83 protein-coding genes and 1 pseudogene are annotated in these 94,105 nt (G+C 74.0%); 47 read left to right on the top strand and 37 right to left on the bottom strand.

Annotated features, from left to right (window positions below):
* Positions 1–216 precede the first annotated feature (216 nt).
* The 4 genes from ACIBCA_RS33525 to ACIBCA_RS33510 all read left to right on the top strand — a co-directional run bounded on the left by ACIBCA_RS33525 (position 217) and on the right by ACIBCA_RS33510 (position 5,084).
* Positions 217–1,356, top strand: a complete 1,140-nt coding sequence (locus ACIBCA_RS33525; RefSeq protein WP_396286856.1) for a hypothetical protein — start codon at positions 217–219, stop codon at positions 1,354–1,356.
* A 2-nt stretch (positions 1,357–1,358) separates the two neighbouring features.
* Complete coding sequence (locus ACIBCA_RS33520; protein WP_396286862.1) at positions 1,359–2,621, top strand: sensor histidine kinase; 1,263 nt, start codon at positions 1,359–1,361, stop codon at positions 2,619–2,621.
* A gap of 62 nt (positions 2,622–2,683) precedes the next feature.
* A complete protein-coding gene (locus ACIBCA_RS33515; RefSeq protein WP_396286860.1) occupies positions 2,684–3,367 on the top strand; it encodes a response regulator in 684 nt (227 codons plus the stop codon).
* Between the two features lie 217 nt (positions 3,368–3,584).
* A complete protein-coding gene (locus ACIBCA_RS33510; protein ID WP_396286855.1) occupies positions 3,585–5,084 on the top strand; it encodes a S41 family peptidase in 1,500 nt (499 codons plus the stop codon).
* Positions 5,085–5,108: 24 nt separating this feature from the next.
* Here the strand turns inward: ACIBCA_RS33510 and ACIBCA_RS33505 are convergent, their stop codons facing one another.
* Positions 5,109–6,716: an ABC-F family ATP-binding cassette domain-containing protein gene (locus tag ACIBCA_RS33505; protein WP_396286854.1), complete on the bottom strand. Its 1,608-nt coding sequence runs from the start codon at positions 6,714–6,716 to the stop codon at positions 5,109–5,111.
* Between the two features lie 470 nt (positions 6,717–7,186).
* Here ACIBCA_RS33505 and ACIBCA_RS33500 point away from each other — a divergent pair, with 470 nt between their 5' ends.
* The 4 genes from ACIBCA_RS33500 to ACIBCA_RS33485 all read left to right on the top strand — a co-directional run bounded on the left by ACIBCA_RS33500 (position 7,187) and on the right by ACIBCA_RS33485 (position 11,607).
* Positions 7,187–8,377: a hypothetical protein gene (locus ACIBCA_RS33500; RefSeq protein WP_396286853.1), complete on the top strand. Its 1,191-nt coding sequence runs from the start codon at positions 7,187–7,189 to the stop codon at positions 8,375–8,377.
* Positions 8,378–8,497: 120 nt separating this feature from the next.
* Positions 8,498–10,135 carry an ABC-F family ATP-binding cassette domain-containing protein gene (locus ACIBCA_RS33495; RefSeq protein ID WP_396286852.1) on the top strand — a complete coding sequence of 546 codons (1,638 nt, stop codon included), beginning with the start codon at positions 8,498–8,500 and terminating at the stop codon, positions 10,133–10,135.
* An 85-nt stretch (positions 10,136–10,220) separates the two neighbouring features.
* Positions 10,221–10,898 (top strand): nitroreductase family protein, encoded by a 678-nt coding sequence (locus ACIBCA_RS33490; RefSeq protein ID WP_396286851.1) that lies wholly within the window; start codon positions 10,221–10,223, stop codon positions 10,896–10,898.
* A 100-nt stretch (positions 10,899–10,998) separates the two neighbouring features.
* Complete coding sequence (locus ACIBCA_RS33485) at positions 10,999–11,607, top strand: GNAT family N-acetyltransferase (protein ID WP_396286850.1); 609 nt, start codon at positions 10,999–11,001, stop codon at positions 11,605–11,607.
* A 63-nt stretch (positions 11,608–11,670) separates the two neighbouring features.
* On the opposite strand, the gene ACIBCA_RS33480 is transcribed toward ACIBCA_RS33485, so the two are convergent.
* Positions 11,671–12,309, bottom strand: a complete 639-nt coding sequence (locus ACIBCA_RS33480; RefSeq protein ID WP_396286849.1) for a GDSL-type esterase/lipase family protein — start codon at positions 12,307–12,309, stop codon at positions 11,671–11,673.
* 299 nt (positions 12,310–12,608) lie between these two features.
* On the opposite strand from ACIBCA_RS33480, the gene ACIBCA_RS33475 reads away from it, so the two are divergent.
* The 3 genes from ACIBCA_RS33475 (at position 12,609) to ACIBCA_RS33465 (ending at position 16,545) form a co-directional block, all read left to right on the top strand.
* The gene (locus tag ACIBCA_RS33475; RefSeq protein ID WP_396286848.1) at positions 12,609–13,271 is read left to right on the top strand and encodes a choice-of-anchor C family protein; all 663 of its coding nucleotides are present in this window, start codon (positions 12,609–12,611) and stop codon (positions 13,269–13,271) included.
* Positions 13,272–13,489: 218 nt separating this feature from the next.
* Positions 13,490–15,016: a carbohydrate binding domain-containing protein gene (locus tag ACIBCA_RS33470; RefSeq protein ID WP_396286847.1), complete on the top strand. Its 1,527-nt coding sequence runs from the start codon at positions 13,490–13,492 to the stop codon at positions 15,014–15,016.
* A gap of 89 nt (positions 15,017–15,105) precedes the next feature.
* The gene (locus ACIBCA_RS33465; protein WP_396286846.1) at positions 15,106–16,545 is read left to right on the top strand and encodes an SDR family NAD(P)-dependent oxidoreductase; all 1,440 of its coding nucleotides are present in this window, start codon (positions 15,106–15,108) and stop codon (positions 16,543–16,545) included.
* On the opposite strand, the gene ACIBCA_RS33460 is transcribed toward ACIBCA_RS33465, so the two are convergent.
* The 3 genes from ACIBCA_RS33460 to def form a co-directional block, all read right to left on the bottom strand.
* Positions 16,524–17,060, bottom strand: coding sequence for a hypothetical protein (locus ACIBCA_RS33460; RefSeq protein ID WP_396286845.1), 537 nt, complete (start codon positions 17,058–17,060; stop codon positions 16,524–16,526). The two genes, ACIBCA_RS33465 and ACIBCA_RS33460, sit on opposite strands and share 22 nt — an antisense overlap.
* A gap of 75 nt (positions 17,061–17,135) precedes the next feature.
* A complete protein-coding gene (locus tag ACIBCA_RS33455; protein WP_396286844.1) occupies positions 17,136–17,777 on the bottom strand; it encodes a class I SAM-dependent methyltransferase in 642 nt (213 codons plus the stop codon).
* On the bottom strand, positions 17,774–18,406 hold the full coding sequence (gene def / locus ACIBCA_RS33450; protein ID WP_396286843.1) for a peptide deformylase: 633 nt from the start codon (positions 18,404–18,406) through the stop codon (positions 17,774–17,776). Before def ends, ACIBCA_RS33455 begins: the two co-directional genes overlap by 4 nt.
* Positions 18,407–18,469: 63 nt before the next feature.
* Between def and ACIBCA_RS33445 the strand changes: the two genes are divergently transcribed.
* A complete protein-coding gene (locus ACIBCA_RS33445; protein ID WP_396286842.1) occupies positions 18,470–18,997 on the top strand; it encodes a helix-turn-helix domain-containing protein in 528 nt (175 codons plus the stop codon).
* Between the two features lie 6 nt (positions 18,998–19,003).
* Here ACIBCA_RS33445 and ACIBCA_RS33440 read toward each other — a convergent pair whose 3' ends face one another.
* From ACIBCA_RS33440 to ACIBCA_RS33425, 4 genes are all read right to left on the bottom strand, one after another.
* Positions 19,004–19,498: a hypothetical protein gene (locus ACIBCA_RS33440; RefSeq protein WP_396286841.1), complete on the bottom strand. Its 495-nt coding sequence runs from the start codon at positions 19,496–19,498 to the stop codon at positions 19,004–19,006.
* Between the two features lie 90 nt (positions 19,499–19,588).
* Positions 19,589–20,524, bottom strand: a complete 936-nt coding sequence (gene hemC / locus ACIBCA_RS33435) for a hydroxymethylbilane synthase (protein ID WP_396286840.1) — start codon at positions 20,522–20,524, stop codon at positions 19,589–19,591.
* A gap of 131 nt (positions 20,525–20,655) precedes the next feature.
* Complete coding sequence (locus tag ACIBCA_RS33430; protein WP_396286838.1) at positions 20,656–22,968, bottom strand: ABC transporter permease; 2,313 nt, start codon at positions 22,966–22,968, stop codon at positions 20,656–20,658.
* Entirely contained in the window at positions 22,965–23,690 is a 726-nt protein-coding gene (locus ACIBCA_RS33425) for an ABC transporter ATP-binding protein (protein ID WP_396286837.1), read from the bottom strand. The genes ACIBCA_RS33430 and ACIBCA_RS33425 overlap by 4 nt, the downstream gene beginning before the upstream one ends.
* 154 nt (positions 23,691–23,844) lie before the next feature.
* On the opposite strand from ACIBCA_RS33425, the gene ACIBCA_RS33420 reads away from it, so the two are divergent.
* From ACIBCA_RS33420 to ACIBCA_RS33395, 6 genes are all read left to right on the top strand, one after another.
* Positions 23,845–24,663 (top strand): sensor histidine kinase, encoded by an 819-nt coding sequence (locus tag ACIBCA_RS33420; protein ID WP_396286836.1) that lies wholly within the window; start codon positions 23,845–23,847, stop codon positions 24,661–24,663.
* Between the two features lie 14 nt (positions 24,664–24,677).
* Positions 24,678–25,409 (top strand): response regulator, encoded by a 732-nt coding sequence (locus tag ACIBCA_RS33415; RefSeq protein WP_396286835.1) that lies wholly within the window; start codon positions 24,678–24,680, stop codon positions 25,407–25,409.
* A gap of 156 nt (positions 25,410–25,565) precedes the next feature.
* Positions 25,566–26,774, top strand: a complete 1,209-nt coding sequence (locus ACIBCA_RS33410; RefSeq protein WP_396286834.1) for a cytochrome P450 — start codon at positions 25,566–25,568, stop codon at positions 26,772–26,774.
* Positions 26,775–26,817: 43 nt separating this feature from the next.
* On the top strand, positions 26,818–27,972 hold the full coding sequence (locus ACIBCA_RS33405) for a type III polyketide synthase (RefSeq protein WP_396286833.1): 1,155 nt from the start codon (positions 26,818–26,820) through the stop codon (positions 27,970–27,972).
* On the top strand, positions 27,969–28,571 hold the full coding sequence (locus ACIBCA_RS33400; RefSeq protein WP_396286832.1) for an NUDIX domain-containing protein: 603 nt from the start codon (positions 27,969–27,971) through the stop codon (positions 28,569–28,571). Before ACIBCA_RS33405 ends, ACIBCA_RS33400 begins: the two co-directional genes overlap by 4 nt.
* A 125-nt stretch (positions 28,572–28,696) precedes the next feature.
* Complete coding sequence (locus ACIBCA_RS33395) at positions 28,697–29,146, top strand: SHOCT domain-containing protein (protein WP_396286831.1); 450 nt, start codon at positions 28,697–28,699, stop codon at positions 29,144–29,146.
* 128 nt (positions 29,147–29,274) lie between these two features.
* Here ACIBCA_RS33395 and ACIBCA_RS33390 read toward each other — a convergent pair whose 3' ends face one another.
* Positions 29,275–31,785: a Tex family protein gene (locus ACIBCA_RS33390; protein ID WP_396286830.1), complete on the bottom strand. Its 2,511-nt coding sequence runs from the start codon at positions 31,783–31,785 to the stop codon at positions 29,275–29,277.
* 256 nt (positions 31,786–32,041) lie between these two features.
* Here ACIBCA_RS33390 and ACIBCA_RS33385 point away from each other — a divergent pair, with 256 nt between their 5' ends.
* Positions 32,042–33,013 carry an aminoglycoside phosphotransferase family protein gene (locus ACIBCA_RS33385; RefSeq protein WP_396286829.1) on the top strand — a complete coding sequence of 324 codons (972 nt, stop codon included), beginning with the start codon at positions 32,042–32,044 and terminating at the stop codon, positions 33,011–33,013.
* A 61-nt stretch (positions 33,014–33,074) separates the two neighbouring features.
* On the top strand, positions 33,075–33,710 hold the full coding sequence (locus ACIBCA_RS33380; RefSeq protein WP_396286828.1) for a TetR/AcrR family transcriptional regulator: 636 nt from the start codon (positions 33,075–33,077) through the stop codon (positions 33,708–33,710).
* A 49-nt stretch (positions 33,711–33,759) separates the two neighbouring features.
* Here the strand turns inward: ACIBCA_RS33380 and ACIBCA_RS33375 are convergent, their stop codons facing one another.
* Together ACIBCA_RS33375 and ACIBCA_RS33370 are read right to left on the bottom strand one after the other, a co-directional pair.
* The gene (locus ACIBCA_RS33375) at positions 33,760–34,314 is read right to left on the bottom strand and encodes a hypothetical protein (protein ID WP_396286827.1); all 555 of its coding nucleotides are present in this window, start codon (positions 34,312–34,314) and stop codon (positions 33,760–33,762) included.
* Positions 34,315–34,505: 191 nt separating this feature from the next.
* Positions 34,506–36,641, bottom strand: coding sequence for a HelD family protein (locus tag ACIBCA_RS33370; protein WP_396286826.1), 2,136 nt, complete (start codon positions 36,639–36,641; stop codon positions 34,506–34,508).
* A 109-nt stretch (positions 36,642–36,750) separates the two neighbouring features.
* Here ACIBCA_RS33370 and ACIBCA_RS33365 point away from each other — a divergent pair, with 109 nt between their 5' ends.
* Positions 36,751–37,491: a tyrosine-protein phosphatase gene (locus tag ACIBCA_RS33365; RefSeq protein ID WP_396286825.1), complete on the top strand. Its 741-nt coding sequence runs from the start codon at positions 36,751–36,753 to the stop codon at positions 37,489–37,491.
* Between the two features lie 84 nt (positions 37,492–37,575).
* Here ACIBCA_RS33365 and ACIBCA_RS33360 read toward each other — a convergent pair whose 3' ends face one another.
* Both ACIBCA_RS33360 and ACIBCA_RS33355 read right to left on the bottom strand, forming a co-directional pair.
* Positions 37,576–38,040: a nuclear transport factor 2 family protein gene (locus ACIBCA_RS33360; RefSeq protein ID WP_396286824.1), complete on the bottom strand. Its 465-nt coding sequence runs from the start codon at positions 38,038–38,040 to the stop codon at positions 37,576–37,578.
* Positions 38,041–38,103: 63 nt separating this feature from the next.
* On the bottom strand, positions 38,104–38,943 hold the full coding sequence (locus tag ACIBCA_RS33355) for a helix-turn-helix transcriptional regulator (protein ID WP_396286823.1): 840 nt from the start codon (positions 38,941–38,943) through the stop codon (positions 38,104–38,106).
* A 182-nt stretch (positions 38,944–39,125) separates the two neighbouring features.
* On the opposite strand from ACIBCA_RS33355, the gene ACIBCA_RS33350 reads away from it, so the two are divergent.
* The gene (locus ACIBCA_RS33350; RefSeq protein ID WP_396286822.1) at positions 39,126–39,887 is read left to right on the top strand and encodes an SDR family oxidoreductase; all 762 of its coding nucleotides are present in this window, start codon (positions 39,126–39,128) and stop codon (positions 39,885–39,887) included.
* 21 nt (positions 39,888–39,908) lie between these two features.
* Here ACIBCA_RS33350 and ACIBCA_RS33345 read toward each other — a convergent pair whose 3' ends face one another.
* Positions 39,909–40,829 (bottom strand): pentapeptide repeat-containing protein, encoded by a 921-nt coding sequence (locus tag ACIBCA_RS33345; RefSeq protein ID WP_396286821.1) that lies wholly within the window; start codon positions 40,827–40,829, stop codon positions 39,909–39,911.
* A gap of 133 nt (positions 40,830–40,962) precedes the next feature.
* Here ACIBCA_RS33345 and ACIBCA_RS33340 point away from each other — a divergent pair, with 133 nt between their 5' ends.
* Complete coding sequence (locus ACIBCA_RS33340) at positions 40,963–41,610, top strand: GNAT family N-acetyltransferase (RefSeq protein ID WP_396286820.1); 648 nt, start codon at positions 40,963–40,965, stop codon at positions 41,608–41,610.
* Positions 41,611–41,743: 133 nt separating this feature from the next.
* Here ACIBCA_RS33340 and ACIBCA_RS33335 read toward each other — a convergent pair whose 3' ends face one another.
* Entirely contained in the window at positions 41,744–42,523 is a 780-nt protein-coding gene (locus ACIBCA_RS33335) for an SGNH/GDSL hydrolase family protein (RefSeq protein ID WP_396286819.1), read from the bottom strand.
* Positions 42,524–42,823: 300 nt separating this feature from the next.
* Positions 42,824–43,186: pseudogene (locus ACIBCA_RS33330) on the bottom strand (winged helix-turn-helix transcriptional regulator); the annotation flags it as partial.
* Between the two features lie 102 nt (positions 43,187–43,288).
* On the opposite strand from ACIBCA_RS33330, the gene ACIBCA_RS33325 reads away from it, so the two are divergent.
* Together ACIBCA_RS33325 and ACIBCA_RS33320 are read left to right on the top strand one after the other, a co-directional pair.
* On the top strand, positions 43,289–44,503 hold the full coding sequence (locus tag ACIBCA_RS33325) for a pyridoxal phosphate-dependent aminotransferase (RefSeq protein ID WP_396286818.1): 1,215 nt from the start codon (positions 43,289–43,291) through the stop codon (positions 44,501–44,503).
* A gap of 29 nt (positions 44,504–44,532) precedes the next feature.
* Positions 44,533–44,865, top strand: a complete 333-nt coding sequence (locus tag ACIBCA_RS33320; RefSeq protein ID WP_396286817.1) for a YnfA family protein — start codon at positions 44,533–44,535, stop codon at positions 44,863–44,865.
* A 51-nt stretch (positions 44,866–44,916) separates the two neighbouring features.
* On the opposite strand, the gene ACIBCA_RS33315 is transcribed toward ACIBCA_RS33320, so the two are convergent.
* From ACIBCA_RS33315 to ACIBCA_RS33305, 3 genes are all read right to left on the bottom strand, one after another.
* Positions 44,917–46,584, bottom strand: coding sequence for a fibronectin type III domain-containing protein (locus tag ACIBCA_RS33315; RefSeq protein WP_396286816.1), 1,668 nt, complete (start codon positions 46,582–46,584; stop codon positions 44,917–44,919).
* A gap of 200 nt (positions 46,585–46,784) precedes the next feature.
* A complete protein-coding gene (locus tag ACIBCA_RS33310) occupies positions 46,785–47,039 on the bottom strand; it encodes a hypothetical protein (RefSeq protein WP_396286814.1) in 255 nt (84 codons plus the stop codon).
* 148 nt (positions 47,040–47,187) lie between these two features.
* On the bottom strand, positions 47,188–47,637 hold the full coding sequence (locus ACIBCA_RS33305; protein ID WP_396286813.1) for a (2Fe-2S) ferredoxin domain-containing protein: 450 nt from the start codon (positions 47,635–47,637) through the stop codon (positions 47,188–47,190).
* 260 nt (positions 47,638–47,897) lie between these two features.
* On the opposite strand from ACIBCA_RS33305, the gene ACIBCA_RS33300 reads away from it, so the two are divergent.
* On the top strand, positions 47,898–48,524 hold the full coding sequence (locus ACIBCA_RS33300) for a S26 family signal peptidase (RefSeq protein WP_396286812.1): 627 nt from the start codon (positions 47,898–47,900) through the stop codon (positions 48,522–48,524).
* On the top strand, positions 48,514–49,611 hold the full coding sequence (locus tag ACIBCA_RS33295; RefSeq protein ID WP_396286811.1) for an AraC family transcriptional regulator: 1,098 nt from the start codon (positions 48,514–48,516) through the stop codon (positions 49,609–49,611). The genes ACIBCA_RS33300 and ACIBCA_RS33295 overlap by 11 nt, the downstream gene beginning before the upstream one ends.
* Before the next feature lie 141 nt (positions 49,612–49,752).
* Here ACIBCA_RS33295 and ACIBCA_RS33290 read toward each other — a convergent pair whose 3' ends face one another.
* A complete protein-coding gene (locus ACIBCA_RS33290; RefSeq protein ID WP_396286810.1) occupies positions 49,753–51,408 on the bottom strand; it encodes an FAD-binding dehydrogenase in 1,656 nt (551 codons plus the stop codon).
* A 335-nt stretch (positions 51,409–51,743) separates the two neighbouring features.
* On the opposite strand from ACIBCA_RS33290, the gene ACIBCA_RS33285 reads away from it, so the two are divergent.
* A complete protein-coding gene (locus ACIBCA_RS33285) occupies positions 51,744–52,712 on the top strand; it encodes an SGNH/GDSL hydrolase family protein (RefSeq protein ID WP_396286809.1) in 969 nt (322 codons plus the stop codon).
* A 212-nt stretch (positions 52,713–52,924) separates the two neighbouring features.
* A complete protein-coding gene (locus ACIBCA_RS33280; RefSeq protein ID WP_396286808.1) occupies positions 52,925–54,775 on the top strand; it encodes a CocE/NonD family hydrolase in 1,851 nt (616 codons plus the stop codon).
* 2 nt (positions 54,776–54,777) lie between these two features.
* Here the strand turns inward: ACIBCA_RS33280 and ACIBCA_RS33275 are convergent, their stop codons facing one another.
* The 3 genes from ACIBCA_RS33275 to ACIBCA_RS33265 form a co-directional block, all read right to left on the bottom strand.
* Positions 54,778–55,095 (bottom strand): cupin domain-containing protein, encoded by a 318-nt coding sequence (locus tag ACIBCA_RS33275; RefSeq protein WP_396286807.1) that lies wholly within the window; start codon positions 55,093–55,095, stop codon positions 54,778–54,780.
* Positions 55,096–55,106: 11 nt separating this feature from the next.
* The gene (locus ACIBCA_RS33270) at positions 55,107–56,042 is read right to left on the bottom strand and encodes an aminoglycoside phosphotransferase family protein (RefSeq protein ID WP_396286806.1); all 936 of its coding nucleotides are present in this window, start codon (positions 56,040–56,042) and stop codon (positions 55,107–55,109) included.
* 98 nt (positions 56,043–56,140) lie between these two features.
* Positions 56,141–56,995: a helix-turn-helix transcriptional regulator gene (locus ACIBCA_RS33265; RefSeq protein ID WP_396286805.1), complete on the bottom strand. Its 855-nt coding sequence runs from the start codon at positions 56,993–56,995 to the stop codon at positions 56,141–56,143.
* Between the two features lie 104 nt (positions 56,996–57,099).
* On the opposite strand from ACIBCA_RS33265, the gene ACIBCA_RS33260 reads away from it, so the two are divergent.
* Positions 57,100–57,837 carry an SDR family oxidoreductase gene (locus tag ACIBCA_RS33260; RefSeq protein WP_396286804.1) on the top strand — a complete coding sequence of 246 codons (738 nt, stop codon included), beginning with the start codon at positions 57,100–57,102 and terminating at the stop codon, positions 57,835–57,837.
* Here ACIBCA_RS33260 and ACIBCA_RS33255 read toward each other — a convergent pair.
* From ACIBCA_RS33255 to ACIBCA_RS33240, 4 genes are all read right to left on the bottom strand, one after another.
* Positions 57,825–58,517 (bottom strand): HAD family hydrolase, encoded by a 693-nt coding sequence (locus tag ACIBCA_RS33255; protein WP_396286803.1) that lies wholly within the window; start codon positions 58,515–58,517, stop codon positions 57,825–57,827. The two genes, ACIBCA_RS33260 and ACIBCA_RS33255, sit on opposite strands and share 13 nt — an antisense overlap.
* A 29-nt stretch (positions 58,518–58,546) precedes the next feature.
* The gene (locus ACIBCA_RS33250; protein ID WP_396286801.1) at positions 58,547–60,790 is read right to left on the bottom strand and encodes a hypothetical protein; all 2,244 of its coding nucleotides are present in this window, start codon (positions 60,788–60,790) and stop codon (positions 58,547–58,549) included.
* 73 nt (positions 60,791–60,863) lie between these two features.
* Positions 60,864–61,322 (bottom strand): WXG100 family type VII secretion target, encoded by a 459-nt coding sequence (locus ACIBCA_RS33245; RefSeq protein ID WP_396286800.1) that lies wholly within the window; start codon positions 61,320–61,322, stop codon positions 60,864–60,866.
* Positions 61,323–61,527: 205 nt separating this feature from the next.
* Positions 61,528–63,075: a putative Ig domain-containing protein gene (locus tag ACIBCA_RS33240; RefSeq protein WP_396286799.1), complete on the bottom strand. Its 1,548-nt coding sequence runs from the start codon at positions 63,073–63,075 to the stop codon at positions 61,528–61,530.
* A 325-nt stretch (positions 63,076–63,400) separates the two neighbouring features.
* Here ACIBCA_RS33240 and ACIBCA_RS33235 point away from each other — a divergent pair, with 325 nt between their 5' ends.
* Together ACIBCA_RS33235 and ACIBCA_RS33230 are read left to right on the top strand one after the other, a co-directional pair.
* The gene (locus ACIBCA_RS33235; RefSeq protein WP_396286798.1) at positions 63,401–64,519 is read left to right on the top strand and encodes an alpha/beta hydrolase; all 1,119 of its coding nucleotides are present in this window, start codon (positions 63,401–63,403) and stop codon (positions 64,517–64,519) included.
* A gap of 96 nt (positions 64,520–64,615) precedes the next feature.
* The gene (locus tag ACIBCA_RS33230; protein ID WP_396286797.1) at positions 64,616–67,060 is read left to right on the top strand and encodes an ArnT family glycosyltransferase; all 2,445 of its coding nucleotides are present in this window, start codon (positions 64,616–64,618) and stop codon (positions 67,058–67,060) included.
* An 88-nt stretch (positions 67,061–67,148) separates the two neighbouring features.
* On the opposite strand, the gene ACIBCA_RS33225 is transcribed toward ACIBCA_RS33230, so the two are convergent.
* Both ACIBCA_RS33225 and ACIBCA_RS33220 read right to left on the bottom strand, forming a co-directional pair.
* On the bottom strand, positions 67,149–68,717 hold the full coding sequence (locus ACIBCA_RS33225) for an alpha/beta hydrolase (protein ID WP_396286796.1): 1,569 nt from the start codon (positions 68,715–68,717) through the stop codon (positions 67,149–67,151).
* Positions 68,718–68,864: 147 nt separating this feature from the next.
* Entirely contained in the window at positions 68,865–69,569 is a 705-nt protein-coding gene (locus tag ACIBCA_RS33220; RefSeq protein ID WP_396286859.1) for an HNH endonuclease family protein, read from the bottom strand.
* Between the two features lie 238 nt (positions 69,570–69,807).
* Between ACIBCA_RS33220 and ACIBCA_RS33215 the strand changes: the two genes are divergently transcribed.
* The 5 genes from ACIBCA_RS33215 (at position 69,808) to ACIBCA_RS33195 (ending at position 74,925) form a co-directional block, all read left to right on the top strand.
* A complete protein-coding gene (locus ACIBCA_RS33215) occupies positions 69,808–70,500 on the top strand; it encodes an NTP transferase domain-containing protein (RefSeq protein WP_396286795.1) in 693 nt (230 codons plus the stop codon).
* Between the two features lie 153 nt (positions 70,501–70,653).
* Positions 70,654–71,514 (top strand): hypothetical protein, encoded by an 861-nt coding sequence (locus tag ACIBCA_RS33210; protein WP_396286794.1) that lies wholly within the window; start codon positions 70,654–70,656, stop codon positions 71,512–71,514.
* A gap of 164 nt (positions 71,515–71,678) precedes the next feature.
* Positions 71,679–72,518 (top strand): hypothetical protein, encoded by an 840-nt coding sequence (locus tag ACIBCA_RS33205; protein ID WP_396286793.1) that lies wholly within the window; start codon positions 71,679–71,681, stop codon positions 72,516–72,518.
* A gap of 168 nt (positions 72,519–72,686) precedes the next feature.
* The gene (locus tag ACIBCA_RS33200; protein ID WP_396286792.1) at positions 72,687–73,622 is read left to right on the top strand and encodes a (2Fe-2S)-binding protein; all 936 of its coding nucleotides are present in this window, start codon (positions 72,687–72,689) and stop codon (positions 73,620–73,622) included.
* 235 nt (positions 73,623–73,857) lie between these two features.
* Positions 73,858–74,925 (top strand): DUF2637 domain-containing protein, encoded by a 1,068-nt coding sequence (locus ACIBCA_RS33195; RefSeq protein WP_396286791.1) that lies wholly within the window; start codon positions 73,858–73,860, stop codon positions 74,923–74,925.
* Positions 74,926–75,059: 134 nt separating this feature from the next.
* On the opposite strand, the gene ACIBCA_RS33190 is transcribed toward ACIBCA_RS33195, so the two are convergent.
* Positions 75,060–77,339: a SpoIIE family protein phosphatase gene (locus tag ACIBCA_RS33190; RefSeq protein WP_396286790.1), complete on the bottom strand. Its 2,280-nt coding sequence runs from the start codon at positions 77,337–77,339 to the stop codon at positions 75,060–75,062.
* A 339-nt stretch (positions 77,340–77,678) separates the two neighbouring features.
* Entirely contained in the window at positions 77,679–78,194 is a 516-nt protein-coding gene (locus ACIBCA_RS33185; RefSeq protein WP_396286789.1) for an ATP-binding protein, read from the bottom strand.
* 571 nt (positions 78,195–78,765) lie between these two features.
* On the opposite strand from ACIBCA_RS33185, the gene ureA reads away from it, so the two are divergent.
* The 4 genes from ureA (at position 78,766) to ACIBCA_RS33165 (ending at position 82,961) form a co-directional block, all read left to right on the top strand.
* The gene (gene ureA, locus ACIBCA_RS33180) at positions 78,766–79,476 is read left to right on the top strand and encodes an urease subunit gamma (protein WP_396286788.1); all 711 of its coding nucleotides are present in this window, start codon (positions 78,766–78,768) and stop codon (positions 79,474–79,476) included.
* Positions 79,473–81,188 (top strand): urease subunit alpha, encoded by a 1,716-nt coding sequence (locus ACIBCA_RS33175; RefSeq protein ID WP_396286787.1) that lies wholly within the window; start codon positions 79,473–79,475, stop codon positions 81,186–81,188. Before ureA ends, ACIBCA_RS33175 begins: the two co-directional genes overlap by 4 nt.
* A gap of 38 nt (positions 81,189–81,226) precedes the next feature.
* The gene (locus tag ACIBCA_RS33170) at positions 81,227–82,270 is read left to right on the top strand and encodes an agmatine/peptidylarginine deiminase (RefSeq protein ID WP_396286786.1); all 1,044 of its coding nucleotides are present in this window, start codon (positions 81,227–81,229) and stop codon (positions 82,268–82,270) included.
* Between the two features lie 91 nt (positions 82,271–82,361).
* On the top strand, positions 82,362–82,961 hold the full coding sequence (locus ACIBCA_RS33165; protein WP_396286785.1) for a TetR/AcrR family transcriptional regulator: 600 nt from the start codon (positions 82,362–82,364) through the stop codon (positions 82,959–82,961).
* Between the two features lie 714 nt (positions 82,962–83,675).
* On the opposite strand, the gene ACIBCA_RS33160 is transcribed toward ACIBCA_RS33165, so the two are convergent.
* Positions 83,676–85,343, bottom strand: a complete 1,668-nt coding sequence (locus ACIBCA_RS33160; RefSeq protein ID WP_396286784.1) for a hypothetical protein — start codon at positions 85,341–85,343, stop codon at positions 83,676–83,678.
* Positions 85,344–85,672: 329 nt separating this feature from the next.
* On the opposite strand from ACIBCA_RS33160, the gene ACIBCA_RS33155 reads away from it, so the two are divergent.
* The 4 genes from ACIBCA_RS33155 (at position 85,673) to pth (ending at position 88,465) form a co-directional block, all read left to right on the top strand.
* Positions 85,673–86,176 carry a hypothetical protein gene (locus ACIBCA_RS33155; protein ID WP_396286783.1) on the top strand — a complete coding sequence of 168 codons (504 nt, stop codon included), beginning with the start codon at positions 85,673–85,675 and terminating at the stop codon, positions 86,174–86,176.
* A gap of 112 nt (positions 86,177–86,288) precedes the next feature.
* Positions 86,289–86,954 (top strand): DUF3105 domain-containing protein, encoded by a 666-nt coding sequence (locus ACIBCA_RS33150; protein ID WP_396286782.1) that lies wholly within the window; start codon positions 86,289–86,291, stop codon positions 86,952–86,954.
* 68 nt (positions 86,955–87,022) lie between these two features.
* Positions 87,023–87,655: a DUF305 domain-containing protein gene (locus ACIBCA_RS33145; RefSeq protein ID WP_396286858.1), complete on the top strand. Its 633-nt coding sequence runs from the start codon at positions 87,023–87,025 to the stop codon at positions 87,653–87,655.
* Between the two features lie 168 nt (positions 87,656–87,823).
* Positions 87,824–88,465: an aminoacyl-tRNA hydrolase gene (pth, locus tag ACIBCA_RS33140; RefSeq protein ID WP_396286780.1), complete on the top strand. Its 642-nt coding sequence runs from the start codon at positions 87,824–87,826 to the stop codon at positions 88,463–88,465.
* Here the strand turns inward: pth and ACIBCA_RS33135 are convergent.
* Positions 88,431–89,912: an MFS transporter gene (locus tag ACIBCA_RS33135; protein ID WP_396286779.1), complete on the bottom strand. Its 1,482-nt coding sequence runs from the start codon at positions 89,910–89,912 to the stop codon at positions 88,431–88,433. The genes pth and ACIBCA_RS33135 overlap by 35 nt on opposite strands.
* A gap of 170 nt (positions 89,913–90,082) precedes the next feature.
* On the opposite strand from ACIBCA_RS33135, the gene ACIBCA_RS33130 reads away from it, so the two are divergent.
* Both ACIBCA_RS33130 and ACIBCA_RS33125 read left to right on the top strand, forming a co-directional pair.
* Entirely contained in the window at positions 90,083–90,664 is a 582-nt protein-coding gene (locus ACIBCA_RS33130) for a MarR family winged helix-turn-helix transcriptional regulator (protein ID WP_396286778.1), read from the top strand.
* A gap of 67 nt (positions 90,665–90,731) precedes the next feature.
* A complete protein-coding gene (locus ACIBCA_RS33125; RefSeq protein WP_396286777.1) occupies positions 90,732–91,247 on the top strand; it encodes a GNAT family N-acetyltransferase in 516 nt (171 codons plus the stop codon).
* On the opposite strand, the gene ACIBCA_RS33120 is transcribed toward ACIBCA_RS33125, so the two are convergent.
* The 3 genes from ACIBCA_RS33120 to ACIBCA_RS33110 form a co-directional block, all read right to left on the bottom strand.
* Positions 91,244–91,753 carry a methylated-DNA--[protein]-cysteine S-methyltransferase gene (locus tag ACIBCA_RS33120; protein ID WP_396286776.1) on the bottom strand — a complete coding sequence of 170 codons (510 nt, stop codon included), beginning with the start codon at positions 91,751–91,753 and terminating at the stop codon, positions 91,244–91,246. The two genes, ACIBCA_RS33125 and ACIBCA_RS33120, sit on opposite strands and share 4 nt — an antisense overlap.
* Entirely contained in the window at positions 91,750–93,279 is a 1,530-nt protein-coding gene (locus tag ACIBCA_RS33115) for a DNA-3-methyladenine glycosylase 2 family protein (protein WP_396286775.1), read from the bottom strand. Before ACIBCA_RS33115 ends, ACIBCA_RS33120 begins: the two co-directional genes overlap by 4 nt.
* Positions 93,280–93,361: 82 nt before the next feature.
* The gene (locus tag ACIBCA_RS33110; protein ID WP_396286774.1) at positions 93,362–93,937 is read right to left on the bottom strand and encodes a (2Fe-2S)-binding protein; all 576 of its coding nucleotides are present in this window, start codon (positions 93,935–93,937) and stop codon (positions 93,362–93,364) included.
* Between the last annotated feature and the right edge of the window lie 168 nt (positions 93,938–94,105).

Below are 94,105 nucleotides of genomic sequence, written 5' to 3'. Positions count from 1 at the left end.
CCACCCGCTATGACAAGACCCGCGAGTCCTACCAGGCCGCCGTCACCATCGCCTCGATCCTGCTCTGGATCTGATCTTTGAAGACGATCTCTAGTGCCGCGTCAGGCACGATCCGCCGCCAGGCGTAGGTCCCCTCCCCCGGATCCCCCGCCCGGGGGAGGCACCCGGCACCCCGGGGCGAGGCCCCGGGCCGGGCCCGCGCGCCAGCATGCGGGTATGAGGATCGACGAACGCGCCGTACGGGCCGGGGCGGCCTGGACCGCAGTCGCGGCCACCCTGCCCTACCTGACGCTCAAGACGCTGTGGCTGCTCGGGATCGCGGTGGGCGTCGACGACTCCGAGGCTCTGGACAAGCTCTTCGTCCCGAACGTGCTCAGCTTCGGGATGGACGCCGTCGCCTTCGCCCTGGCCCTCTCCTTCGTCCGGCCCTGGGGGCGGCGGGTGCCGGCCGGGCTGGTGGCGTTCCCGATGTGGGTGGCGACCGGGCTGCTCGGGGCGATCCTGGTCGCCGTGCCCTTCTCCCTCCTCGCCGACCTGCTGCTCGGTCCGGAGCACACCCCCGAGCGGACTCCGGGCGTGGCCGGGTTCAGCGCCTGGGTCGTCCCCCTGGTGTACGGCGGCTTCAGCGTCCAGGGCCTCGCGCTGATCACCGCCTTCCTGCTGTACGCCCGGCGGCGGTGGGCCTGGCTGCTGCGCGACCGCGTCGGCGACCTGCCCGGCTCCCCCACCCTCGCCGTGCAGCGCAGCCTCGCCTGCGCGGCCGTGCCGCTCGCCCTGGCCGTCGCCACCGCCCACGCCTACTGGGCGGCGGGCGGCAAGGCCGGGCTGCCGGACTCCTTCTCCGACTACGGCTCCCGGGGCCCGCAGACGATGTCCGCCGTGATGGCCCTGATGGCACTGGCCGCTCCCCCGGCCCTGCTGGCGATCGTCTTCCGCCTGCGCCCGCACGGCCGGCTGCTCCGGCCGACGCTCGCCGCCTGGACCGGCGCCGGGGCGCTGCTCGGCTGGGGCGCCTGGCAGCTGATCATGTTCGGCACCACCGGGACCACCGTCCAGGACCTGCGCCACGCCACCCCCGGGCTGCTGCCGCTGGTGGAGTGCGCACAGGTGGCCACCGGGCTGCTGATCCTGGCGGCGGGGGCGGTGGCGCTGACCGAGAGGGGTGCGTCCGAGCGAGGGCGTGCGATCGGGCAAGGGCGTGCGATCGGGCCGGAGCGTGCGGTCGGGCAAGGGCGTGCGATCGGGCCGGAGCGTGCGGTCGGGCAGCGGCGTGCGGTCGGGCAGGGCGGCGCCTTCGGGCAAGGGTGTGAACCGGCGCACGCCCCCGCCGAAGAGGCCGTAGAGTCGGCCGGGTGATCATGGGGGCGGACGGCCGGATTCGGCGCGTGGCGGGGGCGTTGGCCGGGCGCAGGGCCCGGCTGCGGTGGGTGCACCTGGTGCTCGGCGGCGCGCTGCTGATGCCGTACTGGCTGCTCTCCGTCACCTTCCTCGGGGTGCTCAGGCCGGACCGCCCGCCCGAGCAGAAGCTGCTCCTGCTGCTCGCCTCCCTGCTCACCTCGCTGCCGATGGCCGCCGTCACCGCGCTGGTGCCCGTGGTCCGGGGCCTGGAGGGCTCGGCCGCGCGGGCCCTGTGCACGGTGGCCCGGCCCGAGGACCTGGCCACCGGGCCCTCCCGCTCCTGGGCGGCCCGCCGGCGCACCGCGCTCTGGTTCGTGCTGCACGTCTTCCTCGGCGGCATCGTCTCCGGCATGACGCTCGGCGGGCTCCCGTTCGCGGTGGCACTGCTGCTCGAACTCGGCGGGACCTCCGAACTCGGCCGGTACTGGGAGGACCGCCTCCCCGGCTGGCTGCCCGTCGGCCCGGTGCTCGGCCTGCTCCTGCTGCTCCTGATCGTCGGTGTCAACGCCGGCTGCGGCGCCGTCCTGGCCCGGTCCGCGCCCGCCCTGCTCGGCCCGACCCCGGAGGAACGGGTCGCCGCCGCCGAGCGCCGGGCCACCGTGCTCGCCCAGCGCAACCGGCTGGCCCGCGAACTGCACGACTCGGTCGGGCACGCGCTCAGCGCCGTCGGCATCCAGGCGTCGGCCGCCGCCCGCGTCCTGCGCACCGACCCCGACTTCGCCGCCGAGGCGCTCCAGGCCATCGAGGAGACCGCGCGGGCCGCCGTCGCCGAACTCGACACCGTGCTCGGCCTGTTGCGCGAGGACGGCCCCGAAGGCACCGGCCCGGCCGGGCCGACCCTCGCCGGGCTGGACGACCTGCTGCGCCAACTCGCCCGCACCGGCGTGACGGTGAACGCCGACCTCGCCCCGGGCCTGGCCGCCCTGCCCACCGAGGTCTCGCGCGAGGCGTACCGGATCGTGCAGGAGGGGCTCACCAACGTGCTGCGGCACGCCGGGCCCGCGCCCGCCGGGCTGCGCGTGGCCCTCACCGGGGAACGGCTCGAGATCGAACTGACCAACCCGCTGGGCCCCTCCCGCCCCAGCCGACCCGGCGGCGGACGGGGACTGCGCGGGATCGGGGAACGCGCGACGGCCCTGCGCGGCGGCAGCACGGCGGGGCCCGGCGAGGACGGAACGACGTGGCGGCTGGCCGTCTGGCTGCCGGTGGGAGGGACAGCATGACCGAGAACCGCATGACCGAGAACCAGATGACCGAGCCGAACGGCAGGAGCGAGGCGAACGGCATGGACGGGCGGGACGAGGCGATCCGCGTCGTCATCGCGGACGACGAACGGCTGGTCCGGATGGGCCTGCGGGTGGTGATCGACGCCGAACCGGACCTCACCGTGGTCGGCGAGGCCTCCGACGGCGCCGAGGTCGTGCCGCTGGTGCGCCAACTGCGGCCCGACGTCGTCCTGATGGACGTCCGGATGCCCGGCATCGACGGCATCCGCGCCACCGAACAGCTCATCGGCGGCATGGACCGGCCGCCGCGCATCCTGGTCGTCACCACCTTCGAGCACGACGACCACGTGTACGACGCGCTGCGCGCCGGCGCCTCCGGGTTCCTGCTCAAGCGGGCCCGCGCGGAGGAGATGGTCCAGGCGGTGCGGCTGGTCGCGCGCGGGGACTCGCTGCTGTTCCCCGCCGCCGTACGGGACCTCGCGCTGCGGCACGGCGCGGCGGCCGGACGGCGGACGGCCGAGGCCCCGGACCGGGGGCCGGTCCGGCGGCTGACCGAGCGGGAGCAGCAGGTGCTGCGGCTGATGGCGACCGGGCTCAACAACGGCGAGATCGCCCGGGAGCTGGTGGTCAGCCAGGAGACGGTGAAGACCCATGTCGGCAGCGTGCTCGCCAAACTGGGCGCGCGGGACCGCACCCAGGCGGTGATCACGGCGTACGAGTCGGGGTTCGTCCTGCCGGGGTGAGTCCTGAGGCCCCGCCGTGCCCGTCCCGGGCTTCCACCCGCCGTCAAAACCGTTTGCTGTCGATCCCTCTCCCGGCGCAAAAACGCTGGGCTGAAAGTCGGGGGTCACCACCGCACATCGGAGGAGGCCCGGGCCGCGGGGCCGACCGTAGCGTCGGTTCCACGGCGGCGGAGGGGTTCCGCGGGGGAGGCCGGGACGGGGACGGGAGTCCGGCGACATGGCAAGGATCGGATGGGGCGCGGTGGCGGCGGCCACGGCGGTGGCACTGGCCTCCACACTCGCGGCGGCGCCACCGGGGGTGGCCGCGCCCGCGCAGGGACAGGCGCAGGGTCAGGCGCAGGAACAGGGACAGGCGCAGGAACAGGGCCGGGGCACCCTGGACGGGGTCTGGCGGATGGACGGCTACGGCATGGTCGTCGTGATCGCCGGCGACAGGCTGACCACCTACGACGTGACGACGCACAGCTGCGTGCCGGGCTGGATCACCGCCACCCGGGCGGGCGCCCCGGGGCCGGACGGCGCCACCCGCTTCACCATCGGCAACAACGCGCTGACCCTCACCCCGAGGGGCCGTGACCGGCTGATCGACCACGAGGAGGGCGGGGTCGGCGCCAAGACGCTGAACCGGCTGCCCGCGCTGCCGCCGCTGTGCACCGTGCCGGCGCCCAACGACCCGCTCTCGGTCTTCGACCGGTTCTGGGAGGACTTCGAGGAGAACTACCCCTTCTTCGCCGCCAAGGGCATCGACTGGCACACCGTCCGGGACGAGCAGCGCGCGAAGATCACCCCGGCGACGACCAGCGAGAAGCTGCAGGAGATCCTCATCGACACGATCCGGCCGCTGGGCGACGCGCACACGGGGCTCGCGCGGTACGTCGACGGGGAGCCGAAGGGCGTCTTCGGCGGCCGACGACCCGGCACGACCCGCCGTACCAAGGAGCTCGTCGACCGGGCCGGGCAGGCCGTCGCCGCCCAGCTCACCGGCCCCGAGCAGACCTTCGGCGACGGCAGGCTCGGGGTCGGCCGGCTCCCCGACGGCGTCCGCTACCTGCGGGTGAGCGCCTTCGACGGCTACACCGACGGCGACTACGCCGGCCGGGCCGCCCAGCTGGACCTCGCGCTCGACGCCGTGCTCGCCGACCCGGAGGAGATCACGGGCCTGGTGATCGACGTCCGGCTCAACGGCGGCGGCTCGGACGCGCTCGGGCTGCAGATCGCCTCCCGGCTCACCGACTGCCCGTACCTCGCCTACCGCAAGGTGGCGCGCAACGACCCGGCCGACCCGGCGAAGTTCACCCGGCCCGTGCCCGTCGCCGTGCAGCCCTCGGCCGGCGAGCACTTCACCGGGCCGGTGACGGTCCTCACCTCCTCGATCTCCGCCAGCGCGGCCGAGACCTTCACCCAGGCACTGATGGGCCGCTCCCCGCACGTGACCCGGATCGGCGAGAACACCCAGGGCGTCTACTCCGACATCCTGATCAAGAACCTCTCGCCGGACTTCGCCGTCGTCCTGCCCAACGAGAAGTACCTCACCCGGGACGGCTCCACCTTCGACGGCCCGGGCATCGCACCGGACGTCCCGACGCCGGTGTACAGCGCCGAGGAGCTGGCCGCGCTCAAGGACTCCGCCCTGAGCACGGCCCGCGGCGTCCTCGCCTCGGAAACCGAGGAAGCCCGGGGCGCCCGGAACGCCCGCGACGCCCACGACGCCCGGTAAGCCGGGAACAGGCGGTAGGGCCCGCTACATCGGCTCCACCGCCCTCAGCTCGCCGTCCATCTCCAGCCAGCGCGTCAGGCCCAGGCCCCGCAGGAACGGCACGTCGTGGCTGGCCACGACCAGCGCGCCCTGGTAGGAGGCCAGCGCCTGGGTGAGCTGGCGGACGCTGGCGAGGTCGAGGTTGTTGGTCGGCTCGTCGAGCAGCAGCAGCTGCGGCGGCGGGTCGGCCAGCAGCAGCGCCGCCAGGGTGGCCCGGAAGCGCTCGCCCCCGGAGAGCGTGCCGGCCGGCTGGTCGGCCCGCGCCCCGCGGAACAGGAAGCGGGCGAGCCGGGCGCGGATCGCGTTGTCCCCGGCGGCGGGGGCGAACAGCTTGACGTTCTCGGCGACGCTCAGCTTCTCGTCCAGCAGGTCGAGCCGCTGCGGCAGGTACCTGAGCGGCACCTGGGTGGTGACCATCCCGTCGACGGGCGCGAGCTCGCCCGCGATCGTGCGCAGCAGGGTGGTCTTGCCCGAGCCGTTGCCGCCGACCAGGGCGATCCGCTCGGGCCCGCGCAGGTCGAGCTCGGCGGTGGCGCCGTTGGACAGCCGCACCTTCTGCAGGGTGAGCACGGTGCGCCCGGCCGGGACGGCGGTGCGCGGCAGGTCGATGCGGATCTCCGCGTCGTCGCGCACCGCCTCCTCGGCGGAGGCCAGGCGCTGCTTGGCCTCCTCCAGGCGCTCGGTGTGCATGCCCTGGAGGCGGCCGGCCGTCTCCTGGCCCTTGCGCTTGAGCATCCCGGCGAAGATGTGCGGGTCGTTGCGGGTGACGGAGCGCTTCTTGCCGTAGCTCGCGCTGCGCTCCAGCCGGGTGCGGGCGTCGACCAAGTCCCGTTTCTGGCGCTGGACGTCGGCCTCGGCGTTGCGCAGCTGCCGCTCGGCCGTCTCCTGCTGGGCGGCGACGGTGTGCTCGTAGTCGCTGAAGTTGCCGCCGTACCAGGTGACTTCGCCATCCCTGAGATCGGCGATCTGGTCGACGTGCTCCAGCAGCTCGCGGTCGTGGCTGACGACCAGCAGGACGCCGTGCCAGCCGGCCACCGTCTCGTAGAGCCGCTCACGGGCGGCCCGGTCGAGGTTGTTGGTGGGCTCGTCCAGGAGCAGCACGTCGGGGCGACGCAGCAGCAGGGCGGCCAGGCGCAGCAACACGGCCTCGCCGCCGGAGAGTTCGCCGGTGGTGCGGTCGAGCCCGAGGCGGCGCAGGCCGAGCTTGTCGAGGGTGGCGCGGGCGCGCTCCTCGACGTCCCAGTCGTCGCCGACGGCGTCGAAGTGGCGCTGGTCGGTGTCCCCGGACTCGATGGCGTGCAGGGCTTCGCGGGCGGCCCGGACTCCGAGCGCCTCGTCGACCCTGAGGGTGGTGTCGAGCGTCAACCCCTGGGGCAGGTAGCCGAGTTCACCCGCGACGCGGATCGCTCCGCGGCTCGGGGTGAGGTCTCCGGCGACCAGCCGCAGCAGGGTGGACTTCCCGGCGCCGTTGAGCCCGATCAGGCCGGTGCGGCCCGGGCCGACCGCGAGGTTGAAGCCGTCGAGGACGGGCTTGCCGTCCGGCCATTCGAACGCGAGGTCGGTGCAGAGGACGGCGGTGGTGGGTTGTGCCATGGTGGCCTCCCGGAGTGGTTGCTGAGGGGTGAGGTGAGCAACACGGGAGACACCGCGGGTGTGGGACCGTACGGCCTGCGCAGCGAGGCGGGGGCGCGTCAGAACAGGACGCGCGCCGGGGGCCGGGACTGAGGTCGCACACCTCGCGCACCACGCGGCGGGAACGGCCTGCGCGGCGGGGCGGTGTCTCGGGACCTCAGTAGAGCAACGGCCTTCTCCTTGTCTGGCGGATGACATCGAGAACGCTAGGCGCCCCGGGAGGCGATCGCAACCGATTTACCGCCGGCAGAGCCGACGGTGACCCGGTGCCGATCCCGTGCCGATCCGGTGACAGCCGCGTACCAGTCCGGGCCCGCGGCGATCACCCGGGCGGCCGCATGGCAGACTCCTGACCTGCCATACGCCTGCGGCCGCCAGCCGCACCCGCGGAACGGGCCGTATGGCGGTAGTCAACAGGGGGATTTGAACTCATGTCACCGATAACCCGGTCGAGCCGCGCCGTCCTCGGCGCCTCCGTGGCCGCGCTGACGGTCCTGGCCGCCACCGCCTGCGGCCCGGACAACTCCGACCCGGCGATCGCGCAGACGACCGCGCCGAACGTCGCGGGCACCAAGGCGGGCGCGCCGCCGTTCAAGCTGCCGACCGTCGAAGAGCTGAAGACCTGGAAGTTCGACGACTGGGACAAGTGGGCCCAGGCGAACGTCGTCACCCCGGCGGTCAAGGGCTACTGGACCCTGCAGAAGCTGCTGGCCGCCAAGCCCAAGCCGCTGCCCCAGCCGGCCCCGGACCCGACGCAGGCGCCCGCGCAGCCGACCTCCGCCCCGGCCCAGCCCACCGCCACGCAGCCCCCGGCTGGTGGCGGCGGCTCGGACCAGCCGCCCGCAGCCGTCCCGGCGAAGCCCGCGGCACACCCGTACGCGAAGAACCTGCACGTCAACGGCAAGATCTTCTTCAAGGACGGCAACGAGGACTACGTCTGCTCCGGCACCGTCGTCTCCGACCCGGCCAACCCCGGCAAGAGCAACCTGGTGTGGACCGCCAGCCACTGCCTGCACGGCGGCAAGGGCAACAAGTACTACACCAACATCACCTTCGCCCCGGCCTACAACAGCAACGGTTCCCTGAGCGGCGGCAAGCAGGGCGACGAGGCCGCGGCCGAGCCGTACGGCGAGTGGGGCGCCACCGCCGGCATGGTCTCCCCGCAGTGGGCGGGCGAGGCCGACCCGGAGAAGGGCGGCCCGTGGAGCCAGTACGACTTCGGCATCATCAAGGTGGCCAACCCGGCCGGTGGCGGCAAGTCGCTGGAGGAGACGGTCGGCGGCTCGGTGCCGATCTGGTTCAACGCCCCGCGTGACCAGGTCTCGATCACCAGCTACGGCTACCCGGCCGGCAAGCCCTTCGACGGCGTCGAGCTGGAGCACTGCGACGGCGGCAAGCCGGCGCGGAAGACCGGCGACACGACCCGCCCGCCGATGCTGGTGATCGGCTGCACCATGACCGGCGGCAGCAGCGGCGGCGGCTGGTACGCGGCCAAGGACGGCAAGCCGGCCCTGGTCAGCGACACCTCCATCGGCAACAACGCCAACACCTACGAGGCGGGCCCGTACCTGGAGGACGTCGCGGCGCACATGTTCGACTACTTCTCGAAGAAGTCGAAGTGACCCGTCGGGCGAACCGCCGAGTGACCCACTGAACGACCGGCCCGGGGGCCGCGGCCGCGAGAGCCGCGGCCCCCGCGCTTTTCCGTCCCCGGCCCCGGTCCTCCTACAATCGGCCCCATCATGAGCGCCACACTCGTAGTCAAGGACCTCAGCGCCGGCCACGGCGAACGCACCCTCTTCGCCGGCCTGGACCTGGTGATCGCCCCCGGCGACGTGATCGGCCTGGTCGGGGTGAACGGCGCCGGCAAGTCCACCCTGCTGCGGCTGCTCGCCGGCCTGGACACCCCCGAGGCCGGATCGCTGCGGCTCAGCCCGGCCGGTGCCAACATCGGCCACCTGCCGCAGGAGCCCGAGCGCCGCGAGGGCGAGTCGGTGCGCGCCTTCCTGGCCCGCCGTACCGGCGTGGCCGCCGCCCAGGCCGAGCTGGACGAGGCCACCGAGGGCCTGGTCGAGGGCCGCCCCGGCGCCGACGACGCGTACGCGGCGAGTCTGGACCGCTGGCTCGACCTCGGCGGCGCCGACCTGGAGGAGCGCGCCGAGGAGGTCGCCGACTCCCTCGGCCTCAAGGTCTCCCTCGACCTGCCGATGACGGCCCTGTCCGGCGGCCAGGCCGCCCGCGCGGGCCTGGCCTCGCTGCTGCTCTCCCGCTACGACGTGTTCCTGCTCGACGAGCCCACCAACGACCTCGACCTGGACGGCCTGGAGCGCCTGGAGTCCTTCGTCAAGGGCCTGCGCGCCGGCACCGTGCTGATCAGCCACGACCGCGAGTTCCTGGCCCGCACCGTCACCAAGGTGCTGGAGCTGGACCTGCACCAGCAGCAGGTCAACCTGTACGGCGGCGGCTACGAGGCGTACCTGGAGGAGCGCGCCGTCGCCCGCCGGCACGCCCGCGAGGCGTACGAGGACTTCGCGGACACCAAGGCCGGGCTGGAGGCCCGGGCCCAGATGCAGCGCAACTGGATGGAGCACGGCGTCCGCAACGCCCGCCGCAAGAGCGGCGACAACGACAAGAACGCCAAGGCCAAGCGCACCGAGTCCACCGAGAAGCAGGCCTCCAAGGCCCGGCAGACCCAGCGGATGATCGAGCGCCTGGACGTGGTCGAGGAGCCCCGCAAGGAGTGGGAGCTGAAGATGGAGATCGCCACCGCGCCCCGCTCCGGCGCGGTGGTCGCCACCCTGCGCGGGGCGCTCGCCCGGCGCGGCGACTTCTCCTTCGGCCCGGTGGACCTGCAGATCGACTGGGCGGACCGGGTCGCCATCACCGGCGCCAACGGCGCGGGCAAGTCGACCCTGCTGGCCGCCCTGCTCGGCCGGCTCGAGCTCGACGGCGGCAGCGCCGTGCTGGGCTCGGGCGTGGTGGTCGGCGAGGTGGACCAGGCGCGCGGCCTCTTCCTGGGCGAGGAGAAGCTGATCGACGCCTTCGCCGCCGCCGTGCCGGACCTCAACCCGGAGGAGGTGCGCACCCTGCTGGCCAAGTTCGGCCTCAAGGCGGTGCACGTGCTGCGCCCGGCCGACACCCTCTCCCCCGGCGAGCGCACCCGGGCCGCGCTGGCGCTGCTCCAGGCCCGCGGGGTGAACCTGCTGGTCCTGGACGAGCCCACCAACCACCTGGACCTGCCCGCCATCGAGCAGCTGGAGTCCGCGCTCGGCTCGTACACCGGCACCCTGCTGCTGGTCACCCACGACCGGCGGATGCTGGACACCGTCTCGGTGAACCGCCGCATCGAGGTCCGCGACGGGCGGGTGCACGAGCTGTAGGGCCTTCACCGTCGGCCCGGATTGGTCTCAACCTCTTGGTCTCGACCTCTTCCCGGCGCGGTCGTCATGTGCTGTGCTGTCGGCCATGGTTGACAGCACAGCGGTGGCGGCCGCGTCGTACCCGACCGTCCCGCTCACCCCGATGACGGTGCCGGCCCACGAGGCCGAGGCCCGCGGCAAGACGTTCTTCGACGTGATGGCGCAGCGCCGGACCGTCCGCGACTACGACACCCGCCCGATCCCCGAGGGGGTGATCGAGTGGGCCGTGCGCACCGCGAGCACCGCGCCCAGCGGCGCGCACGTCCAGCCCTGGCGGTTCGTGGTGATCACCGACCCCGGCCGCAAGCGGCTGCTGCGGGAGGCGGCCGAGGCCGAGGAGCGCGAGTTCTACGGGCACCGGGCCTCGGAGGAGTGGCTGGCGGCGCTGGCGCCGATCGGCACCGACTGGCACAAGCCGTTCCTGGAGGACGCGCCGGCGGTGATCGTGGTGTTCGAGGTGCACAAGGGCCCGAGCACGCCGCGCCCGTACTACACCAAGGAGTCGGTGGGCATCGCGGTCGGGCTGCTGCTGGCCTCGCTGCACCAGGCGGGGCTGGCGACGCTGACGCACACGCCGAGCCCGATGCGCTTCCTCAACGAGGTGTGCGAGCGCCCGGCGGAGGAGCGCGCCGCGTACGTGATCCCGGTCGGGTACCCGGCCGAGGGGGCACGGGTGCCGGATCTGCGGCGCAAGGAGCTCGACGAGGTGATGGTCCGCCTCTGACGCTCGCTCCGGACCCACTCCGGGACGTGCTTCCGTGCGCGCCGCGTGCCCGGGTGAAATCGGATGGTGGCAGGTCCCGGCCAAGGACATAATCCGGGTCATGAGTCACCCTCAGCCACACTCCTGCGACGCGGGCCCGGCGGTGGCCCCGCCGCCCGTCACCGCCGGGCGGCCGCCCGAACTGCTGCGGCTGCCCGGCGGCCTGCGGCTGTGCCGCCGCCGGCCCGGCCACGCCCCGGCGCTGAACCGGGCGCTCGTCGCCAACCTGGACCACCTGCGGCCGTGGATGCCGTGGGCCACCGAGGCCCCGTCCATGGCCCGCACGGTCGAGCTGACGCGGGCGAGCACCGCCGCCTGGGAAGCCGGCACCGACTTCATGTACCTGGTCGGGCTGGCCGGGGAGCCCGGGCACGTGATCGGCGCGGCCGGGCTGCACGGGCGGATCGGCCCCGGCGCGATGGAGATCGGCTACTGGGTCTGCGAGCGGCACGTCGGGCGCGGCATCGCCACCGCCGCGGCCGGGGCGCTGACCGAGGCCGCGCTGGCCCTGCCCGGGATCACCCGGGTGGAGATCCACTGCGACGAGGCCAACGCGGCCAGCGCCGCCGTCCCCCGCAAGCTCGGCTACCGGCTCGACCGGGTGGCCGACACCGCCGTCCAGACGCCGGGGCAGACCGGGCGTCAACTAGTGTGGGTCATGGAACGCTGACCGAAGCTTCCGCGAACTCCCCACGGGCAGCGGGGAGTTCGCGGATCCCCTCATGACGGCCGGTCAGACCGCAACGGCCACCGGCGCGATCCAGTCGCGGAAACCGCCCTCCACCACCAGCTCCGCGAGGCGCGCGTAGCCGCCGGAGCCCGGGTGCGCTCCGTCGGAGGCCCTCGCCTCGGCCGTCCACACCGCGTCGGCGGCGAGCGCGGCGGTGACGTCCACGAACGGGACGCCGAACTCCTCGCAGATCCCGGCCATCGCGGGGGCCAGGGCCGTCACCCGCTCCAGGTGCTCCGCTCCCCCGGCCACCACCGGCGGCGGGCCGACCACCAGGGCGGCGACGCCGCGTTCGCGGGCGCCGCCGAGCATCGCGGTGAGGTTGGCGAGGGTGTCGTGGTGGGCGAGGCGCGGCGCCCCGTTCTCCGTCATCGCGTCGTTGGCGCCGATCGACACCACCAGCCGGTTGTCGGCACCGAGTACGGTGCGCGCCTCGACCTCCATCCAGCAGCGCCTGCGCACCTGTTGCGAGGTGTCGCGGCGCACCCCGAGGTTGAAGGCGGTGGCGTGCGGCGCGGCGGCCGCGACGGCCCGGCCGACCCAGCCGCGGAACTCCGGGTCGCCGAGGCCGAGTACGAAGGAGTCACCGAGAAAACTGATCCGCGGGCCGTCGAACGGAGCCGCGTGCGTTCGTATGGTCATCTGGCCACCGTAGGGGCCGATGCGGGGCGCTCGCCGAGGAATTCACCACCGGGCCCGGCCCCTCCCCGGTCGAACCCGCGGTCGAACCCGCGGTCGAGCGCGGCGCACGGAGCCCGTGCCGCACGGGGCCGCCGCCGCGCAAACCGGCGCGTGGGGGCGCGAAAATCGGTCGCGCCCGCGACCGGGCGCCGCCCTTCCGGTCTTGGCACGGGTTCCCGGGGCGGTCGACGCTCTGCATGCGGCCGATCCGGCCGCCGTGTCCGCCGGCGCTCCCGCCGGCCCATCGGGGAGGAACACCCATGTCGTTCACGCGCACCAACGCCGCCCGTACCCGCACCGCCCACGCCCGCCTCGCCCGTACCCGCACCGCCGCCGTCGCCGTCCTGCTCGCCGGCGCCACCACGCTGGCCACCGCCGCACTGGCCGCCCCGGCGCAGGCCGCGGGCGGGCAGCACCGCGCGGCCAGCCGCTTCGACGACGGCAGCTTCGAGACGCCCAAGGCGCCGGCCAACGGCTTCACCGAGTTCAACGCCGGTCAGAGCATCGGCCCGTGGAAGGTCACCGCCGGCAGCGTCGACCTGATCGGCGCCGGCTTCTGGCAGGCCGCCGAGGGCGACCAGTCCCTCGACCTCAACGGCGCCGACAGCGGCACCGTCGCGCAGACCTTCGCCACCGTCCCCGGCGCCACCTACTCGGTGACCTACGCCCTGGCTGGCAACTCCGCCGGCGGGCCCGCCGTCAAGACCGGGAAGGCCGAGATCGACGGCCAGGACTTCCAGGACTTCTCCTTCGACACCACCGGCAAGACCTTCGCCGCCATGGGTTACGTGGGCCGCCAGTTCAGCTTCGTCGCCCGCAACGCCACCACCACCCTGACCTTCGCCAGCACTGTGCGCGGAGCGTACGGACCGGTGCTCGACGACGTGCAGGTCAAGGAGTGCAAGCCCTGTTGCGGCAGCTGACCGGCCGTCGGCGCCCGGCGCCTTAACGTCGCCTAAAACCTGCCTCCGGTGAAGGTCCGGCCGTCGGGAGACGCTTGACGTGCACAGCTGGTCTAGTCCAGTTTGATGCACAGCACAGCACCGCGCTCCCCCACCGGTACAGCCCCAGAGCTGCCGCCCGCCCCGCGTTTCCCCCCGCGCGGCGCGGGCGGCCACCACCGTTTCCGAGAGGCACCCCCATGCCCAGCGCGCCCCAGCACGCCCCCACCCACCGGCGCCCCGCCGCCCGCACCAAGCTCCTCGGCCTGGCCGCCGCCACCGTCCTCGCCGCGGGCGGCCTGGCCACCGTCGCCGGGAACGCCGGCGCCGCGGACGCCAACCTGCTCGTCAACGGCGGCCTCGAGAGCGGCGCGCTCGGCCCCTGGAGCTGTTCCGGCGGAACCGGGAGTGTCGTCAACTCCGGTGCCCACGGCGGAACGTACGCCCTCAAGGGCGCCGCGAGCGTGAGCGACACCGCGCAGTGCGGGCAGAGCGTCAGCGTCCTGCCCAACACCACGTACAGCCTCAGCGCCTGGGTCCAGGGCCAGTACGTCTACCTCGGCGCCACCGGCAGCGGCATCACCGACCCGGCCGTCTGGACGCCCGGCGGCGCCTCCTGGCAGCAGCTGTCCACCAGCTTCACCACCGGCCCGTCCACCACCAGCGTCACCGTCTACCTGCACGGCTGGTACGGGCAGGGCGCCTACCTCGCCGACGACATCGCCCTCACCGGCCCCGGCGGCGGCACCCCTTCGGCCACGCCGACGGTCACCCCGACCGGCACGCCCACGGCCGCCCCCACCGGCGGCCCGAGCACCCCGCCGCCCACCACCCCGCCGCCCACCACCGCGCTGCCCGTCGCGCCGTACATCGACATGGGCGCCTGGCCCACCCCGTCCATGCCCGACATGGCCAGGGCCGGCGGCGCCAAGAGCTTCAGCATGGGCTTCGTCACCGGCGTCGGCTGCAAGGCCAGCTGGTTCAACGCCTACGACCCGCGCAGCGGCTGGGCCAAGGACCAGATCGACGCGCTGCGCGCGGGCGGCGGCGACGTCAAGCTCTCCTTCGGCGGCGCCGCCGGCACCGAACTCGCCGCCGCCTGCACCTCGGTGGACTCGCTGTACGCCGAGTACGACGCCGTGGTCAGCACCTACAACCTGCGCTACGTCGACTACGACATCGAGGGCGCGGCCATCGCCGACACCGTCTCCAACGACCGCCGCTCGGCCGCCCTCGCCAAGCTCCAGAAGGCCCACCCCGGCCTCAAGGTCTCGCTCACCCTGCCCGTCCTGCCCGAGGGCCTCACCTCGGAGGGCGTGGCGATCGTCAAGTCCGCCCGCGACGCCGGGGTGAACCTCGACCTGGTGAACATCATGGCCATGGACTACTACCGCGCCGGCAGCGACTACGGCAACGCCGCCGTCCAGGCCGCGCAGTCCACCTTCGGCCAGCTCAAGGCGCTCTACCCGGCCAGGAGCGACGCCCAGCTGTGGGCCATGGTCGGCGTCACCCCGATGCTCGGCGAGAACGACGACCACCAGATCTACAACCAGGCCGCCGCCCAGCAGCTGGTGACCTTCGCCAAGCAGAACCACCTCGGCCTGCTGGCCTTCTGGGACGCCACCCGCGACGCCAACGCCTGCACCGGCGGCTCGCTCGCCAAGTGCACCAACATCCCGCAGCAGCCCTACGAGTTCGCCAAGATCTTCTCGCAGTACACCGGCTGACCCGCTCCCCCGTGGGCGGAAATTGACATCTCATCGTCCCGGACCGTTGGTTACAGTCCCCCTCACCTGAACCACACGAGGGGGCGGACATGACGGTCCGGGACGACCATCACCAGCAACGACACCAGCAGCACCAGCAGCTGGCCACCATCGCGCCGACCACCATCGCGCCGACCGACGGCGCGGCCGACGCGAGCGGCCTCACCCCCGAGGAACTCGCCGCGTTCGGCCGCACCCTCGGCCGGCTGCGCGCCCTCCCCTCCCAGGACCGCACCCGCATCCACGCCGAGCGTCAGCTCAGCTCCTTCGTGATGGAGAGCCGCAAGCGCCGCCGCCAGGAGGCCAAGCAGGCCGTCCGCGAGGCCGACGCCGCCCTGCTCGCCGCCACCTCCACCGGCGCCCTCGGCCGCCGGGAGGACGCCCCGCTCCCGCCCGCCGCAGGCCCGGTGGGCGTGCTGCTCAAACCCCAGCGCTGCTATGTCTGCAAGCAGGCGTACCAGCAGGTCGACGCCTTCTACCACCGGCTCTGCCCGGCCTGCGCCGCCGACAACACCGCCCGCCGCGCCCTGAGCACCGACCTGCGCGGGCGGCGCGCCCTGCTCACCGGCGGCCGGGTGAAGATCGGCTTCCAGCTCGCCCTGATGATGCTGCGCGACGGCGCCGAGCTGATCGTCACCAGCCGCTTCCCGCAGGACACCGTCCGCCGCTTCCGCGCCGCCGAGGGCAGCGCGCAGTGGTTCGACCGCCTCACCGTCGTCGGCATCGACCTGCGCGACCCGCGCCAGGTCCTCGGGCTGACCGAGCAACTGCGCGCCGAGGCCCGCCCGTTGGACATCCTGGTCAACAACGCCGCCCAGACACTGCGGCGCCCGCCGGAGTCCTACGCCCTGCTCGCCGCCGGGGAGCAGGGCGCCCTGCCGGCCGCCGAGCGCCGGGCGATCGAGCACGCCCCCGGGTTCCGGCCGCTCACCGGGGCGGCCCCGCTGCCCTCGGGGGCCGGGCTGGACCTCCTCACGGACGAGGCCGGACTGCTGCCCGACCTCTCGTCCTCCAACTCCTGGTCCGCCACGCTCGGTTCGCTCGACCCGTCCGAGGTGCTGGAGGTCCAGCTCGTCAACGCCCTGGCCCCGGCGCTGCTCTGCGACCGCCTGCTGCCGCTGCTGCTCGCCTCCCCGCACCCCGCCCGGTACATCGTCAACGTGACGGCGGTGGAGGGCCGCTTCGCCGTCCGCAACAAGACGCCCCGGCACCCGCACACCAACATGGCCAAGGCCGCGCTCAACATGCTCACCCGCACCAGCGCCGCCGACCTCGCCCGCCGGGGCGTCCACATGTGCGCCGTCGACACCGGCTGGATCACCGACGAGAACCCGGCGCCCGTCAGGACCCGGATCGCCGACCGGGGGTTCCGCACCCCGCTGGACATCGTCGACGGGGCCGCCCGGGTCTACGACCCGATCGTGCGCGGCGAGGCGGGCGAGCCGCAGTCCGGGGTGTTCCTCAAGGACTACCGGGTGGCGGCCTGGTAACCACCGCTCCTGCGGTGGTAGTACGCGAAGGCCAGGGCCAGGGTGATCGGCCCCCAGAACACCGCCGGGCCGATGCAGAGCCGGGCCAGCAGCATCCACCAGCCGTTGCTGAACCCGACCTCGTCGAACAGGCCGAACCAGGCCAGCGGCATCGTGGTGAAGAGCCCCACCAGCACCAGCCCGCCCAGCACCGCCGGGACCACCGCCGCCAGCGGTGGCACCCGGCGGCCCCGCAGGAACGGCACCCAGCGCGGGAACACCTCGCCCCACCCACTGACCAGCCCCAGGGTGAGCAGGGCGACCGCCTCCGTGACCAGGCTCAGCCCGAACACGTACGGGGTCGCCCACCACGGCATCGGCGGGTGGCCCTGGTCGACCAAGCCCATCTCGAAACCGAAGGCGAACGGCAGCCGCCACAAACAGTGCGGCAGGACGACGAACGGCAGGGCCTTGGCCAGGCGCAGGGCCCACACGGGAACGGGGCGCTCGGTGTCGCCCACCGGGATGTTCAGCATGGTGACAGCCTCCCGCCCGGCCGTACGGCGGCGCCTCGCCCGTACGGCCGGACCCCCTCCCCCGGCGGTGCTACCTCAGCCCTCCGCCAGGAGGGCGACGTATCCCCCCGTGGGATGACCGGGCCGGGGCTGCTCCATCCTGCCGGCGACGGTGAACCCCGCCCCGGCGAGCAGCTCCGCCAGGTGGCCGGCCGGGACCAGGTGGGAGGCGTACGAGACCGGATTGCCGCCGTACGCCTCGGCGGGCCGGCGCACCCCCTCGCCGACGTGCCCGCCGAGCAGCAGGTGGCCGCCGGGGGCGAGGACGCGGCGGAACTCGGCGAAGAGGGCGGGCAGTTCGTCCGCCGGGGTGTGGTGGACGGAGTACCAGGCGAGGATGCCGCCGAGGGCGCCGTCCGGCAGGTCGAGGGCGCCCATCTCGCCCTGCACGAACCGCAGTTCCGGGTGCAGGCGGCGCGCCGTCGCGATCATCCCGCCCGAGACGTCCACGCCGTACGGGTGCCGGACGCCGAGGCGGGCCAGGTAGGCCGTCACCCTCCCGGGGCCGCACCCGAGATCGGCCACCGGGCGCTCCTGGCCCCGGACGCACTCGGCGAAGGCGGCGAGCATCGCCCGCGACAGGACGTCCATCTGCTCGGGCGCGGGGACGAGGCGCAGGTAGTCGGCGGCCACGGTGTCGTACGAGTCGCGGACGGCCGCCAGGTGTGGGGCGGTCACGAGGCTTCGAGGCGGCGGCAGGGGCAGTCGGGGGTGCAACTCTGCACCGGGCCACGCCAGTTCAGCTTCTCGGTGGCCTCGGCGCGCTGGGCGAAGACCTCTTCGCGGCGGTCCTCGACCTGGCGCAGCACGTCCTTGCGCTCGCGCCGGGCGAGGCGGTCGACGTAGAGACCGCCGTCGAGGTGGTCGGCCTCGTGCTGGAGGCAGCGGGCGAAGTAGCCGGTGCCCTCGACGGTGACGGGGTTGCCGTCCAGGTCCTGGCCGCGTACCACCACCCGGGCCGGGCGGGCGAGCACGGCGCTGCCGCCGGGGACGGAGAGGCAGCCCTCGGGTTCCTCGATCAGGCGGCGGCCGGGGGTCTGCGGCTCGACGACGGGGTTGAGGAGGTGGCCGGTGTGGCGGACGCCGTCGTCGTCGGGGCAGTCGTAGACGAACAGCCGCAGGTCGACGTCCACCTGGTTGGCGGCGAGCCCGGCGCCGTCGGCGACGTACATGGTGGCGAACATCGAGTCGATCAGGCGGGCCAACTCGGGGCTGCCGAAGTCCTGTTCGCCCGCCGGGCGGCAGGGACGGTGCAGGATCGGCTCACCGTGCTCGGTCACGCGGAGCACGGGCGGGCGGGCGGTCATCTTCTGTCCCCCTGGGAATACGACGGCTTGTCATCGACTTTGCAAAGTAGCAGACTTTGCAAAGTGACCGAAGACCTGACCTCCGCCGCCGCGCTCCCCGAGCACGCCGTGCGCACCGCGCTGCTGGAACTCCTCGCCGCGCGCGGCACCCTCACCTCCACCGAGGCGGCCGCGGCCCTCGGCCACAGCTCCGGCCTCTGCTCCTTCCACCTGCGGCAGTTGGCCCGGCACGGACTCATCGAGGAAGCCCCGCCGGTGGACGGCCGTGCCCGCCCGTGGCGCCTGCCGCAGCCCCGCCAACTCCCCTCGCCGACCGCCGAGTTCGACGCACTCGCCCGCGGCCTGGAGGACGAGAGCTACCGGCGCTGGCTCGCCCACCGCACCGAGGCCCCCGCCGAGTGGCAGCAGGACGAGGCGTTCAGCGCCGTCCTCCACCTCACCCCCGCCGAACTCACCGCCGTCGCCGAAGGCGTCCGCCGCCTCCTCGCCCCCTACCGCACCCGGGACACCGACCCCGCCGCCCGCCCCGCCGAGGCGCGCCCGGTCGCCGCCGTCACCCGCCTCTTCCCCCTCCTCCCGGAGGAGCGGTAACGCCCGCTACACGGTGCGGGCGCGGAGCGCCGGGCGGGCCGCGAGACCCGCGAGGGCACCCAGCGCCACGCCCTGGAGACCGTCCCAGACGTCCTGCACGTCACAGGGCCGCCCGATCACGGGCACCGCGTACCGCACGGCGGCCACCGCGAACGGCAGGGCGGCCGCTCCGGCCAGCACCACCAGGGCCCGGCGGCGGCTGCCGGCCAGCGCGGCCGCCAGGCCGACAGCGGCATAGGCCGCCAGCTTGATCCCGAGGTGCGGCGCCGCCAGCACCTCGTGCAATCCGCGGTGACGGCCACCCTCCACCGCGCAGTGCCGCACCCCGCCCTCCGACAACTGGAACGCCTCCGGCAACAGCGTCGCCGTGAGCACCCCGCCGACCCCGAGCAGCAGCACGAACCCCACCGCCCAGTGCGCCCGCAGCACCCGCCCGACGGGCCGGTTCAGCAGAGCCGCCGGCACCAGCGAGAGCAGCAGCCCGGGCCAGAACATCGGCATCCCGCCGAGCACACCTGAAATCACGCTTCAACGGACGCCCCGAACGCCCGTGCGGTTCTGCGACCAGCGGATTCCGGGCAACGGGGAGGCTCAGTGCGGGATGTTCGCGATCAGCTCCTGCGCGCCCTGCCGCTTGAGGGCGAGGGCCACCGAGGTGCCGAGGTCCTCCGGGTCGAGGGCGCCGGCCCACTCGTGGGCGTCGAGGACGCGCTTGCCGTCCGGGGAGAAGACGCGGCCGCGCAGGGAGAGGCGGCCGTCCGCCTCGGCCTTCGCGTAGCCGGCGATGGGGCTGTTGCAGTGGCCCTGAAGGACGTGGAGGAACATCCGCTCGGCCGCCGCCTCGCGCCAGGTGTCGTGGTGGCCGAGGCCCGTGACGGCGTCGATGGTGGCGGTGTCGCCCTCGCGGCACTGGAGGACGAGGATGCCGGCGCCGATCGGCGGGCACATCGCGTCCACGCCGAGGACGTCGGTGATCCTGGCCTCCTCGCCGATGCGCTCGAGGCCGGAGACGGCGAGCAGCAGGGCGTCGGCCTCGCCCGCGGCGAGCTTGGCGAGGCGGCTGTTGGCGTTGCCGCGCATGGGCACGCAGGTCAGGTGCGGGTGGGAGGCGGCGAGTTGGGCGATGCGGCGGACGGAGGAGGTGCCGATCCGGGTGCCGGCGGGGAGCTGGTCGAGGGTGAGCCCCTCGGGGTGGATCAGGGCGTCGCGGATGTCGTCGCGGCGCAGGTAGGCGGAGAAGACGGTGCCGGCGGGCAGGGGGCGGTCGGCGGGCACGTCCTTGAGGCAGTGCACGGCGACGTCGGCCTCCCCGGCGAGCAGCGCGGCGTCCACCTCCTTGGTGAACGCGCCCTTGCCGCCGAGCCGGGCGAGATCACCCATCCAGCGGTCGCCCGAGGTGGTGACGGGGACGACCTGGGTACGCAGTCCCGGGTGCAGGTCGGCGAGTTCGGCGCGGACCCGCTCGACCTGGGCGAGCGCCATGGGCGAGGAGCGGGAGACGATCCGGATCAGCTCAGCGGTGGCCATGGGGTGATGATAGGCGTCCCTACATCAAGCGCTGATCGAGCGTCAGCCGTACGGAAGCAGGGCGAAAGCCGGACGGTTCCCCGCCCGGCCTCCGCCGCCCCTGCCCCGGTCCCGGTCCCGGTCCCGGAGGCTCACTCGTTGTGCAGCACCTCCGCGATGGGCAGCCGCGCCGCCGAGCGGGCCGGGACGAGGGCGCCGAGGACGGCGATCACCACGCCCGCGCAGGCGAGGCCCGTAAGCAGGGGCGCGCCCCAGACGTCGATCATCGACTCGGGGAAGTTCATGATCCGGATGTTCTGGCACATGAGCCGGTGCGCCAGGATGCCGAGCGGGATCCCGATGATTCCGCTGACGGCGCCGAGCCAGGCCACCGAGGTGACGGTCATCGCGACGACCTGGCGGGGCGTCATCCCGATCGACTTCAGCATGCCGAGGTCGCGGCGGCGTTCGCGGATGCTGAGCAGCACGGTGTTGAAGACGCCGAGCGAGGCGACCACCGACAGCAGGATCGTGAAGACGGTGCTGAAGCTGATGATCGCGGTGACGGGCGCGGCCATGGTCACCGTGGACACCTCGGCGACGAGGCTCGGGTCGGCCTCGGTGACGGCCTTGGTGTAAGCCGCCGGGTCGGTACCCTCCGCGAGCCTGACCCAGTACTCGACGACGTGCCGGTCCTCGGTGAACAGGGCCCTGGTGGCGTCGTTGGTGGAGATCGCCCGGGCGTTGCCCTGGAGTTCCCCCCCGACGATGGTGACGCTCTGCTGCCGGCCCTCCACCTCGACGGTGATCCGGTCGCCGAGCTTGAGTCCGTGCTGGTCGAGGAAGGCGGGCCCCGCCTGGACCTCGCCGGGCCCGGTGGCGGCGCGGCCCTCGACGACGTGGAGCTTGACCTTCGCCTCGTCACCGCCGTAGATGTCCAGGAAGACGGGCTGGTTGAAGCCGACGACGCTCGCCTCGGTGAGCCCCCGGGAGGTGACCTTCTCCGCGCCGGGGGCGGTGCGCAGCGCGGCCTCGGTCTGCTCCGGGGTCAGTTTCGACACGACGTTCTTGTTGACGAAGTGGCCGGTCTGGACGTGGACGTACGTGCGGCCCGCGCTGTCGGTGTCCGGGCCGCCCATGGCCCGGGCCAGAGTGGCGCTGAGCCCGGTGGTCACGGTGACGGTGACGACGCCGAGGACGATCGCCGACATGGTGAGCGCGCTGCGCGCCGGGCGGGCGAAGGGCTGGCCCAGGCCGAGGCTGACGGCGCGCGGCAGCCGGGTGCCGCTGAGCCAGCGCTGGACCTTGAGCCCGCGCCCGGCCCGGGGCGCGCTGCCGGCGGAGATCGCCTCGGTGGCGGAGAGCCGGTGGGCGCGGGAGGCGGGGACGAAGGCGGCGAGGGCGACGAGCAGCGGTACGCCGAGCAGGGTGGCCACGGGCAGCCAGCCGGCGGGCTCGACGACGGCGGTGCCGGTCATGATGCCGGTGAAGGCCATCTTGACGATCGGCCCGGCGAGCGCCCAGCCGGCCGCCGTGCCGAGGATCGTGCCGGCGACGGCGGGTACGGAGACCATGGTCAGGTAGACGGTGACGACCTGGCGCGGGGTGAAGCCGATGGACTTGAGCACCCCGATGTGCCGGTAGCCGGAGACGACCGCGCCGCTGACCACGTTGCCGACGATCAGGACGGCGACGACCAGACCGAGCACGCCGAAGACGGTCATCACCGGCAGGTAGGCGTCGGCGCCGGCGGAGAACGCCTGCTTGAGCGTGAGGTAGGACTGCCCGCTGACGAGCGCGCCCTCGGGCAGGCCCTCGGTGGCGGCGGCGAGGGAGGCGGTGACCTGCCGTTCGCCGTCGGCGTCCGTGAAGCGGTAGAGCATCTGCAGGCCCGTGGGGTGCAGGGCCTCGGCCTGTTCGGGGGTGACCCAGCCGCCGGCGGAGGCGCTCATGCTGCTGGCGAAGCCGACGACGGTCAGTCCGGGCATGCCGGGGAGCGGTTTGCCGAGTTTGTCGTCCGGATAGCCGCTGAACGGCTGCTGGATGACCACCTCGCCGGGGGCGGTGGCCCAGCGGCCGGTGAGCAGTTCGGGCCGGTCCACGGCGCCGGAGGCCGGGGCGTTGCGGCCGACCAGGGTGAGCGGGCCGGGCGGGCGGCCGAACCAGTCCACGGGCATGCGGACGACGACCTGCTCGAACGGGCCCTCCGCCGCCGCGACGCCGGGCCGGTGCGCGGTCGCGGCGAGCTTGTCCGCCGGGGCCTTGGCCGGGTCGAAGGCGGCGACGACGTGCGCTCCGCGCTGGTCGTCGAAGGCCGCGTCGAAGGGGGCCCGGGCGGCGCTGATCACCGCGAGGGCGAGGACGACGGTGGTGGTGGAGCAGAGCACCACCAGCCCGATGACGAAGGTCTGGAGCCTGCGCCGCTTCACCGCCGCGCGCGAGGCCCGCCACACAGCACCGGTCATGACTGCGCCTCCAGGGCCCGCTCGCGGGCGACCTTGCCGTCCTCGACCTCGACCAGGCGGCTGGCGCAGCGGGTGGCCAGGTTGGGGTCGTGGGTGACGATCAGCAGGGTCTGCCCCATCTGGTTGAGGTCGATGAGCAGGTCCATCACCTGCTCGCCGGAGCGGCTGTCGAGCGCCCCGGTGGGTTCGTCGGCGAGCAGCAGGGCCGGGCGGTTCATCAGGGCCCGGGCGACGGCGACGCGCTGGCGTTCGCCGCCGCTGAGGGTGGCGGGGTAGACGTCCTTGCGGTGGGCGACGCCGAGTTCGTCGAGGAGTTCGAGGGCGCGGCGGCGGGCCTGGCGGGCGCTGGTGCCGGTGAGCTGCGCGGCCAGGGCGACGTTGTCGAGAGCCGGCAGGTCGTCGATCAGGTTGAAGAACTGGAAGATCATCCCGATGTTGCGGCGGCGGAACAGTGCGAGGCCCGTCTCGTTGAGGCCGCCGAGGTCCTGGCCCTGCACCCGGACGGTGCCGGCGGTGGGCCGGTCGAGGCCGGCCACCATGTTCAGCAGGGTGGACTTGCCGCAGCCGGAGGGGCCCATCACGGCGACCGCCTCTCCGGCGCGGATCCGCAGATCGACGCCGGCGAGTGCCTTGGCGTCGCCGAACTCCTTGTGGACGCCGGACAGCTCGACGACGACCTGCGCGTCGTCGGCCCGAATGGTCCCGTCGTGGTTGTTGCTCATGGTGAGGACGGTAGGCGGGGCGGCTGCGGCCGGGCGTCCCACCCTGGATGTAACCCCGGCGGGCCGTAGTACCGGGGATGTATCCGGGCGGCACCCCCGGATGATGTGGATCATGGCCTGACCTGCGAAGCTGTCCCACGTGTCGGGAACGGGGATGAGCTGGGCGGCCTTGACGGCCGCCGGGGTGGCGGGCGCGGTGGCGCTCTGGCTGGCGGTGGCACTGGTCCGCATGCGGCGGCGCCACCGGGCGGCGGCGGGTGAGCGCGGCTGGCTGCTGGAACGGGAGCGGGAGAGCGCAGCCCGTACCGCCGTGGACGCCGAACGGGCGCGGATCGCGGCCGAGTTGCACGACATCGTCAGCCACAACGTGAGCCTGATGGTGGTCCAGGCCGGGGCGGCGCGCGAGGTGCTGGCCACCATGCCCGAGGAGGCGGCGGCGGCGATGACCGCCGTCGAGGAGGCGGGCCGCACCACCATGACGGAGCTGCGCCACCTGCTCGGCCTGCTCGCCCCGGCGGCGGACGGCACGGAGGAGGCGGAGTCGGACGACTTCGCCCCGCAGCCGAGCCTGAGCCGGCTGAGCCCGCTGATCGACCGCTTCGCCTTCGCCGGACTGCCGGTGGAGGTGCGGATCTCGGGCGAGCCGCGGCCGCTGCCGGGCGGGGTGGACGTGACGGCGTACCGGATCGTCCAGGAGGCGCTGACCAACGCGCTCAAGCACGGGGACGGGGTGACGGCCCAGGTGACGGTGCGCTACGCGGAGCACTACCTGCGGGTGGAGGTGCTGAACAGCGGACCGAGCGTCCTGGCCGGCGACCCCGCCAGGGCGCCCAAGCCCCGGGCGGACGGCGCCGGGCGCGGGCTGATCGGCCTGCGCGAGCGCGTCGCCGTGTACGGAGGGGACCTGGACGCCCGGCGCCGGCTCGGCGGCGGCTACCGGGTGAGGGCACGCATCCCCCTGGAGGGGCCGTGACGGAGGACAGTGCGATGAACGAGCGTGCGATGAACGAGCGCGCGGTGGATGACGCCGAGCAGCCGCGCCGCCCCCGGGTGGTGATCGCCGACGACCAGGAGCTGGTCCGCACCGGTTTCCGGATGATCCTCACGGCGCGCGGCATCGACGTGGTCGCCGAGGCGGGCGACGGCGCCGAGGCGGTGGCCGCGGCCGTGGCCCACCGGCCGGACGTCGCCCTGCTGGACATCCGGATGCCCGTCATGGACGGGCTGGAGGCGGCCCGCCGCATCCTGGCCCGGGTGCCCGGCTGCCGGGTGATCATGCTGACCACCTTCGACCTCGACCAGTACGTCTACGCGGCGCTGTCCGCCGGGGCGAGCGCCTTCCTGCTCAAGGACGTCACCTCGGCGCACCTGGCCGCCGCCGTCCGCCTGGTCGACACGGGCGACGCGCTGCTCGCCCCCTCGATCACCCGGCGCCTGGTCGAGCGCTTCGCGGCGGGCGCCCCCGACCCGGCGGCCGAGGGCGCGGCGCCCCGCCTGCACCGCGACCTCGCGCCGCTCACCCCGCGCGAGGCGGAGGTACTGGCCCTGCTCGGGCGGGGCCTGTCCAACACCGAGCTGGCGGCCGAGCTGACCCTCAGCGAGTCGACGGTGAAGACCCATGTCGCCCGGATCTTCGCCAAGTTGAACCTGCGCGACCGGGCGCAGGCGGTGGTCCTGGCGTACGAGACGGGGCTGGTGTCGCCCGGCGCGTTCGATTGACGAATCGTCAACTTCGGTCTACATGACGCCGATTCGGCCGACAATCATCCATCTCACTCGTTGGGGGGAATGGTCCCACGGATTCACATTTCCGTCGGCTCCTGGGGGAACATCGGCATGTCCGTGCCCACACGACGAAGACCATTGGACTGGCCCGTGACCACCACCGCCCCCGTGTGGGACTGCCCCTTCCACCACACCGACGGCCTGGAGTTCGACCCCCTCCTCAAGCGGCTGCTCACCGAGGCCCCGGTCGCCAGGATCCGCCTGCCCCACGGCGAGGGCGAAGCCTGGCTCGCCACCCGCTACGAGGACGTCAGACTCGTCACCACCGACCGCCGGTTCAGCCGCGCCGCCGGCATCGGGCGCGACCTGCCGCGCATGACGCCCGCCGCCATCGCCCAGGCCGAGTCCATCAACCTGATGGACCCGCCCGCCCACAACCGGCTGCGCCGCCTCGTCGCCCAGGGCTTCACCAACCGCCAGGTCGAGCGGATGCGCCCCCGCACCCAGGCCGTCGTCGACGGCTACCTCGACGAGATGGAGGAGCACGGCGCCCCCGCCGACCTCAACCGCTTCCTCTCCTCCCGCCTGCCCCTGCACACCATCTGCGAGCTGCTGGAGATCCCCGAGGAGGACCGCGACCGGCTGCGCGCCTGGGCCGTCGCCATGATGCGGATGGGCCCGGGCAGCCGCGAGGGCCAGGAGCAGGCCAAGGCGGGCCTGCGCGCCTACTTCACGGAGCTCACCGCCGCCCGCCGCGCCGCCCCCGGCGAGGACCTGATCAGCGCCCTGGCCGGCGCCCGCGACGGCGGGGAACTGCTGGACGACGACGAACTGGCCGTCATGGCCATGGTCCTGCTGGTCACCGGCCACGACACCAGCACCTACCAGCTCGGCAACATCACCTACACCCTGCTCACCCACCCCGAGCAGCTCGCCAAGCTGCGCACCCGGCCCGAGACGCTGCCGCGGGCCCTGGAGGAACTGCTGCGCTTCATCCCCTTCCGGCAGGGCGTCGGCATCGCCCGGGTCGCCCTGGAGGACGTGGAGCTCGGCGGGGTGCGCATCCGCGCCGGCGAGGCCGTCCACGTCTCCTACCTCACCGCCAACCGGGACCCGTCCGTCTACGAGAACCCCGACGAACTGGACCTCGAACGCACCGAGGGGCCCGTCAACATGACCTTCGGCCACGGCCAGCACCGCTGCCCCGGCTCGCACCTGGCCCTGATGGAGCTCCAGGTCGCCATCGGCACCCTGCTGCGGCGCTTCCCCCGGCTGCGCCTGGCCGTCCCGCCGTCCGAGCTCGACTGGGAGTCCGGCTCGATCTGGCGCTTCCCGCAGACCCTGCCCCTCGCCTGGTAACCCCTCCCCCGCCACGCCGCCCGACCCTGGGGAGACCCACACCATGGCCACACTGTGCCGCCCGGCCGTCGCCGTACCCGAGCACGTCATCACCCTCGACGAGACCCTCGACCTGGCCCGCACCCTGCACGCCGGACACCCCCGGCTCGGCCTCGCCCTGCGGCTGATCGAGAACACCGGGGTGCGGACCCGCCACCTCGTCCAGCCGATCGGCAGGACCCTCACCCACCCGGGCTTCCAGGCCCGCAACGAGGTGTACGAGCGGGAGGCCAAGCGCCGCGTCCCCGAGGTCGTCGAACGCGCCCTCGGACACGCCGAGTTGACCGCCCGGGACATCGACCTGATCGTCTACGTCTCCTGCACCGGCTTCATGATGCCCTCCATGACGGCCTGGCTGATCAACACCATGGGCTTTCGCCCCGACACCCGCCAGGTGCCGATCGCCCAGCTCGGCTGCGCGGCCGGGGGCGCCGCCGTCGGCCGGGCGCACGACTTCTGCCGCGCCTACCCGGGCGCCAACGTCCTCATCGTGGCCTGCGAGTTCTGCTCCCTCTGCTACCAGCCCACCGACCTCGACGTCGGCTCGCTGCTCTCCAACGGCCTCTTCGGGGACGCCGTCGCGGCCGTCGTCGTGCGCGGACAGGGCGGCCACGGCGTCCGGATCGAGCGCAACGGCTCGCACCTCGTCCCCGGCACCGAGACCTGGATCTCGTACGGGGTCAAGGAGACCGGCTTCCACTTCCAGCTGGACAAGCGGGTGCCCGGCACCATGGAGATGCTCGCCCCCGCGCTGCGCGGCCTCGCCGACGAACACGGCTGGGACGTCTCCGGGCTGGGCTTCTACATCGTCCACGCGGGCGGGCCGCGCATCCTCGACGACCTGTGCCGCTTCCTCGGCCTCGAACCCGCCGCCTTCCGCCACAGCCGGGCCACCCTCACCGAGCGCGGCAACATCGCCAGCGCCGTCGTCTTCGACGCCCTCGCCCGCCTCTTCGCGGAGGGCGGCGTCGCGGACGGCACCCCCGGGCTCCTCGCCGGCTTCGGACCGGGCATCACCGCCGAGATCGCGCTCGGCAGTTGGACGGGCGTACCCGCCGAGCCGCAGCGCCGCCCGCGCATCGTCTCCGCCTCCGAGGTGACCATCGTCCATCCCAGCGCCCCCCGCCGTTTCCCGGCCGGCACTACGATCACCGAATGACCGACACCACGCATCGGGCCGACCCCGAGACCTCCGACGGAACAGACGCCGCAACCGCCGAACTCGCCGCGCTCTTCCCGGCGTTGCACGCGCCGCAGTACTGGGCCTGGGGGCGCTACGACGCGCTCTTCTCGACGGTGCTGCCGCCGGATGAACTGGTCACCAACATCCACGTGGTCGGCTTCCAGGACGGCGGCGTGGTGCTGTGCCGGGACGACCGCGACCACTGGTTCCTGCCCGGCGGCACCCGGGAGAAGGACGAGAGCGTGCTCTCCTGCCTGACGCGCGAGCTGCGCGAGGAGGCGGGCGCCCGGCTGACCGGCGAGCCCGCGTGGCTGGGCGCGCACCGCTGCCGCACCGAGGACCTCGTGCCCTACCGGCCGTGGCAGCCGCACCCCGAGAAGGCGTGGCTCTGGGGCTGGGCGGACGTCACGGTGGACTCCACGCCGACCAACCCGGCGGACGGCGAGCAGGTCGTCGAGGTCCGGACGGTGTCGGCGAAGGAGGCGCAGCGGCTCCTGCTGACCAGTCACGAGGAGTGGTGGGCCGAGCTGATCGGCCTCGCGGTGGAGCTGCGCCGGAGAGCCGGGCGGGACTGACCGGCTCTTACCGCAGCTCTTACCGACCGGCTCTTACCGACCGGCTATTCCGGCGAGGGCCCGGAATCACCCGGACGGCCGATCAGCGCGGGGCGGTGCCCGTTTTGGGGTGATATCTCTCGGCTATGGGCACCTATCACCTCGCTGCGGACTACCCGCTGCTGAACATCTTCTGGACGATGCTGGAGCTGTTCCTCTGGATCCTCTGGATCTTCCTGCTGTTCAAGATCATCACGGACGTCTTCCGCAGCCACGACCTGAGCGGCTGGGGCAAGGCCGGCTGGCTCATCCTGGTGATCCTCCTGCCACTCATCGGCGTGCTCGCGTACCTGATCGCCCGCGGTGACTCGATGCACAAGCGGGATCTGACGCAGGCCCAGCAGACCGAGGCCGCCGTACGGGCGTACATCAGGGACGCGGCGACCTCGGACGGCGGACCGGAGGGCGGGGGCACCGGCGGTGGCGGCGCCTCGCGGAGTCATGTGGACGACCTGGCGGCGCTGGCCGACCTCAAGAGCAGGGGCCTCATCTCGGACGAGGAGTACCAGCGAGCCAAGGACAAACTGCTGGTCTGAGCACCCGGGGTACGGAACTACGCCAGTAGTGACACTACTGGCGTAGTTGCGTTTCCGGCGCACGGCGGGACTACATCGGTAGTGCCACTACCGATGTCGTGGCACTACCGATGTCGTCGGACCTTCGCTCAGCGCCGTCCGGAGCGGCGGTCGTTGCCGCCGCCACCACCGCCGCCACCGTTGCCGCCACCGTTGCCGCCGCTGGTCAGGCCGGCGCGGCGCAGGGCGTCCGCCATGGCGCTGTTCGCGGGGGCGCCGCCGCCCTGACCGCCACCGTTGCCGCCACCCTGGCCACCACCCTGACCACCGCGGCCTCCGCCGCCCTGGCCGCTGCGGCGCTCCTGGCGCGGCGGGCGGGCCTGGCGCTCGCCCCGGTCGCCCCGGTCAGCGCCCCGGTCACCACCACGGTCCCCGCCCCGGTCGCGGCCGACCTCGTCGTCCAGCCGCAGGGTGAGCCCGATCCGCTTGCGCGGCACGTCCACCGTCAGCACCCGGACCTTGACGATGTCGCCGGGCTTGACCACCTCGCGCGGGTCCTTGACGAAGTTCCTCGACAGCGCCGAGACGTGCACCAGCCCGTCCTGGTGGACGCCCACGTCCACGAAGGCCCCGAAGGCGGCGACGTTGGTGACCACGCCCTCCAGCACCATGCCGACCTCCAGGTCGCCGATCTTGTCGACGCCCTCCTTGAAGGTCGCGGTGCGGAAGGCCGGGCGCGGGTCGCGGCCGGGCTTGTCCAGCTCGCCGAGGATGTCGGTGACGGTCGGCACACCGAAGGTGGCGTCGGCGAAGTCGGCCGGGCGCAGGGCGCGCAGCCGCTCGCCGTTGCCGATCAGCTCGCGCAGCTCCCCGCCGGTGGAGGCGAGGATGCGGCGCACCACCGGGTACGCCTCGGGGTGGACGCTGGAGGCGTCCAGCGGGTCCTCGCCGCCGGGGATGCGCAGGAAGCCGGCGCACTGCTCGAACGCCTTGGGGCCGAGCCGGGCGACGTCCTTGAGCTGCTTGCGGGTGCGGAACGGGCCGTTGGCGTCGCGGTGGGCCACGATGTTGTCGGCGAGCGTGCCGGTGATGCCGGAGACCCGGGTGAGCAGCGGCGCGGAGGCGGTGTTGACGTCCACGCCGACGGCGTTGACGCAGTCCTCGACCACGGCGTCCAGCGAGCGGGAGAGCTTCACCTCGCTGAGGTCGTGCTGGTACTGGCCGACGCCGATCGACTTGGGGTCGATCTTGACGAGTTCGGCCAGCGGGTCCTGGAGGCGGCGGGCGATGGAGACCGCGCCGCGGATCGACACGTCCAGCTCGGGCAGCTCCTGGGAGGCGAACGCGGAGGCCGAGTAGACGGAGGCGCCGGCCTCGCTGACCATCGCCTTGGTGAGCTTGAGCTCGGGGTGGCGCTTGATCAGGTCCTCGGCGAGCTTGTCGGTCTCGCGGGAGGCGGTGCCGTTGCCGATCGCGACGAGGTCCACGTCGTGCTTCTTCGCCAGCGCGGCGAGGGTCGCGATCGAGGCGTCCCACTTGTTGGCGGGCTGGTGCGGGTAGATCGTCTCGTAGGCGACGACCTTGCCGGTGGCGTCGACCACGGCGACCTTGACGCCGGTGCGGAAGCCCGGGTCCAGGCCCATCGTGGAGCGGGTGCCGGCGGGGGCGGCGAGCAGCAGGTCGCGCAGGTTGGCGGCGAAGACGCGCACCGCCTCCTCCTCGGCCTCGGCGCGCAGCCGGGAGCGCAGGTCGATGCCCAGGCGCACGAGGATGCGGGTGCGCCAGGCCCAACGGACGGTGTCGCCGAGCCACTTGTCGGCCGGGCGGCCGTGGTCGGCGACGCCGAAGCGGGCGGCGATGCGCTGCTCGTAGTCGCTCTCGCCGGGCAGGTCGCCCGCGGACTCGCCGTCGAACGGGGAGAGTTCGAGGTCGAGGACCTCCTCCTTCTCGCCGCGCAGCATCGCCAGGATGCGGTGCGAGGGGAGCTTGGTGTACGGCTCGGCGAAGTCGAAGTAGTCGGCGAACTTGGCGCCGTCGCCCTCCTTGCCGTCGCGGACGGTGGCGACAAGGCGTCCGCGCGTCCACATCCGCTCGCGCAGGGTGCCGACGAGGTCGGCGTCCTCGCCGAAGCGCTCGACCAGGATGGCGCGGGCGCCCTCCAGGGCCGCGGGGCCGTCGGCCACCGACTCGTTGAGGAACTGAGCGGCGAGCGCGGCCGGGTCCTGGGTCGGGTCGGCGAGCAGGGTGTCCGCCAGCGGCTCGAGGCCGGCCTCGCGGGCGATCTGCGCCTTGGTGCGGCGCTTGGGCTTGTACGGGAGGTAGATGTCCTCCAGGCGGGCCTTGGAGTCGGCGGCGAGCACCTGGGCGCGCAGCGCGTCGTCCAGCTTGCCCTGGGACTCGATGGACTCCAGGACGGCCGCCCGGCGCTCCTCCAGCTCGCGCAGGTAGCGCAGCCGCTCCTCGAGGGAGCGCAGCTGGGTGTCGTCCAGCGAGCCGGTGACCTCCTTGCGGTAGCGGGCCACGAAGGGGACGGTGGCGCCGCCGTCGAGCAGGTCGACGGCCGCCTTCACCTGCCCTTCGCGGACGCCCAGTTCCTCGGCGATCTTCCGCTCGATCGCCTGCTGGGCCCGCGGGGCCCCCTGTTCGGCTGGCGTGGTCACGAAGCCGGTCACCTTCTCCTTCAGTGCTTTCGCCGTACGCCCTGCATTCTGGCAGGTGCCGGTGACGGCTCCCGGCCGCGCCCGGGGCGACCGGGCGTGGCGCGGGCCGTCGGTGGACCGTCGGCGGGCTCCTCCCGGACCCAAACCTCCTGGGGGAGGGCCGGGTTGGCGGCCGTTGTGCGCGAGCTGCGCACGAGTGTGCACAGTTCGGGAAATCCGGCGGAACGGCCGCGGGCGCCGCCGTACACTGCCGGGCATGTGCGCTGCCGCCCGGATGCACTCCGCCGAACCGGCCCTCGACGCGGCACTGGTGCGGCGGTTGCTCTCCGCCCAGTTCCCCCAGTGGTCGGGCCTGCCGGTGACGCCCGTGACACCGGCGCCGCCCGCGCCCCGGGCGGGCGCCTCGGGTGCCTCCCGCGCCTCCGACGTCTCGGGCGTCCCGGCCCCGGTGAGCGGGGACAACGCGATGTTCCGGCTCGGGCCCGAACTCGCCGTCCGGCTGCCCCGGGTGGAGTGGGCGGCGGGGGACGTGCGCCGGGAACAGCAGTGGCTGCACCGGCTGGCGCCGCGGCTGCCGGTGCCGATACCCGTGCCGCTGGCGGTCGGCAAGCCCGCCGCCGGGTACCCGTGGGAGTGGTCGGTGCTGCGCTGGCTGAGCGGGTCCACCCCGACGGCCGGTGCGGTGGCCGCGCCCGCCGGGCTCGCCCGCGACCTGGCGGCGTTCGTCACGGCACTGCGCTCGGCCAATCCGTCCGGCGGCCCGGCCGGGCACCGCAGCGTGCCGCTCGCCTCCCGCGACGGGGCGACCCGGGCGGCCATCGCGCAGTTGGGCGGGGCGATCGACGGGGCGGCGGCAACGGCCCTGTGGGACAAGGCGCTTCGGCTGCCGGAGTACGCCGGTCCGCCGGTGTGGATGCACGGGGACCTCACGCCGGGGAATCTGCTGGTCAACCGGGCCGGGAGGCTGGCCGCGGCCGTCGACTTCGCCCTGATGGGTGTCGGGGACCCGACCTCGGACCTGATGGTGGCCTGGAACCTGCTGCCCGCCTCCGTCCGCCCGGCGTTCCGGTCCGCGCTGGCCGTGGACGACGCCACCTGGGCGCGGGGCCGGGCCTGGGCCTTCTCCATCGCGGCGGTCACCGTCCCGTACTACCGGCACACCGACCCGGTTCGCACCGCCAACGCCCGTCACGTCCTGCGCGAGGTGCTCGCCGACCGCAGCGCGTGAGCCCCGTACGTGACCGGGTCAGAAACCTGCCCGGGTCAAGTCACACTGCTAGCCTGGGGCCATGAGCGGACTGCGGGAACTCAAGAAGGAACGGACGCGGCGGGCGATCTCCGAGGCCGCGATCGCGCTGTTCCTGGAGCGCGGGTTCGACCAGGTGTCGGTGGCGGACGTGGCGGCGGCGGCCGAGGTGTCGAAGCCGACGCTGTTCAGCTACTTCCCCACCAAGGAGGACCTGGTCGTCCACCGCTACGCCGACCACCAGGAGCAGACGGCCGACGTCGTCCGGAACCGGCCCACTGGCGAGCCGGTGCTCGACGCCCTGTACCGGGACTTCGTGGACGGCCTCGCCCGGCGCGACCCGATCACCGGGCTCAACGACCACCCCGCCGTCCTCGCCTTCGGCGAGCTGGCCCGCAGCACCCCGGCCCTGACGGCGCGGGGCGCCGAGTACCTGGCCCGCGCCGAGCGCTCCCTCGCCGGGGCCCTGCTGGACGCCGTCGACGTCCCCGGGCCGCGCGCCCTGACCGCGCCGCTGCTCGCCGCCCAGGTCACCGCCACCCTGCGCGTCCTGGCCGAGCACAACTGGCACCGCATCCGCGACGACGGGCAGAGCGCCGACGAGCTGCACTTCGAGGCGGTCACCAACGCGACCCACGCCTTCGACCTGCTGGCCCAGGGGTACGCGGGCCAGGGCTGAGCAGCCTGAACGGCTTGACCGGCCCGACCGGCTTGAGCGGCCTGACCGTCTACGCGGCCGGGCAGTCCTCCAGCAGCGCGGCGAACGCCTCCTCGGCGGCGTCGCCGGGGAGGATCCGCAGGGCCGGCCCGCGCTCGGGCCCGGTGATCACGTAGCGCCGGGCGTGCTGGGACAGGTCGTCCCAGTCCTCCCAGTCGTGGGCGCGCAGCAGGACCCGGCCGCAGCGGGTGCAGCCGATCCACGGCGCCAGGACCAGGCCGGCGAGCTCCGGCTCCGGCCGGCCGGTCAGCACCTCGGCCTCGTCGGCGTCCCCGTCGAGCAGCTGCACGGGGGTCGGCCCGCCGTCGCCCAGGCAGCGCACCAGGCCCGGGGTGACCGCCTGCCGCAGGCCCCAGGTCTCGGCCAGGACGGAGATCCGCGCGCGGTCCTCGCCGCCGAGCGGCACCTGCCCGGCGAGCAGACGCTCGACCAGCACGACGATCCCGGCCTCCTGCTCGCCGATCAGCCGGGCGTCCTTGAACTCCCGCGCGGCGGCCGGGTCCGGGAGGAGGTCTCCGATCCGGTTCCAGCGGGCGGTCTCGGCGGCGTCTGCGTCTACGTGCATGTCTCGGACTCTAACCGTTCGCACCGACGGCCTCCGGGGCCAGGGCGTGTCTGACAATTGGCGTCGGGTGAGCGGGCGTCGTTGGGGTGCGTGCATCGGCGGTGCCGAGGAGGGAGCCACTGCGGAGCATTGGCGACTGACGAGAAGCCGGCGAGGTGCGTGCCCCGGCGGCGACCGCCCGGCGGGAATTGTCAGACACGCCCCAAGGACAGTGGCAGCGGGCGGGCATGCAGGACGTCGAGGCGGGAGACGGCGCGGGTGAGGACGACGTAGAGCCGGTGCAGGCCCCGCTCCTCGGCCTCGACGATCGCGGCGGGCTCGAGGACGATCACATGGTCGTACTCCAGGCCCTTGGCCAGTGCGGCGGGCAGCACCGTCACCCGGGCGCCCTCCTCCGGCTCGAGCGCGATCCCGGCGGCGCGCAGGGTCGCGGCCGTCGGCTCGGCGGCGGCGTCGGCGGTGATCACCGCGACGGACCCCTCCCGCTCCAGGGCGCGCCGCACCGCAGCCACCGGTGCGTCGCCCGAGCCGTCGATCGCCCGGATGCGCACCTCCCCGTCGCGCCGCAGCGAGACGGCCGGGGGCACGTCCACCGCGAGCGCCGCCAGCAGCCGGTTGGTCAGGTCCGTCACCGCCGCCGGGACGCGGAAACCGGTGCTGAGCGCCACCACGGAGGCGTCCGGCTTCCCGAGGTGGGCCAGTTGCTCGGGCCAGTTGCGGGCCGACCAGGGGGTGGTGGCCTGGGCGAGGTCGCCGAGGACGGTCAGCGAGCCGAAGCCGCTGCGGCGGGCGATCGCCCGGCACTGCATCGGTGAGAGGTCCTGCGCCTCGTCCACCACCACGTGCCCGAAACCGGGCGGCCGCTCGATCAGCCCGGCCACCTCGTCCAGCAGCATCAGGTCCCCGCGCGACCACCGGGCGCTCTTCCAGGAGCGCGGGGGCCTGGCCCACAGCAGCGCCGCCTGCTCCTGCCCGTCCAACAGGCCCCGCGCCGCCCGCGCCAGCACCGCCCCGTCGCCGAGCAGCTCGGCCACCACCTGGGCCGGGCGGACGGCGGGCCAGGCCGCGTCGAGGAACTCCCGCACCGGGCGGCTGCGGGCGATCCGGGCCTGCCACGCCCCGCTGGTCACGCCCGAGCGCCGCTCGGCCCGGTCGCGCAGGGCCGTCATCACCCGGGTGCGCAGGTTCTCCCGGCCGATGGCGTAGGGCGCGCCCTGGTCGCGGACCTCCTCGGTCAGGCGGTCCAGCAGGCCGCCAGGCAGTCGCCACTGGTAGGAGCCCTCCGGCACCACGACCGGCTCGGCGCCCTCCACCCGGACGCGGGCCAGCAGCGCGCGGCGCAGCACCTCGGCCATCCGGGCGTCCTGCTTGAGGGCGGCGGCCGCCTCGCCGTCCTCCGCGCGGACCTCGTGGCCCTCGTGGCCCTCGTGGCCCTCGACCAGTCCCTCGACCAGTTCCTCGACGGTGCACTGGGCGACGTTCGCCTCGCCGAGCGAGGGCAGGACCTCGGCGATGTGGTGCAGGAAGGTGCGGTTGGGGCCGATCACCAGCAGGCCCCCGCGGCGCAGGCGCTGGGGGTGGGTGTAGAGGAGGTAGGCGGCGCGGTGCAGGCCGACTGCCGTCTTGCCGCTGCCGGGGGCGCCCTGCACGCAGACGGACTCGGTGGGCTCGCCGCGCACCAGTTCGTCCTGCTCGGGCTGGATGGTGGCGACGATGTCGCGCATCGGGCCGGTGCGGGGGCGTTCGATCTCGGTGATCAGCAGGCCGCCGGGTGCCGCTCGGTGCGCGGGGCGGTCGAGGGGCTCGTCCTCCAGTCCGGTGAGCTCCTCCGGCATCCCGAGGGCGGCGGGCGCCCAGCCGAACCTGCGGCGGCGGGCGAGGCCGTACGGGTCCTTGGCGCTCGCCCGGTAGAAGGCGCGGGCGACCGGGGCGCGCCAGTCGACGACCAAGGGCGGGGCGGTCGGGTCCTCGGAGATGCGGCGCCGGCCCAGGTGGTACCGCTGGCCGCGGTGGTCGCCGGCCTCGGGGCCGTCGCCGAAGTCCAGCCGGCCGAAGAAGGCCGGGCTGTCCGGCAGCTCGGCCATCCGCCTGGCCCTGGTGCGCAGGTACCGGCCGAGGTCCTCGGCGCCGGCGCCGTCCCCGGAGACGTCCTCGCCCGCGATCACCTGGTACCCGGCGTCCTCGACCTGCGCCCGCAGCGCCTCCCGGCACCGGGCGACATGGGCCCGCTCCCGGGCCAGCTCGCCGTCGATGCCGTCGATGCCGTCGATGGCGCCGATGGCGCCGACGCCGCTGATGCTGCCGACGCGGTTCGCATGCTCGCTCATCGCTCCTACCTCCTCTCCCTCCAGCATAACTGAACCAGGTCAAGAGTTTTCATCGGTAAGAAATCTGCTCCGGTCACACGATCCGCGCCAACCGCTACCCTTTCTGCACATGACGACGCGTCACCACCGCTTCGAGACCCTGCACAACTTCCGCGACCTGGGCGGCTATCCGGCCGCCGACGGCCGGACGGTCCGCTGGGGCCGGCTCTACCGCTCCGACTCCCTCGGCAAGCTCGCCGCCTCCCCCGCCGACCTCGCCCGGCTGCGGGCCCTCGGCGTCGGCACGGTCATCGACCTGCGCTACCCCTGGGAGATCTCCGCCAAGGGCCGGGTGCCGGAGTTCGACGGGCTGGCCTACCACAACCTCTCCATCGAGCACCGCCCGTACGACCAGGCCGAGATCGACCCCGACCTCGACCCCTGGCGCTACCTCGCGGACCGCTTCGCCGAGGTCGCCGAGGACGGCGCCAAGGAGATCCGCCAGGCCCTGGACGTGATCGCCACCGCCGAGGGCCCCGTCGCCTTCCACTGCGCCTCGGGCAAGGACCGCACCGGCCTGATCGCCGCCCTGCTGCTCACCCTCCTCGGCGTCGGCGAGGACCACATCGCCGCCGACTTCGCCCTCACCGAACGCGCCACCCCCCGGCTGGTCGCCGACTGGCACGCCGCCCACCCCGGCCGCACCCTGCGCTGGCCCGCCTACGGCCGCGCCCCCGAGACCGTCATCCGCCTCACCCTCGCCGACCTCACCGCCCGCCACGGCTCCGTCGAGGCGTACCTCACCGGCCCCCTCGGCATCGACGAGTCCCAGGCCGCCACCCTGCGCGCCAACCTGCTCACCGCCGCATGAGCCACTGAGCCACTGAGCCACTGAGCCCCCGCGCACAGGAAGTCGGCGGGGCCGACTTCCTGTGCGCGGGGGCCCGGCCCCGGCTCAGCCCGCGAGCCGCGCCGTCTCCGCACCGAACGGCAGGTGCACGGTCCGGGAGGCCAGCAGCCAGGCGCCGTCGACCACCTCGAACACGTCCTCGTAGTGCCCCACCTGCGTCGGCGTTCGCGGCTCGACCATCCCGCCGGTGTACCCGTCCACCCGGTACGTCGACAGGTACGACACCGCCCGCGCCGCCACCGGGGACTCCACCGCCACCAGCAGGTTGGTCATCAGCCGCCGCGACAGCCGGTCCACCGGCCGCGCACCGAAGTACGCCCGCAGCGCCTCGCGCCCCTCCACCCGCCGCTCCCCGCCCGGCCAGCACCACACCCCACCGGGCGTGAACAGCTCCGCCACGGACCCGGGTTCGCCGAGGTCGAGCCGGTGGGCGAACTCGACGACGACCCGCTCGCAGGCCCGCTCCGCGAGCATCCGCTCGACCGGGCCGAGGGCACTCTCAGCACTCATGCCCCTTCCTACCAACCGCACTCGACGAACCGCCAACCCGTTTTCCCCACGAGCCGGAACCGGCTATCGGGCCGCCGCCTCCGCGGTCCAACTGGCCAACAGGGCCAGGCGTTCGGCGGTCGGCGTGCCCGGGGAGAAGGTGTAGGCGACGAGCAACTGGTCCGGGTCGCCCGGGAGGGCCAGGCTCTCGTAGCCGAACTCCAGCTCTCCGGCGAGGGCGTGGATCATGCGTTTCACGCCGTACGTCTTCTCCCTGACCTGGTGGTCGGCCCACAGGCGGCGGAAGTCCTCGCTCTTCACGGAGAGTTCGCCGACCAGGGCGGACAGCGCCGGGTCATCCGGGTGCCGGCCGGCGTCCAGGCGCAGGTAGGCGACCGTCTCGGCGGCGACGGCGGCCCAGTCCGGGTAGCAGGCGCGCGCGGTCGGGTCGAGGAACACCTGCCGGGCCTGGTTGCGTCCGTCGGGGGTCTTGGCGGAGAAGCCGGCGAGGGCGTCGGCGAGCGCGTTCCACGCCAGGACGTCCATCCGCCGGCCCAGCACGAACGCCGGGGTGCCGGTCATGGAGTCCAGCAGCAGCTGCAGCCCCGGGCGTACGGCCTGCCGGCCGTGGGACGCGCTGCGGCGGGCGGTGCGCGCCGGGCGGATCAGGTGCCGCAGATGGGCCTGCTCGGTGTCGTCGAGCCGCAGCACCCGGCCGATCGCCTCCAGGACCGCGTCCGACACGTTCTGCCCACGGCCCTGCTCCAGGCGGATGTAGTAGTCCACGCTGACCCCGGCGAGCTGCGCGACCTCCTCACGGCGCAGCCCCGGCACCCGGCGCCGCCCGTGGGAGGGCAGCCCGACGTCCTCGGGCCGGATGCGGGCGCGTCGCAACTGGAGGAAACCCCCGAGGTCGTTGTCCATGGCCCCGAGCCTAGATGGCCACCCCAAGGGCCGGGCACCCCCGAGCCTGGTACCGGCAGACCCAGGAAAAGCGCAGCCCTGGGTAGCCGCCCCGGCCGCCCGCACAGTGGAGCTCACCGGCCGGGACACGCACTGGCCGGCCATCCGTCCGCCAGTCCGTCACACGACCGGGAGCACCTTTCATGAGCTACGCCACCCTCGCCGACCGCGCCGCCGTCGTCACCGGAGCCGCCAGCGGCATGGGCGCGGCCACCGCCCGCCTGCTGGCCGCCAACGGGGCCCGGGTGGCGCTGCTGTCCCGCCGCGCCGACCGGCTGGACGCCCTCGCCGCCGAGATCGCCGCCGCGGGCGGCCGGGCGGTCGCCGTGCCCGTGGACGTCACCGACCAGGCGTCCGTGGACGCCGCGGTCAAGGCCGTCCACGCGGCCCACGGAGCCGCCGACCTGGTGGTCAACAACGCCGGGGTGATGCTGCCGAACCCCCTGGAGGACGGGCGGGTCGACGAGTGGACCCGGATGATCGACACGAACGTCACCGGCGCCCTGCGGATCATCCGCGCGTTCACCGCCGACCTCACCGCCGCGGCGGCGGCCGGCCGGCCCGCCGACCTGGTCAACATCTCCTCGATCGCCGCCCACGCCACGTTCCCCAACTACGCGGTCTACGGCGCCACCAAGGCCGCGCTCACCCATCTCTCGACCCTGCTGCGCACCGAGCTCGGCCCCCGTGACGTCCGTGTCACCAACATCGAACCCGGCCTGACCGAGACCGAGTTGGGTCAGCACGTGGACAACGCCGCCCTGTCGGAGCAGCTCCGGGGCATGTTCGAGGCCATCGGCGGGCTGTCCGCCGAGGAGATCGCGGACGTCGTCGGCTTCGTCGCCAGCCGCCCCGCGCACGTCAACCTGCGGCAGGTGGTCGTGCTGCCGACCCGGCAGGCCTGAGCCGGGCCGCCCACGGACCGGTCAGCGGCGGCGGGGGCGGCGCGTGGGGGCCTTCTTCGCCGCCGGGGCGGCGGCGGTGGCCTTGGCGGTGGAGGCGGCGGTGGCCGCGGTGGCCCAGTGGGCCGGGCGGGTGAGGGAGCCGGGCAGGAGGGTGGCGGTGTCGCCGCGGGCGGCGGTGAGCTGGGATTGGGTGAGGAACAGGGCCGTGCTCAGGTCGGCGCCGGCGAGGTTCGCGTCGCGCAGGTCCGCACCGGTGAGGTCGGCCAGGCGCAGGTCGGCGCCGCGCAGGTCGGCGGCGACGAGGAGGGCCCCGCGCAGACTCGCCCCGCGCAGGTCGGCGCCGCGCAGGCGGGCGCCGAAGAGGTCGGCGCCGCGGTGCTCGCGGCGGCGGGGCACCGAGGCGCGGGCCAGTTCACTGGCGCGCAGCAGGAGTTCGGCGATGCGGCCGCGCAGGGCCGGGACGTCGACGGCCCGGATCTCCTCGGGGGTGCCCCCGGCGAGGCGGTCGGTCTCCTCCAGGGCCGCGCGCAGTTCCCCGTGCAGGGGGCGGGCGGCGTCGAGGGTGAGGGCCTCGGTGAGGTGGCGGAGCAGCTCGTGGAGCTGGCGCACGATCGGGAAGACCTCGAACATGGGCGCCGCGCTCTCGGGCTCCTCGCGCCAGCTGCGTCCGCCGAAGGTGACCTGGGAGACGCGCTGCCCGGCGCCGAAGCACTCGTAGACGGTGCAGCCGGGGTAGCCCTCGCCGCGCAGGCGTTCGTGGATGCCGCAGCCGAAGTCGGCGTTCAGGTTGCGGCAGGGGCTGCCGGCCCGCTTGTCGGCCGCGAAGTCGGTGCCGGCGGCGAACGGCAGGGCGACGCAGCAGAGCCCGAAGCAGTTGCGGCAGTCGGAGTCGAGCGGGGTCGCCCCGCTCTCGGGCGCGGTCTCGGGCGCGGTCTCGGGCACGGTCCGGGGTCCTTCCACCTGCGAAGGCGCCGGCCCGGCGCCATGAACCCACAAATCCTACTGGGCAGGAGCACCTCCTTCCGGGTAAGGTCTGATCATCTTTAGCGACCATTACCTCACCGGGGGCGGCAGCATGCTGGAAGCGAACATCACCGAGCTGGTCCACGCCTGGATCTCGGGCTGGACGGTCTCGCGCGGGGCCTCCGACCCGGTGGCGCAGCCCTGGGGCTGGACGATCGACGTCGGCGCGCCGGACCGGGAGGTGGGCCGGCACGTGCTGCCGGAGCCCACCGAGGCCGAGGTCCGCAAGATCGCCGAGGAGACGACCGCCCCGACCACCTGGCTCAAGGTGTTCACCGAGGACGCCGTGGTCCGCCCCTGGCTGGACCCGCGCTGGAAGCTCGACCTGCCCGGCTTCCTGATGACCACCTCGCTCACCCCGGAACGCGCCCTCACCCCGGCCGGGTACACCGTGACCACCTGGGAACGCGGCGGAGTCCTGCGCGCGCTGGTGCGCACGACGGACGGCCACCAGGCCGCCCGGGGCCAGGTGGGCCTGGCCGGCCCGATCGCCGTCGCGGACCAGATCACGACCAACCCCGGGCACCGCCGCCGGGGCCTGGGCCGGCTGGTGATGCGCACCCTGCAGTCCGCCGCGTACGAGAGCGGCGCCCGCACGGGGGTGCTGGTCGGCACCCCGGAGGGCCAGGCGCTCTACCGCACGATGGGCTGGGCCACCCGCTCCCCGATGGCCAGCTTCGTCCTCACGGACGAGGGCTGAAACCCTCCCGCACAAGCCCACGCGAGCCCACACGAGCCCGCACAAGCCCGCGCGGAGGCGCACGACACGGGCACTACGGATGTCGTGCCACTACTGCGGTAGTGGCACGACATCCGTAGTACGACCGCCGGGCCTACGCGTACGGCAGCAGCTCCGCCCGCTTCGGCGGGCGGCCGTCGCCGGAGGAGCGGCCGGTGAGGCGGCGGCCGATCCACGGGCCGAGGTGGGTGCGCAGCCAGCGGGCGTCGGAGCGGAGCTTCTCGGTGCGGCCGGCGGGGGCGGCGGCCGGGAGCGGGGCGCGCCAGTCGAAGGCGGCGGGGCGGCCGAGGGCCTCCAGGACGCCGGCGGCGACGCGGCGGTGGCCTTCGGGCGAGAGGTGCAGGCGGTCCTCGTCCCAGAGGCGGCGGTCGTCGAAGCAGGGCGCGGAGAAGAGGTCGACGACGGCGATGCCGTCCTGCTGTCCGATCTCCTGCACGAAGGCCTTCATCCGCAGGATGGCGGGCAGCAGCCGGGCGCTGCCCGCGAGGCGGCGGGTGGGGTCGGTACTGGTGAACAGCACGACCGTGGCGCCGGTGGCACGCAGTTCGGTGGCGCAGTGGCCGAGGAGGCGTTCGACGCGGTCGAGGTCGCAGCCCGGGCGCAGCACGTCGTTGAGGCCGCCGGCGAGGGTGACGAGTTCGGCGCCCATGGCGGCGGCGGGGGCGAGCTGTTCGTCGTGGATCTGACCGATGAGCTTGCCGCGGACGGCGAGGTTGGCGTAGCGGAAGCCGGGGGTCTCGGCGGCGAGTTCGGTGGCGACGCGGTCGGCCCAGCCGCGGTACTGCCCGTCGTCGAGCAGGTCGTCGCACATGCCTTCGGTGAAGGAGTCGCCGACCGCGACGTAACTGGTGTAGCTGCGGTGCGTGGTGGGCACGGGCCGGCTCCGTTTCTTCCCGGAAGTACCGACGGGTATCGACGGTCCGACGATCGTACGGGGGCGCACGTGCCGGGGCGCGCGCGGGGCGGCGCACGCTCATTCGGCGTCGAGTGTCCGTTTATCGGCTCGCGCCATCCTGGACACACGGGGCGGCGGCCGGCGACGGGGGCCTTGCCGCCGCCCCTCTCAACCTCCCAGCCCAGCCCAGCCCAGCCGCCTGCCCGCCCCGGGTGATCGCCCCGGGTGATCGCACCCCGCGGCGCGCTCACCCGGCATTCACACCGCGACGGCCGCGCCCGGAGCCGTGACCCAGTGCTCGCGCACCGCGTCGGTGGGCCGCTGCTCACCCAGGGCGGGCAGGCCCCACTGCCCCAGCGCCTCGATCACGGGCCGCAGTTCGCGCCCTCGCCCGGTCAGCTCGTACACCGTGCCGCTGGCCGGGCGCTCCAGCTTGCGCCGGGTCGCGAGGCCGTCGCCCTCGAGCTGCTTGAGCCGGGTGGCGAGGATGTCGGTGGAGACGCCGGGCAGGTCGGCGTGCAGGTCGGTGTAGCGGCGCGGGCCGTCGAGGAGTTCACGGACGATCAGGAGGCTCCAGCGCTCCCCCACCGCGTCCAGGGCGCGGGCGACGGCGCAGTACTGGTCGTAGCTTCGGCGTGACATGAGGATCAGCATAGCCAAGAGGTTGGACTTTCCAAGTACTCACTTGGTAGAACAAAGCATCAGCAGCGAATCTGGCGGTTGACGACGGTCGGGAGGCCGCAGATGGAGTTTCGGCAGTCGAGCAAGCTGAACGACGTGTGTTACGAGATCCGGGGCCCGGTGGTCGACCAGGCCAACGCCCTGGAGGAAGCCGGGCACAGCGTGCTGCGCCTCAACACCGGCAACCCGGCGCCGTTCGGCTTCGACGCGCCGGAGGAGATCATCCAGGACATCATCCGCAACCTCCCGCGCGCCCACGGCTACAGCGACTCGCGCGGCATCCTGCCCGCCCGGCGCGCGGTCGTGCAGTACTACCAGCAGCGCGGTGTCCAGGGCGTCACCGTCAACGACGTCTACCTCGGCAACGGCGCCTCCGAGCTCATCCAGATGGCCGTCACCGCGCTGGTGGACGACGGCGACGAGGTGCTCGTGCCGATGCCCGACTACCCGCTGTGGACGGCGGCGGTGCGGCTGGCCGGCGGCAAGGCCGTGCACTACCTGTGCGACGAGGAGGCCGAGTGGTACCCGGCCCTCGACGACATCGCCGCCAAGATCACCGCCCGCACCAAGGCCATCGTCGTCATCAACCCCAACAACCCCACGGGCGCGGTCTACCCGAAGGAGCTGCTGGAGGGCATCCTCGACCTGGCCCGCCGTCACCACCTGATGGTCCTGGCCGACGAGATCTACGACAAGATCCTCTACGACGACGCCGAGCACCACTGCCTGGCCGCGCTCGCCGACGACGTGCTCACCCTCACCTTCAACGGACTCTCCAAGTCCTACCGGGTGGCGGGCTTCCGCAGCGGCTGGCTGGTCGTCTCCGGTCCCAAGCAGCACGCCTCCGACTACCTGGAGGGCCTCACCATGCTCTCCGGCATGCGGCTGTGCCCCAACGTGCCCGCCCAGTACGCCGTGCAGGCGGCGCTCGGCGGCCACCAGTCCATCAACGACCTGGTCCTGCCCGGCGGCCGGCTCACCGAGCAGCGCGACATCGCGGTGAAGGCGCTCAACGAGATCCCGGGCGTCAGCTGCGTCAAGCCCAAGGGCGCGCTGTACGCCTTCGCCAGGCTCGACCCGGCCGTGCACAGGATCGTGGACGACGAGCGGTTCGTCCTGGACCTGCTGCTGCGCGAGAAGATCCACGTCGTCCAGGGCACCGGCTTCAACTGGCCGCGCCCGGACCACTTCCGCTTCGTCACCCTGCCGCGCGCCGACGACCTGGAGACGGCGATCAACCGGATCGGGCGCTTCCTGGCGACGTACCGGCAGGTCTGAGCGCCTGGACAGGGCCTACGCTCGGCCGCATGACCGTCCTGCGCTCCGCCGCCCTGTTCGTCCTCGCCGCGCTCGCCGAGATCGGCGGCTGCTGGCTGGTCTGGCAGAGCGTGCGCGAGCAACGGCCGTGGTGGCTGGCCGGGTTGGGCGTGGTGGCGCTCGGCGCGTACGGCTTCGTCGCGGCGCTGCAGCCGAACGCGGACTTCGGCCGGGTGCTGGCCGCGTACGGCGGGGTGTTCGTGGCCGGGTCACTGCTGTGGGGCGTGGCCGTGGACGGCTTCCGGCCCAGCCGCTACGACGTGGTGGGCGCGCTGGTCTGCCTGGCCGGGGTCGCCGTGATCATGTACGGGCCCCGACGCTGAGGGGGGATCTCCTCGGCGCCGGGGCCCGTCGGACGTGCTCGGGCAGGGGACTTACCAGCCCCAGCCGCCGCCCTCGCCGTCGTCGTCGCGGCCGGAGTCCCAGCCCTCGCCGACCTTGCGCTGGATCGAGTAGTTGTCGATCTGCTTGCCGTCCTCGGTCAGCGCGGTGACCTTCATGACGGACTTCTGGCCCAGGTGCGCCGGGGTGACGTCGACCTTGATGAACGAGTAGCCGGTGTAGCGCACCCGCGACCACTGGATGGTCTCGGGGGTCTTCACGCGGCCCTTGCTCCAGAAGTAGGTCTTGACCTCGTCCTGGTGGTTCTCGTGGCCCTCGTAGGTGTCGGGCACGTCGAACTTGTACAGGCTGCGGCCGGCGGCGCCCGCGGTCACGTAGACCACGCCGTCCTTCTCGGGCTCGATGGTGGCGCCGCTGGGCACCTGCTTCGAGACCTTGTTGCCGAGGATGGCGTCGGTGCGCTCGTAGATGTGGTTGTGGCCGTTGATGACCAGGTCCACGCGGTACTTCTCGAACAGCGGCACCCACGCCTCGCGGACGCCGCCCTCGGAGGCGTGCGCCACCGTGGTGGAGAAGGCGCAGTGGTGGAAGAAGACCACGATGAAGTCGATGGTCTCGTCGCTGCGCAGGTCCTTGAGGGTGCGGTCCAGCCACTTGGTCTGCTTGCCCGCCGAGACGCCCAGGTTGGCCGGGATCTCGTAGGAGACGTCGTTGGCGTCGAGGGAGATGACGCCGACGTTCTTGTAGCGGAAGGTGTAGACGCCGGGGACGGCGCGCGGGTCCGGGCCGTTGTCCGGCAGGTAGAAGCGGGTGTTCTCGCCGCCGTAGCCGTTGGGCGAGTACCAGGCCTCGATGTCGTGGTTGCCGTAGGCGACCATCCACGGGATCTCGGCGGCGACCGTCTCGGTCTGGACCAGGAAGTCGTCCCAGGTCTTCGCGTTGAAGACGGACTTGTCCGGGTCGGTGCCGGAACCGGCCGGGTCGGCGTAGCAGATGTCGCCGGCGTGCAGGTGGAAGGCCGGCTTCTGGGCCTTGATGATGTGGTCGTTGCCGGCCGCGTGGGCGCTGACGCCCTGGTCGCCGAAGGCGGTGAAGGTGAACGGCTCGTACACCTTGCCCCAGCGGTGGTCGCGCGCGGGCGCGGTGCGGAAGGTGTGCAGCGTGGAGATCTGCTGCTGCGAGGCCGGGTCGAAGCCCTGGTGGCCGACGCCGTAGTAGTACGTGGTGTCGGGGTGGAGGTCCTCGAGCGCGACGTGCAGGTAGTACTGGTCCACCGGCTGGCCGGTGGGGGTCAGCGCCGGGGTGTGCAGGGCGCGGACCTCGGCCTCGACCTTGTGGCTGAGGTCCCACGGGTGCTTGCCGAAGCGCAGGAACGGCTTCTTGACCGGCGCCGGCACCTGCCAGGAGATGCGGAACTGGGTGTCCGGCTCGGGGCCGAACTGGAGGTGACGGCCCACCGGCGCGACCAGGGCGCCGTCGATGCCGGCCGTCGTACCGTCCGTCAGCAGCTGCGGGCTGGCGGGGGCGGCGAAGGCGTTGCCGGTGCCGAGCGCGCCGCCGATGGCGACGGCGCCCACGGTCACGGCGCCGGCGCGCAGCATCCGGCGGCGGGAGAAGCGGGCACGGAGGTACTCGTGCTGCTCGGCCATGCTCATGCGGTCGGCGAGCTTCGCCGGCACGCCCATGTTAGGGATATCCATGCGCGGGACTCTCTCAGTGGAGCGTTGACCGCACGCGGACGCGCGGTGAACGGGTTGCAGCGTACTGCCCCTTCGAACACCAACGTTCGACCATGAATAGGTAAAGAGCATGTACATACCGGCTCGATCGCACATCATGGCCCCCACCCGTGAGGCGAATTGATTCCGCGCCAGGAGGGGCCGAGAACCCCCCTTGCCGATCAGGCGCCGGCTTCGTCCCACTGGGTCGCGGCCCGGCTGCCGGTGCCGTCGCAGGTGCGGCAGATCTCGTCCCGGTACGCCTGCTTGGCGCCCCCCGCGTCCACCCGGTAGCGGACGTACACGCCGGTGCCGTCGCAGAGGAAGCAGTTGCCGCCCCCGCCGCCCATCTCGGTGGTACCGGTGCCCTGACACGTCCGGCAGCTGAGGCCGGCGGTCCGCCCGGTGCCCGCGCAGATGCGGCAGACCAGCGTCATCCTCGTCCTCCTGCCCCCGGAACCGCCCGATGCCTCCGGTCATGGTAGTGGTGCCGCCCGCAGGGGCGCCCGGGGGAAGCCGATCTGACGGACCGTCGCGGTAGGGTGCCCCCGGTCACTCCCGCCTCACCCCCGCGCCGCGCCCGCCTCACTCCGGCAGGGCCTCGCGGACCCGGCGCGAGACCGAGATCAGCTGGAGGTCCAGCAGCCCCGGCGGATCGGCCAGCCCCGGGCCGCCCGCGTGCACCCAGGCGGCTATCTCGTCGATCATGTCCTCCGCGATCACGAAGCCGAGCCAGACCGGACGGCCGCCGGCCGCGCGGCCCTCGCTGGAGGGGCCGACCACCACCACGTTGGACTGGGTGCAGACGTCCAGGCAGCCCACCGCCCGGACCCGGCCCGCCGAACCGACCGCCGTGCGCAGCCGCTCGTACTGGCCCTGGTGGTCCACGCCCGGGTGCTTCGCCTCGGTGCCGCAGCAGCAGCCCCGGCAGACGGTGACCGTCACCGGGGAGCCGGCACCGGCCCGGCGCTCGCGGCCGGCGCGGTCGTTACGGCTGTCGCGGCTGTCACGGCTGTCACGGTCCCGACGGCTCATCGGCTGGGCTCCCCTCCTGCTCCTGGTCGGTGCGTGTTCGGCACCCCGGCACTGTACCCGCCGGTCCGCGGCCCTTCCTCGGCGCTCCCCCACCCGAACGCTTAGGCTGCCGAAGATCGAACCGGGGGAGGTCGGTGGCAGTGCCGGTGACAGGGTCGGTGACAGGACCGGGGAACGGGTCGGGGAACGGACCGGGGAACGGGCCGGGGAACGGGCCGGGGAACGGGCCGGGGAACGGCACACGCGGACGGCGCGCGGCGGTGGTGCTCGCCGTGCTGGGCCTGGCCGGCACCGCGCTCGGGCTCGGCGTGATCCTCACCGGGGGCTACTCCGTCCACCGGATGACCGGCGAGGCCATGGCGCCCGGGCTGCACTCGGGCGACCGGATGCTCACCGACCGCGTCCGCCCCGAGGAGGTCCTGCGCGGGGAGGTCCACCTGGTCGACTCCCCCTGGAACCTCCACGGCCGGATCGCCTCCCGCGTCGTGGCCCTCGGCGGGGACCGCCTCGTCTGCGCCGGCGGACGCCTCTCCCTGGACGGGCGGGAGGCCGGCGCCTGCGGGGAGGCCTTCGAGGTCACCGTCCCCCTCGGGCGGGCCTTCCTGCTCGGCGACAGCCGCGCCGCCGCGATCGACTCCCGGACGTACCTCGGGGACGGGTGGCAGGGCACCGTCGAACTCGACCGGCTGCGCGAGCGGGTGGTCTACCACACCGGCCCGCAGCCGCCCGATCTGCCGGGCAAGCCGGCCGGCGCGCTCGTGCTGACGGGCCTGGGGCTGCTCCTGCTGATCGCCGCCGTCGTCACCGCCGCCACCGCCGCCAGGGCGCAGCGGCGCGCGGCGCCGGCGAACGAACCCCGGGTCGGGGAGGTCCTCCATGACCTCTGAGGCCGAGGCCGGGCCGCTGTGCCTCTACGAGGGCGGCGACATCGAGGAGTTCCGCGAGGTGGTCGGCGCACGCCTGTCCCCGCACCGGCTGACGGTCCTCGGCGGGCGGGACGGCCCGCGCGGCGCCAGCCGCCTGCGCGCCTTCCACGAGGGGCGGGTGGCGCTGTACGACCTCAGCTACGGCGCGCCCGTGCGCCTGCACACCGAGGAGCTGCCGGACTTCTACAACGTCATCCTCCCGTACTCCGGCCACGGCACCGTGGTCTTCAACGGCACCGCGCTGCCCTCGGCGCTGAGCGTCGCCGGGCCGGGGGACGTGGTGCTGATGGAGTGGGACCACCCGGCGCTCAACGGTGCGTTCGCGATAGCCCGCACGACGATCGAGGAGGCGCTGGCCGCGCGGACGGGCGACGTGCCCCGGGAGCCGCTGCGCTTTCGCCCGGTGCTGGAGCGGGCCGATCCCGCCGTCCGCTCCTGGCTCGAACTGGTCGGCCACTTCCGGGAGTTCGCGCTCTCCCCACTCGGCCGCCGCTCCCCGCTCGCGGTGCGGCACTTCGAACAGGCGCTGATCGAGGGGCTGCTGGACGTGCAGCCCCACTCGTGGAGCCGCGCGGTGGACGACCGCGGGCCGGCCATCCTGCCGAGCGCGCTGCGCCGGGCGACGGACTTCTGCGCGGAGCACGCCGACGAGGCCGTCTCCGTCGCCGACATCGCCCAGGCGGCGCGGGTAGGCGTGCGCACCCTGCGGGAGGGCTTCCGCCGCCACCTGGACACCACGCCGCTGGCCTACCTGCGGCGCGTACGGCTCGACCGGGCCCACCAGGACCTGCTCGCCGTCGCACAGGGCCGGGCGAGCGGCACCGTCACCGAGATCGCCTGCCGCTGGGGCTTCACCCACCTGGGCCGCTTCAGCACGGAGTACCGCCGGGCCTACGGCCGTACGCCCTCCGGGACGCTGCGCCGCGGCGAACAGGCCGTACCGGAGGAACAGGCCGTACCGGAGGAGCCGGCCGTACCGGACGAGCCGGACGAGCCGCGCCGACCGACTATCCGAAAAGTCAGGGACGGCGCGGACGGGAGTGGATAGTCCCCGGGGCTCCCGCCCGGGCACGCTTGATCCCTGCAACGGCCGGCGCGTCCCGCACGGGGGACGAGACGCGTCGGCCGCTGCCCCGTTCCGGCGCCCGAAGGAGCAGTGCCCGGGCGCCGGAACCCTCCACCCCCGTTCTCAAGCCGTGCCGCGGGCCGCTGCCCGGCCCGCGGCGCGGCCCGAGAACAGGCAGCCGCCGAGGAACGTGCCCTCCAGCGAGCGGTACCCGTGCACGCCTCCGCCGCCGAAGCCCGCCGCCTCGCCCGCGGCGTAGAGCCCGGGCAGGACCTCGCCGTCGGGGCGCAGCACGCGCGAGGACAGGTCCGTCTCCAGTCCTCCGAGGGACTTGCGGGTGAGGATGTTCAGCCGCACGGCGATCAGCGGGGCCGCGTCCGGGTCGAGGATGCGGTGCGGGGAGGCGGTGCGGATCAACTTGTCGCCGAGGTAGCGGCGGGCGCCGTGGATCGCGGTGACCTGGAGATCCTTGGCGAAGGGGTTGGCGACCTGCCGGTCGCGGTCCTCGACGGTGCGGCGCAGCTCGTACGGGTCGATGAGCGGCGTGGTGGTCCTGGCGTTCATGCCGCGGGCGAGGTCGGGGAGGTTGCCCGCGACGACGAAGTCGGCCCCGTGCCGCAGGAACGCCTGCACCGGGCCGGGGGCGCCGGGCAGGGCGCGGCCGAGGACGCCGCGCACGGACCTGCCGGTCAGGTCGGGGTTCTGTTCGGAGCCGGAGAGGGTGAACTCCTTCTCGATGATGCGCTGGTTGAGCACGAACCAGGTGTGCTCGTGGCCGCTCGCCATGATGTGTTCGAGGGTGCCGAGGGTGTCGAAGCCGGGGAAGAGGGGGACGGGCAGCCGGCGGCCGGTGGCGTCCAGCCAGAGCGAGGAGGGGCCGGGCAGGATGCGGATGCCGTGCCGGGCCCAGACCGGGTCCCAGTTCTCGATGCCCTCGGTGTAGTGCCACATCCGGTCGCCGTTGATCAGGCTGGCCCCGGCCTTGCCGGCGATCCCGAGCATCAGCCCGTCCACGTGCGCGGGCACGCCGGAGAGCAGGCGACCGGGCGGGGTGCCGAGGCGCTCCGGCCATGCCTCGCGGACGAGTTCGTGGTTGCCGCCGATGCCGCCGGAGGTGACGATCACGGCCTGGGCGCGCAGGTCGAAGTGCCCGGCGACGGCCCGTGAGCTGGCCCGGCCGCGCTCGGCGGAGCTGGGTTCCAGCACCTCGCCGGTGACGGTGTCGACGGCGCCGGCCGTGACGCCCAGCCCGGTGACCCGGTGGCGGAAGCGCAGGTCGACGAGCCCACGTTCGGCGGCGGCCCGCACCCGGCGGACGAAGGGCTCCAGCAGTCCCGGGCCGGTGCCCCAGGTGATGTGGAAGCGGGGCACCGAGTTGCCGGGCCCGTCCGCGAGGAGTCCGCCGCGCTCGGCCCAGCCGACCACGGGGAAGAACCGCACGCCCATCCCGCGCAGCCAGGAGCGCTTCTCGCCGGACGCGAAGTCGACGTACGCCTCGGCCCAGCGGCGCGGCCAGGCGTCCTCGGGGCGGTCGAAGCCGGCGGTGCCGAGCCAGTCCTGCCAGGCGAGGGCGTGGGAGTCGCGGATGCGCATCCGGCGCTGCTCGGGAGAGTCGACGAGGAAGAGGCCGCCGAAGGACCAGTGCGCCTGGCCGCCGAGGGAGGCGGCGGGCTCCTGGTCGAGCAGGATCACCTTCCGTCCGGCGTCGGCGAGTTCGGCGGTGGCGGCGAGGCCGGCGAGTCCCGCTCCGATGACGATGACGTCGGCGTCCAGGGCCATGCGCAGTCCTCCGTGGCGGCTCAGCGGCTCAGCGGCTCATCTGCGGCTCTTCAGCGGCTCAGATGTGCGCCCGATACTGCGGCCTGGGGCGAGCTCCGGTCAACCGCTCAGTAACAACTCGTCGCATGAATTCCGCTCCGACGCGTTTCGGAAATCACCGCGATACGCGGCGGAGCGGAATTCGAAATGCCATCGCCCGCCATCTGACGGAATTTCGGGAATTCGCGCCGAAAGCATGGACGCGCGCGTAACCTGGCGGTAACTTACCTGCGAGTAGCTGTGGCCACGGCTCCGCACGATCCCCACACCCCCGTTTCTCTCCCCCAGGAGGAACCGTGCTCAGCCCTGCCCGGAATTCCCGCGCGCCCCGGCGACCGCGCAATTCCACCGCCCTCGCGGCCGTCGCCCTCGGCGCGGCCCTCGCACTCACCTCCGCCTCCGCCCAGGCCGCCTCCGCCCAGGCCGCCCAGGCCGCCCCCGCCGCGCCGAAGCACTACGTGGCCCTCGGCGACTCCTACGCCGCCGGGGCGGGCGTGCCCGGCCAGTCGGCGGGCCTGTGCCTGCGCTCGGACCACAACTACGGCCACCTCGTCGCCGCCTCCCTCGGGGCGGGCGCGTACACCGACGTCACCTGCGCCGCCGCCAAGGTCAAGGCGATGACGCAGCCCCAGTACGACGCGTTCATCCGGGTCAACGACCCGCAGCTGGACGCGGTGACCGCCGACACCGACCTGATCACCCTCGGCATCGGCGGCAACGACCTGGGCGTCAGCGACCTCGGCGTGGGCGACGTCATCGCCACCTGCGTCGCCGGGGCCGTCGTCAACCCGCTCGGCACCCCCTGCCGGGACGTCTTCAACCACGGCCACTGGGACTGGAGCAGCATGTCCTGGCAGTACGGCCAGGACGACCTCGCCGACCGGATCGACGGCGCCCGGCCGCAGCTCGCCGACGCGCTTCGGCGCATCCACGCCAAGGCGCCCCGGGCCAAGGTGCTGCTGGTCGGCTACCCCTCGGTGCTCCCGGCGGACGGCGCCTCCTGCGTGCTGCGCCAGCCGATCGCCCCGCGCGACATCCCGTACCTGCACGACACGCTGCAGCGGCTCAACGCCATGCTCGCCTCCACGGCAGCGGCCAACGGCGCCGTCTACGTGGACACCCAGACGCCGACCGCCGGCCACGACGCCTGCTCGGACGACCGCTGGGTGGAGGGCGCGCTGCCCGGCTCGCCCGCCGTGCCGTTCCACCCCAACGCCACCGGCGAGAAGGCGATGGCCGGCGCGGTGCTCGCCGCCCTGCGGTAGCGGGAACCGGAACGGGAACGGGAACGGCGACCACAACGGGAGCAGGAACCAGAACGGGAACGCGAACCAGAACGTGACCCGGTCAGACATCTGACCGGGTCAACCCGCGCCCCGGGTCGACTCGTCAGGCTCCCCATGTCCTGCGGGCGGAGGGCTCCTCCCGTAGCGTCGAAAGGACCGACGCCCGGGACCCGGACCCGATGGGAGCGGCCATGCCGTCCTACCCCTTCCACACCACCCGCGAGGATCTGCGCATCCCGCTGCCCGACGGCACCCACCTGGCCGCCCGGGTCTGGCGGCCCGTCGGCGACCAGCCCGTCCCCGCCCTGCTGGAGTACTCCTCCGGCCGGCTCACCGACCGCACCGCCGCCGAGGACGCCCGCCGCCACCCCTGGTACGCCGGGCACGGCTACGCCGCCGTCCGCGTCGACACCCGCGGCCACGGCAACTCCGGGGGCCTGCCCGGCGAACCCGGCGACGAGACCCAGCTCGCCGACGGCGCCGCCGTGGTCGACTGGCTCGCCCGCCGCCCCTGGTGCACCGGCCGCCTCGGCCTGCTCGGCGTCGGCGCCGCCGGCACCACCGCCCTGCGCCTGGCCGCCCGCACCGCCGGCGCCGTCGCCGCCGTGGTCACCGCCTGCCCCGAGGGCGGCCACCGCCTCGGCGGCGCCGTCCTCGCCGACGACCTGCACACCCGCCTCACCGCCCTCGTCGCCGACGCCGCCCTGCCGCCCGACCCCCGGCACACGGGCGACGCCTGGCGCGCCGGCTGGCTGGCCCGCCTCGAATCCCTCGAACCGCCCGTCGACGAGTGGCTCGCCGAAGGCGACACCAGCGTGCCCGTGCCCGTCCCCACCTTCGCCGTCGCCGGCTGGGGGGACCCGTCCTGCTCCTTCGTCCTGCGCCTGCTCGCCGGCTCCCCCACCGCCCGCGCCGTCATCGGCACCTGGCCCCACGGCCTGCCCGAGGCCGCCCTGCCCGAGACCCTGCGCTGGTGGGACCACTGGCTGCGCGACCAGGACACCGGCGCCCTCAAGGAGCCCGCCCTGCGCAGCCGCCTGGGCACCCGCTGGACCGCCGAGGAGACCTGGCCCTCCCCCGACGTCCGCGAGATCCACTACGGCCTCGACGGCCCGCTGCGCACCGCCGGAACCGCCTCCGACGACCGCTACGTCCACGTCCGCTCCCCGCAGCACACGGGCCTCAACGCCGGCGCGTACGTCCCCCACGGCCGCCCCGCCGACCAGCCGCCGGACCAGCGCGAGGAGGACGGCCGCTCGGTCTGCTTCGACTCCCAGCCGCTGCCCGAGCCCGTCGAACTGCTCGGCACGCCGACCCTGCGGCTGCGCCTGCGGGTCGACGGCGGGGGGAGCCCCGCCCAGGTCACCGCCCGCCTCTGCGCCGTCGGCCCGGACGGCACCTCCCGGCTGCTCACCCGGGGCGTGCTCGTCGCCGCCGGCCCCGACGCCGAGGCCGAACTCGCCGCCTGCGCGGGCGCCGTCCCGGCCGGGCACCGGCTGCGGCTGGCGCTCTCCTCCGTCTACTGGCCCTGGCTGTGGCCGCCCGCCGACGGCGCCGGCTACGCCGTGGACCCCTCCCGCTCGGTGCTGAGCCTGCCCGTGCGCCACCTCGCCGCCGACGTCGGCGCCACGCCCGTCACGTTCGAGGAGCCGGCCCTGCCCGAGCCCCTGGCCGTCCACGTCACCGAGCCGCTCACCGCCCGGCCCGAACGCGTCACCGTCCACGACCTCGGCCGCCACGAGTGGCGCACCGACCTGTCCCCCGCCTCCGACGGCACCCGCACCCTGCCCGACGGGCTGGTGCGCGACGAGCACACCGTCACCGCCTACCGCGTCCTCACCGACGCCCCGCTCAGCGCCCAGGCCCGCACCGACCACACCGTCCGGCTGGAACGCCCCGAGCTCGGCTGGGACGTCACCATCCAGACCCGCACCCAACTGCGCTGCGACGCCGGGCACTTCCTCAGCGTCGTCCAGTTGCGGGCGCTGGAGGCCGGCTCGGTGGTGTTCACCCGCGAGTGGCGCCACCGCGTGCCCAGGTGACCTCAGTCCTCGGGCACCTCCACGATCAGCAGCGTCCCGGTGCTGCCCGCCCGCACCGCGTGCCAGGACCCGGCCGGCACCCGGCACAGCTCGCCCGCCCGCACCGTCGACTCCTCGCCGTCCAGCACCAGTTCGAGCCGCCCCTCGGCCACGAACAGCACCTCGGCCGTCCCGTGCACCTCCGGCGGCAGCTCCCGCCCGTCCATCCGCAGCAGCTTCACGGCCGCCGTCCCGACCTGCCCCAGCACCACCGACCGCCAGGCGTCCGGCAGTCGGGCCGCACGGGCGTTGACGTCGACGTTCTCGTTCTCCGAACCCATGCTCAGGGACGCTACCGGGGCCTCGGGGAGAGTTGGTCGACCGTTCGGTAAAACCTGTGATCGGCGAGCACCTCGCCGATCACGTACCGGGCGGTGTCCGCCATCACCGGGTTGGTCCTGCGGTAGTACAGCAGCTCGTTGAGCGCCACCGACAGCGCCCAGCCCCGGCCCCGGGCCCACGCCGCGTCGTCCGCGCCCACTGCCGTACGGAAGGCGGCGCGGGCCGAGGCGGGCAGGACGTACCAGGCGGGCAGCAGGTCCACCGCCGCGTCGCCCAGGCCCGCGCAGCCGAAGTCGATGACGCCGCGCAGCCGTCCCTCCGGGGACACCAGCAGGTTGCCCGGCTGGAGGTCCGCGTGGATCCACACCGGCGGGCCCTCGGCCTCGGGGGCGTTCAGGGCCTCCTCCCAGGCGTCCTCCGCCGCGCCGACGTCGATCACCCCGTACAGCTCGGCCAGCGTGGCCGCGATGCCCCCGGCGCGGTCCGCCAGCGTCTCGCTGCGGTACGACGGGGGCGCACCGGCCGGCTCCGCCCAGTGCAGCGCGGTGGTGAACTCCGCCAAGTCCCGTGCCAGCAGCTCGGGTTCGGCCGGTCGCCCGGGCTCGGGGGTCGCCCCCTCCAGCCAGACCAGGACGGACCACGGCAGCGGGTACCCGTCGCCCGGTACGCCCACGCCCAGCGGCTCGGGGACGGGGACGGTCAGGCGCGGCGCCAGGAACGGCAGCCAGCGCTGCTCCTTGGCGATGTCCCCCGCCGCCGAGGGGATCAGCGGCAGCCGCACCACCAGCTCCTCGCCGAGGCGGAACATCGCGTTGGTCGTCCCGTTCGAGGCCACCCGCTCGACGGGCAGGGCCGCCCACTCGGGGAACTGGTCGGCGACCAGCCTCCGCACCAGGGCCTCGTCGATGTCCACCTGGTCGGGGTGCATCCTGCGGTTCGTCGCCATGGGAGCCGACCATGCCCCGAACGCCCGGACCCGGCAAGCGGATTACGCCCGCGCCCTCACGCCCGCGCCATCACGCCCGCGCCCTCACACCCGCGCCATCACGCCCGCACCGTCATGTCCTGGCCGCCCACCACCCTGAGCAGCCGCAGCGCCGAGTGCGACGGGGTCCCGGGCGCGGCGGTGTAGAAGATCGTCCACTGGTCCCGGTGCGGGTCGTGCAACGCCTCGCAGTCGAGGTCGAGCGCGCCGACCACCGGGTGCAGGATGCGCTTGTGGGTCGAGCGGCGCACCCGCACGTCCTGGCGCGCCCACAGCTCGCGGAAGTCGGGGCTGACCGCGTGCAGCCGCTCGATCAGGCGCCGCACCCCGCTGTCGGCGGGGTAGCGGGCGGCGGTGGCCCGCAGGTCGGCGACGGCGTTGCAGGCGAACTGCGCCGCGTCGGGCTCCTCGTGGCGGGCGCGGGAGGCCGGGTCGGTGAAGTAGCGCCAGATCAGGTTGCGCTCGCCCGGCGCGAGGGCGGAGAAGTCGCCGAGCAGCGCGGCGGCCATGGCGTTCCAGGCGAGGACGTCGCGGGCGGCGCTGCACACCAGGGCCGGGGTGTCGTCCAGCCGGTCCAGCAGGTGCAGGATGCCCGGGCGCACGTCGCGCACCAGGCCGCTCGGCGGCAGCGGCGGCTCGCCGACCAGGTGGTGCAGGTGCGCCCGCTCGTCCTCGGACAGGCGCAGCGCCCGGCAGATCGCCCCGATCATCTGCCGGGACGGGCGCGGCCCCCGGCCCTGTTCCAGCCGGATGTAGTACTCCACGGACATGCCCGCGAGCTGGGCGACCTCCTGGCGGCGCAGGCCCGGGGTGCGGCGGCGCCCTCCGGCCGGCAGGCCGACGTCCGCGGGCTGGACGCGGGCCCGCCAGGCCCGCAGGAAGGCGGCGAGCTCCGCCCGGTCTACGTGTTCCACGCCCCCAAGTCTGGCCCGGGGCCCGCCCGTCCACCATGGGACCGCCGGTACCACCCTCGACGGTGCCCTCCCGCCGCCCGCCCGCCGCCGCCACCGTGGAGCCCATGACCGACAACCACCGCATCGTCCTGATCACCGGCGCCAACAAGGGCATCGGCCTGGCCACCGCCGGCGAACTCGCCCGCGCCGGGCACACCGTGCTGATCGGCGCCCGCGACCCCGAGCGGGGCCGGGAGGCCGCCGACGGGCTCGCCGCCCAGGGCCTGGGAGCCCGCTTCGTCCACCTGGACGTGACCGACCCGGCGACGGCCGCCGCCGCGGCCGAACTGATCGCCACCGAGTACGGCCGGCTCGACACCCTCGTCAACAACGCGGGCGTCGCCCGGGACTGGATGCGCCCCCCGCAGGAACTGCCCGTCGAGGCCGTCCGCGAGACGTACGAGACCAACGTGTTCGGCGTCGTCACCGTCACCAACGCGATGCTGCCGCTGCTGCGCCGCTCCCCGGCGGCGCTGATCGGCAACGTCTCCAGCGGGCTCGCCAGCTTCTCGTTCCTGTCCGACCCGGACTCCCCGGTGTGGGAGCACGCGACGCTGCTCGCCTACAACTCCTCCAAGGCCGCGCTCAACGCCCTCACCCTGGTCTACGCCCGGGCGCTGCGCGAGGAGGGCATCAAGGTCAGCGCGCTGGAACCGGGGTACTGCGCCACCGACCTGAACGGGCACTCCGGGCCCGCCAGCGCCGAGGAGGGCGGGCGCCGGATCGCCCGGCAGCTCGGCGAGGCCGAGGCCGGGGCGTCCGGGCTGTTCCTCCACTCCGAGGGCGGCACCTACGCCTGGTAGGCGGCGATCAGTTCGGGGAGCCGGCGCATGTCCTCGAAGACGACCGTGCCCGGCCCCTCGAGCCGCTCGGCCGCCGTGACGCCGCCCGCGTAGCCGAGCGAGCGCATCCCGGCGGCGCGGGCGGCCGTGACCCCGGCCGGGCTGTCCTCGACGACCAGGCAGGCGGCCGGGTCGACGCCCATCGAGCGGGCGGCGTGCAGGAAGATGTCGGGCGCGGGCTTTCCGCGCTCGACCTCGGTGGCGCTGAAGATCCGGCCCTCGAAGTGCCCGTACAGGCCCGTGCGGCCCAGGGTGTGGCGCATCTTCTCGTGGGTGCCGCTGGAGGCGACGCAGGTCGGCAGGGTGATCCGCGCCAGCGCCTCCGGCAGGCCGTCCACCGGCCGCAGCCCGGCGTCCACGGCCTCGGCGTGCAGTTCGACGAAGCGCTTGGTCCACACCTGCGCCGTCTCCTCCCCGAGCCGTTCGACGACCAGCGCGTGGTTGGCCGTCTGGGAGCGCCCGACGAACAGCTCGATCACCTCCGCCTCGGTGAGCGGCCAGCCGTACTCCCGCCCGAGCCGCACCAGGACGGGGACGGCGATGACCTCGCTGTCCACCAGGACGCCGTCGCAGTCGAATATCACCAGTTCTATCGGCGGTTCTATCGGCGGTTCCATCGGTAGTTCCATCGACTTGATCATCGGATCAGCATAGGACCGGCCCGGCTGGTTCAGTCGTTGGCCGCCGCGTTGACGATGGCCAGGCTGTCGGTGACGCCCGACTTCACGGCCTCCGAGGCGTTGGCGGACAGCGCCTCGACCTGCATCGGGTTCATCCCGCTGCCCTGGGCGCCGTTCACCACCGCGACCTTGGCCGCGTGACCGGCCGTCTCCTGGGCCGTCACCTGCGACTGCGTGGCCTTGTCCGCGTACTGCGGATCGATGTAGTAGGAGCGGGCCGTCTGGTCGATGAGGGACTTCACCTCCTCGCCGATACCGGACCCGGCGGCGATCGTGACGGCCATGCCCGCGGGGGTCAGCTTCCACGGACCGCCCGTCACGGCCCAGACCGACTTGAACCAGGTCGCGTTGCTGCTCATGCCCTCGTTGTAGGCCTTCGCGGCCTCCTTCCCGTCGCCCACGATCCCGAGAGTCCGGCCCGCGGCGATGGCGCCGGTCACCTCGCCGCCCGCCCTCGCCGCGTTGTGGACGGCCCCGTCGAACTCGGGGCCCAGTTCGGCCCGGTGGCGGAACAGGTCCTGGACGTGCGCCGTCGTATACGCCTGCTGCGCGTTGGCGACCGCCCCGAACGCGTCCGGGTCGCGGCCGATCGCGGCCAGCATCTTGAGCGTGGACGCCTTGTCCAGGGCCGCGGGCTCTCCGTAGCGCGGCAGCAGCAGGTTGTCCGGGCTCATCGCGCCCTGGACGTCGCCCATGTAGGCGGCCGCCATGTGCCCCAGGCTCGGCGCGGCGCCCGCGAGCGAGCCGCCGGGGTGCAGCGCGTGCGGGTGCTCCCCGTTGCCGAAGATCCTGACCGTCTCCGCCATCAGCTCCGCCTGCTCCCTGGTGTGTGGCAGGAGCGGGTCCTGGGACCCGTGGGCGCGGCCGGTGGTGGCGGCCTCCAGCGCGTGGCCGAGCGCGGTGGCCCCCGGCTTCTCGGCCGTGCCGCCGGGCTGGTCGTGGTCGTACCACACGTCCTGGAGCGGCGACTTGGGCCCGGCCTCGGTCAGCTGGTCGAGGTAGTGGTTCGGCTGGTGGACGGCCTTGACCGTGCCGTCGAAGTCGTAGCTGGTGGCCGGGCCCTTGAAGAACTCCAGCGACGCGTCGGGGTTGTGGGCCAGCGCCTCCAGCACGCCCGTCATCGGGTTGAAGCCGCCCTTGCCGTCCGGGGCGCCGAGGAGCTTCAGCTGGTCGAAGTCGGTGAAGTTCCACGCGTCCGAGGTCCACAGCGCCTTGCCCACGCTGAGCTGGGTGACGTGCTCGGCGACCGGGAGGAGGAAGTGCGGGTCGTAGGTGCCGGTGCGCAGGATGTTCGTCAGGATCTGGTAGCCGTACGGCTGGGGGTCGGAGCCCGGCTTGCCCGCCGGCCACACGTCCTGCCGGGTCGAGCCCGCCTTTCGCAGCCCCTGCTCCCACGCGTCGTCCAGGTGCGGGACGTTGTGGCTGTCGGTGGCGGTGGCCAGCGCCGTGCCCAGGTTCGCCTGGAGGTCGGCGACGGCCTTCGGGCGGCCGCCGCCCTTGTCGCCCGAGGCGACGGCCATCTGCCCGTACAGCTTGAGGAAGCCGTCCGGGCCGGCCTCCCGGTAGAAGGCGGTGGTGAAGCGCGGGTCGTTGCCGTGCTCCTTCAGCAGCCTGTTGAGCTCGTCCAGTTGGGCGTCGGTGATGTTCCCGGCGAGCTTGAGCAGGTCGGCCGCCCGGTGCGCCTTCTCCTCGGGGCCCGAGGAGGCGTGGAACGCGCCCTTGTCCGTGCCGGTGGCGCCGCCGAGCGCGGTGGCGGCCGCGGCGTCCGCCGCCTCCGCCCGCTTCACCGCCTTGCCGATGTCCTCGGCGACGGCCTTCGCCAGCAGCCGCTGCGTGTCCGCGTAGCCCGGATCGTGCTGGTCGGCCTTGGTGGTGGCCGCCCACCGCACGGCCGAGCCGTCCGCGTCCACCGTCAGGTCGTGGTCCGCGGCCCGCTTCAGCGCCGCGTCCAGGTCGGCCCGGGCGGCGGCGAGTTCGGTGTGCGCCTCGCGCAGGGCCCTGGCGATCGCACTGGCCTCCTCGAAGGCCGCGTCGAGTTCGTCGCGCACCTTGGTGATGGTCGTGGAGGCCGCTTCGGCCGTGTCGCCGACCCAGTTGGACGCCCGCAGCGGCGTGATCACGTCACCGGTGATCTCCTCGGAGAACTTCCAGGTGCGCACCAGCCCCTCGAAGGCCGTGGCCAGGGTCTCGATGCCCTGGAACGACTCCTGGCGCAGGTTGGAGAAGGTACTCATGTGTCGCCTTGCCTCGGGTCGCGTCAGGTCGTGTCAGGTCGTGCCAGGGGGTATCAGGTCGTGCCAGGTCGTGTCAGGGGGTCGGGAAGTTGCCGGCGTTCGCCCTGTCGATCTGCTCGTACTGATCGGCGCAGACGGTCATCGCGGAGGAGACCTGCCCGAGCATGCCCCCGGTGGCCTGGGCCTGCGCGGCCCACACGCCCTGCGCGGTGGCCAGCGCGGCGACGAGCCTCCAGTCCCTGGACATGGCCTGGGTGGCGCCCGGCTGGTCCTTCCAGACGTCCTTGCAGGCCTTGTCGAACTCGGTGTGCAGGGTGTTCGCGTTGCCCGACGCCTTGCGCAGCGCCGCCGGGCTCACCTTCACCGTCGCGCCGGGGGCCTGGTGCGCCTGCGCGGGCACCCACTTCGGCTCCGCGGTGCCGGCCTCGGCGGCGGCCAGGTCCGGGTGGTCCTTCTTCGCGGCGGCGGTGAGCTTCCCGCTGCCGTCGAAGAGCCAGGGATTGACCTTCCGCTCGAAATCCAGGTCAGTCACTCGTACCCCTCCAGACCCCGTGGTTTCACTCAGCGAGCTTAGCGTCAAGTCTTGGTACGCACGAGAGTTGGGGGATCTCCGGCCATCGGCTGACGGGCGTTCGGAACTCCGCGCCAACGCCGGTGGAACGCGGGGCGTACGGACGGGGAGGCCCGGCGGTGTCGACACCGCCGGGCCTCCCCCCACCTTCAGTCCTGACGTGGCATCAGCCGGTCTGGACGGCGGTGTCGTCGATGACGAAGCTGGTCTGGAGCGACCCGTCCTCGACGCCGTTGAACTTCAGGGTGACGCTCTGGCCCGCGTAGGACGAGAGGTCGAACGTGCGCTGCTGGTAGCCCGCGGCCGCGTCCACGTTGGAGTAAGTCTTCAGCGCGGTGCCGTTGACGGAGACCGTCAGCTTGTCGTACGCCGTCGAGCCCGTCTCGGCGGTGTCGATGTGCAGCCAGAAGCTCAGCGTCGCCTTGCAGCCGGCCGGGATGGTCACCGTCTGCGAGAGGCTGTCGGTGTGGGTGGTGCCGTAGCCGTTCATCCACGACTTCCAGGAACCGCTGTGCGCCGCCTGGGAGGAGCTGTTGTCGACGACGCCGGAGCTGGCCGTCCACGGCGAGGCCGTGCCCGTCTCGAAGCCCGCGTTGCCGAGCAGCTGCGCCGGGGTGCAGGTGCCGCCGCCCGGGTTGACCGTCCAGGAGAAGGCCGCAGAACCGGACTTGCCGGCCGCGTCGGTGACCGTGACCGTCACGTTGGAGCTGCCGGCGGTGGAGGCGGTGCCGGATATCAGGCCGGTCGAGGCGTTGATCGACAGGCCCGCGGGCAGGCCCGTCGCCGAGTAGGACAGCGGGGCGGTGCCGCCGGAGGCGTTGATCTGCAGGCTCACCGCGCCGCCGACCGAGGTGGACTGGCCGCCCGGGTTGCTCACCGAGACGGCGCCGGTGCCGGCCGGCTTGGTCAGCAGGCAGCCGGCGACGTTGAGGTCGATGGCGCGGTTGGCGCCCAGGCAGGTGGTGAACCAGTAGGTCTCCTCACCGTAGCTCTGGCCCTTGGTGACGGTGGTGGTGCCGTCGGCCGCCACCTCGCACGGGTTGTTGAGGGTGCACATGGCGCCGTCGTCGTTGCCGGTGTTGTTGATGCCGACGATCCGCCCGCTGGCGGAGTCGACGATCGGCGAACCCGAGGTGCCGTGCGTGGTGTTGCAGCCGGAGCTGTAGCGCAGCGAGTCGTGCCAGCTCCACTGGTCCTCGCGCAGGGTCGGCACGAAGCCGTTGATCGAGCAGTTCCAGGTCTGCTTCCAGTACGAGGACGGGATGTACATCGCCGCGCCGTCGACCGGGTGGGAGTCGTTGATCGTCAGCGCGGTGGCGCCGTACTTGGAGGTGATCGACCCGTAGGTGTCGGTGAGTTCGTACAGCGCGACGTCCGTGCCGGTCATCGTCCCGTACAGCACCTTGTCGGCCGTGACGGTGCCGAGGCTGTTGCCCGCGCCGTCGAGCAGGGTGCCGCTGCGGCTGGCGCTCTGGTTCTGGATGACCTGCCCGGCCGGGGGCATCGTCGGCAGACAGTGCCCGTTGGTGAGCATCAGCGCGCGGTCACCGGCCACCGAGGTGGGGTAACGGACCAGCGAGGCCGAGCAGTTGCTCAGGGCGATGGTGGAGGTCAGGTCTGCGGCCCGCACGGCGTGCGCGGGGGCGGCGACGAAGGTCAGACCGCCCGCGACGACGACGCTCGCGGCGGCCGTCGCGGCAACTCTCTTGAACATGGCTCTCCTTGTGGGGGATCGCCGGCCCCTGCTGGTTGCCGAGGCCCGCGACGCACGAAAGTGCCATGCGCACTACAAGGAATCAACGGTTAGGACGGAAATCGGCTCAATCCCTCTCCGGCTCGATGTCGACCGTCCGGACCGTTCCACCACCCGGCGAGGTCTCCCCCGCCCAGCGGTCCGGCCCTTCCCGAGGGCCTCATGCCCCCACCCCGGAACGACAACGGTCCGCACACCCGGCGACGCATCCCGCCGATCATGCGATGACACGGTCGACCGATGACCACGTGATCCCCCGCCCAGGTGGTCAACTACGATCGGGGGCGTGCTCAGCCTCACCGGACTCCCCCTCCAGATCGTCGCCTCCGTGGTCGCGATCCTCGTCTTCGCCGCCACCATGTGGCTCTGGCCGCGGTTCGGCGGGAAGGGGTGGAAGTCCTGGGCGGGCCGGCTCGGCGCCTTCCTGGCCGCGCAGCTGTCCGTGCTGGCCGCGATGGGCCTGATCGCCAACAGCTACTTCGGCTTCTACAGCTCCTGGACCGACCTGCTCGGCACCAGCGGGGGCCTGGGCACCGTCGTCGACCACCAGCCGAACGCCTCCGGCGTGGCCGTCACGGGCGAGCAGAAGTTCTACTCGGCGCAGGGCTCGGAGCCCGACCGCTCCGGGCTGATCCAGAAGGTCGCCGTCAAAGGGGCCGGCAGCGGTCTGACCACCGAGGCGTACGTCTACCTGCCCCCGCAGTACTTCCAGCCGGAGTTCGCCAAGCAGCGCTTCCCGATGGCCCTGGTGCTCACCGGCTACCCGGGCATCCCCGAGAAGCTGATCTCGCTGATGCAGTACCCGGCCTCCGCCCTCGACGCGATCGAGAAGAAGAAGCTGCCGCCGACCGTCCTGGTGATGACCCGCCCCACCCTCGTCGACCGGGACACCGAGTGCGTCGACGTGCCGAACGGCCCCCAGGTGGAGTCCTTCTTCACCACCGACCTGCCCAAGGCCCTCGCCGCCACCTACCGGATCGGCACCGACCCGGCCAACCGGGCCGTCATCGGTAACTCCACCGGCGGCTACTGCGCGCTGAAGTTCGCGCTGCGCAAGCCCGACTCCTACAAGTCCGCCGTCGCGCTCTCCGGCTACTACAGCGCCGCCCACGACCCGACCACCGGGGACCTCTTCGGCGGCGACGCCAAGCTCAAGCAGGAGAACGACCTGCTGTGGCGGCTCAAGAACCAGCCGCCGGTGCCCGTCTCCCTGCTGCTGACCACGGCGAACGACGAGAACAACTACGAGGAGACCCAGGCGATGGTCGGCGCCTTCAAGGCCCCGACCGCGATGTCCACGATCACCCTGGACACCGCCGGCCACAACTTCCACACCTGGACCCGGGAGATCCCCCCGGCCCTGGAGTGGCTGGGCAAGCACCTCACGATGCCCGCCGCCGCCTGAGCCGCAGGCAACCCCGAGCGGGTGAATCCGTAGATCAAACCCGTCTCACAGCCCCGTCTCACGGTTCTCTCAGCCGCGCCACGCAGCGTATGGCGCATGACCACGAGCAGCTATTCCCCTCCGGCCGGCGAACCGTGGCCGGAGGCCGCGGACTACCCGCCGCCGCAGGTGCCGCAGCCGGAGGTTGACCGCCCGGCCCCGCTCTTCCCGGAGCAGCCCCTGCCGCCCGCCGGGCCCAAGGGGTTCGCCTCCTGGTCGGAGCGGCTGCGCACCCTGCCCGCCCGGGCCTGGCGGGGCCGCGAGGACGACCCGCGCTGGGTGCGCCCGGCCCTGCTGGGGCTGATGGCCGCCACCGCCTTCCTCTACCTGTGGGGCCTGGGCGCCTCCGGCTGGGCGAACGCCTTCTACTCGGCGGCCGTCCAGGCGGGCAGCCAGAGCTGGAAGGCGTTCTTCTTCGGCTCCTCGGACGCCGCGAACTTCATCACCGTCGACAAGCCCCCCATGTCGCTGTGGCCGATGGCCCTGTCGGTGCGGCTGTTCGGCCTCGATTCGTGGTCGATCCTCGCCCCGCAGGCCCTGATGGGCGCCGCCACCGCGGGCGTGCTGTACGCGACGGTGCGCCGCCGCTTCTCCCCGCTCGGCGGGCTGCTCGCCGGGGCCGCGTTCGCGCTCACCCCCGTCGCGGCGCTGATGTTCCGCTTCAACAACCCCGACGCGCTGCTGGTGCTGCTGCTCACCCTCTCCGCGTACGGGATGGTGCGGGCCGTCGAGACGGCGAGCACCCGGTGGCTGCTGTTCACCGGGGCCGTGTTCGGCTTCGCCTTCCTCACCAAGACCCTGGCGGCGTTCCTGATCCTGCCCGCCTTCGCCGTGGTCTACCTCGTGGTCGCGCCCACCGGCCTGTGGCGGCGGGTGCGCCAGACGCTGCTCGCGGGCGCGGCCCTGCTCGTCGCGGGCGGCTGGTGGGTGGCCGTGGTCGAACTGCTGCCCGCCTCGGCCCGCCCGTACGTCGGCGGCTCCCAGGACAACAGCTTCCTGTCGCTGACCTTCGGCTACAACGGCCTCGGCCGGGTGGACGGCAACGAGCGCGGCAGCGTCGGCGGCGGCGCCGCCCGCCTGCCCGCCGGACTGGACCTGCCCGGCGGCGCCGCCCGCGGCGGCAACCGCGGCTGGGGCCAGACCGGCATCACCCGGCTGTTCGGCGGCGACATCGGCGGGCAGATCGCCTGGCTGATGCCGGCCGCGCTGATCCTGCTGGTCGTCGGCCTCTGGGCGACCCGCCGCTACGCCCGCACCGACACCGCCCGCGCGGCGTTCCTGGTCTGGGGCGGCTGGCTGATCTCCACGGCGCTGGTGTTCAGCTTCATGTCCGGGATCTTCCACCAGTACTACACGGTGGCGCTGGCCCCCGCCGTCGCCGCGCTGGTCGGCATGGGCGTGGACGGGCTGTGGCGGGCGCGGCACCGGCTGCCCTGGGCGCTGGTGCTCTCCGGCACCCTCGCGGTGACGGCGGTCTGGGCGTTCGTCCTGCTCGGGCGCAGCTCGGACTTCCTGCCCTGGCTGCGCTGGGCGGTGCTGCTCGGCGGGCTGGCGGCGGCGGGCGCGCTGCTCTGGGGCCAGGCGGCCGGGCGGTCCTCGGGCCGGCTCGGGGCGCGGATCGCCTCGGTGGCGGGCCTGGTGGGCCTGGCGGCGGCGCTCGGCGGCCCGGCGGCGTACGCGGTGGACACCGTGGCGACGGCGCACAACGGCTCGATCGTGACGGCCGGACCGTCCGTCAAGGGCTCGTTCGGGCCGGGCGGCGGCGGGCGCAAGGGCGGCGCGGGCTTCCCGGGCGGGCAGGCCCCGCGCGGCCGGAACGGCGGCGGCTTCCCCGGCGGCGGTGCCTTCCCGGGCGGGCCGGGCTCGGGCGCCGGCTCGGGCGCCGGGAGCAACCAGGGCTCGGGTTCCGACAACGGTTCCAGCAACGGTTCCGGCAACGGCTCCGGCAAGGCGAACGGCCGCCACGAGCGCGGCACGACGGGCAACGGCAACGGCGCCACCACCGTCCCGGGCCTGCCCGGCGACCCCGAGGGCTTCCCCGGCGGCGCGGGCTTCCCAGGCGGCATGGGCGGCGCGGGTGGCGGCATGGGCGGCCTGCTCGGCGGCACCAAGGTGAGCGACGAGGCCGCGGCCCTGCTGAAGCAGGACGCCGACCGCTTCACCTGGGTTGCGGCGGCGGTCGGCTCGCAGACCTCCGCGAGCTACCAACTCGCCACCGGGGAACCGGTGATGGCCCTCGGCGGCTTCAACGGCACCGACCCGTCGCTGAGCCTGGCCGACTTCCAGAAGGACGTCCAGCAGGGCAAGGTCCACTGGTTCATCGACGGCGGCTCCCGCCGCGGCTTCGGCGGAGGCGGCACCGGCGGTGCGGGCGGTGCGAGCGGCGACGAGGGCGGCCAGCAGACCGAGAGCGCCCAGATCGAGGCGTGGGTGACGGCCCACTTCACCAAGCACACGGTCGGCACGGCCACCTTCTACGACCTGACGGCCCCGACCTCCTGAGCCGCCGTCCGGCAGACCGGCAGAGACCCGCAGGGGGCGCACCGCGAGCAGCGCGGCGCGCCCCCTGCGCACATGTCGGCTCGTCCTGTCAGTCCGAGGCGCAGCGCGTCCCCGGGGCCGGCATCCGCCCGTCCACCAGGTAGTCCGCGATCGCCGAGCGCACGCACCCGCTCTTGTCGTACGCGGTGTGCCCGTCCCCGTCCCGGGTGAGCAGCACGCCGTGCTCGAACCCGGCGGCCATCCGCTGCGCCCACGGGTACGGCGTGACCGGGTCGCCGGTGGAGCCGACGACGAGGATCGGCGCGCTGCCCGGCGCCTTCACGGTGTGCGGCTTCTCGGGCGAACGGTACGGCCAGGGGCGGCAGTCCGGGTCGAGCAGGGCGAGCCGGGTGTCGTGGCGGCTGGTGAGCGGGGCCTGGGCGGCGAGGTCGGCCAGGGCGGTGCGCAGGTCGGCGGGGCTGGGGGCGAGGGCGGCGTCGGCGCAGTGGATGGCGGCGTAGGCGTCCGCGGCGGTGTAGTAACGGCCGTCCTGGTCGCGGCCGTCGGCGTTGTCGGCCAGGCGCATCAGCTCGTCGGCGTCGCCGTGGGTGACCGCCGGGGCGAGGGCCTCGCGCAGCCGCTCGAAGGAGCGGCTGCCGTCGTTGAGGACGCCGATGACGCCGCCCCAGGCGAGGGCGGCGGTGAGGCTGCGCCCGTCCGCGGTGTTCAGGGGGCGGGCCCGCAGGCCGTCGAGGAAGTCGGCGAGGCGGCGCGGGGCGGCGGCCGGGTCGGTGCCGAAGGGGCAGGACTCGTCGTTGGTGGCGCAGTCGGTGGCGAAGGCGGTGAACTCGGCTTCGGTGGCGACGGCCTGTTCGCCGTTGAGGTGCATCAGGTCGGTGCTGCGCTCCACGGCGCCGTCGAGGACGAGGCGGCCGGTGCGCTCGGGGAACTCCTCGGCGTAGAGGGCGCCGAGGTAGGTGCCGTAGGACAGGCCGAGGAAGTCGAGCTTGCGCTCGCCGAGGGCGCTGCGCAGCACGTCCATGTCGCGGGCGGTGTCGCGGGTGCCGAGGTGCGGCAGGAGGGCGGCGTGCTTGGCCTGGCAGGCGTCGGCGAGGACGCGGCCGTGGTCGTAGCCGGGGTCGTCGGTGGAGGTCCACTCGTCGCGGGTGCGGTCGTCGAGGCAGTGCACCGGGGTGGTGCGGCCGGCGCCGCGCGGGTCGAACCCGACGAGGTCGTAGCGGTCGTGCAGCGGGCCCTGGTAGCTCTTCCAGCCCCACTGGATCATGCTCGTACCGGAGTTGCCGGGCCCGCCGGGGTTGAGCACCAGGGCGCCGAGGCGGTGCTTCGGGTCGGCGGCGGGCACCCGGGTGAGGGCGACGTCGATGGTCTCGCCGCCGGGCTTCGCGTAGTCCAGCGGCGCCTTGAGGGTGGCGCACTGGACGGTGGGCTCCTCGCCCTCGGCGGGCTCCCCGCAGGGCTGCCAGTCGATCCGCTGGTCGTAGAGCGCGCGCAGTTCGGGCGCGGCGGCGGCCGGGGCTCTGTCGGCCAGCGGCGGCCGCGCGGTCGGGGCGCTCGCGGTGGGCGTGCCGGTGCAGCCGGCGGCCGTCAGGGCGGCGGCGAGCGCGGTGGCGAGGGCGGGCAGCGCCCGTCGGGATGACCGTTGGATCTTCGAGTCCACTGCTCACGCATACCATTCATCCCCGGTCCGGGTCACATCCCGGCCCCGGACCGGGGCGACGGCCGAGCGGTTTCCGCCGGTCGGGGAGGGGTCGTTCAGCGGCCTGGATCAGCCGCCTCGATCAACCGCCTCGATCAGCCGCCTGGATCAGCCGCCGCACTGCTGGAGCATGGTCTTCTTGTCCGCTTCCGTGACGGGCAGCTTGTACTTCAGCGACACCTGCGCGAAGCGCACCGCGTAGGAGCAGCGCACCTCGGTGTTGGCGGGCAGCCAGGAGGCCGGGCCGGAGTCGCCCTTGGAGGCGTTCTGGGAGCCGTCCGCGGGGATCAGGTTGAGCGGGTCGTTGGCGATCTGGACGCGCTTGAGCTTGTCCCAGGCGGCCGCGCCCATCTGCCAGTCGTACGACAGGGGCATCACGTGGTCGATCTGGATCCTCGTGGGCTGCTGCTTGGTCCACTGCACGGTCTTGCCGGTGTACGGGTCGTAGATGGTCATCGCGGTGACCACGCAATCCGAGCCGTCCTTGTGCTCGACGCCGGTGCCGTCACGGGCGAGCAGGTCGTTGCGGGTGTCGCACTTGTTGCCGCCGAGGGGGACGCCCTCGACGTTGTCCGTCCAGGCCGGGCCGAACTCGTTGCGGTCGTAGCCGTCCTTGGGGCCGGGGGCGGCGGTGGCGACCTTGGCGATGAGATCGCGGCCGGCCTTGCGCTCCTCGGGGGTGCTCAGCGGGGCGAGGCCTGGCTTGGTCCCGTCCGGGTTCTGCAGCGGGCTGGTGCCCAGCGCCCCGGCCGGGGCGGTGCCGCCGGGGGCGGGCTTGTCGTGGTCGCGGCCGCCGACCAGCCAACCGGCCAGCGCGAGCGCGCATATGAGGAACACGGTGGCGGCGGAGAGCCGTGTACGGCGGGCGGGCACGGAGAACTCCCGAGGTCAGGGGCGGTGTGACGGACCAGCAGAGTGGATCAGCCGCCCCAAGAGCGGGTCAAGGCGACGCCACGCGGACCTCAAGGAGCATGTCGAAGCTCACACTCGCCCCGACCGGTTGTGCCTTCCTCCGATGCGCCGCGCCCTCCCCACCGGGCAGGCTGGGCGCATGCAGAACTCGCCAGGCCCCGACTCGGCAGGCCGCGTCGCGCCAGGTACCGACTCGCAGGGTCCCGGCTCGCAGGATCCCGGCTCGCAGGATCCCGACTCGCAAGGTCCCGTCGCCGCGCTCGTCCTGGCCGCCGGGGGCGGGCGGCGCCTGGGCGGGCGGCCCAAGGCGCTGATCCGCTACGGCGGCCGCCCGCTGGTCGAGCACGCGGTGGCCGTGGCCCGGGCGGGCGGCTGCCCCGAGGTGACGGTCGTCCTGGGCGCCGCCGCCGGGCGGGTACGGGCCACGGCGCACCTGCCGGGCTGCCGGCTGGCCGCCAACCCGGACTGGGCGAGCGGGATGGGCTCCTCGCTGCGCGCGGGCCTGGCCGCCCTGCCACCGGGCGTCTCGGCGGCGCTGGTGCTGCTGGTCGACACCCCGGGCGTCACCCCGGCCGCCGTCGCCCGGCTGCTGGCCGCGCACCGGGCCGGAGCCGAACTCGCGGCCGCCGCCTACGCGGGCCGGCGCGGGCACCCCGTCCTGATCGGCGCCCGCCACTTCGCCGAGGCGTCCGCCGGCGCGCTCGGCGACTCCGGCGCCAGGGCCCTGCTGGCGGCGCACGCGGCGGAGACCGTCCTCGTCGAATGCGCCGACGTGGCCGTCCCCGACGACCTGGACACCCCCGCCGACCTGGCCAGGTGGGGTGCCGTGTAACCACCGAGACGGAGCGCTGATCGCCCACGCTCCACCTGCCGGACGACCGTCCCTGATCCAACCCTGAGGATTGCCCCATTCCGCGCCAACCGCCCCCCGCATCAGGGAGCATGGGAAACGACCCACACCCGACCCCGAGGGACGGAGCCCGCGATGGCCGGACTGCCCGACGACTTCACCGGACACGACCCCGCGCGGCAGGGCCCCGGGGCGGGCGGTGGCGCCCGGGCGATCCGCTGCCCCGCCTGCCGCCGCGAGCACCTCTACGAGCCCCCGTCGCTGCCCTGCCCCTGCGGCGCCTCGCTGAAGGTGCCGCTGCTGCGCGGCGGCGTCCCCGTGCAGGTGCGGTTCCGCTCCTGGGAGGACTCCTGGCTGAGCATGCGCTGCCCCCACTGCGGCCGCTCCGACCAGTGGCCCCAGCCGGAGTTCACCTGCAACTGCGGCGCCACCGTCCGGCTCCCGGTGGACCGCGCGACCCGCCTGGGCACCGGCACCGCCGCCCCACTCGCCGCCCCCGGCCCGCAGACCTCCCGCCCCTACCCGGCCCACCCGCTGGGCGCCCCCGTGCCCGCCCCGCCCGCGGCCCCCGGCACCTCGGCCGGCCGGGCCCGCCCCTTCCGCCACCGCGCCCCGTTCCGCCCCCACCCCGTGCGCACCTCCCAGGATGCGGTGTTCACCGCCGCCCGCTACCTGGAGTGGCTCGGCTTCGACGACCTCGAACTGACGGAGGCCCAGGAGCGCGACGGCGTCACCCTGCTCGGCACCCGGATGGTCGCCCAGGTCGACACCTGGACGGAGCCCGCCGACGTGAAGTCCGTCGAGTGCCTGTGGATGCAGACCCTGCACGCCGAGGAGATGGCCGCCGCCATGTTCACCCTGGCCGGCTACTCCCACCAGGCCACCGTCCGCGGCGAACAACTGCTGGTCGCCCTGTTCAGCCTGGACCTCGCCGGCGTCCCCCAGCCCGCCAACGGCGCCGCCGAGGCCCTCATGGAGACCGGCTGGACCTCCTAGTCCCCGGTCGGCACCGCCTCGAGGCCCTCTAGATCATCCACCCCGCAAAATCAACAACCTCCGCTCGTGATCTGGTGCACAAGCTCACCCCCGTGTTGAATTGCCGCCACAGCGCGGGCCTTCGCGTCCGTGCCCTGCTGGATGGCGCACACAAGGAGGTGGCGTTGTCGGAGCACGGATGGAGCCCGAGCGGCCCGGACGGGCGGGGGCGGGCAGCGGAGGAACCGGGCGACACCGTGTGGCGGCTGCGGTCGCGCGGGTGCTGGCAGGAGGCCGCCGAACTGCTGCGCCCCTCCGCCGAACAGGACCCGGCGGCCGCCCTCGGCCGCGCCGAACTCCTCATCGAACAGTGCCTGTTCACCGCCGCGAACTGGACACAGGCCGAACAGGCGCTACGGCTGGCGGAGGCGCTCGCGGCCGGCACCGAGCAGCGCGCGGCCGCCGCCTGCGCCCGCGGGTTCCTGGCCTACCTGGCCAGCGTGCTCGGCCCGCGCGACCGGCTCGACGAGGCACAGGCGGCGCTCGGCCGCACCTCCGCGCTGCTGCCGCCGGACGCCCCCGGCCGTCCGCTGCTGGACTTCCGGCGCGGGCTGGTCGCCGAGAACCTGCTGCGCGACCGCAGCGCGGCCTGGATCGCCTACCGCCGGGCGCACGACGCCGCCGGAGAGCGCGGGGACGAACTCCTGCGCTCCTACACCTGGCGCCACCTGGCCGCCCTGGCCCTCTCCCGGGGGGACCACGCCCGCGCCCGGGAGGGCTTCGACGCCTCGCTGCGGCTGCGCGAGCAACTCGGCTTCACAGTGGGGGTGGCACCGGCGCTCGCGGCGCTCGCCGAGGTCTCCGAACCGGCGGAGGCCGCCCGCCTGCGCGCCGAGGCGACGCGCCTGGTGCACGCCCTGGGCGGCGTGCCGGTCTGGCTCGCGCGCCAACTGAGCGCCCCGCGCGCGCCGGCGCCTCCCCCGGACGGACGCATCGGGAGCGAGACTCCGGGCGCCATCAGCTAAGGTGAGCCTAACCTGGCCGGAGTGAGCAGTACTCCGGCCAGGTTCGCCTTGCCGTTCTCCGGGTACCGCCATGCCCCGGTCCGGCCGGGCCCGGTGCGGCTCGGTACGGCGCGGCGGGCACCACCGGGCCCCATGCGCGGCCCCGGTCGACCCGATGGGGCCCCGACCATGACCGCGAGCAGCATCCGGCCCGGCCCCGTGCCGTGCGCCCCCCGCACCACCCCGGCGCACACTCCCGCCCTCACGCCCGATCCCCCCGCCCCCGGCGCGTCCGCGTACCACCGGCTGGCCGCGCTCTCCCCCGTGGTGAGCGTGCGCCTGGCCGCACCCCGCTCGGGCGGCGGCTGGTTCACCGCCGCCGACCTCACCGAACGGCCCGAGGCGCTGCGCGAACTGATCGGTCACGACGCCCGCCAGGGCCTCGCCCGCTACGGACGGCCGCTGCGGCCGGACGTGGCGGCCGGGTTCGGCCTGCACCGGGCCGTCTGGCCGCTGTCGCTGGTGTTCACCCTGCCGTGGTTCCTGGAGCGCCGGGTGCCGCTGGCCGGGCCCGGGGACGTCGCGCTGCGGCGCGGCGCGGGCTCGGCGGAGCTGACGGTCCGTCCGGGCGCCTTCGTCTGCCTGCCCGACGATCCGGCCGCCGCCTGCGCCACCCGGACCGCCGCCGACGAGCAGGCGCTGGCGGCCGAACTGCGGTGCGCGCTGGAGGGGTTCCTCGCCCCGCTGCTGGCCGCCTTCCGGCCCGAGGTGCGGCGCGGGCCGCGGGTGCTGTGGGCGATGGCCACCGACGCGATGGTGGAGGGGCTCTGGTACGCGGGCGGGCTGCTCGGCGAGGCGGAGCGGGCGCGCGAGGAGCTCTCGGCGCTGCTGGCGCCCGGGCCCGCCTGTGGTGGGCTCGCCGCGCCCGCGCACGCGCCCGGCGCGTCGGGCGGGCCCGCTCCGGCGCCCTCCCCCTTCACCCCGGGCGCCGGTTTCGCGGCCCCGGCGCCCGGCTGCGGCGGCGCTCCCGCCGACTGCGCCCGCTCCCGGGCCAGCTGTTGCCTCGTCTACACCGTGGCCCCCCGGGACATGTGCGGCGGCTGCCCCCGCGTCATGCGCAGTTGACGAAAATACGTCCGAGCCGAAACCGAAAAAGCCCGGAATTCCGGGAATTCCTGCCACCGAATTCATATGACAATCCGCTCGACTCGAGGTCAGAAATCCCTCTACTCAGCGCATTGACGGTGAATCGGTCATTCGCCCCCCGAGCATCGGCCATGATGGTCCCCGCCATCACGGCGCACATCACGTTGTCACGATGTCAGGAAGCGCGACGCAGAAAGCGAGGCTGGTTCCGGCGATGAAACTGTCCGACATACCGCTCGGCTGGGCCGTCACCGCAGTGGCGGGGCTGCTGGTCAGCGCCCTCCTGGTGGCCCTGGCCCGGAGCCGGGGCTCCTCCCCCGCCGGTGGGGCGGATTCCTGGGAGCGTGCCGAGGAACGGCGCCGGCGCAAGGAATCCCTGTACGGCGGAGCCTCGTACACCCTGCTGTTCTGCTGCGCCGGTGTCGCGGCCGCCCTGTCCTTCCACGGGCTGGTGGGTTTCGGCGTCGAGAACCTGGGACTGTCGGGCGGCTGGGAGTACCTCGTCCCCTTCGGTCTCGACGGCGCCGCGATGTTCTGTTCCGTCCTCGCCGTGCGCGAGGCCAGCCACGGCGACGCCGCCCTCGGCTCCCGCCTGCTGGTCTGGGTGTTCGCCATCGCCTCGGCCTGGTTCAACTGGGTCCACGCCCCGCGCGGCTTCGGCCACGCCGGGGCCCCGCAGTTCTTCTCCGGCATGTCGATGTCCGCGGCGATCCTCTTCGACCGGGCGCTCAAGCAGACCCGCCGGGCGGCGCTGCGCGAACAGGGGCTCGTCCCCCGCCCACTGCCGCAGATCCGCATCGTGCGCTGGCTGCGCGCCCCCCGCGAGACGTACGCGGCCTGGTCGCTGATGCTACTCGAAGGCGTGCGCAGCCTGGACGAGGCGGTGGACGAGGTCCGCGACGACAAGCGGGAGCGGGCGCTGGAGAAGGAGCGGCGCAAGCTGGCGGGCCGCCGCGAGCGGGCCGAGATCCGGGCGATCAACCGCGGCAACGGCGCCTGGCGGGGGCGCGGGGCGGCCTCCGCCGCCCGGCAGCTGGAGTCCGGCTCGGAGCCGGCCATAGCCGGCGGTCCGGCCGCGCCCCTCGCCGTCGAGGCGGGCCAGCCCGGCCCCGCCGACGAGACTCCGGACGGAGCCGCCGAGGGCCCGGTCGTCCAGCCGGGGCTCCCGGCCCGCCCGGAGCGGCGCACCATCGACCTCACCGTCGACGAGGACACCGTCACGCTGCCCCGGCTGAACGAGCTGGAGCGCAAGCTCAAGGACCTCGAGCAGCAGTTCGGCTGACCGCGGATCCGACTACTTCCGTAGTGCCACTACGGAAGTAGTCGGGAGCGGTCCGGAGTAACCTCGGGCCGTCCCGGGCAGGTCCGAACTACGGATGTAGTGCCACTACGGAAGTAGTTCGGCCCCCGTTCGGCCTAAGCCGCCGTGGTCCCGCTCAGCTCGAACCACATCCGCTTGCCGGAGCCCCTCGGCTCCACGCCCCAGGCGTCCGCGAGCGCCTCGACCAGCATCAGCCCGCGCCCGGAGGACGCCTGCTCGCCGGGGGTGCGGCGGGTCGGCCACAGGTCCGACTCGTCCTCCACCTCGACCCGCAGCCGCGCCCGGCCGCCGTCCGAGACCGGCTCCCGGTAGAGCCGGGCGGTGAACATGGCATCCCGGTCGGTGTGCCGGATGGCGTTGGTGACCAGTTCGGAGGAGAGCAGTTCGGCGGTGTCGATGAACTCGGCGACGCCCCAGCGGCGCAGTGCGTCGCGCAGTTCGGCCCGGACCTCGGAGATCCGCGCCAGGTCCGCCTGGCCGACCCGGCGGCGCAGCTGCTGGGCGGCGAGCCCGCCCGAGGGGCCGTCCCAGCGCAGGAGCAGCAGCGCTATGTCGTCCTCGCGCTCGCTGGAGTCGGCGGCCTGGGAGGCGATCCGGTCGGCCAGTTCCTCCAGCGGGTCCCGGTGGGCCGTCCGCTGGTCCGGCAGGGGGCGGGCGAGGGCCCGGACGAGGCGGTCGATGCCCTCGTCCAGGTCCATGCCGCGCGCCTCGACCAGGCCGTCGGTACAGAGCAGCACCGTCTCGCCCGGGTCGAGGCTGAACCGGGTGACGCGGTACTCCTGGTCGGGGTCGATGCCCAGCGGCAGCCCGCCGGCGACCGGCACCACGGCGACGCTGCCGTCCGCGCGGCGCACCACCGGGTCGAGGTGGCCGGCGCGCACGGCGTAGACCACGCCGTAGTCGACGTTGACCTCGGCGTAGGTGCAGGTGGCGAAGTGGTCGGTGTCCAGGTCGGCGAGGAAGCGGGAGGCGCGGGCCATCACGGCCTCGGGCGGGTGGCCCTCGGCGGCGTAGGCGCGCAGCGCGATCCGCAGCTGGCCCATGATCCCGGCGGCGTGCACGTCGTGGCCCTGGACGTCGCCGATGACCAGGCCCACGTGCCCGCCGGGCAGCGGGACGACGTCGTACCAGTCGCCGCCGATCTGCAGGCCGGAGCCGGCCGCCAGGTAGCGCACGGCGGTGGTCACGCCGGGGACGGAGGGGACGGTGCGCGGCAGCATCACCCGCTGGAGGCCGGCCGCGAGCTCGTGCTCGGCGTCGTGCAGCCGGGCGCGGGCCAGGGACTGGGCGACGAGCCCGCCGAGGGTGGACAGGAGGGTGCGCTCGTCGGCGTCCAGCTCGCGCTCGTCGTCGAAGCTGACCACGCAGATGCCGATGGGCCGGCCGCTGGCCACCAGCGGCAGGTAGGCCCAGGAACCCTTGCCGTTGCGCTTGGTCGGCTCCCACACGTCGGGGTAGCCCTCGCGGAACTCCTCGCGGGTGGAGATGAACACCGGCGCGCGGTGGCGCAGCGCCTCGGAGGCGGGGTGGCCGTGCGGCAGCAGGGTGCGGTCCCAGATGGCGAGGCCCTCGGGGTGGTAGCCGGAGGCGCCGAGGATCTGGGCCCGTCCGGCTTCGAAGGAGGCGAGCACCAGCCCGTCCGGCGGCAGTCCGGGCAGCGGCAGCTCGGTGAACACCCGTGCGACGTCGCGCACGGTGACGGCCTCGGAGAGGGCGCGGGCCGCCTCCTTGATGAAGCGGGAGCGCTCCTCGCGCAGCTGGGCCATCCGGTCGGCGTGGTCGCGTTTGTGCAGCTCGACGGTGGCGTCCCAGACGAAGCCGACCATCCGGGAGGCGCGCCCGAAGGCGTCGGCGAGCACCCGGCCGCGGAAGCGGACGGCGCGCAGGCCCCCACCCGGGCCGATGGTGCGGTAGTACGCGCCGCACTGGCCCAGTTCCGCCACCGCTCGCTCGACGCGACGGCGCACCACGGGCGCGTCCTCGGGGTGCAGCAGGGAGAGGAAGGAGGCGGAGGTGCGGTCGAAGTGGCTCTTCTCGGTGTCCAGTCCGATGATCGTGCAGGCCCGCTGGTCGCCCTCCAGGACGTCGCGGCGGATGTCCCAGTCGAAGGAGCCGATGCCGTTGGCGGCCATCGCGGGCTCCAGCCAGTCCGGCATGGTGTCGGCGGAGGCGGGCGGCAGTCCGCCGGAGAGCACCGGGGCCATCCGGGCGGCGGCGAGGTTCGGGGGCATCCGCTGGGCGCCGCGGCGGGCGGTCTGCGCGGGCGGGCGGGCCCGGTCGGCGGACTGCGGCGTCGCGGTGCGGCCGACGGGCTGCGGCTCGGCGGACACGCCGGGCGGCAGCGCCGGCCCCGGCGACTCGGGCTCAGTGGGCATGCTGCTCCTGCCGCTGCCGTGACGGACCGCGCCGACCGTCCGGACGGGCCGCGTGGCGATGTGGTGGGTCGTGCTGGTTCGGGTGGGTTCGACGGGCGGTGGTCAGTCGAGGTTCGCTCTCCCCGCTGCTTCCCGACCGTGGACACACATTCCCACCATCCTGGCCAATGTTCGGCCGAGCGGCAATGGCAACGGTGCGGAAATCTTCCGTTCAGCCTTCTGTTCACGGGTTGCTTCGATGGCGAAGCAATGCGTGATCCGGGCCACTCCGAGCCTCGGACTTCCAGGACGTCAGGGGACCGGGCCCCCGGGCACCGAGGTTCTCGGGGCACCGGGCTCTCAGGGCATCGCGAGTTCGAACCAGGTGACCTTGCCCTCCCCGCGCAGCTGCACCCCCCAGGAGTCGGCGAGCGCCTCCACCAGCAGCAGGCCCCGCCCGGAGGTCGCGAACTCGGCGTCGGCCTCGCGCCGGCGGCCGGGCAGTCTGCTCGCACCGTCCTGCACCTCGATCCGCAGCCGGTTCTCCGTGCCGAGCACCGCGTCGAAGACGGCGCCCTTGCCCGTGTGCAGCAGCGCGTTGGTCACCAGCTCGGAGGAGAGCAGCTCGGCGGTGTCGGACAGCTCCGGCACCCCCCAGTGGCTCAGCGCCGAGCGCAGCCGGTGGCGCACCGAGCCGACCGCGACCAGATCCGCCGGCTCCAGCGTCAGGTGCAGGCGGCGGTGCAGGGCGCACCCGGGGGCGGAGACCCCCGGCAGGGCCGTCCCCGTACCGCCGGCCGTGCCCTGGACAGGGCCGGACCGGTAGGCGTCACCCGAGCCCGTCCGCTGCCGCGGGAATCGCGACTGACCGTCCATCACCACATGCCCCCGCCCTGGAAATCCGGCCCCCCGCCTCCGGAGTCCCCCGCCGGCCGGGTGGCCTGCTCGTTCTGGCCACCCATCCTCATGCCCAGTCGGCGGCGTTTGCAACAGTGTGCGTCCGATCACCTGGGGTGAAAGGGGCACGGGGAGGCCCGCGTGATCCAACTGCTCGCGCCGGACAGGTTTGCGAAGCACGGGGGCTGCATTCGAACCCCCTCCGTTCGATCCCGCGCACACCCGGCGCCCGTCCCGGCCGTACGCCCGCTTCCGCGCCCCTACCCTCGCGCCTGGCCACGCCCCCGACCGTGCCCCCGACCGTGCCCCCGACCGCGCCCCGGCCGCGCCCCGACAAGCCGAACGCCCGCGGAGCGGCAACGCTGGACAGGGCGCCCCCGGCCGGGTTCAATGACCCGAGATGTTTGAACGCCGTTCTAACATCCCCCGGAACCGTCCAGACTCCCGAGACCCCGAGGCTCTCCGAAACTCAGAAACTCAGAAACTCCGAGATTCCGAGCCCCCGAGGCCCCGAGCCGACCCCCTCCCCGGCGACCGCGAGCGAGGAACCGTGCGACTGACCCCCACCGAGCGGGACCGGCTGCTGATCTTCACGGCAGCCGAACTGGCCCGCGCCCGCCGCGCCCGGGGCCTACGCCTCAACATCCCCGAGGCCACCGCCCTGATCGCCGACACCGTCTGCGAGGCCGCCCGCGACGGCCGCCGCCTCGCCGAGGCCATCGAGGCCGGACGCTCCGCGCTGAGCGCCGAGGACGTGCTGCCCGGCGTGCCGGACGTCGTCACCGTCGTCCAGGTCGAGGCCGTCTTCGACGACGGCACCCGCCTCGCCGTCGTCACCGACCCCTTCCGCGGCGTCGGCTCCCTCGGCGAGAACGCCCCCGGCGGCGCCCTCCCCGGCGACGGTGCCGGCTACGACCCGGTCGAGGAGAGCCTGCTGCTCCCCGTCCACAACACCTCCGGGGTGCCGATCTCCGTCACCTCGCACTTCCACTTCTTCGAGGCCAACCCCCGCCTCGCCTTCGACCGCGCCGCCGCCTACGGCACCCACCTCGCCGTCCCCGCCGGCTCCTCCGTCCGCTTCGACCCGGGCGCCACCGTCGAGGTCGGCCTGGTGCCGATCGGCGGCGCCCGGGTCGCGATCGGCTTCGCCGGGCTCGTGGACGGCCCCCTGGACGCGCCCGGCGCGAAGGAGGCCGCCCTCGCCAAGGCCCGCGCGACCGGCTACCTGACCGGCTTCGACGACGCGGAGATGCCGTCATGAGCGCACTGACCCCGCACGACTACATCTCGGTGCACGGCCCGCGCACCGGCGACCGTATCCGCCTGGGCGACTCCGGCCTGATCGTCCGCGTCGAGTCCGACTCCCAGGCGCCCGGCGAGGAGTTCCTCGCCGGCTTCGGCAAGACCGCCCGCGACGGCCTGCACCTCAAGGCCGCCGCCGTCCGCGACACCTGCGACGTGGTGATCAGCAACGTGCTGGTCATCGACGCCGTCCAGGGCGTCCGCAAGACCTCCATCGGCCTGATCGGCGGCCGGATCGCCTCCATCGGCCGGGCCGGCAACCCCGACACCCTCGACGGCGTGGACGTGGTCGTCGGCACCGGCACCACCATCGTCTCCGGCGAGGGCCTGATCGCCACCGCCGGCGCCGTCGACACCCACGTCCACCTGCTGTCGCCCCGCATCATGGAGGCTTCGCTCGCCTCCGGCGTCACCACCGTCATCGGCCAGGAGTTCGGCCCCGTCTGGGGCGTCGGCGTCAACTCCCCCTGGGCGCTGCGCCACGCCTTCAACGCCTTCGACGCCTGGCCCGTCAACATCGGTTTCCTCGGCCGGGGCTCCTCCTCCGACCAGGCCCCACTGGTCGAGGCCCTCGCCGAGGGCGGCGCCTGCGGCTTCAAGGTGCACGAGGACATGGGCGCGCACACCCGCGCCCTGGACACCGCGCTGCGCGTCGCCGAGGAGTACGACGTCCAGGTCGCCCTGCACACGGACGGGCTGAACGAGTGCCTGTCGGTCGAGGACACCCTGCGCGTCCTCGACGGCCGGACCATCCACGCCTTCCACATCGAGGGCTGCGGCGGCGGACACGTCCCCGACGTGCTGAAGATGGCCGGGGTCCCGAACGTCATCGGCTCCTCCACCAACCCCACCCTGCCCTTCGGCCGGGACGCCCTGGGCGAGCACTTCGACATGATCGTCTCCGCCCACGACCTCAAGACCGACCTGCCCGGCGACGCCGCCATGGCCCGCGACCGCATCCGCGCCGGCACGATGGGCGCCGAGGACGTGCTGCACGACCTCGGGGTCATCGGCATCACCTCCTCCGACGCCCAGGGCATGGGCCGCGCCGGCGAGACCGTACGCCGCACCTTCGCCATGGCCGGCAAGATGAAGGCCGAACGCGGCCCCCTCGACGGAGGCTTCGGCACCGTCGCCGGCGGCGACGACAACGAACGGGTCCTGCGCTACATCGCCAAGCTCACCGTCAACCCGGCCATCGCGCACGGCCTTTCGCACGAGATCGGCTCGATCGAGGTCGGCAAGCTCGCCGACATCGTCCTGTGGCGCCCCGACCACTTCGGCGCCAAACCGCAGCTCGTCCTCAAGTCCGGCTTCCCCGCGTACGGCGTCACCGGCGACCCCAACGCCTCCACCGACCGCTGCGAACCCCTCGTCCTGGGCCCGCAGTTCGGCGCCCACGGCGCGACCGCCGCCGACCTCTCCGTCGCCTTCGTCGCCCGGGCCGCCGCGGACGCCGCCTCCCCGGACCGCCCCGCCGACGGCCTGCCCACCCGGCGCCGGCGCGTCGCCGTCCACGGCACCCGGGGCATCGGGCCCAAGGACATGGTGCGCAACGCCCGCACCGGGCGCGTCGACGTCACCGAGACGGGCCTCGTCTCCCTCGACGGCTCGCCGCTGCGCTCCGAACCCGCCGACAGCGTCTCCCTCAGCCGCCTCTACTTCCTCTGACCCCCTTCCTTTTCCCCTCGTTCCCCTAGGACCTGACGATGACCACCCCCACGCCCGCCTCCCTCGGCTACCGGATGCCCGCCGAATGGCACCCGCACGAGCGCACCTGGATGGCCTTCCCCACCCCCAACCCCACCTTCGAGACCCCCGAGCAGCTCCACGCCGCCCGCCAGGCGTGGGCCGCCGTCGCCGACACCATCGTCCGGTACGAGCCGGTGACGCTGATCGTCAACACCGGGGAGACGCAGGAGGCCCGCAAGTACGTCTCCGAGCAGGTCGAGATCGTCGAACGCCCGCTCAACGACGCCTGGATGCGCGACATCGGCCCCTCCTTCCTCATCGACGGCCAGGGCTCGGTGGCCGCCGCCGACTGGATCTTCAACGGCTGGGGCGCCCAGTCCTGGGCCCGCTGGGACAAGGACGAGCACATCGCCGAACACATCGGCGAGCTCACCGGCGTCCGGCGCTTCGCCTCCCGGCTCATCAACGAGGGCGGCGGCATCCACGTCGACGGCGAGGGCACGGTGCTCGTCACCGAGACCGTCCAGCTCGGCGAGGGCCGCAACGCCGACTGGACCAAGGAGGAGGTCGAGGCCGAACTCCACGCCCACCTCGGCACCACCAAGGCCATCTGGCTGCCGCGCGGACTCACCCGCGACTACGACGAGTTCGGCACCCGCGGACACATCGACATCGTCGCCTCCTTCGTGCGCCCCGGCGTCGTCCTCGCCCACGTCCAGCCCGACCCGGCCCACCCCGACCACGCCGTCTGCCGGGAACTCGTCGCCATCCTGCGCGCCTCCACCGACGCAAAGGGCCGGCAGCTGGAGGTCATCGAACTGCCCGCCCCCACCGTCCTGCTGGACGAGGACGGCGAACCCGTCGACTACTCCTACATCAACCACTACGTCGCCAACGGCGCCGTCGTCCTCTGCGCCTTCGACGACCCGCGCGACCAGCAGGCCGCCGCCGTCCTCGCCGAGGCCTACCCGGGGCGCACCGTCGAACTCGTCGACGCCCGCGAGATCTTCGCCAACGGCGGCGGCATCCACTGCATCACCCAGCAGCAGCCCCGGGCCTGACCCCTCCGAACGCCCCGGGCACCCCGGACGGGAGCACCCACCCCCGTCCGGGGTAGCCTTCCGCGCTCAGCACCACCGAGGAGAGAACCCCATGGCGGACGCCCGCCCGCGCCGCCCCGCGCGCCCCCGCGAAGAGGTCTACGCCACCGCCCGCGCCGCCATCGCCGAACACGGCCTCGCCAAACTCACCATGGCCGGACTCGGCAAACAACTCCAGATGAGCGCCGGCCACCTCCTCTACTACTTCGGCAGCAAGGACCAGCTCCTCCTCGAAACCCTCCGCTGGAGCGAGGACCAACTCGGCACCCGCCGCCGCGAAGCCCTCGCCGACCGCACCCGCGACCCCTGGGCCCGCCTCGACTCCTACCTGCGCCTCTACCTCCCCGAAGGCCCCGGCGACCCCCGCTGGATCCTCTGGGTCGAAGTCTGGGGCCGCTCCCCCGCCAGCGCCGAGATCCGCCAGGGCCAACAGGAGATCGAAGCCCCCTGGCAGGCCGACCTCGTGACCCTCATCGACGACGGCACCGCCACCGGCCACTTCACCCCCGGCCCCTCCGCCACCCGCGCCCTCCAACTCCGCGCCCTCCTCGACGGCCTCTCCGTCCCCCTGGCCATCGGCCTCCCCGACACCCACCACCCCACCACCCTCACCCACGCCACCACCGCCGCCACCGCCCTCCTCCGCAGCTGACCCCCGCGACGGGAAACACGGTGGCCACCGCCGCGGGCCACCCCCTGCCCTCACGACGAAACGTCCACCACCAGCACGAGCACCCGGCGACCGAGGCCCCCACCTCGGCCCCCTGGAACCGCCGGGCCCAGGCCACACCACCCACCCGATCACCCCGACCCGCGCAGGAAGTCGGCACGGCCGACTTCCTGCGCGCGATCCGCCACCCAACCGCTCCTCGCCCACCGACTTCCCGCCCCCGCCAAGTGCCGCCGTACGGCGCGACCTTCAACTGGCGGGCGCGGTCGGGCTGTGCGGTCGGCAACTCCTGCGCAGGAAGTCGGCGGAATCGACTTCCCACCCAGGGGCCGCCACCCGGCCGTTCCTCGCTGCCCCGTCGCTACCTCGCCCACCGAGTACGGAAAGTCGGCCACGCCGACTTCCCACGCACCGGGTGCCGACGGTGCAGCGAGATCTGCAACGGGCCGGCGGGACGGGCTCGACGGGGTTGTGCGGGCGGCGCACCGCGCAGGAAGTCGGGCTGGCCGGCTTGGCACGGATGCGCTTTGCGTGGGAAGTCGGCCACGCCGACTTCCCACGCGCCAGGTGCCGCTGCGGTGGGGTTATGCGGGCGATCGTTGGGGGCATCGCGGGGGTGGTTCGGCCGGGGTGTTGGGTGGTGTGTTGCGCAGGAAGTCGGGCTGGCCGACTTCCTGTGCTGAGGGGAGCGGGTGGCTATTCCGTCCAGATGGCGGCGGCGGTGCGGTCGTCGGCGTAGCCCTTGGCGCGGACTTGGACTTGGCGGAGGAAGTCGACGGTGCCCGGGGGGTGGGGGTGGGCCCAGTGGGAGGAGAGGAAGTGGGCGACGGCGGGTTCGTCGGCGAGGGGGCGGGCGAGGCCCGGGGTGCAGAGGAGGAGGATGTCGCCCGGGGTGGCGGGGACGAGGCGGAAGCGGAAGGGACGCGGGTCCGGGGTGGGGGCCTCGGGTGCGGGGGGCTGGCCATCCGGGTGGTGGAGGAGGCGGGCCGCGTAGGCGTCGATCCAGTGGCCGGAGCGCAGCAGGTACAGCCCACCGGGGCCGATGCCGAAGGCCGCCCGGTAACCGGCCTGCGGGTCCAGGGAGACCATCAGGCAGTGCAGTGAGGCCGCGCTCTCCCCTTCCGCGTCGGGCGCCAGGGCGCGCAGCGGGGCGACGGAGCTGGTGGCGAGGCGCTGGAGGCCGTAGCGGAGGCGGTCGCGGGCGCCGGCGCGGAGGTCGTCGGCCAGGCCGTCTCGGCTGCGCCCGACGGCGGCGGCGAGTTGGCGGGCGGCTTCGCCGGTGGCGGTGGCGACGTCCTGTGGGGCCCGCTCGTCGGCGGAGCCCGTCCGGCCGAAGCTGCCGAGGACGGCGAGGAGGAGGCCGTCGGGGCCGTCGCCGAACCTGGTGACGAGGAGGGTGTCGCGGCGCGGCTCGCCCCGGTAGCGCGCGGAGTCGCCGCGGACGGAGACGGCCCGCAGCACGGTCGGGCCGTACTGGGCGCCCTCGATCGCGGTGTCCGGGGCGAGCCGGCCGAGGGCGTACGGGTCGGCTTCGGGGACAGCGGTCGGCTCGGGCCCGTAGGTCGGGGGGCGCTCGCCGACGTGCGGGACGGCGGGCGGCTCCTCGGCGAGCGGGGAGCGGGTGGCGGCGGGGGGAAGCGGTTCAGGTGAAGGCGAAGGTGAAGGTGAAGACGAGGGCGCGGGCGCAGGCGCAGGTTCGGGTGCGGCGGGGCGGGCGTCCGGGATCGTGGCGGTGGGGGGAAGCGGTTCGGGCTCGGGTGCGGCGGGCGGCTCTTCGGTGTGCGCGGGGCGGGCGAGGGAGACGCGGGGGTCCGGGATGGTGGCGGTGGGAGGGACGGGGGCGGGCTCCGGTTCCACCACTGGCTCGGGTTCGGCCTCGGGCCCGGGGTCCGGCTCGGCGACGGCCTCGGGCTCGGGCTCGGGCTCGGGATTCGCCGGCTCCGGGGGTGGGGCCTTCTCCAGGGAGACGGGGTCCGGGGACGGTTCCGGTTTCGGGGGGTCGGTGGCGAAGGAGGGCGCCGGGAACTTGTGGGTGGCCTCGGGTGCGTACTCGGGGCCGATGACGTCGATCGCGCTCTCGAACCAGTCGTCGATGCTGTCCCGCACCTTCGCGACCGGCGCGGGCGCGGGCGCGGGTGCAGGCGCCGGCTCCGCTTCCGGTTCCGCTTCGGGTTCCGCTTCGGACTCGCCGGTGCGCTGGCGGCCGATGAGGCCGACGGCCGTGTCGAACCATTCGTCGACGGTGCCCGTGCCGGAGTCGGCGTCCGGGGTGTCGGGGAGGGTGCCCGCGGGGCCTTGGTAGACCGTTTCCCACCAGGCGTCGTCCGGCCGGTGCGGCTGTGCGGGTGCACCCTGCTTGCTCATCTGGCGGCTCCTGGTCGTCCTTCGGTCCCGCGCCGCCCCCGGCGGGCCGGGCTCGACGTCATTGTCTCCAAGTGCAACGACCGTGTCCGGGTTTCGGCGACAACCGGTCACCGACCGGAGCATCCCGGCCACGGCCTCGACCAGCCCTTTCGTCCCGGGCTTCTCCGCCCGTTCACCGGGGGCTCCGGCGCCGCCTGTGGCCCGTTCCGTCCGTGTTTGCCCGATGTACCCGGAGCAGGCCGTTTCCTGGCTGTTCCGGCTCGGGGACGACGGAAAATGGCAGCCTGGGAGGGGCATCGCTTCACTCGTTCGGCTGATTAAATGTCCGCATGACCGCGTCGGCCCCCAGCTCACCCCGACCGGGGAGGGCCGCGACGGCGGGCCGCCCGGCCGCTCTGTGGGTGTTGCTGCTGGTCGCGCTGCTGACGATGCTGCCCTGCGCGGGCCAGGCGAGGGCGCTGGACGCCATCGCCCACCCGGCCCCGGCCCACTCCTCCGCCGTCGCCCTGGTGACGGCCGCGAAGAGCGACCCGCAGCCGGGTGGCACCCCGGCGGGCGCCGCGCAGTCGGCGGACCAGCGGCGGTACGCCGAGGACCAGGGCCACTGGATCCTGTGCAGCGCCGACGGCGAGCAGCGCCCGGGCAACGGCTGCTCCAGCCACCCGTTCTGCCCGCAGGACGCCCAGCTGCCGAACCCGCCGCCCCAGCCGCAGCCCGCCGTGACGCTCCTCCCGGCGGTGCCCGAGGCGCCGTCACGCGTCCTGAGGGCCGGACTGCTGGACGGTCCGCGCCCCGCCCCCGATCTGCACGTGCTCCAGGTCCAACGGTCCTGAGCGGAACCCCGACCCGTCGGCGCCCCGCCGGCGGATTCGACCGCACCTCCTCCCACCTCAGACGACCGCCGCGCCCACCCCCGGTACGCGGCGATAGAGAAGGACGACCACCATGGGTTCCGCCTCGAAGCAGTCCAACAAGTCCGGCGGCAAGCAGGCCGGTCTCGACCGCCGCGCCCGCATAGCCGAGCTGCGCGCCGTCGAGCAGCGCCGCGACCGCCGCAACAAGATCATCGCCTCGGTGGCGGCCGGTGTGCTGGTGGTCGGCGCGATCGCGACCGGCACCTGGATCGTGATGGACCAGAACAAGAAGAAGGAGGACCGCCAGGCGGCCGCGAACGCGGACATCCCCGGCGTGAAGACCTTCGGCGACCTGAGCCGCAACCACGTCAAGGAGAAGGTCACCTACCCGATGACCCCTCCGGTCGGCGGTGACCACAACGCGGTCTGGCTGGACTGCATGGGCCACGTCTACGACAAGGCGGTGGAGAACGAGCGCGCCGTCCACTCGCTGGAGCACGGCGCGGTCTGGGTGACGTACAACGGCAAGGCCACCCCGGACGACATCAAGCTCCTGTCCGACAAGGTGAAGAAGACCCCGTACTCGCTGATGAGCCCGTACCCGGACGAGCAGGGCACCATCACCCTGAACGCCTGGAGCACCCAGCTCGTCGTCGACAAGGCCGACGACCCGCGCGTGGAGCAGTTCTTCACCAAGTACGTCCAGGGCAAGCAGACCCAGGAGCCCGGCGCCTCCTGCACCATGGGGCAGATGTGACCGCCCACGAGGAGGACGCGGCCGTCGAGGACGGCGCGGTCCAGAGGGAGAACGCCCCGAAGCGGCGCCTGTGGCTGCCGGCCGCCCTGGCCGCCGCAGTGGCGCTGGCGCTCGGTGTGCCGGCGCTGGTCGCGAGCGGGACCTCGGCCTCCGGCTCGTCCTCGCTGTCCGTCCCGGCGGACGACTCGGCCGAGGCCGGGTTCGCCCGCGACATGGCGACGCACCACCAGCAGGCGGTGGACCTGTCGTTCATCGTCCGGGACCGCACCTCGGACGAGCCGACCCGCACCCTCGCCTTCGACATCATCAACACCCAGGCCAACCAGCGCGGGATGATGATGGGCTGGCTCGACCAGTGGGGTCTGTCCCAGCACTCGGGCGCCGCGCCGATGGCGTGGATGAAAATGGGGCACCAGTACGCGCCCCACGACGGTTCGCTGATGCCCGGCATGGCCACCAACACCCAGCTGGCGAAGCTGCGTTCGCTCAGCGGGCGGGACGCGGAGGTGTTCTACCTCCAGCTGATGATCGAGCACCACAAGGGCGGCGTCGAGATGGCCCAGGGCTACGTCGACGCGGCGAAGAACGACATCGAGAAGCGGCTGGCCCAGTCGATGGTCGTCGCCCAGACCTCGGAGGTCGAGCTGATGACCGACATGCTCAAGGAGCGCGGCGCCGCCCCCGGCGTGCCCGCCTCCTGAGTCGAACCACCGCACGATCCCCGGCGGCCGGGGCGCGCGGGAACGGTCCCCGTCCGGGGGTCGTTCCCGGGTGCCCCGGCCGTCCGCCGTCCCTGCCCGTCCGCCTCTGTTCGTCCGCCTCTGCCCGTCCATCTCCGGCACGTCTCGTCCACCTCTGGAGCACCGCGCATGACCTCCGACGCCCCCTGGCTGATCACCGGCCTCGGCAACCCCGGCCCCTGGTTCCGGGGCACCCGGCACAACGCGGGCTTCCTGGCCGTGGACCGGCTGGCCGAGCGGCACGGCGCCCGGTTCCGCCGCAGCGGGATCGCCACGATGGTCGCCGAGATCGGGGTGGACGGCCGCCGGGTGCTGCTGGCGAAGCCGCTGTGGGTCATCAACTGGGCCGGCCGCCCGACCGCCGCCCTGATGCGCCGCCGGGGCGTCCCGGTGGAGCGGCTGGTGGTCGTGCAGGACGACCTGGACTTCGCGTTCGGCACCGGCAGGCTCAAGCGCGGCGGCGGCCCGGGCGGCCACAACGGCGTGCGGTCGGTGGGCGAGGTGCTCGGCACCCGGGACTTCGTGCGGCTGCGCTTCGGCATCGGCCGTCCGCCGAAGGGCGAGAGCGTCGGGGACTACGTGCTGGGGAGGTTCTCGGAGGAGGAACTGGCCGCGATGCCGGGGGTGTTGGACCGGTGCGCGGACGCCCTGGAGACGCTGGTGCGGCTCGGGCTGAACCGGGCGCAGGACGCGCTGAACGTCGCACCGGTCGCGCCGGTGGTGCCCGTCACGCCGGTCACGCCCGCGGGCGGTGAGCGGGACCAGCGGTGAGCGGCCCCGTCAGCAGGACCGCCGAGGCCGCGACGGCCGCGAGGGCGAGCAGGACCGTCCGCCCACCGGACTGCGCGCCCGCCAGGTGGACACCGAGGACGGGCAGCGCGGTGCCGAGCGCGGTGCCGAGGCTGCGCGCCATGTTGACCATGCCGCCGCCGACCGCCGAGCACTGGGCCGGTATCGCCCGCATCACCAGCGCGTTGTTGGCGGGCAGCAGCAGGCCCAGCCCGTACCCGGCGAGCAGCAGCGGGCCCGCCGTGGCCGGACCCGCGCCGTGGACGGGGAGCAGGGCGAAGAGCAGCAGTCCGAGCCCGGCGAGCCCGGCTCCGGCGCGGCAGCGCGTCACGTCCGACCAGCCGCGCGGCAGCAGCGCGCCGCCGACGGTCGCGGCGACGGCGAAGGCGGCGGGCAGCACGGTGATCACCAGTCCGGCGCGGGCCACGGGCACGCCCGCGCCGGTGAGCAGCACCGGCCCGAGCACCAGCGGGCAGAACAGCAGCAGGTAGCCGATCAGCGCGACCACCAGTCCGGAGCGCACCCCCGGGGTGTTGACCAGGCCCGGCGCGAGGATCGGCCGGGCGGCGCGCCGCTCCTGGCGCACCAGGGCGAGGGTGAGCGCGGCGGAGGCGAGCAGCAGGACGGCGGCGGCCCAGCCGGGCAGCGGCAGGCCGGAGGCGGTGGAGAGGGCGAGCAGCAGCGCGGTGGTGGCGCCGGTGAGCAGCAGGAGGCCGGGGAGGTCGAACGGGCCCTCGTCGCGCGGGCGTCGGGCTCGCGCCGCACCTGCGCCCCGGGGGCGCCGGGCCTCTGTCGTGCCCTCGGCCTTGGTGCACGGGAGCAGGAACCGGCCCGCGAAGATGCCGAGTACGCCGATCGGCACGTTGATCCAGAACACCCAGCGCCAGGACGCGTGTTCCACCAGCAGCCCGCCGAGGCTGGGCCCGAGGGCGAGGCCGAGCCCCTGGGCGGCCGCCTGGATGCCGAGCGCGCGGCGCATCGCGTGTCCGGGGACTCCGTGGGCGACGAGGGCGACGCTGTTGGCCTGCATCATCGCGCCGCCGACCGCCTGGACGGCCCGGAAGGCGACCAGCAGGCCGAGGCTCCCGGAAAGGCCCGCGCCGAGGGAGGCCAGGGCGAAGACGGCGAAGCCGCCCAGGTACATGCTCTTGCGGCCGACGATGTCGGAGAGCCAGCCGACCGGGGCGAGCAGGGCGACCAGCACCAGCAGGTAGGAGAGGGCGACCCACTCGACGGCGGCGAAGCCCGCGTCGAAGTGGCGCCCGAGCGCGGGGAAGACGAGCGCGGTGACGCTGGCGGTGAGCTGGCCGAGGAAGGCGCCGAGGCAGACGGTGCCGACGGCCAGCCAGTGGGCGTGGCGCCAGCCGGCGATGCCGCGGGGGCGGGGCCGCTCGGTGAGCAGTCGCGCGGCGAAGGCGGTGGCGTCCATGTCACGAATATATCGGATGCAGATATGTTCTTTCTACGAGTAGATCGAGGCCCGACGGAACTGTGTGCGCATGACGACGGACAGTGACCGAACGACGTGGGCAGGAAGGGCCCCTCCGAGGCGTGGGCGCGGCCTCAAAGGCGCCCGCACCAGGAGATACGCTGTCCGCCATGCCGTCGTCACCACAGGTTCCCGAACCCGTCGCCGAAGATCCCGAGGAACCCGTCGATACCGCCGACACCCCCGACACCCCCGACACCGTCGACACCCCCGACGCCGTCGGCCACGACCCGGCCTTCGAACACGCCCGGCGCCTCACCGACACGGTCACCCGGCTGCGCCGCGCCCTGCGCAGCAGCATCCGCACCGACTACCCGTGGGAGTCCCTGCCGATGGCGCAGGTCGAACTCCTCCAGACCCTCGCCGCCGCGCCGCTGCGCGTCGGCGAACTCGCCGCCCGGCAGCGGCTCGCCCCCAACACCGTCAGCGGGCTGATCGGCAAACTCCTCGACGCCGGGTTCGTCGACCGCCAGGCCGACCCCGGGGACCGCCGCACCGCCCGCATCGCCCTCACCCCGGCCGGGCGGCGCCAGCTCGACGACTGGCAGCACGCCCACGAACGCCGCATCGCCACCGCCCTCGGCTCCCTCGAACCGGGCGAGCGCGCGGCCGTCGTCCAGGCACTGCCCGCGCTGGAACAGCTCGCCAAGGCCCTCGCCCAGCCGGGCGGCGCGGCCTCCGACCAGGGCTGAGGCGGCTCGGGCTGTCGTAGGAAAACCCATGGTCACCGGGCCTGCGGCGGCGATACCGTCCAGGAGCATGACCCTCACGGACATCACGATCGAACCCTGGGCGGACTCCGACCTCGCCCTGCTGCGCCGCATCAACACCCCCGAGATGAAAGTGCACGTCGGCGGGCCCGAGACCGAGGAGCAGCTGCTCGTCCGGCACGCCCGGTACCTGGACTTCGTGCCCTCCGGCATCGGCTGCATGTACCGGATCGCGCTGCTGCCCGGCGGGGAGCCGGTCGGGTCGGTCGGCTACGGCACCCGGACGTGGCGGGGCGAGACGGTCCACGAGATGGGCTGGAACGTCCTGCCCGAGTACCAGGGGCTCGGCATCGCCGTGACCGCCACCCGCCTCGCCGTCGACGCCGCCCGCCGGGAGGCCCGCCACCGGTACCTGCACGCCTTCCCCTCGGTGGACAACCCCGCCTCCAACGCGGTCTGCGCGAAGGCCGGGTTCTCCCTCCTCGGCGAGACGGAGTTCGAGTTCCCGCCCGGGCGGTTCATGCTCAGCCACGACTGGCGGGTGGACCTGAGTCGCACCGACTAGAAGAGGGTGCCGCCCTCCAGTTCCAGCAGCCGGCGCTTGCGGTCGACCCCGGCCGCGAAGCCGGTCAGGGCGCCGTTGGCGCCGAGCACCCGGTGGCAGGGGCGCACGATCAGCAGTGGGTTGGCGCCCACCGCCCCGCCGACCGCCCGCACCATGCGCGGCTCCTGGCCGGCCAGTTCGGCGAGGCGGCCGTAGGTGACGGTCGTGCCGTACGGGATCTCGTCCAGCGCCGCCCAGATGCGGCGGCGGAACTCGGTGCCGACCGGTGCGAGCGGCAGGTCGAAGGTGGTGCGCTCGCCCGCGAAGTAGGCGGTCAGCTGGGCGACCGGCTCGGCGAGGGCCTCCGGGTCCAGCGCCCAGTCGTCGGCGGGCTCGGGCAGGGCGTACTTCTGGCCGGGCGCGGTGACGGTGGCCAGCGCGGCCGGGCCGCCGTCCTCGGGCAGCACACCGCTCAGCAGCAGCCGGCCGAAGGGGCTCTCCATGGTGGTGTAGACGGTGGTGCTCATGCTGCGTCGGTCTCCGATCCGGTGCTGGTGGTGCTGTCGTTGTTCGCGGGCCCGGCCCAGAGGCGGTGCACGGCGTAGGAGCGCCACGGGGCCCAGGACTCGGCCGCGAGGGCGGCGGACCTGGGGTCACCCGGGGCGCCGAGCCGGACGAGGCCGTGCTTGACGCCCACGTCGCTCGGCAGGAAGACGTCCGGGTCGCCGAGGGCCCGCATCCGGAGGTAGCCGACCGTCCACGGGCCGATGCCCGGCAGGGCCAGCAGCCGCTCGGACGCCTCCTCGCGGTCGACGCCGCTGTCCAGGCGGACGACGCCCTCGGCGAGGGCCGCGCACAGGCCCGTCAGGGCGCGGCGGCGGGCGGCGGGCATCGCGAAGTCCTCCGGGTCGGCGGCGGCCAGGGCGGCCGCGGTCGGGAAGAGCAGTCGCAGGCCCCCGCTGGGCTCGGGCAGCGCCGTGCCGTACTTCTCGGCGAGGCGGCCCGCCAGGGTGCGGGCGGCGCCCACGGTGATCTGCTGGCCGAGGACGGCGCGGACGGCGAGCTCGTGCGGGTCCACGTGCCCGGGCGAGCGCAGGCCGGGGCGTTCGCGCACCAGCGGGCCGAGGACGGGGTCGGCGCCGAGCTGCTCGTCGACGGTGTCCGGGTCGGCGTCCAGGTCGAAGAGGACGCGCAGCCGCTGGACGGCCGTCGGCAGGTCGCGCAGGTCGGTGAGCAGCAGGCGGCAGTCGAGCCAGCCGCGGGTGCGCGGCTCGCCCGGCGCCAGGCCGTCGACCTCGGCGATGCCGTGGCCGTACGGGAGCGCGAGGGTACGGCGGTAGGTGCGCACGCCCGACCGCGCGCCGGGGACGACCTCCTCCACGCCCGGGACTGCGCGCAGGGCGAGGAAGTCGATCAGGTGGTCGGAGTCCAGGGCGCCCCGGTAGGCGAGGCGCAGCTGCAGTCCGCCGGCCGGGGTGGAGGTGCGGCGGCCGGCCGCGACCTCGGCGCGCAGGCCGCTGGGCGTGCGGTCGTAGACCTCGCGGACGGTGTCGTTGAACTGCCGGACGGAGGCGAAGCCGGCGGCGAACGCCACGTCGGTGACGGGCAGTTCGGTGGTCTGCAGGAGCAGCCGGGCGGTCTGGGCGCGGCGGGCGCGGGCCAGGGCGATCGGGCCGGCGCCGAGCTCGGCGGTCAGCTGGCGCTGCAGCTGGCGGGCGCTGTAGCCGAGGCGGTCGGCCAGGCCGGCGACGCCCTCGCGGTCCACCAGGCCGTCGCCGATCAGCCGCATCGCGCGGCCGACCAGGTCGGCGCGGTGGTTCCACTCCGGCGAGCCGGGCACCGAATCGGGGCGGCAGCGGCGGCAGGCGCGGAAGCCCGCGCCCTGGGCGGCCGCGGAGCTCGGGTAGAAGCGGCAGTTGACCCGCTTGGGAGTCACGGCGGGGCAGCTCGGGCGGCAGTAGATGCCGGTGGTGGTCACGGCCGTGAAGAAGACCCCGTCGAAGCGGGAGTCCCTGCTGTCCACGGCCCGGTACCGGATGTCGTCGTCGATCACGTTGTCCAGTCTGCGGGATCGGAGCGGAGGTGACTGGCGGAAATCGGACACGGGCGTCGGGGGCGTCCGGAGGTCTGCGGGGTCACACCCGGGTGAGGACGCAGTCGCCGCACATCCCGGCGCCTGGGACGCGGTAGTACAGGCAGCAGTTGCGGCGGCGGTAGGTGATCGGGTCGGGGGTGAACTCGCCGGCCGTCGCGAGCGGGCCCGCCGTGAGCAGCGCGGTGACCGCGGGCAGGGGCGGGTACGGCGCGTCGGCGGCGCGGGTGTGCAGCATGCGGGCGGCGCCGACCAGGGCGGAGGCTGCGTTGCCCCGCAGGGTGTGGGCGGAGAGCCCGTACCGGGCGCGCATGGCGGCGCCGAGCGGGTCGAGGGCCGACCGGAGGACCGTTGCGGTGAGGGCCCGGGCGGGGTCCTCACCGGGCGGCCCTGGCACGGCGGTCGGCGCGGGCAGCCACGGCGGGAGCGGGCCGCTCTCCACCCGGCGCCAGTGCAGCCGCTCCGGGGCGAGGTCGGGCACCCGGCCGGTGAACGCCAGGACACCCAGGGCCACGGACCACAGGCGCGCTGCCACACCCAGGTGCAGCGTCGAGGCGGCGACGCGGCGCTGGGTGGTGCCCAGGAGGTGCCCGACCTCGTCCACGTACTCGTCCAGCACCTCGGGCAGCTGGTGGAGGTCGGCGAGCGGGCGGTAGGCAGTCGCGGGGGGGGGGGGGGCCCGCCCCCCCCCCCCCCAGCCGCGGCCCCCCCCCCCCCGGGGGGGGGGGGCGGGGGGGGCCCCCGGCGGGGCCGGGCCCCCCACCGCCCACCCCACCCCCGCCGGCCG

The organism is Kitasatospora sp. NPDC051170, assembly GCF_044455705.1.
Lineage (GTDB): Bacteria > Actinomycetota > Actinomycetes > Streptomycetales > Streptomycetaceae > Kitasatospora.
The sequence above is the reverse complement of the archived record's forward strand: the minus strand, read 5'-3'. Positions and strand labels throughout refer to the sequence as shown.

What these genes read in the sequence shown, in the direction of transcription:
- ACIBCA_RS33525 (WP_396286856.1), top strand. Translation starts at nt 217, where the DNA reads ATGAGGATCGACGAACGCGCCGTACGGGCCGGGGCGGCCTGGACCGCA.
- ACIBCA_RS33520 (WP_396286862.1), top strand. Translation starts at nt 1,359, where the DNA reads ATGGGGGCGGACGGCCGGATTCGGCGCGTGGCGGGGGCGTTGGCCGGG.
- ACIBCA_RS33515 (WP_396286860.1), top strand. Translation starts at nt 2,684, where the DNA reads ATGGACGGGCGGGACGAGGCGATCCGCGTCGTCATCGCGGACGACGAA.
- ACIBCA_RS33510 (WP_396286855.1), top strand. Translation starts at nt 3,585, where the DNA reads ATGGCAAGGATCGGATGGGGCGCGGTGGCGGCGGCCACGGCGGTGGCA.
- ACIBCA_RS33505 (WP_396286854.1), bottom strand. Translation starts at nt 6,716, where the DNA reads ATGGCACAACCCACCACCGCCGTCCTCTGCACCGACCTCGCGTTCGAA.
- ACIBCA_RS33500 (WP_396286853.1), top strand. Translation starts at nt 7,187, where the DNA reads ATGTCACCGATAACCCGGTCGAGCCGCGCCGTCCTCGGCGCCTCCGTG.
- ACIBCA_RS33495 (WP_396286852.1), top strand. Translation starts at nt 8,498, where the DNA reads ATGAGCGCCACACTCGTAGTCAAGGACCTCAGCGCCGGCCACGGCGAA.
- ACIBCA_RS33490 (WP_396286851.1), top strand. Translation starts at nt 10,221, where the DNA reads ATGGTTGACAGCACAGCGGTGGCGGCCGCGTCGTACCCGACCGTCCCG.
- ACIBCA_RS33485 (WP_396286850.1), top strand. Translation starts at nt 10,999, where the DNA reads ATGAGTCACCCTCAGCCACACTCCTGCGACGCGGGCCCGGCGGTGGCC.
- ACIBCA_RS33480 (WP_396286849.1), bottom strand. Translation starts at nt 12,309, where the DNA reads ATGACCATACGAACGCACGCGGCTCCGTTCGACGGCCCGCGGATCAGT.
- ACIBCA_RS33475 (WP_396286848.1), top strand. Translation starts at nt 12,609, where the DNA reads ATGTCGTTCACGCGCACCAACGCCGCCCGTACCCGCACCGCCCACGCC.
- ACIBCA_RS33470 (WP_396286847.1), top strand. Translation starts at nt 13,490, where the DNA reads ATGCCCAGCGCGCCCCAGCACGCCCCCACCCACCGGCGCCCCGCCGCC.
- ACIBCA_RS33465 (WP_396286846.1), top strand. Translation starts at nt 15,106, where the DNA reads ATGACGGTCCGGGACGACCATCACCAGCAACGACACCAGCAGCACCAG.
- ACIBCA_RS33460 (WP_396286845.1), bottom strand. Translation starts at nt 17,060, where the DNA reads ATGCTGAACATCCCGGTGGGCGACACCGAGCGCCCCGTTCCCGTGTGG.
- def (WP_396286843.1), bottom strand. Translation starts at nt 18,406, where the DNA reads ATGACCGCCCGCCCGCCCGTGCTCCGCGTGACCGAGCACGGTGAGCCG.
- ACIBCA_RS33440 (WP_396286841.1), bottom strand. Translation starts at nt 19,498, where the DNA reads ATGCCGATGTTCTGGCCCGGGCTGCTGCTCTCGCTGGTGCCGGCGGCT.
- hemC (WP_396286840.1), bottom strand. Translation starts at nt 20,524, where the DNA reads ATGGCCACCGCTGAGCTGATCCGGATCGTCTCCCGCTCCTCGCCCATG.
- ACIBCA_RS33430 (WP_396286838.1), bottom strand. Translation starts at nt 22,968, where the DNA reads ATGACCGGTGCTGTGTGGCGGGCCTCGCGCGCGGCGGTGAAGCGGCGC.
- ACIBCA_RS33425 (WP_396286837.1), bottom strand. Translation starts at nt 23,690, where the DNA reads ATGAGCAACAACCACGACGGGACCATTCGGGCCGACGACGCGCAGGTC.
- ACIBCA_RS33420 (WP_396286836.1), top strand. Translation starts at nt 23,845, where the DNA reads ATGAGCTGGGCGGCCTTGACGGCCGCCGGGGTGGCGGGCGCGGTGGCG.
- ACIBCA_RS33415 (WP_396286835.1), top strand. Translation starts at nt 24,678, where the DNA reads ATGAACGAGCGTGCGATGAACGAGCGCGCGGTGGATGACGCCGAGCAG.
- ACIBCA_RS33405 (WP_396286833.1), top strand. Translation starts at nt 26,818, where the DNA reads ATGGCCACACTGTGCCGCCCGGCCGTCGCCGTACCCGAGCACGTCATC.
- ACIBCA_RS33400 (WP_396286832.1), top strand. Translation starts at nt 27,969, where the DNA reads ATGACCGACACCACGCATCGGGCCGACCCCGAGACCTCCGACGGAACA.
- ACIBCA_RS33395 (WP_396286831.1), top strand. Translation starts at nt 28,697, where the DNA reads ATGGGCACCTATCACCTCGCTGCGGACTACCCGCTGCTGAACATCTTC.
- ACIBCA_RS33385 (WP_396286829.1), top strand. Translation starts at nt 32,042, where the DNA reads ATGTGCGCTGCCGCCCGGATGCACTCCGCCGAACCGGCCCTCGACGCG.
- ACIBCA_RS33380 (WP_396286828.1), top strand. Translation starts at nt 33,075, where the DNA reads ATGAGCGGACTGCGGGAACTCAAGAAGGAACGGACGCGGCGGGCGATC.
- ACIBCA_RS33375 (WP_396286827.1), bottom strand. Translation starts at nt 34,314, where the DNA reads ATGCACGTAGACGCAGACGCCGCCGAGACCGCCCGCTGGAACCGGATC.
- ACIBCA_RS33370 (WP_396286826.1), bottom strand. Translation starts at nt 36,641, where the DNA reads ATGAGCGAGCATGCGAACCGCGTCGGCAGCATCAGCGGCGTCGGCGCC.
- ACIBCA_RS33365 (WP_396286825.1), top strand. Translation starts at nt 36,751, where the DNA reads ATGACGACGCGTCACCACCGCTTCGAGACCCTGCACAACTTCCGCGAC.
- ACIBCA_RS33360 (WP_396286824.1), bottom strand. Translation starts at nt 38,040, where the DNA reads ATGAGTGCTGAGAGTGCCCTCGGCCCGGTCGAGCGGATGCTCGCGGAG.
- ACIBCA_RS33355 (WP_396286823.1), bottom strand. Translation starts at nt 38,943, where the DNA reads ATGGACAACGACCTCGGGGGTTTCCTCCAGTTGCGACGCGCCCGCATC.
- ACIBCA_RS33350 (WP_396286822.1), top strand. Translation starts at nt 39,126, where the DNA reads ATGAGCTACGCCACCCTCGCCGACCGCGCCGCCGTCGTCACCGGAGCC.
- ACIBCA_RS33340 (WP_396286820.1), top strand. Translation starts at nt 40,963, where the DNA reads ATGCTGGAAGCGAACATCACCGAGCTGGTCCACGCCTGGATCTCGGGC.
- ACIBCA_RS33325 (WP_396286818.1), top strand. Translation starts at nt 43,289, where the DNA reads ATGGAGTTTCGGCAGTCGAGCAAGCTGAACGACGTGTGTTACGAGATC.
- ACIBCA_RS33320 (WP_396286817.1), top strand. Translation starts at nt 44,533, where the DNA reads ATGACCGTCCTGCGCTCCGCCGCCCTGTTCGTCCTCGCCGCGCTCGCC.
- ACIBCA_RS33315 (WP_396286816.1), bottom strand. Translation starts at nt 46,584, where the DNA reads ATGGATATCCCTAACATGGGCGTGCCGGCGAAGCTCGCCGACCGCATG.
- ACIBCA_RS33310 (WP_396286814.1), bottom strand. Translation starts at nt 47,039, where the DNA reads ATGACGCTGGTCTGCCGCATCTGCGCGGGCACCGGGCGGACCGCCGGC.
- ACIBCA_RS33305 (WP_396286813.1), bottom strand. Translation starts at nt 47,637, where the DNA reads ATGAGCCGTCGGGACCGTGACAGCCGTGACAGCCGCGACAGCCGTAAC.
- ACIBCA_RS33295 (WP_396286811.1), top strand. Translation starts at nt 48,514, where the DNA reads ATGACCTCTGAGGCCGAGGCCGGGCCGCTGTGCCTCTACGAGGGCGGC.
- ACIBCA_RS33290 (WP_396286810.1), bottom strand. Translation starts at nt 51,408, where the DNA reads ATGGCCCTGGACGCCGACGTCATCGTCATCGGAGCGGGACTCGCCGGC.
- ACIBCA_RS33280 (WP_396286808.1), top strand. Translation starts at nt 52,925, where the DNA reads ATGCCGTCCTACCCCTTCCACACCACCCGCGAGGATCTGCGCATCCCG.
- ACIBCA_RS33275 (WP_396286807.1), bottom strand. Translation starts at nt 55,095, where the DNA reads ATGGGTTCGGAGAACGAGAACGTCGACGTCAACGCCCGTGCGGCCCGA.
- ACIBCA_RS33270 (WP_396286806.1), bottom strand. Translation starts at nt 56,042, where the DNA reads ATGGCGACGAACCGCAGGATGCACCCCGACCAGGTGGACATCGACGAG.
- ACIBCA_RS33260 (WP_396286804.1), top strand. Translation starts at nt 57,100, where the DNA reads ATGACCGACAACCACCGCATCGTCCTGATCACCGGCGCCAACAAGGGC.
- ACIBCA_RS33255 (WP_396286803.1), bottom strand. Translation starts at nt 58,517, where the DNA reads ATGATCAAGTCGATGGAACTACCGATGGAACCGCCGATAGAACCGCCG.
- ACIBCA_RS33250 (WP_396286801.1), bottom strand. Translation starts at nt 60,790, where the DNA reads ATGAGTACCTTCTCCAACCTGCGCCAGGAGTCGTTCCAGGGCATCGAG.
- ACIBCA_RS33240 (WP_396286799.1), bottom strand. Translation starts at nt 63,075, where the DNA reads ATGTTCAAGAGAGTTGCCGCGACGGCCGCCGCGAGCGTCGTCGTCGCG.
- ACIBCA_RS33230 (WP_396286797.1), top strand. Translation starts at nt 64,616, where the DNA reads ATGACCACGAGCAGCTATTCCCCTCCGGCCGGCGAACCGTGGCCGGAG.
- ACIBCA_RS33215 (WP_396286795.1), top strand. Translation starts at nt 69,808, where the DNA reads ATGCAGAACTCGCCAGGCCCCGACTCGGCAGGCCGCGTCGCGCCAGGT.
- ACIBCA_RS33210 (WP_396286794.1), top strand. Translation starts at nt 70,654, where the DNA reads ATGGCCGGACTGCCCGACGACTTCACCGGACACGACCCCGCGCGGCAG.
- ACIBCA_RS33200 (WP_396286792.1), top strand. Translation starts at nt 72,687, where the DNA reads ATGACCGCGAGCAGCATCCGGCCCGGCCCCGTGCCGTGCGCCCCCCGC.
- ACIBCA_RS33195 (WP_396286791.1), top strand. Translation starts at nt 73,858, where the DNA reads ATGAAACTGTCCGACATACCGCTCGGCTGGGCCGTCACCGCAGTGGCG.
- ACIBCA_RS33190 (WP_396286790.1), bottom strand. Translation starts at nt 77,339, where the DNA reads ATGCCCACTGAGCCCGAGTCGCCGGGGCCGGCGCTGCCGCCCGGCGTG.
- ACIBCA_RS33185 (WP_396286789.1), bottom strand. Translation starts at nt 78,194, where the DNA reads ATGGACGGTCAGTCGCGATTCCCGCGGCAGCGGACGGGCTCGGGTGAC.
- ACIBCA_RS33175 (WP_396286787.1), top strand. Translation starts at nt 79,473, where the DNA reads ATGAGCGCACTGACCCCGCACGACTACATCTCGGTGCACGGCCCGCGC.
- ACIBCA_RS33170 (WP_396286786.1), top strand. Translation starts at nt 81,227, where the DNA reads ATGACCACCCCCACGCCCGCCTCCCTCGGCTACCGGATGCCCGCCGAA.
- ACIBCA_RS33165 (WP_396286785.1), top strand. Translation starts at nt 82,362, where the DNA reads ATGGCGGACGCCCGCCCGCGCCGCCCCGCGCGCCCCCGCGAAGAGGTC.
- ACIBCA_RS33160 (WP_396286784.1), bottom strand. Translation starts at nt 85,343, where the DNA reads ATGAGCAAGCAGGGTGCACCCGCACAGCCGCACCGGCCGGACGACGCC.
- ACIBCA_RS33155 (WP_396286783.1), top strand. Translation starts at nt 85,673, where the DNA reads ATGACCGCGTCGGCCCCCAGCTCACCCCGACCGGGGAGGGCCGCGACG.
- ACIBCA_RS33150 (WP_396286782.1), top strand. Translation starts at nt 86,289, where the DNA reads ATGGGTTCCGCCTCGAAGCAGTCCAACAAGTCCGGCGGCAAGCAGGCC.
- pth (WP_396286780.1), top strand. Translation starts at nt 87,824, where the DNA reads ATGACCTCCGACGCCCCCTGGCTGATCACCGGCCTCGGCAACCCCGGC.
- ACIBCA_RS33135 (WP_396286779.1), bottom strand. Translation starts at nt 89,912, where the DNA reads ATGGACGCCACCGCCTTCGCCGCGCGACTGCTCACCGAGCGGCCCCGC.
- ACIBCA_RS33130 (WP_396286778.1), top strand. Translation starts at nt 90,083, where the DNA reads ATGCCGTCGTCACCACAGGTTCCCGAACCCGTCGCCGAAGATCCCGAG.
- ACIBCA_RS33125 (WP_396286777.1), top strand. Translation starts at nt 90,732, where the DNA reads ATGACCCTCACGGACATCACGATCGAACCCTGGGCGGACTCCGACCTC.
- ACIBCA_RS33120 (WP_396286776.1), bottom strand. Translation starts at nt 91,753, where the DNA reads ATGAGCACCACCGTCTACACCACCATGGAGAGCCCCTTCGGCCGGCTG.